This is a genomic window from Mesorhizobium sp. M0217, from assembly GCF_040321955.1.
Taxonomy (GTDB): domain Bacteria; phylum Pseudomonadota; class Alphaproteobacteria; order Rhizobiales; family Rhizobiaceae; genus Mesorhizobium.
In genome coordinates this window covers 1-88,584 of sequence record NZ_JAMYSN010000023.1, presented here as the reverse complement: position 1 = coordinate 88,584, position 88,584 = coordinate 1, and the positions used below count along the sequence as shown (strand labels likewise).

Genomic DNA, 88,584 nt, shown 5'->3' with positions numbered 1-88,584 from the left:
GGCCCAGCCGTCATCAACAAGCGATTCGTGTGTCATCGCAGTGTAGAATCACACCCGATTCCGCAGGGCAATACCTATCTTAGCGCCTATGCCCTCAAGGGGGGGAGATATGCAGCGTCGTCGCCATCATCACCACCGAAAGTTTCCCCTTGACCTCAACCTTGGTTGAGATCGCAAAACCCGTTCCTGAGCCACCGAACCCAAGTCGTCCAGGAACAGGACAGATTGAAATGGATCAACTCAATCAACAGTTTACCAGTGAAGCCGTGTTCAGGGTCGACAAATTCGTCGTTCCTGCCGAGGCCCGTGAAGAAATCCTTCGCAAGGTCAGGGCAACGCATGAACTGCTGCGCCTGCAGCAAGGCTTCGTCCAGGATTTCGTGCTCGAGCAATTTTCGGGTCCGGGTGAGTTCAACCTGGTCACCATTGTCGAATGGGAAAACCAGGCGGCCGTCGACAATGTCGTGCCGATCGTCAAGGCGGCCCACGAGCGGGCGGGCTTCAACCCGCAGGAGACCATTGCCCGGCTGGGTGTGAAGGCCGATATCGCCAACTATCAGCGTCTGCCTGAGATGTAGGAGGGCCAGCCCGTGCCAGGTGCTGGCGCCTCGACGCTCAGCACCTGGCCGGTGCGGGCATCGCTGATCATGTTCTCGAAACCACGCCATTCGGCGGCGACGATGAACAGTGTCGTGCTATCCGGCCCGCCCAGCATGCAGGCAAAGCAGCCGCGATCGGCATCGACTGTCTGCAACACCTCGCCACCTTCGCGCACCCGCACACAGCGTTTGTTGGGAACATCCGCATACCAGGCAGTTCCTTCGGCATCGAGGCAGACGCCGTCGGGAAAGCCATCGAGATCGGCCCAGACCCGGCGGTTGGAAAGCCCGCCATCCTCCGCGATATCGAAGGCGGTCAGCCGGTTGGCATGCGACTCCGCCACGATCAGTGTCCTGTTGTCCGGCGTCACCGCCATGCCGTTGGCGAAAGCGATGTTCTCGGCCACTTGTCGAACCGAGCCGTCCGGCGTGATCAGCACGATGGTGCCGGGCCCGAAATGCTCGCCCGGTGCAGGCGCCGACCCGCCGCCATTGACATAGATGTTGCCGCGCCCGTCGACGACGATCTCGTTCCACGGGCTGTTTGACAGCGACCGAAGATCGGCATGGGTGGCCAGCGTTCCATCCGCCTCCTGCCGCAGCAACAAGCCATCCCGACCCGAGACGATCAGCAATCGGCCATCCGGCAACCAGTCGATCGAATAGGGCAGGATGGCCGGCACGGTGAGCATCACCTGGTTCCCGCCGTCCTCATCCACCGCGACGATCTCTCCGGTTCCCCAGTTGCAGAGCCACAGGCGTCCGTCGTGCCAGCGGGGAGACTCTCCGAAAGCGAGGCCTTCTGTAATGACCTTGGCGTTCAGGGCGACTGATTTCGAGGATGGCATCTCTGACCCTGGTTTGTCGACTCGCCGCAATTCGGCATTGTCGCGAAGCGCTTTCCTGCCAAGGACGTATGAATCCGTGGCGCCCCGACACCGTCGACAATTTCGGCAAACCATCGTGCGGATGCCTCTGGATCAGAGTGCCTTTAATCCTTGAGGGCGGCTGATATTGTCGCGTCGGAAATAACCCGTTCGCGCAAGTTGCGACCAAGAGAGTATTTTCGATGTTCGGTTTCTTTTCCCGCAAATCCAAGAAAACGCCCGAGAAGTCGGCATCAGATTCTGGAAAGCAGTTGGAATTCGGCCTGCCGTTGCCAGTCGTCGTACTGCGTTCGAACGTCGAGGATCCTGATGAAGAGCCGTTTTTTCTCGTCTTCGCTGTCATGCAATTCGTCACAGCGATGGTTTCCAAAGGACTCTATCGTTATCCCGAAATCGACACCAAGGCGATGCAGGTCCTTCATGCCGACTCGTACTCTTCGGAGGTAAAGAACGGCGGCCATAGTCAATTCATCCACAATGCCGGGCAGGAAATCGGCGCCATGATTGCCAACGCACGAGCTGGACTCACTGCTTGTGGCGCAAAGGGCCAGCTTGCGACTTTGGAAAAGATGTCCAGCTGGATTGCAGACCATCCCAACGAAGCCGCCCAGCAGACGGGCTTCGAGGGCGGGCGGGATGATTTTCTCGATACACTTGATCATGCGTTCTACGTTGCGGATGAGGCTGCGCCCATGGAAAACCTTTTGGCGCGCTGGATCGCGTCATGGCCTGATCTGCAAGTTGTCGATAGTGACGATTACGACGACGTCATACACCGGCTGGTGATGGCCAATCCGAAGCGCGAAGGCAGGCTTCTTCATAAGTCCGTTGGCAACTTGGCAGGCCAGATGATCTTGAGCTGGCGCGATGTCGGGGCCGGCCTTGCCTGCGCCAAGATCGCGCCGCCCGAGATCAAAATCGCGTTCGGCATGGCAAGGATGCTGAACATAGAAGGAGAGAAACAGCTGGTTTTTCAACTTCAGACCAGCGCGAAGAAGACCCGACTATGCAGTGCGACGGAGACACACGTCACGGTCTACGAGTACATCGCTCCAGAAGAGTTGCTTGTCATACCGCCAGGCGAGAGCCCGCTAGCGGCTAACGCCCCGAAAGTTGGCGCCAAGCTTGGCATTGCTGAAGAGCCCGAGATCACAGCGGTCATTGAGCTGGCGGAACAATACCATGCTCCCGCCGCCGTCGACCTCCTGCTCCGCAAGGCAGGCTTCGACCCGACGGATGCCATCGTTTCTGCGAATTCGGTGGTGCAGAAGGAGGAAGGAGCAATCGTGAATTGGGTGGTGCTGGCATCAGGCCAAGTCTTCCTTTTCCAATCGTTGCGGAACGGCGGTGTGCTCTTGCGCGGCAAGGATGATGAAAGCCTCGCTGAGGCCGCTATGGCCGAGCTCAATGCCCACTTTGATCGCTCCGCTGCGGCGGGTTAGCGACAGCAAGCCTACTTTTTCTCCGTCAGGAAGAACGTGCCATCGGCATGGCCGTTGGCACCGCATGACAGGGGCTCCGATTTGCCATCCTTGCCGGCGCCGCTCTGCTCGACGACAAGCGCATCGCCGTCGCGTCGGAAGGTAAAGAAAAAACCGGTTGGGTTGTCGTTGTCGACGGCACGGTCGACCAGCCGCAGAGTGTTGCGCTCCTCGACCGTGCCGTCGATCTCGCATGACCCACTTCCCGAGACTGGATTGGAAACGACATCTTCCGAGATTTCGACCTTGCCTCCGCCAACAGCCTTGATGTCGACGCTGCCGCGCACGCTGCTCCATGTGCCGATCAAACCTGCATCGGGGGGCTTGCGTATGCCGGACAGGAAGGTTGCGCGGTCTCGCAGGAATTCGCCGAGATCGAAAGTCTGTTGGTTCTTGGGCGAACTTTCGTTGAAGCCGGCGATCTGGTCGCGATACGCGATGAAATCGCTTTGGTCGTCCCGCAGCGCCTTGCCGGCATGAGCATCGAGCCTCTTCAGCAGCGCGGTATAATTCTTCGCGACGTCGGCATCGGCTTGCGCCAGGACCGGATCGGCGCAAATGGCCTTTTCCGCCACGCTGGCGGCCTTGGCGCAGTCGAAGGATGGCTTGCCTTGCGCAACTGCGTGGTCGCTCGCTGCCACAAGTACGGTCAAAACGGCACCCACGGCTGACGATCGTATGGCAACAAGATACGTTTTGCCTGAATTTGGCGCCATGGCAGTCGGCCTTTTCGCCGCGCGTTCAGCCGGCGTTGACCCGAATTCTGGCGGCAAAGCAGCCGACAGGCAAGCACGTCACCGTTCCTGCCGGCTGCGGACGATGCGGCCTTGCCCAATGTTGCGTTGCGGCAGCGGAGCCTTTCCGGTATTGAGGCCGGACCTGAAACAGGGACCGCCCCCATCCCATGAGCCCCATCCGATGAGCCTTGTCGATTCGATCAAGAATGCCTTCGTTCCGATCCATCGCGAGGGCTATCCGTTCATTGCCGCCTTTGGTGCGGGCACGCTGTTCCTGGGCTATTTCTCCTCGGTGCTGTTCTGGATCGGCCTGATCCTGACCGCCTGGTGCGTCTATTTCTTCCGTGACCCCGAGCGTGTCACCCCGGTCGATGACAGGCTGGTGGTCAGTCCCGCCGACGGCGTCATCTCGGCGGTCGGCCCGGCCGTGCCGCCGCGCGAGCTTGGCCTCGGCAACACCGAGATGACCCGCATCTCGGTGTTCATGAACGTCTTTTCCTGCCATGTGAACCGCGCTCCGGTGCGCGGCCGCATCACCAAAATCGAGCACCGGCCGGGCAAATTCCTGAACGCCGAACTCGACAAGGCAAGCTCGGAGAACGAGCGCAACGGGCTGGTCATAGACAGTCCCAACGGCATCGTTGTCGCCGTGCAGATTGCCGGCCTGGTGGCGCGCCGCATCGTCTGCTGGGCCGAGACCGGCGGCTCCATTGCCGTCGGCGAACGCTTTGGCCTGATCCGCTTCGGCTCGCGCGTCGATGTCTTCCTACCGTCGACCGCGGTGCCGCGCGTCGCCGTCGGCCAGACGGCGGTCGGCGGCGAAACCGTGCTCGCCGAATTCGGCGGCGTCGCCGCAACCCCGCTCGTCAGGATTTCGTAAGCGGTGGGCGCGCCGTTCAAAAAGTTCGAGGCCCATGGCAGCGGCGGCCCGCGCATCCGCGAAATTCCGATGCGCATGGTGCTGCCTAATCTGGTCACCGTGCTTGCCATCTGCGCCGGCCTGTCCGGCATCCGCTTCGGCTTCGAGGGCCGTTTCGAGCCGGCCGTGGTGATGGTGCTGCTCGCCGCCTTCCTGGACGGCATAGACGGGCGCCTGGCGCGCATGTTGAAGGCGACATCCAAATTCGGCGCGCAGATGGATTCGCTGGCCGACATCGTCAATTTCGGCGTCGCGCCGGCACTGGTGCTCTACGCCTTCCTGCTCGACCGCGCCGGCTCCTTCGGCTGGATCGCAGCCCTTCTGTTCACCATCGCCTGTGGCCTGCGGCTGGCGCGCTTCAACGTGCTCGACGAAGACCATGACCGGCCGATCTGGCAGAGCGAATACTTCGTTGGCGTGCCGGCGCCGGCCGGCGCCGTGCTGGTTATGCTGCCGCTCTATCTGTCCTTCCTCCGGCTCGGTCTCGAGCCGGACCGCCTGACGGCATTCGTCGCCACCGGCTTCACTGTGCTGGTCGCTTTCCTGCTGGTCAGCCGGCTGCCGGTCTATTCCGGCAAAAGCCTGAAAGTGCCGGGCGACAAGGTGCTGCCGATCATCCTGGCGGTCGTTCTCTACGTCCTGCTGTTGATGACCTATCCCTGGTACACGCTGACCGCCTCTGTCGCAGGCTATCTCATCTTCCTGCCTTTCAGCGTGCGGGCGTATTCGAAGCGCGCCAAGCGCGAGGGCGAAAAAGTGCCGCCGTCGGATATTGGGTAGTTGTTATCTCCCCCCTTGAGGGGGAGATGTCGCCGAAGGCGACAGAGGGGTCGGTACGCCCCGGACGCGACCTCGTTTGAGCGAAGAGGACGTCGGCGCTTCACGCGAGGCGACCCCCTCTGGCCTGCCGGCCATCTCCCCCTCGAGGAGGGAGATACGCTAAGCCGCCAGGCCCAGCCCCAGCTTCTCGATCGCCAGGTTCCGCGTCGAGACATAATCCGTCTTGCCGGAACCCAGCACCGGGATCTCCTCGACCTTGACGATGTCGTTGGGCACCATCAGTTCGGCCGCACCTGCCTTCTTGCCGAAGGCGCGCAGTTCTTCCGGATCGGCGTCGTCGGCGGTGGTGACCAGCACGATGCGCTCGCCGCGCCTCTTGTCCGGCACCGCCACCGCGGCGTGGCGCTCTTCCGGCCACAGCGACTGCACCAGCATCTCGACGGCGCCCAACGACACCATCTCGCCAGCGATCTTGGCGAAGCGTTTTGCCCGGCCGCGAATGGTGATGAAGCCTTCGCGGTCTACCGAGACGATGTCGCCGGTGTCGTGCCAGCCGTCCAGCGGCTGCAATTCGCCGGGCCGGTCAGCGGTCATGTAGCCCATCATCAAATTCGGCCCGTCGAGCCACAGGCGGCCGGCACCCTCGATACCCTCGACCGGTTCGAGCTTCATGCGCATCGCCGGCAACAGCCGTCCGACCGTACCGTCGCGGCCATGGATGGCGGTGTTGACGGCAACGACTGGGGCGGCCTCGGTCAGCCCGAACCCCTCGATGATCGAGGCATCGAAGCGCTCGCGATAAACGCGCCGCGTCTCCGGCTTCACCGCTTCCGCGCCGGCGACGACGAAGCGCAGGCTGGAGAAATCGCCATCCTTCGCGGTGCGGGCATAGTTGGCAAGGAACGTGTCGGTGCCGAACATGATGGTCGGCTTCACCTTGCGAGCGATCTCCGGGATGATCTTGTAGTGCAGCGGTGACGGGTAGAGGAACAGTTTCACCCCGGTCACCAGCGGCAGGATGGTGCCGCCGGTCAGGCCGAAAGAGTGAAAAACCGGCAGCACGTTGAGCAGGATGTCGGACGGCGAAATGGTAATGCGCGCCTCGGCCTGCATGGCGTTGGCGTGGAGATTGCGGTGCGACAGCACCACGGCCTTGGGCGTGCCTTCCGAGCCTGAGGTGAACAGGATTGCGGCGGGCTTGGCCGCATCCTGCCGCTGCAGCGGGAACCGCCAGAGCACCGCTGCTGCGAGCCTTTCCAGTGTGGTGACGCTTGCGCGCACATCCTCCAGCCACAGCATCTTGGCGCCGCCGGCCTCGACCGCGGCGATGATGTCGGCAAGCGCCGCCTTCTCGACGAACGCGCGCGAGGAAACCACCGTTCGGATGACTGCCGTGCGCACCGCGGCGGTTACGCTGGCCGGCCCTGCCGTGTAGTTGATCATCGCCGCCACCCGGCCGGCCGAGAGCAGGCCGACGAAGGAGAGCACCACGCCATTGGCGTTGGGCAGCAAAACCCCGACCGCTTCGCCGGGCGCCGCCACCGCCTCGAAACGGCGGCCGAGCACGCGCGCGCCGATGAACATTTTTCGATAGCTGAGCGAGCCGCTGATCACATCCTCGATGATCGGATGCGAGGCGCCGGTGCGATCCGCGGCATCGCGCATGGCCAGGAACAGGCCGCGATCGAGGTTGCTGCCATAAAGCCGCGCCTCGGCGATGCGGTCGAACAACGCATTTGTGTTGGAAGCCTGGTCGGGGTTGCGCGCCACCAGTTCGGCAATCGTCATTGGTTCCAGCACGCTGATCGAGAGTTTTGGGAACCAGTGGCGCGGCGCCCGGTTCTTTGGCGTCAAGGAAACCGGCAGGTCGCGCGAGCCGGTGACGAAGATCGGCACGATGAGGGCGTCGGCCTGCATGGCGATTCGGGTGACGGCGCGGAACAGGCGAAACGTCTTCACATCGGGCTCGACGTCACCGGGCAGATAGACGGCAAGCCGGCCTTTACCCTTCAGCACCCTGACCAGCCGCCGGCTGACGAAGAGATGCTCGGCGTTGAAGGCGATGGTGCGGCCAAGCTCGCGCCAAGGCTCCATCCAGGGCGAGCGCGCCGAGGCCTCGTCGAGAATGTGCAGCGTGTCGTCGGGCAGCAGCGACAGCATCAGCGCCGGCTCGAAGCGTGACTGGTGCGAGACCACATAGATCACCGGCGTCGGCGCGTTGCGGGCAATGCGGATGCGCCGGTCATCGATCCGGTAGGCGAGCTTGAACGGCACATAGAGTAGCGCCTGGGTAAAGCGCAGGTCGAGACGAAACGTCTCGATCGCGCCAATCAGCAGCCAGGCCAGCACGAGGCCTGCAAGCAGCGCCAGTGTCAGGATCATGCCGCGTCTCTCCCAACGGTCCGGTATGCGGCTCTTCGTCCGCTTCGAGAGCAGAGGGTAGCGCAATGGGGGGCAAGGTCAATGTAGAGCCTCTTCCTTCTCCCCGTTCACGGGGAGAAGGTGCCCCGAAGGGCGGATGAGGGGCGGCGCTGCGCTTTCACGTTGGCTCAAGCCGCCTTGATCCGCCCGCTGATGAACCGGAACTCCTGGCTCTTGCCGCCATAACCGTAAGCAGCGGCCGGGACTTCATGCACGAAGGCATAGCTTTCCTCGTGCACACCACCCAGCAACTTACCAAAGGCCTCAAAGATCGCCTTCAGATAAGCCTCCAGTTCCAGCTTGGTGTTGGTGCCGTCGACCACCTTGATGTCGAGCCAGAAGGTGTTGGCGCCATGCTCCGCCAGCGATTTGCCGCCGGCGAACCAATGCTGCGGGTCGACATAGGTGACGGCGACGGCGGTAATCGTCGGGTCCTTGCGCAGATGGGTTGCCGTCAGCTCGGTGATTTCCTTGGCGATTGTGGCGGACAGCTTGGCGTCGGGCTTGCCGGTGACGCTGATGTTGATGATGGGCATTTTTCTCTCCTTCGTTTGAGCGGCGTCTGTTTGCCGTTGGAGAGACAATGCCATCATCTTTGAATCAAAAAAATCGAATTGTTTCGAACAAAAGGTTCTGTATTATCGAAGTATGCAAGCTCTCGATCCCGATCTGCTCAAAACCTTCCTTGCCTTTGTCGATGGCGGCTCGCTGGCTCAGGCTGCGTCTGCTGTCGGCCGCTCGCCCTCGGCGGTGACCGCGCAGATGCAGCGTCTGGAGGAGATCGTCGGCGAACCGCTGCTGGTGGCGCAGGGGCGCGGGCGCGGGCTGACGCCGGCCGGCGAGGATCTTGTCGGTCATGCCCGCCGCATTCTTGCCGTGCACAGCGAGGCCTGGCTGGCGCTCAAGGGCGCGCGTGCCGCTGGTCGCGTCGCCATCGGCACGACACAGGATTTCGCCGATAGCGGCCTGCCGGAGCTGCTGCGCGCCTTCGCGGCCAGCCATCCGCGCGTCAGGGTCGAACTCCGCGTTGGCCGTTCGGCCGAGCTTGGCGAGGCGCTGCAGGCCGGGCAGCTCGATCTGGCCGTTGTCATGCGCAAGACGCCGGCCAATGACGAAGTCGGGCTGTTCAGTGAGCCGATGCTGTGGCTGTGCTCGCAAAAAGGGCTTGCCGTGCGGGAAGAGGAATTGCCGCTGGCGCTGCTCGACCCCTATTGCGGCTTTCGCGAAGCAGCACTCGCGGCCCTCGATGCTGCCGGCCGCCGCTACCGCATTGCCGCCGGCAGCGCCAGCCTTGCCGGCTTGCGCACGGCGGTCAATGCCGGCATCGCGCTGACCTTGCGCACCGCCCGCTTTGCCCATTCAGGCATTGCCGAAGCACCGCGCGAATTCGCCCTGCCGCCGGTGCCGACAGCGCAATTCGCGATAAAACTCGGCCAGGGCGCCGAGCGGCCGGCGCGCGATCTTGCCATCCTGCTCAGCGACAACCTCGCCTTGCCCGGCTTTGCCGGCTGATGTCCAAAGAAAAAGCCGACCTTTACGGTCGGCTTTGAGGAGGACGGGTCGAGGGGTTTGGGGGGACTTGGGGGGTGACCCGTCGCACATAAAACTGCCTGATCCGCATGATGGTTCCATGACTTGGAAAATAATTATTGGGTTGCCGCACTTTTTCTCGCGGCCAGCCAGTCGCGCCCCGCATGGGCGAAAACCGCGCACAGTACTATGGCGCCGCCGATCAGGCTGGCGGCCGGCGCGATCTCGCCGAGGAACAGGAAGGCGAACAGGATCGCAAACGGCACTTCGGCGGCACCGAGAAGGCCGGACTCGGGCGCAGGGATCAGCCGCGAGCCTTCCGTCCACAGGATCGACGCCGCCGCGAACGATCCTCCGAAGGCGACGAGCAGCACGGCGTCGCGAGCAGAAATCGCCAGGGGGTCGGTGACGAACCAGCCGAGCACGAACAGCAGAAGCGCCGAGACTGCGCCCGCCCACACCACCGGCGTGTCGCGGAAGGCGCGCACCATGATCATGTAGAGCGCGCTGCCGGCGGTCATCAGCAGCGCGAGCCCATCGCCAAACAGATGACCGCTGCCGAAGCCGGAGCCGACCATCATCGCTACGCCGCACAGCGAAACGGCGGCGGCGGCAAGCGTCTGCGCCCGGAACGGCTCGCGCACCAGCACGAAGGCGAGCAGCGCGGTGATGAAGGGCGCGGTGGCGTAGATGACAGCGACATTGGCGACATAGGTGAATTTGAACGCCGAGATGAAGGCGATGCTGGCCGCGGCGCCCTCAAGGGCCAGCAGCCAGCCGCGCCAGCCAAGTCGCAAGCTTTCCCGCCCGCCGGAGCGGCGCCAGCGCCACAGCACATAGAAGGTGATCAGGATCGCGCCGACAAAGCCGCGCCAGCAAGTGATGGTCAGCGGGTCGGTGTGGATCGATTTGGTCAGCACGCCGGTGAGGGCGAAGAAAGCCGCCGAGGCCGCCACCAGCATGATGCCGAGCGTACGCTCGGCAGCGGTATCTGTGGTGCCTGGGCCGTCGAGCGCTTCCGTCATCTCAGCAGCCTATCCGTCTTCTCCTGCCACCATGCTGTCAGCACGGGGTACTCATAGCCGCTTGCGGAAATGCTCGTTGCCGATGATCAGCAGGCCGGCGCCGACGATCAACGCCGCCCCCAGAAACACCTCGCGACGCGGCACGTCGCCCCAGATCGCAAAGCCGAGCCCGAAGGCCCAGACCAATGAGGTGTATTCGAACGGCGCCACGATCGACACCGGCGCCCGCTTCATGCCTTCGAACAGCATAAATTGCGCCACGCCGCCGAGCGCGCCGACGCTGATCAAAAGCAGCAACTGGCGCCAGTCCGGCATCTGCCAGACCAACAGCGCCGGCACCGCGGAAAACACCAGGAAGTAGAAATTGTTGAGCACAAGCTGGATCAGCGTGCGCTCGGCCAGCGCCGTCTTGCGCAACAGCACCACGGCAATGCCCCACAGCACTGCCGCCGCCAGTACCAAGAGCATCGGCACGGACAAGCCGAGACGAGTGGGATCACAGGCGATGAAGACGCCGACGAAGCCGATGAACACCGCCAGCCAGCGCAACAGCGGCACCTTTTCGCCAAGCATCGCCACCGACAGCACGGTGACGATGATCGGGGCGGCGTAATAGATGGTGGTGAGTTCGGCCAGCTGCAGGGAGCGGGCCGCGTTGTAGTAGCAGAGCCAGGCGCCGAGCGTGAAGGCGCTGCGCACCAGCATCGGCCGCACGATGGGCGAGCGCATTGTGTCGGCAAAGATGGGCGGTCCGCCGATTGCAGCACAGCCGATAAGCACAGCGATCGAGCGGAAGAACATGATCTGCCAGACGCTGATGCCGACGACCAGAAGCTTGATCGCGGCGTCCTGCGTCGAAAACAGGAAATAGGCGCAGCCGGTGAACAGGATGCCGGCAAGCACCCTTTCGCGGGTTTCCAGAATGGCAATATCGGCCATGCGGCGTGTCCGGCGCTGTCAAGAGGACGAAGAAGAAGCCTGCCCCAATCAGGCTCCCATTGCAGGCTATACGGGCGAAAGCCTGCGGGGCGCTACGCCAGTGGCAAGCTTGCGTTGGCGCAGCCTGGCCGACAGCGTGGGCACGCCGTTCACTGTGTTGCCTGGTAGAGCTCCGAAGCGGCCTCCTTCAGGGCGCGCCGGCCGCCCGGCCTGAGATACATCATGTGGCCGCCCTCGATGACGTCGAGACGGATGGGTTTTGCCCCGCCGAGCGTCGGGATTTGGCTCACCAGATAGCGTGAGGCCAGATAGGGAGTGACCAGATCGGTGTCGCCGTTGACGATCACCACGCCGAGCCCCGGGTTGAGCGAGCGCGCCCGCTGCAGATCGTCCATCACCCCGGCATAGCCTTGCCGCGAGCCGCCATAGTCCCAGGCGTGGGTCACATCGCCATTGAGCAACCTGTAGCTGACATCGGTGCGAAAATTCAGCTCGTCGCGCGCATAACCGACAAAGGCCGAGGTCAGCGCCGGCACGCTGCGGTCGAGCACCGGATCTGGGCCGGCGCTGCGGGCGCTCTCCGGGGCGATGTCGCTGGTGGCGATGGTGCCGTCATACGGGCTGAGCACTTTTCCACTGGGGCGCTGGAATTCGCGCGCGAACAGGGCGGTCGGGATGCGGGCGAAATTGCGTTGCACGAGGTCGAGCGGCAGGCCGGTGATCTCGGCCACGCGCTGGCTGGCCAGCCGCCCACCCTGTTCCAGCCCGCCGGCCAGAGCGGTGAGGTAGTCACCCATAGCATAGTGTTCGACCTCGGCGAGCTTTTCGCGCAGCGCCTCGCCGCTGAGGCCTTCGCTGCGCAGGCGCACCGCCGCCAGCGAGGGCAGTTCCAGCGCCCAATGCAGTGGCTGGAATTCGTCGGGCAGCACCAGCGTGAACTCCAGTGCAGGCGAGATCAGCACGATGCCGTTGGGGCTCAGGCCGACATCTTCCTGCAGGGTCCTGGCGAGAAGTGCCGCGCGGAACCCGCCATAGCTTTCGCCGGCAAGGAAGAGCGGCGATCCGGTGCGGCCGTTCTGGGCGAGATAGAGCCGGATGAAAGCGCCGATCGAACTGGCGTCCTGGCTGACGCCCCAAAAATCTTTCGTGTCCTGGCCGGGGGCCTCGCGGCTGTAGCCGGTGCCGACCGGATCGACGAAGACGAGGTCGGTCATGTCGAGCCAGCTGTCGGGATTGTCGATCAGCTTTTGCGGCGGCGGCAGGAATTGGCCATCGGCGCCGGTCGCGACGACACGCGGGCCGAGTGCGCCGAGATGCAGATAGGCGGATGCCGCGCCCGGGCCGCCATTGAAGACGAAGGTGATGGGGCGAGCCTTCTCCGCGCCCGCCAGTGGCGGCAGCGTGTAGGCGACATAGAAGATTTCCGCGGTGACCTCGCCCTTGCCGGATAGCAGCGACAGCGTGCCGGCCTTTGCCTGATAGTCCAGCTTGCGCCCGGCAATGGTGATTGAATGGCTGGTCGTCTGCGGTGCCGGCAGCAGCGACAGCACGCCGCCTGCCGGTGCGGGGCGCTCGGGCGTTTCGGCGAGGACTGGCTGCGCGAAGGCTGCAAGCACCAACAGGGTAAGCGAGATCAGTTTCAGCTTGAACGGCATGATGTCTCCGCGGGAATGACTCTGCTTAGGTATGGCCGGGGCGGTCGAAGTCAAAGTAACTCTTCGTGAGGTAGCATTCCTTCAGCCCCCTCTGTCCTGCCGGACATCTCCCCCCACAGGGGTGGAGATTGGATGTCGCGACCGCCTTCGCTGATCGCCGGCGTAGAAAGCGCCATCGGCGAAGCTGCAGATCTCCCCCCTGTGGGGAGGTGGCCGGGCCAGAGGGGGGCGCTGTCTCGCCGGCATATCAGTGCTATCAAAGCGCGACGGACTCGAAAAGGAATGCAACCTGGACGCCACCGCACTCAAGGCCATGCAGGCACCGATCAAGGAGGCTTATCGCGACGATTCCTCGCGAGCGCTGATCACGCTTCGCGCCAAAGGCTCCATCGACGACCAGTCGATTGCCTGCAAGGTCGAGACGGGCAGGGCGCTGGCGGTCGCCGGCCTGCATCCGGCGACCGGCGGTTCCGGGCTCGAATTGTGTTCGGGCGATATGCTTTTGGAGGCGCTGGTGGCGTGCGCCGGCGTGACGCTGAAGGCAGTGGCGACGGCGCTGGAATTCAGGCTTGGCGCAGCCACCGTCGAGGCCGAAGGCGATCTCGACTTTCGCGGCACGCTGGGCGTGGCCAAGGACGCCCCCGTGGGCTTTCGCGCCATCCGGCTGAATTTCAACCTCGACACGGATGAGCCGCAGGCGCGCATCGATTCGCTCATCAAGCTGACCGAACGCTATTGCGTGGTCTTCCAGACCATCAACAGCAAGCCGGAGCTGACGGTGAGTGCGCGCGCCTGATCTCCCCCCTTGAGGGGGAGATGTCGCCGAAGGCGACAGAGGGGGTCGGGCCGACTGGACGCGACGCCCTTTGTGCGGAAGGAGGTTGGCACTCTACGCGAGGCGACCCCCTCTGGCCTGCCGGCCATCTCCCCCTCGAGGGGGGAGATTGCGCTACTGCGCAGCAGGCTCTTCCGCGTCGCCCTCATCGGTAAACGGCGAGGCGCTCGGCACGCAGTTGACCGCCCAGCCGGCCGGCGTCGGCTGCTTCTGATATTCGGTAATCGCGTTTGTGCACTGTTCGCGGGTGTCGAAGGTGCTGGGCAGCACCACCATGCCGCCTTGCGGGCCGGCGATCACCAGGTACCAGACCAATGCTACGCTGGGAGCAGCCATGGGAATTCCTCGCTTTGCTGAGTGTCGGAGTCGGGTCGACCCTAGCAACTCCCGGCTGATGGCGAAAGCAGGGCGAGGGGGGAGGGACCTGCCGGATCATCACAGACCCGTGAACGAACCGCTCCCAGACGTCTCTCAGTTCGTCGCAAAGCAGTAGAACAGGCCGTCGCCGCCGGTGCCTTTCAGCGCCTCCTGGCTGCAGCCGCCGCGCGAGGCATGCGAGGAGTTCCAGGATTTCGCCGCCGCCGACTCATCAAGGCCGGTGCGGTCGTGATGGCCCATCATCGCCGCGCCCTCCGCGCCGCTCAAGGTCCAGTCGCCGCAGGTCTGGTCGGCGAGCTTGGTGCCGTCAGGCTTCGAGCCGGTCAATATGTCGTGCCGGTTCGGCTTGTCGCCGCGGCCATTGACCACTTGGCCCTTCTCGGTCAGCGCCGTCTGCTTGTTGATGGCGTTGGCGTCGCTGTGCAGCGAGGCGACGTCATCGGCAATCTTCTCGCCCTTGGCGTTGACCCAGGGACCCTTGCCGATACGGTCGCGCGCATCGACATTGGCGCTCGAGAGATAGGCGTGCCATTCCTTGCCGGTAACCCCAGCCGCTTCCGCCAGCGAGGCGCAATGCGCGTCGGCACCCTTGAGACCGCCGAGATCGGCGCCTTTGCCGGAACCGACGCTGGTGACGAAGAAACTCATCTTTGCGTCTTGCGCCAGCGCCACGCCGGCTGTGGCGGCAATCGCGGCGGCGGCAACGAGAAGAAGTCTACGCATGTCGGTCCTCCTGTTTCGAATGTCCTACATTCGAAGAAACGTAACTGGAGGCCTGTTTAATCCCGCTACAACCCGGTTTATTCCGGCTGCCGGTAGGCGACGAAGCGGTTGTTCTTGACCTGGAAGATCAGCCCCGTCTCTTTCATCTCGGGGCTCGCCAGCGGCACGATGCGTTTTGCCACCTCTGACGGGTGCGGCAGCGTTTCCGGATCCTCGCCGGGCGCGGCCTGCGCACGCATGGCGGTGCGGGTGGCGCCGGGGTCGACCGCATTGATGCGGAGCGGCAGGCTCTGCGTCTCATGCGCCCAGGAACGCGTCATGGCTTCCACAGCCGCCTTCGACGCCGCATAGGGCGCCCAGAAGGCGCGCGCCGAATGCGCGGCCCCGGACGACATGAGAATGGCGCGGCCGGCGTCGGACAGCCTGAGCAGCGGGTCGACCGAGCGGATCAGCCGCCAGGTCGAGGTGACATTGATGGTCATAACCTTCTCGAAGGTTTTGGCCTCGACATGGCCGATCGGCGAGATGACGCCGAGCACACCGGCATTGGCCACCAGAATGTCGAGCTTGCCCCAGCGCTCGTGAATGGCGCCGCCCAGCCGGTCGATGCCGGCCATGTCTGAGAGGTCGAGAGGCACCAACGTCGCTTCGCCCTTGCCGGTTTTCGCGCGCTCGGCCTTGATCTGGTCGTCGAGTTCTTCCAGCCCGCCGACGGTCCGGGCTACCGCAATGACATGGGCGCCAGCGGCGGCAAGTTCCTTGGCGATGAAGTAGCCGATGCCGCGCGAGGCGCCGGTAACGACCGCGACGCGGCCGGAGAGGTCGAGGGTCATGCGAGCGCTTTCAAGGATAGCAGTTGGGCTTTACGCCCCGTTGTTCGCCAGCAGCGACAGCGTGCGCACATTGTCGTGACCTTCGAAGTCGAGCAGGCGGGTCGGGTACTGGCCGGTGAAACAGGCGTCGCAGAATTGCGGCTGCTCATTGTCGCGGCTGGCTTCGCCGACGGCGCGGTAGAGCCCGTCAATGGTGAGGAAGCCGAGCGAATCGACACGGATGAACTCGGCCATTTCCTCGATCGACATGCGCGATGCCAAAAGCTTCGACTTCTCCGGCGTGTCGACGCCGTAGAAGCACGACGCGCTGGTCGGCGGCGAGGCGATGCGCATATGCACTTCCTTGGCGCCGGCGTCGCGCACCATCTGCACGATTTTCTGGCTGGTGGTGCCGCGCACGATCGAATCGTCGACCAACACCACGCGCTTGCCCTCGATCATCCGGCGGTTGGCGTTGTGCTTGAGCTTGACGCCCATATGGCGGATCGAATCGCCGGGCTGGATGAAGGTTCGGCCGACATAGTGGTTGCGGATGATACCGAGTTCGAAGGGGATGCCTGCCGCCTGGGAGAAGCCGATTGCCGCCGGCGTGCCGGAATCCGGCACCGGCACGACGATATCGGCCTCGACCGGGCTTTCCTGCGCCAATTCGGCGCCGATACGCTTGCGCACTTCGTAGACATTGCGGCCTTCGACCGAGGAGTCCGGGCGGGCGAAATAGACATATTCGAAGATGCAGAAGCGGGTCTTCTGCGGCTCGAAGGGGAACAGGCTCTCGATGCCCTTCGAGGTCACCACGACCATTTCGCCGGGCTTCAGGTCGCGCACGAAGCGGGCGCCGATAATGTCGAGCGCGCAGGTTTCGGAGGCCAGGATCCAGGCGCCGTCCAGGTCGCCGAGCACCAGCGGGCGGATGCCGAGCGGATCGCGGCAGCCGATCATCTTCTTGGAGGTCATCGCGACCAGCGAGAAAGCGCCTTCGACCTGACGCACGGCGTCGATGAAGCGCGAATTCAAATCGCGTTCCTTACTGGTGGCAACGAGATGCAGCAGCGTCTCGGTGTCGGAGGTCGACGAGAAGATCGCGCCCTGCTTCTGCAGCGCGCGCTGCACGGTCATGGCGTTGGTGAGATTGCCGTTATGGGCGACGGCAAAGCCGCCATCGGCGAGTTCGGCGAAGAAGGGCTGGATGTTGCGCATGCCGGCGCCGCCGGTCGTGGCATAGCGCGTGTGGCCGATGGCACGGTTGCCTTGCAGGCTGTCGATGACGTGCTGCTTGGTGAAGGTGTCGCCGATCAGGCCGACATGGCGTTCGACATGGAACTGCGTGCCGTCATAGGAGACGATGCCGGCCGCTTCCTGGCCGCGATGCTGCAGCGCATGCAGGCCTAGCGTTACGATGGCCGCAGCGTCCTGCCGGCCGAAAATGCCGAACACCCCGCATTCGTCGTGGAAATGATCGTCTGCTTCGGCGGAAAGCACGTCGTCCGCGTCTGCCTTCGAAACTGCCATGGGGCTCAAGCTCCGCTAAAATGGCCATATAGTGCGATAGCGCCGCGAAAGCAACGTAGTCAGGCCGGAACTGCCGGGATGGCGCCTGTCCGGCACCATCCGTCCGTATCAGTTTGCCGGCGCGGCCGGAGCCGGAGCAGCGGGCGCGGGTGCGTTATCGGCCGGAGCGTCGGTCTCGTCGTCGGGCGCCGGCGTATCGTCACCGGTTGCCGGAGCATCCGCCGCCGGTGCATCGGCCGCCGGAGGCGTCTCGGCTGCCGGCTGATTCGGATTGAGCTTCTTCAGGATGGCGTTTTCCGGATCTTCGGGCAGCAGGCTTTCCAGCTTGGCGCCGATGGTCTCGAGCAGCGGCTTCGACTTGGCGTTGGCGATCCAGGCAGGGGCCTTGGCGCCGGCCAGCCAGTTGAAGAACAGTAGCGCCACGGCGACTACGAGGACGCCGCGCGCGGCGCCATAGAGGAAGCCCAGCGTACGGTCGAGCGCGCCGATCCTGGAATCGATGATCCAGTCGGCAAGCTTCATGGTGATGACGGAAACGACGATCAGCGCGATGAGGAAGACGATGCCGGCGGATGCCGCCATGGCGATCTTGTCGCTTTCGACATAGGGCTGAACGTAAGGCAGCACCGGCTTGTAGAAGAAGAATGCCGCCGCGGCGGCAGCCGCCCAGGACACGACGGACAGGATTTCGCGTGACAGGCCGCGAACCATGGCGAGCATCGCCGAGACCAGGGTGAAGCCGACGAGAATTCCGTCCAGCAGCGTAATCGGCATGTCTTTCGCCCCACTCAGATTGTCTTTTCACGGCTCGGGCGAGCCGCGTCAATCTTCCACGTCGACACGGCTGCGCCGTGAGCCGGCTATGCGTGCGACGAGATCGGCAAGTTCGGTCGGCTGGAAAGCGCCGGCCCCGATCCCCCCGACAACCTCCTCGCTGCCCAAGGGCAGAACCGCACTTCCAAAACCCAGCTTTTCGGCCTCTTTAAGGCGCTGCTGCGCATGCGCAACCGGCCTCACTGCGCCCGACAGGCTGATTTCGCCGAAATAGACGCAATCGGCGGGAAGGGCAAGACCGGTGAGCGACGAAACCAGTGCAGCGGCAACCGCCAGATCGGCCGCCGGCTCGGAAATCCGGTAGCCGCCGGCGACGTTGAGGTAGACATCGTGGGTGCCGAAGCGCACGCCGCAATGGGCTTCGAGTACGGCAAGGATCATCGACAGCCGTGCGCCGTCCCAGCCGACGACGGCACGGCGCGGCGTGCCCAATGTGGACGGCGCCACCAGCGCCTGGATCTCGACCAGCACCGGACGTGTGCCTTCCATGCCGGCAAATACCGCGGCACCCGGCGATTTTGCGTGGCGTTCGCCGAGGAACAGCTCCGACGGATTGGCGACCTCGCGCAAGCCCTTGTCCGACATCTCGAAGACGCCGATCTCGTCGGTCGGCCCAAAACGGTTCTTCACCGTGCGCAGGATGCGGTAGTGATGGCCGCCTTCGCCTTCGAAATAGAGAACGGCGTCGACCATGTGCTCGACGACGCGCGGACCGGCGATCTGGCCTTCCTTGGTGACATGGCCGACCAGCACGATGGCAGCACCGGTGGATTTGGCGTAGCGGATCATCGCTTGCGCGGAGGCGCGCACCTGGGTGACGGTGCCGGGCGCCGAGTCGGCCATGTCGGTCCACAGCGTCTGGATGGAATCGAGGATGACGAGGTCCGGCCTTCTGCCGTCGGCTATTGTTGCCAGGATATCCTCGACATTGGTCTCGGCGGCAAGTTCGACCGGCGTGTCGGCGACGCCAAGCCGCTGCGCCCGCAGCCGGATCTGTGCGACCGCCTCCTCGCCCGAGACATAGACGATGCGGTGGCCTTTTGACGCCAATGCTGCTGCGGCCTGGGTAAGCAGCGTCGACTTGCCGATGCCGGGATCGCCGCCGACCAGCAGCGCCGAGCCGCGCACGAAACCGCCGCCGGTGGCGCGGTCGAGTTCGCCAATGCCGGAGATGATCCGCGGCGCATCCTCGATGTCACCGGACAGGCTGGTCAGCACCACGGCGCGGCCCTTGCGCGCATTGCGCGTGTTGGCCGGTCCCGAGCCGATGCCGCCCGAGGTGCCTTCCTCGACCAGCGTGTTCCACTCGCCGCAAGCATCGCATTTACCGGCCCAGCGCTGATGCACCGAGCCGCAATTCTGGCAGATGAACTGGACGCGCGATTTAGCCATCAGGCGCGGCCTGCTTCGAGCGTTGCTAGAAAGGCTGGTGGGGCACCACCCCCCTCTGGCCTGCCGGCCATCTCCCCCTCAAGGGGGGAGATCAGCAGCTTTGGTCTCGGCGCCCACCGTGCCACGTTGATAATTGGCGAAAGCCGACATGACATCCAATCTCCCCCCTTGAGGGGGAGATGTCCGGCAGGACAGAGGGGGGTGCGAAGGAATGAGGCCTTTCTCAACAGACTACTCGAACCTCTCCGCAATATGATGCTCTTCGGCGAGGTCGGAAAACCGTGTGAACTCGCCCTGGAAGGCGAGGCTGACCGAACCTGTCGGGCCGTGGCGCTGCTTGGCGACGATGACTTCGGCCTTGCCGCGCATCTCGTTCATCTCGTGTTCCCACTTGATGTATTCGTCGGTGCCGGGCTTCGGTTCGCGGTTCTTCAGATAATATTCCTCGCGGTAGACGAACATCACCACGTCGGCGTCCTGCTCGATCGAGCCGGATTCGCGAAGATCGGACAGCTGAGGGCGTTTGTCTTCGCGGCTTTCGACCTGACGCGACAGCTGCGACAGCGCGATGATCGGAACGGAGAGTTCCTTGGCCAGCGCCTTGAGGCCGGTGGTGATCTCGGTGATTTCCTGCACCCGGTTCTGCGACGATTTCGCGCTCGACCCCTGCATCAGCTGGATATAGTCGATGACGATGAGGTCGAGGCCGCGCTGACGCTTCAGCCGCCGCGCCCGCGCCGACAGCTGCGCGATCGAGATACCGCCGGTCTGGTCGATGAACAGCGGGATCTTCTGCATGGTCTGCGAGCAGGCGACCAGCTTTTCGAAATCCATCTCTGAAATCTCGCCGCGGCGAATTTTTGACGACGAAATTTCCGTCTGTTCGGAAATGATGCGGGTGGCGAGCTGCTCGGACGACATTTCCAGTGAGAAGAAGCCGACGACGCCGCCATTGGCTGCCTTGAACGAGCCGTCGGCCTGTTGCGCCGGCTCATACATCTCGGCGATGTTGAAGGCGATGTTGGTGGCTAGCGATGTCTTGCCCATGCCCGGACGGCCGGCAATGATGATCAGATCCGACGCCTGCAGGCCACCCATGCGGCGGTCGAGATCGCGCATGCCGGTGGCGAGGCCCGACAAATGGCCGTCGCGCATATAGGCGGCGTTGGCCATGTCGACGGCGGTCTTGACGGCGTCGGTGAAGCTCTCGAAGCCGCCATCGTAACGGCCGGTTTCGGCCAGTTCGAACAGCCGCCGCTCGGCATCCTCGATCTGTTCGGACGGCGCCATGTCGACCGGCGCGTCATAGGCGATGTTGACCATGTCCTCGCCGACGGTGATCAGCGCCCGGCGCGTGGCCAGATCGTAGATGGCGCGGCCATAATCGGTGGCGTTGACGACGGTGACGGCTTCGACCGCCAGACGAACCACATATTGCGCCACCGTCATGTCGCCGACCTTCTCGTCGGCCGGCAGGAAGGTTTTCAGCGTGATCGGCGTCGCCACCTTGCCCATGCGGATGAGCTCGGCCGCGACCTCGAAGATTTTCCGGTGCAGCGGCTCGTAGAAATGGCCGGCCTTGAGGAAGTCGGAGACGCGGTAGAAGGCATCGTTGTTGACGAGGATGGCGCCGAGCAACGCCTGCTCGGCCTCGATGTTGTTCGGCGCTTCACGATAAAGCGGTTGCTGCTCCGCCACGCCGAATTTTCGCGCTGCCTCTGCCATGATGTCCCCGATTTTGATCCCGGCTTCTCGATATCAGAACGAGATAAATCGGTGCTGACCTTTCTGCATCACCGCACGACCAATCAACCTCGATGCCCCGTTGTTCACAGGGGCGGCAAACCGTCCACAGAAGAGTGTTTCCGCGCCCCGATTCCGGTTGACTCCGAAAGGCGCTGACTTCTATCCGAGTCGTTGGAACAGAGCAAGAACAATCTCGGTGATTACCCGCTTCTTCCGTCCAATGTATCGCCCCAGTCCAGCCGCCGCGCTGCCTTGAACAGCTCGCCCTCGCGCTTGGTGAAAAGTGTCTCGCCGGCGCCGCCATCCGGCTGGCACAGTTTGAGCAGCACCTTGCCGGAGCCCGATTTCGGCGGCGCAATCACGCGCGGCTGACGTACAGGCGCGGCTTGCCGCGACGCTGCGACGTAGATGAATTTCTCGTCCTCCCACGGCACGTCGGCGTCCTTGGCCAGGCGGTGCCGGCGCGAGCGGGCGACGCGGCGCGAAAAATGGCACCAGTCGGGCGGCTCAAGCGGGCAGGGCGCCTCATGCGGACAAGGCGCCAGCACGTGCGCCCCGGCCTCCAGCAATTGGCTGCGCACTGCCAGGATGCGCTGCCAGCCTGCCGGTGTGCCGGGCTCCACGATCAGCAGTGTGTCGCCGGTCAAATGCCAGAGCCGGACGACAAGCTTCGGCAGCGATGCCGGCGCGATCTCGTCCAGCACATAGGCGCAGGTGACCAGATCGGCAGGCTTGAGATCGGCGAGGTCGATGGTGACGTCGCCGGCGCGCCAGTCCATCCTGGTGGCGATGGTATCAAGGGCGAGCGACTGGCCAACCTTGCGCACCGCGGCGCTTGCTTCAACCAGAACCGCCTCTTCGAGGTCGGGCCACAGGTCTGTAGTGGCCCAAAGCACCGTGCCAGGACCGGCGCCGACATCGAGCAAGCTCGTTGGCTGGAAATCGGGCCGCGCATAGGCGAGTTCGTCGAGACCGGCCCGTACCGCCGCGTAGGTCGCCGGCAGCCGCGTCGCCAGATAGGCTTTTACCGCCATCTCTTCGGCCATGTGCAGGCGGCCGTCGCGCAATTCGGCGCGGTAGCGGTCAGACAGCGTCTTCGCCGCCTGGCGCAGCACCGCCAGCGGTATCGTTTCGAGCAGGCGCTCGACGCCTTGTCGCAGCGAGGCGGGGAGTTCCACGCTCAGGCTCCGCGTGGTGCGAGCACCGAGGCGCCGGCGAACTCGACAAGGGTGGTGGCCATGGTGGGCAGGCAGGTCATTAAAAAGGTCTCGCGAGAACGAGACCTTTTTCAGTGTCAGAGCCGTCAATGGCAAGCGGCAATCGCAATCGAGGCGTTATTCGCGATCCGCCACCTTGCGACGGCGCGCTGGCTTGGCCGCAACGGACCTGACAGCAACGGACCTGGCAGGCACAGACCTGGCGACAGCAGGCTCGGCGGCCGCCGCCTCCTGACGATGCCCCATTTCGCGCATTTCCAGCGCCTTTTCACATTTGGCCATGTAGTCGCGCGTCATCGGCAGCGTGTCGTTCTTCTTGGCGATCTGGATCTGGAAGATCACCAGATCCTGCCAGCGGAAGGCGGCTTCCGAAGCCGCCAGATAGAACTCCCACATCCTGCAGAAGCGCTCGTCATAGATGGCCTTGGCCTTGTCGCGGTTGGCGGCAAAGCGCTGGCCCCAATGCTTCAGCGTATCGGCATAGTGCAGCCGCAGAATCTCGATGTCGGTGACTACAAGGCCCGACTTCTCGATCGCCGGCATCACCTCCGACAGCGAAGGAATGTAGCCGCCCGGAAAAATGTACTTGCGGATGAAGGCGCTGGTCGCCCACGGCACGCCGGAGCGGCCGATCGTGTGCAAGAGCATGACGCCGTCGGGCTTCAACAACGTCGCCGACTTGTCGAAGAAAGTGCGGAAGTGGTTGACGCCGACATGCTCGAACATGCCGACCGAGACGATGCGGTCGAAGCGTTCATTGAGTTCGCGGTAGTCCTTGAGGTCGAAATGCACGCGGTCCTGCAAGCCTTGCGCATGCGCCCGGTCGGTGGCGACGCCGTGCTGCTCGGTCGACAGCGTCACGCCTTGCACGTCGACATCGAAAGCCTTGGCGAGATAGAGGCCGAGCCCACCCCAGCCGGAGCCGATATCGAGCACGGTCTGGCCGGCCTTCAGCCTGAGCTTGGCGGCGATATGGCGTTTCTTGGCCATCTGCGCCTCGTCGAGCGTCATGTCCGGCTGTTCGAAATAGGCGCAGGAATACTGCATGTCCTCGTCGAGGAAGAGCCGGTAGAGGTCACCCGACAAATCATAGTGGCGCTGCACGTTGCGGCGCGCCCGCGATGCGGTGTTGATCTGCTGCAGGCGGCGAAAGGCGTGGCGCAGACCCTCGATGGCCTTCGACCAGGTGGCGTCGATACCGCCGCTGCCCATGTTCTGGAAGGCGATGCGCATCATACCCAGTACGCCGCCCTCGATGATGTCGAGTTCGCCGTCCATATAGGCTTCCGGCACGGCCAGCATCGGATCGAAGGTAATGGCGCGCTCGGCATGCGCGGTCTTGATGTGCATATGCACCGGCTCGCCGCTGCCGTCGCCGAAAACCACTGTCGAGCCCTTCGGGCCGGTGACTTTCAGATTGCCCGTACGCACCAGGCGGTCGAGAACGCGTTTCAACAGAATATTCATCACCAAATGTCCCCTCACGGTCAGACTGGCGGACCAATTCTGCAACAATATATAGGGGTTCGAAAAGTTCCATTTGGCACAAAAATGCCCGGGCGAGAGGCCCGGGCATTGGTCCAGAAAGGCTGGATGACGAGAAAGTGATTGGAGCGCTGCTCCCCTTGCTTCCCGATCAGGCCCCGTGCGGGATCAGGCGTTGTCTTCTTCGCCGCCTTCGAACTCGGTGTTCGGGTCGAAGAAGTTCTCCGGCCGCGCATTGTCGTTGATGTCGTCGCCATAGATGGCTTCGGCGGTGGTCAGCGTCTCGCCCTTGGCCTGGCGCTCGGCTTCGTCGGCCGTGCGGGCGATGTTGAGGCTGATGGTGACCTCGACTTCCGGATGCAGCGCAATCGCCACATTGGTGACGCCGATGGTCTTGATCGGCTGGTTGAGCTGGATCTGGTTGCGGTTGACCGAGAACCCTTCGGCGGTCAGCAGGTCGGCGATGTCGCGGGTCGACACCGAACCGTAGAGCTGGCCTGTCTCGCCGGCCGAACGTACGGCGATGAAGCTCTTGCCGTCGAGCTTTTCGGCAACCTGGCTGGCTTCCGACTTGCGCTCGAGGTTGCGCGCTTCGAGCTGCGCGCGCTGTCCTTCGAACTTCTTCTTGTTGGCTTCGTTGGCGCGCAGCGCCTTGCCCTGCGGCAAGAGGAAGTTGCGGGCAAAGCCGTCCTTGACCTTGACGGTATCGCCCATCTGGCCGAGGCGGGAAACGCGTTCGAGAAGAATCACTTGCATGGTCTTGTTCCTTCGTCTGGGCACCGACCGCGGGATCGGCGCCGAATTGAATGGAACAGGTCAGGAAGCTCTGAGCGCCTTGGCGCCGGTGTCGCTGTCCTGCCTGTCGCGGCAGTTAGAGGCTTTTCACCTCAACTCGGGATTTCAATGCACGTCGCCAAGAGTGGGCCCGGTTTTGGGACAACGACATGCATCATCAAATTACCCCTGCGGCGCCCGTCGCCGTGGGAGAAGGAAGCAGGCGGCGAACCGCCTGCTTCGGAGATCTTAGCGAACCACGTAGGGCAGCAGGCCGAGGAAGCGGGCGCGCTTGATCGCCTTGGCGAGTTCGCGCTGCTTCTTCTGGCTGACGGCGGTGATGCGCGACGGCACGATCTTGCCGCGCTCGGAAATGTAGCGCTGCAGAAGACGCACGTCCTTGTAGTCGATCTTGGGCGCATTGGCGCCGGAGAACGGGCAGGTCTTGCGGCGGCGATGGAACGGGCGCCGGGTCGGGATCTGATTGATGTCGACCATTATTCTGCACCTCCTTCAACGCCTTCGCGCGGACGGCGCGGACCACGATCGCCACCGGCATCGCCAAATGAGCGCGGCGGACGATCGCCACGGTCGCCGCGATCACGGTCGCCGAACGAGCGCGGACCACGATCGCCACGGTCGCGGTCGCCGAAGCCGCCGCGTTCCGAGCGCTCTTCGCGCTTCTGCATCATGGCCGACGGGCCTTCCTCATGCGCCTCGACCTTGACGGTCAGGAAACGCAGCACGTCCTCGGACAGGCCCATCTGGCGCTCCATCTCGTTGAGCGCTGCCGGCGGGCAGTTGAGGTCCATAAGCGTGTAGTAAGCCTTCCGGTTCTTGTTGACCCGGTAGGTGAGGGACTTCAGTCCCCAGTTCTCGACCCGGCCGACGGACCCGCCATTTGCGGAGATGACGCCCTTGTACTGTTCGACAAGCGCATCGACCTGCTGCTGCGAGAGGTCCTGCCGGGCAAGGAACACATGTTCGTATAGAGCCATAGTGGTTCAGTGCCTTTCTTCGTTTCTCTCCCGGATCCTCGCGGCAAAAGCCTCTGCAACTTCTCTGACCCGCTGGTCCCGAGGGGGCGAGGAAGAAAGGAGCATTTCGAGACGGTCGAGAGCGGAGACACGGGAGGCGGAAGCGCTTCTGGCTTCACACGAAGGTTTTGGATAAAACCTCCGGCCCTCCGTTCAGCCCCCAGCAAGGACCGGCAGATTGCGGGCGTCTATATAGCAATTTGGCTGGAAGGCAAGGGTAACGCATGCTCCGGACAGCGTCCTGGCGTCGCAGGGTTGGAAAAGACCAGGCATCAACTCGTATGCGGGGTACGACCGTTGATCGTTTCGGGGAAGAAGTCCGGAGCCGCCTTACGCTTGCCGAACATCATATCGTATTGCAGCAGGCGGAAATCGTTGATCGCCGGATCGATGTCCTTCTGCCGCGCCCAGTCCGCCGTGGCCTCACCTGACGGTGTCAAAAGCAGATTGCGATCCACGACGCGATAGCGTTCGCGCAGCGTGCCTAAGAAGCCGGTATAGTAGGGGTGCGTGATCCCGGCCGTGGTAAGGATATGGTAGGGCAGGAAGGCCGGGCTCACCGCGCCCATATCCTGCGCCGGACCGGTGCGGTTAGACCAGATGACCAGCGGCGTCTGATGATGCTCCAGTGCCGCCTCCGGCGTCGGTTCCTTGCGCGGCGCGACATTGTCTTTCAGGTAACCGGTTTCGACATAGACGGGGCCGAGCGGCGGCAGATGGTCGCCGAAGAAGGCGATGACCGTCGGCCGCTCGCGCTTCTTCGCCCATTCGATCAATCGTTCGAGGCCACGGTCGGCATCGGCGGAGCCTTCGGCGTAGCTGAGCAGCGATTCCCGCGCCCATGTGCTGATCGGCGCCGCGACCTTGTGGGTCGGATTGTAATAGCGGTACGGCTCGTAGGGACCGTGGTTCTGCAGGCTGACGGCGAAGAAGAACACCGGCCGCTCGCTGGCGTCGGCCTCTGCGATGATCTCGTCGGTCATCGAGGCATCGGAAGCCAGCGGCCCGCGCTTTTCCAGTGGCGGCAGCGTCTCTTCCGAGCGGAAATCGTTGAAGCCGAAATCGGCATAGACGGCGCCCCTGTTCCAGAACCAGTTGGTGCCCGGATGGATGGCGCGCGCCCGGTATCCCTCGCTTTTCAGGAAGGTCGCCAGCGACGGCGTCGGCGTGCGCACATATTGCTGATAGGGGATCGAGCCCGCCGGCAGGAAGGCATTGGAAAAGCCGGTCAGCGCCTCGAATTCGATGTTGGCGGTCATGCCGCCGAATTCCGGCGAGAACATATAGCCGGAACGCAGCGCCCGCACATTGGGGATCGGGTCAGGCGTGATTGTGACGCCGGGCAGCTTGGTCGGATCCCAGAAAGATTCGCTCATCACCACGATGATGTCGGGTTTCTCATCCGGTACCGAGGCCGCCACATCAGGCCTGTCGATCGCGTCGATCGCCTTGTCGGAATAGCCCGCCGGGGCCGAGACATGCGCCATCGGCACGTTGAGCGCGAAGGCCAGCGCAAACCCGTTGGAGGCGTAGTTCTCCTTCTGGTCCCACATGATCGGGATGATCTGCAGCCGGTCGCGGGTCCACGAGAAGGTGGCGTAGTCCATGATCGAGACGAAGAAGGCGAGCAGCGGCACTGCCAGCGTCAGCCGCGCCAGCCGCCCTTTGCGGCTGAGGATCGGAACCTTGCGGCGCCACAACCGCCAGCCATAGATCAGCAGCGACAGGCCGGCGACGATGCCGACCGCCATGGCGAGCGCCGTCCAGGGCCGTTCGCGCACCAAGAGCGGCATCAGTGCCATGATCTGGCGCGAATAAAGAAAATCGGTTGGGTAGAGTGGATCGCCGAGATAATGCGACTTCTGATGCCCGACAAAGGCCAGCGCCAGCGTCAGCGGCGCCACGATCATCAGGCTCTGGTGACTGCGGCCAAGCACGGCGTCCAGTCCCATCAGCACCAATGCAAAGACAATGATGGTGGTCCAGCCCGGCTTGAATGGCTGCAGGAAGAAGTCGACCGTGCCGAAGAAGTCGCCCCGCACGATCCATTCGATGGCGAACACCAGGATGGCGGAGGCAAGCAGCGTGACCAGACCGTAGCGGATGACCGGCCATCTGCGCCCCGGCAGGTAGCCGGTGGACGGATCGTCTTCCAAGAACTGTGGCGCGGGTACGGCCGCGCCCTTCCTGATCCTAGCCACGTCTCTTCCCCCGGCCCAAGCAACGCGCATTTCCACTCGCGCCACCGTTCTGTCATAGAACTGTCATGCAAAAGCTAGCGCCTGTGGCGAAAATAAGAAGAGCCAGCAAACGATTCGTGAGCGGTTTTCATCAGGTGTGATCGGCAAAAAGCCTTTGGGAACAGGGACTCGAGGTCAGCTCCGGTTTAAGCGAGAGCGGAAATGCCGCCTCCGGGCTTGACTTGACGGTCCGCCTTGCGTCACAGGCAGGAAAAATCAGCCGCTGGAGAGCGCCCAAATGGCCGTCGCATTCACCTTTCCGGGACAGGGCAGCCAAGCTGTCGGCATGGGCAAGGACCTCGCCGACGCCTTCCCCGAGGCACGCAGGGTGTTCGAGGAAGTCGATGATGCGTTGGGCGAAAAGCTGTCGAAACTGATCTGGGAAGGCCCGGAAGAGGCGCTGACCCTGACTGCCCATGCCCAGCCGGCGCTGATGGCGGTCTCGCTGGCGGGAATCCGCTCGCTGGAAGCGCGCGGCTTTTCGCTGAAGGACAAGGTTGCCTACGTTGCCGGTCATTCGCTCGGCGAATATTCCGCCCTTGCCGCGGCCGGTTTCGTTTCGGTCGCCGATGCCGCCCGGCTGCTGCGCATCCGCGGCAACGCCATGCAGGCGGCGGTGCCGGCCGGCGAGGGCGCCATGGCGGCGATCATCGGACTGGAACAGCCCGACGTCGAAGCCGCTTGCACCGAGGCCGCAACGGGATCCGGCAAAGTCTGCCAGATCGCCAACGACAATGGCGGCGGCCAACTGGTGATCTCCGGCGCCAGGGCGGCGGTGGAACTCGCCGCGAAACTGTGCACCGAAAAGGGCGCCAAGCGGGCGCTGATGCTGCAGGTCTCCGCACCCTTCCATTCGGCGCTGATGGCGCCGGCGGCCGATGTCATGCGCGAGGCGCTGGCCGGCGTGACCAAGAATGCACCGGTCGTGCCCGTCGTCTCCAACGTCACTGTAGCCCCGACCAGCGACCCCGACGAGATCGCGCGCCGCCTGGTCGAGCAGATCACCGGCCGCGTGCGCTGGCGCGAAACGGTGGAGTGGTTCGGCGCCAATGGCGTCGCCACGCTGTTTGAGATCGGCGCCGGCAAGGTGCTTTCCGGCCTGGCGCGGCGGATCAACCGCGACATCGCCACATCGGCCGTCGGCACGCCGGCCGATGTCGAGGCGGCGCTGGCCGCGCTTGCATAATCCACTGGCGATTCAACCCCTCCCGTGGGAAGGGTGTTCTCTTAAGATCAGGAGACGAAAATGTTCGAACTGACCGGCCGCAAGGCGCTCGTCACCGGCGCATCGGGCGGCATTGGCGAGGCGATTGCCCGGGTGCTGCATGCGCAAGGCGCCATTGTCGGCCTGCACGGCACCCGCATCGAGAAACTGGAGACCCTGGCCGGCGAACTCGGCGACCGGGTAAAGCTGTTCCCGGCCAATCTAGCCGACCGTGACGAGGTCAAGGCGCTTGGCCAGAAGGCCGAAGCCGAACTCGAAGGCGTCGACATACTGGTCAACAATGCCGGCATCACCAAGGACGGCCTGTTCGTGCGCATGGCGGACGCGGATTGGGACAGCGTGCTGGAGGTGAACCTCACCGCCGTGTTCCGGCTCACCCGCGAGCTGACCCATCCGATGATGCGCCGCCGCCATGGCCGCATCATCAACATCACCTCGGTGGTCGGCGTCACCGGCAATCCTGGCCAGACCAATTATTGCGCCTCCAAGGCCGGCATGATCGGCTTTTCCAAGTCGCTGGCGCAGGAGATCGCCACCCGCAACATCACCGTCAACTGCGTCGCCCCGGGCTTTATCGAATCGGCCATGACCGACAAGCTCAACGACAAGCAGAAAGACGCGATAATGGCCGCGATCCCGACGCGCCGCATGGGCACGAGTGTTGAAGTGGCGTCGGCCGTCGCCTATCTCGCCTCCAACGAGGCAGCCTACGTCACCGGCCAGACCATCCACGTCAACGGCGGCATGGCCATGATCTGACGGGATATTGCCGGGTGATAAGAAGACATGGCCGGCTTGTGAAAAGAGACCATTTCGCCTTGGACCTCGGCCATTTTTCGTGTAATGCGGCCCGCAACCCGGCGGTTCGGGCAAAAACCGGTCCGGCATCGTTGCGTTTCCCGCAGGACCATCTTTCAGCTTGATTAGCGGCATTCTGCCCGCTAACGAAGACAGACAAACAAAAGACGAGGATGCCCCAAATGAGTGACACCGCAGAGCGCGTCAAGAAGATCGTCATCGAACATCTTGGCGTCGATGCCGACAAGGTGACGGAGCAGGCGAGCTTCATCGATGATCTGGGCGCGGACAGCCTCGACACGGTCGAACTCGTCATGGCGTTCGAAGAAGAGTTCGGCGTCGAGATTCCGGACGATGCGGCCGAGACCATCCTGACCGTCGGCGATGCCGTGAAGTACATCGACAAGGCTTCGGCCTGACACTATCCGCAGTCATCACCGGGGAGGACCTGCGATGAGGCGTGTCGTCGTCACGGGCCTTGGCCTGGTTTCGCCGTTCGGCATGGGCTTCGAGCACAGCTGGAAGGAACTTCTGACCGGCCGCAGCGCCGCCAAGCGCGTCACCGAGTTCGAAGTGGAAGATCTTGCCTGCAAGATCGCCCACGTCATTCCGCGCGGTGACGGCACCAACGGCACGCTCAATCCCGAAGCCGTGCTCGAGCCCAAGGAACTGCGCAAGATCGGCGACTTCATCCTTTACGGGATTGCGGCCGCCGACGAAGCGCTGAAGGATTCCGGCTGGGAGCCCAGCACCGAAGCCGAGCGCTGCGCCACCGGCGTCATGATCGGCTCCGGCATTGGCGGCCTCGAGGGCATCGCCGAGAACGCTATCATCCTGAAAGAGCGCGGACCGCGCCGTATCAGTCCATTCTTCATTCCCGGCAACATTATCAACCTGGTATCTGGCCAGGTATCGATCCGGCATGGGCTGAAAGGCCCCAACCACGCCGTCGTCACCGCCTGCTCGACCGGCGCGCACGCCATTGGCGATGCCGCCCGGCTGATCATCTTCGGCGATGCCGACGTGATGCTGGCCGGCGGCGCGGAATCGCCGGTGACCAGACTATCGCTTGCCGGCTTCGCTGCTTGCCGGGCACTGTCCACCGACCGCAACGACACGCCTGAGAAGGCCTCGCGTCCCTATGACCGCGACCGTGACGGCTTCGTCATGGGCGAGGGCGCCGGGGTCGTCGTGCTGGAAGAACTCGAACACGCCAAGGCGCGCGGCGCCAAGATCTATGCCGAGGTCACCGGCTACGGCCTGACCGGCGATGCCTATCACATCACTGCACCGGCCGAAGACGGCGACGGCGCCTTCCGCTGCATGACGGCGGCGCTGAACCGGGCCAGGCTGACGCCCGCCGACGTCGACTACATCAACGCGCACGGCACCTCGACCATGGCCGACACGATCGAACTCGGCGCCGTCGAGCGGCTGGTCGGCAACGCCGCCTCGAAAATCTCGATGTCATCGACCAAGTCGTCGATCGGCCATCTCCTGGGTGCCGCGGGCGCCGCCGAGGCGATCTTTTCGATCCTCGCTATCAGAGACAACATCGCGCCAGCCACCATCAATCTTGACAACCCGGAACGCGAAACCGCGATCGATCTTGTTCCGAACACGCCACGGCATCGCCAGGTCGACGTGGCGCTGTCCAACTCCTTCGGCTTCGGCGGCACCAACGCTTCGCTGGTATTCCAGCGTTATACAGGCTGATTGCGGTATCGACCGGCGCGCCAGCGGTCTGTCGTCAATTTTGCCATATTCAAGCCTACTCTGCCGCTGGGGATTCGTCGCATCGGCTTGAAACCGAAGGCGCTTTTTTTAAAAGCACGATGCGTAGGCTTGAAATGTTAGGGCACGCTGTGCGTCCAATCGGGCGCATGGTCGCTCTAAGAGATCAGATGGTAGGGCGCTAATGAACACCAATCCGGGCGGCAGCGGACAATTCGGACAAAACCAGCAGACCGGCCCGATCGTGCCGAAGACCGCGGCCGAAGCTTTGCGCCCGGAAGCCGGCACACCACCACCAAAGCGCTCGCGCGCCTCGCGCAGCCAAGTCGTCGTGTTCATGAACTTCGTCATCTCCGCGGTGATGTTGATGATCCTCGCCGCCGGCGTTTCGCTCTATTTCGGCAAGCAGGCATTCAACGAACCGGGCCCGTCGGTGGCCGGCGACACCTTCCTGGTCAAGCCGAGCACCGGCGTCCAGGATATTGCCGACCAGCTCGAACGGCGTGGGCTGATCAGCGATGCCCGCATCTTCCGCATCGCCGTGCGGGTCTATGGCAATGATTCAGCGCTGAAGGCAGGCGAATACGAGATAAAGCCGCGCGCCTCCATGCGCGACATCATGGAGCTTCTGAAGAGCGGCAAGTCGGTGATGTACTCGCTGACCATTCCCGAGGGCCTGACGGTCGAGCAGGCGCTGCAGCGCATCGCCGAGCAGGATGCGCTGACCGGCGACATGCCGGCCGCCAAGCCGGCTGAGGGCAGCCTCGCCACCGACACGCTGCGCTTTACCCGCGGCGCCACGCGCCAACAGATGGTCGACAAGCTGCTCGCCGACCAGAAGAAGCTGGTCGACGAGGTCTGGCAGCGGCGCGCGCCCGACCTGCCTCTGGCCAATGTCGACGACTTCGTCACCTTGGCCTCGATCGTCGAAAAGGAAACCGGCCGGGGCGACGAGCGCTCGCGCGTTGCCGCCGTCTTCCTCAACCGTCTGGCCAAGGGCATGCGGCTGCAATCCGATCCGACCATCATTTACGGCCTGTTCGGCGGCAAGGGCAAACCCGCCGACCGGCCGATTTATCAATCTGACATCCAGAAACAGACGCCTTACAACACCTATCTGATCAATGGCCTGCCGCCGACGCCGATCGCCAATCCCGGCCGCGCCGCGCTCGAAGCCGTCGCCAACCCGTCGAAGACCGATGATCTCTATTTCGTCGCCGACGGCACCGGCGGCCACGTCTTTGCCACCACGCTTGCCGAGCACAATGAGAACGTTGCCCGCTACCGGGCACTGCAGAAGAAGCAGGCTGAAGACGCCGCCAAGGGCGCCAAGACTCCCGGCCAGACCGATGCGCCGGCGGATGGCGACGACAACGGTGACGCAAGTGGCGATGCCGCCGGTGACAGCGGTGATGCCGGCGGCGATACGGGTGCCGCCCAGTAGCAGGTCGGCGCTTTCAGACGGATCGACCTTAAGCAACGCGGACAGAGGCGGACGCGCTGCTGCTTTGAACGAACAGCGCGGTTCGAAGCGTTTTCGGTCTTGCTCGGGTGCCTCTGCTTCTCGATTTCAGCCCTGCGAGATCGAAACGACAGCGGAAATCAACATCTTGCCGGTAGTGCGATTCTGACATTCGCGCCGCCCGTGATATCGAACGCATGCGCAATTTGTAGAATCGGACCATCAGGGAGACACGAGCCGCATCATGAATTTGCAGAGCATGACCGGATTTGCACGCACTGTTGCCGAACATGACGGCGCCTCGATCGCCTGGGAGGTCAAGTCGGTCAACGGCAAGAGCGTCGAGGTCAGGTTGCGGTTGCCGCAAGGTTTCGAGCGGCTCGAACCGACTGTGCGGCAGACGCTGCAGAAGCGCTTTTCGCGTGGCAATTTCCAAGCGACGCTGACCGTCGGCCGCGCCGCCGGCCAGCAGGCGCAGCCGGTGGTCAACGAAGCCTTCCTCAGGGATCTGGCGGGCTTGGCCAAGCGGCTGCAGGACCAGTTCGGTGTTGGTCCGGCAACTGCCGACGGTCTGCTTTCCCTGCGCGGCGTGCTCGATATCCCTGAAACCAGCGAAACCGAGGAGGTGCGGGCAGCACTCGACGCGTCAATCCTGTCCGCGCTGGAAAGGGCGCTTACAGGTCTCGAGCAGGCACGCCAGAACGAGGGCGAAGCGCTGCGTTCGCTGCTTTCCGGCCATATCGACGCCATTGAGGCGCTGACGCTTCAAGCCGAGGCCGACCCGTCGCGCGAACCGGCGGCGATCCGCGAGCGGATCGCCGAACAGGTGCGGCTGCTGATGGATGCGTCGGCCAATCTCGATGCCGGCCGGCTGCACATGGAAGCGGCGTTCCTGGCCACCAAGGCCGATATCCGTGAAGAGATCGATCGGCTGAAGACGCATGTGGCGTCGGGCAGAGCGCTGCTGGCAAATGGCGGCGCCATCGGCCGCAAGCTCGATTTTCTGGCGCAGGAATTCAACCGCGAATCGAATACGCTGTGTTCCAAGTCGAACGCCGCCACTGTCACCGCCATCGGGCTGGAACTGAAGGCGGTGGTCGACCAGTTTCGCGAACAGGTCCAGAATCTGGAGTAAACCCGAATGGGTGGCAAGGAGCCGATGGTTGCCAGGGATCTCGGATCCCGCATTCGCCGCCGCGGGCTGATGCTGGTCCTGTCGTCGCCGTCGGGCGCCGGCAAGTCGACGATCGCGCGCAACCTGCTGGAAAGCGACGGCAGCTTGGAATTATCGGTCTCGGTCACTACCAGGCCACGCCGCGGCTCGGAGATCGAGGGCGTCCACTATCACTTCCGCACCACGCGCGAGTTCGAGCGGCTGCGCGATTCCGACGCATTGCTCGAATGGGCCGAGGTGCACGGCAATTGCTACGCGACGCCGCGCGAGCCGGCCGAACTGGCGCTGGCGCAGGGCCGTGACATGCTCTTCGACATCGACTGGCAAGGCGCCCAGCAGCTCAAGGAGAAGATGCGCGCCGACATCGTCTCGATCTTCATCCTGCCGCCGTCGATGAAGGAATTGAAGTCGCGCCTCAAGCGCCGCGCCGAGGACCAGGAGCACGTGATCGAGACCAGGCTGAAGAACGCCCGCAACGAGATCGAGCACTGGAAGGAATATGACTTTGTCATCGTCAACGACGATCTCGACCGCGCCTTCGCCGAAGTGCGTGGCATCGTGACGGCGGAAAGGCTGCGGCGCGACCGCCGGCCCGGGCTGTTCGATTTCGTCTCGGGGTTGCTGGACGAGAAGACGGAATAGCTCGTCCACCGCTGGCAATCTAAATTAGCCGCATCAGCTGCCTGGCAGATCGTCCGGCCAACGCTGCGCTCCGTGAAGCACGCGCAGGATTCGAATCGTGCTGTTGGTCAGCTGATAGGCCGCGACATATGGCGTGCCGACGATGACGATCTCTCGTGTCCCTGCAAGCCTGCCGATCCGGCCGCTTTGGGGAAGGTCCGAAGACGGTTGATTGCGGCGACGATCCGCTCATCGGTGGCGATCGCGGCCGCAGGATTGTCGGCCTCGATATGCGCGAAGATGCCGTCGCGATCTGAAAGCGCGAATGGCGACCAGACGATCTTCAAGATTTAGGTTCACCCGAACGCCGCGCCGCGGCGCGTCTCTCGGCAAAATGCGCCTCGACTTGATCATCAGGAATGTCTTGTCGGGTGTCGTCGAGCGCTTCGCGAACCTTGGCGCGAAACCATAAATCATACGCCTCGTTGTTTGTGACGAGATCGATGGGCAGCGCACCCTCGTTGGCGGTTCGGGTGAGCAATATCCGCACCGCATCCGAGACCGTCAGCCCCATGCTTTCGAGCACCGCCGAAGCTCGATCCCGGATGTCGGCGTCGATACGCGTCTGGACCAGTGCATTTGCTGGCATGGCAATCTCCTTCGCCGTCAATGTAATGCGTTTGAATGACGATTGCTAGGCGGCGCTAGCGCCGCCGGTCAAACCGCGTTTGTCAGCCGCACGAATTCCTCGACGCTGAGCGTCTCCGCACGCCGGGTCGGATCGATGCCGGCGCGCGTCAGCAGTGCCTCGCCACCCAGGCTCTTCACGCTCTGCCGCAGCATTTTCCGGCGCTGGCCGAAAGCGGCTTCGGTGACGCGACCGAGTTTTTTCACGTCGGTTGACAAAGGGCTGGCGCGCGGCACCAGATGCACCACCGAGGACGTTACCTTGGGTGGCGGCGTGAACGCTTGCGGCGGCACGTCGAAGGCGATCCTCGCCTCGGTCCGCCAGCCCGCCAGCACGCCGAGCCGGCCATAAGCATCGCTGCCGGCACCGGCGACAATGCGCTCGGCCACCTCGCGCTGGAACATCAGCGTCATCGATTGATAGAAGGGTGGCCAGTCCGCCACGGTCAGCCAACGGATCAACAGCTCGGTGCCGATATTGTAGGGCAGGTTGGCGGCAATCCTCACCGGGCCGTCTTGTGACGCGGTCTTGGCAAGAGCGGCAAAATCCGTCTTCAGCGCATCGCCGCTGATCACCTCGAGCCGGCCCGGATAGTGGTTGGAGACCTCGGCCAAGGCCGCAAGGCAGCGTTCGTCGCGCTCGATGGCGACGACGCGGCGGGCACCGGCAGCGAGCAGCGCCCTGGTCAGCCCGCCGGGGCCGGGGCCGACCTCGATCACCGTGCTGTCGGTGAGGTCGCCGGCGACCCGCGCGATCTTGCCGGTCAAATTGAGGTCGAGCAGGAAATTCTGGCCAAGCGCCTTCTTTGCCTGCAGTCCATGGCGCTCGATCACCTCGCGCAGCGGCGGCAGCCCGTCAATGCTCATGAATTTGGCTCATGATTTTGGGCTCATGCAGCTGCGGGCTTTGCGCCGGTATCGGCCAGCCGGCGGGCCAGCTTCAGCGCCGCGATCAGGCTGTCGGGACGTGCGATGCCCTTGCCGGCGATGTCGAAGGCTGTGCCGTGATCGGGCGAGGTGCGGATGAACGGCAGGCCAAGCGTGACGTTGACGGCCTCGTCGAAGGCCAGCGCCTTGGCCGGGATCAACGCCTGGTCATGATACATGCAGACCGCCACGTCGTAGCCGGCGCGGGCGCGCGCATGAAACATCGTATCGGCCGGCAGCGGCCCGAAGGCATCGATGCCTTGCGCCCGCAACATGTCGACCGCAGGACGAATGATGCGCTCGTCCTCTGTCCCCATGGCGCCGCTTTCGCCGGCATGCGGATTGAGGCCGGCAAGCGCGAGCCTCGGCCTGGCGATGCCGAAACGGCGTGCAAGATCGCCGGCGGTGATGCGCGCGATGGCAACGATCAGCTCCGTCGTCAGCGTCTTCGGCACCTCGGCCAGCGCGATGTGGATGGTGACAGGAACGGTGCGCAATTCGGGGCCGGCGAGCAGCATCACCGGCGTCACCGTGCCGCCGGTGTGGAGCGAGGCCAGATGCGCCAGATATTCGGTGTGACCGGGAAAGCCGAAGCCGGCATCGTAAAGCGGCTTCTTGGCGATCGGACAGGTGACGACCGCGGCCGCGTGACCGGCAAGGCAGTCGGCGACGGCGCGATCGATGGCCTCGATGATGCCGGCGGCATTGGCCGGGTCGGGCCGGCCGGGATCATCGGTGAAGTGGGCCGCCAGCGGCACCACGGGCAAGGCGTGTTGAAAGACACCAGCCGCTTGGGCCGGCACCGTCTCGGCGATTGCCACCGCCGCGCCGAGCCGGCGCGCCCGCGCGGCAATCAGCGCCGGATCGGCGAGAAGATAGAAGGGCGCGGCACCGGAACCGCGGGCGCTCTGCCACGCGGCAATGGCGATTTCCGGACCGACGCCGGATGGATCGCCGACGCTCAGCGCCAGCGGAAGCTCGGTCTCACGCACGGCTGGGCCGGTTCAGCGCGTAACGATCTTGGCTTTCGCCTTCAGCTCTTCGACATATTTGGCCGAGAGCTCGTCGGCGTTCTTGTCGCCGCTGCCTTCGCTCTGGAACACCATCTGGGCCGCCTTGTCGTCGGAAACCTCGCGCGACGAGCAGATGCCGATGAATTCAATGCCGCGATCGGTCTCGCGCACGGCCGTGGCGCCGCCCAGCTTGGTGGCCTTGATCTGCTCGGCCCAGTCCGGCGGCAGTTGCGGCGCCAGCAATCGGGGGAGGTCGCGAACGGTGACGTCGATCAGGCCCTTGGCGAATTCACGCGTGGTGTTGCAGCCATTGAAGCGGGCGCGCATGGCTTCAGCCTCGCGCTTGCGTTTGGCGAGTGTGGCACTGCGCTCGGCCTTCGGCACCACGAAGATCACCTGCTGCAGCATGTACTCGGTGGCGCTTGGCTTGGCGCCGCCTTTTTCGAGCATGCGCTTGACCAGATCCTGTTCGCTCACCTCCCCGCCGCCGCCGCTGTAGCGTGCGCTCAGCGCCTGGTTCCACGCCATCTGGGAGCGGATGAATTCCTTGAAATGCTCCTTGGTCACGCCGGACTGCGCCATGACACCGTCGAGCTGCTTGAGCTGCATCTTGTTGCTCGAGGCAAAGCGCTGATAGGCAGCCTCTACCTGGGCGTCGGAGATGCGGATGCCGAGACGCCTGGCCTCCGCCATGCGCAGCGTCTGGTCGATCATTTCCTGACCCGCGTCACCCTTCTTGCGCTGCAGTTTCAGGAAGGCAGCCCGGTGCGCGATGTCGCCGGTGGTGATCGGCATGTTGTTGACGACATACTTGATTTCACTGGCGAAGGCCGGCGGTACCATCATGGTGACAGAGACCGAGGTCGCCGCCAACAGGAGCGCGAATCCTGCCGAAAACAGGTATTTCCTCATCGAAAGCATCCCAATTCTACCCGGTTTTTGGGCGATTCCAGCCCGATATTGGCGAAATCCGTGCCCGCTTTATGCGGCAAAACGATGTCGTCAGCCGGCTCTACTGGATGGAGTCGATCGAGCTTTGGGACGAGCCGAAATCGCCGAGCGTGCGGAACGACAGGTTGAAGCCGACATTCTGCGACACTTCCTTGGTGTTGATGTCGCGTGATTCCGAGTACGTCATCAGGTAGGTGAAGCAGGAATCATTGTAGGCAAAGCCGACGCCGTCCTTGACCAGCACGCTTTGTTGCAGGTCGTAGGTGCCGGTGCCGAAGACGCGCCAGTTTTCGGCCAGGTGTGTCGAGGCGCCGAGCGTGACTTCGTGGCGGTCGGTGGTGAAACCATAGAGCGGCTGCGCCTGGATGAAGGCGTATTTGGCGCTCAGCGAAACCGGCAGCCCGGAATAGGCGGCCTTCACCTCGGCACGGCGAACTTCGAAGGTCTGCTCGTCGAAGCGGCCGCTGAGCGAACCGGAGAAGCCGCTCGGGCTGCTGAAGCCGACAAGGCCGACATAGTCGGAGGTCGAAGTCTCCAAGCCGGAATCGGCGCCCGCATTGACCAGATCCGGTGAATCGAACGAGTTGCGCCCGCCCAACTGGTAGGATTGGCCGAAGATCGCGTTGGTGCCCCAGCCATTGTCGTAGGCGCCGGAATAGCGGAACCCGACATTGGCGCGGCTGCCGCCTTCGACGCGGTCGTAGCCGGAGAACTTGTCGCGCTCGAACAGCGTCGTGGCGTCGAAGACGAAGCTCTGTGCATCCTCGTTGGGAACGGCGAGCCCGCCGACATACTGCTCATTCGGGCGCATGAAGACCTGCGCCATCGGCTCGACGATATGGCTGGAGCCGGTCATCGAGAACAGCACCGGCCAGCGCATTTCAAGTCCGGCGGTCGCCATGTACCGGGCGAAGGAAGACCGCATGTCGTCGGCGGCACCGACATTCGTTGCCATCTGGTTTACCGCAGTCAGCGAAGCCGAAGAAGCGTTGAGATAGTCGACGTCGCCCTGCAGAGCCAGAAGGGGCGTCAACTGCAATCCGCCGTCCGTGGTGAAGGTACGCTTCCATTCGGCTTCGGCGGTGAGGCGACCGGATTCGCCCTCGATGCCGCGCACGCGCTGGACGCCTGAGCCCGGCACATAGGGGGTAAAATAGGCCTGATCGAGATCGTCGCGGCGAATGACTCGTGCATTGACGTTGAACGACAGCTGGCCGCCGGCCACCGACATGTCGGGGATGTAGGCATAGTCGAGCGACGGCAACACCCAGGGCTGCTTGTCGCTGCGCGATGCGACGTTGCCGTCCGGTGTGTTCTCCTGAACCTGGAAGCGCATGGCGCGCACATCGAAATAATTGCGGTCGTTTAGGCCGGTCAGGTAGACCGACGATTGATGCACGGCGTCGTTGTAGCCTTCGATCGTATAGGTACGCGAAAAATTCTTGTCGGTCTGAAGCAGGATATCCCAGCCGAAGTCCCAGCGCGGATTGATGGCGAACTGGCCCTTGGTGCCCATCATGCCGCGGAACTTGTTCGGATCGCCTGCTGGCCCCGAATTGACATTGTAGCCGCCGGGGAAAGCCGCGAAATCACGGAAAGCGCCAGGGTCCTGCTGGTTGATTCCGGCAAGCTTCAGCGTGTACTGGCCATTGTTGAAGCGCTGGCGCCACTCGGCCTCGCCGAGGAAACCCTGCTTGGTGTAGCCGCTGCCGGTAACGGTGAGGTCGTAGGTCGGCGACAGGGCAAAATAGTAGGGGACTTTGACGCCGACGCCGAGACGGTTGTTGTAGCCGATGCTGGGGATCAGGAAGCCGCTTTTGCGCTTGACCGTAGGGTCGGCGATCTCGAACGCCGGCAGGTAAGCCAGCGGGAAACCGAAGAATTCGAAATTCGCATTCTCGAAGCGAACCGTTTTCTTTTCGCCGTTCCAGATGATCTTCCTGGCTTTGATCCGCCAGGTCGGCGCCTTGTCCGGCTTGTCTTCGCAAGGCTCGCAGGCCGTATAGACGCCGTTGTGGAACGTTGTCAGCACGCCGCCCATGCGCTCGGCGCTTTCGGCGGCGAAATAGGCTTTTTCGGGCGTTTCGACGCGCAGCGCATTAACGAAACCGTCAGCGAAATCGTCGGTAATATCGATATGCTGCGAGTTGATCTTGGTGCCGTCGCTGTTGACGATCTCCACATTGCCGCTGGCAACCAGCCGCTTGGTGTTTCGATCATAGACGACGCGCTGGGCGACGAGCTTGTTGCCGCCATAGTCGATCTGGACGCCGCCGATGGCGGTGACCGTCTGGTTGTCATTGTTATAGACGAGCGTGTCGGCCGCCAGCAGCATCTGGGAGCCGGAGGGAACTTTCGTTGCCACGTCGGTAACGTCCTGCGCCAGCGCAGGGGCCGTCAGCACGCCGCAGGCGAGCAGGCATGCCAAGGCGCTCGCCGAATAGAGGCGCGCCAAACCGGCCTGCCTATGGCTGCGCAAAGCCGCCTCCCTCACTAGCCGTCTTCCTTGTATAGCAGGAATGTCACCCCAAAGAACATAGCCACGACAACCGGAACCCATGCAGCCACGGCTGTGGGCACGAATCCCGCCACGCCGAATGCCTTGACCAATACCGAAACGACATAAAGCAGAAAGCCGGCGAGGACGCCACCCAGAATCATCGTTGCCGACTGCCCCATCCTCGCAAATCGCATTGAAACTGTTGCCGCAATCAGCGTCATGGCCACAAGCAGGAACGGTAACGCCACCAGCGAATCGAACTGCATGGCGAAGGCATTTGCCTTGAGGCCGAAGGAGCGGGCAACCTCAATCTTACCGGGAAGGTCGTAAAACGGGATGGTTTCGGGGCGCGCCAGCCGTTCCTGCACGAATTCCGGCTTGAGGTTGGTCGGCAACTGGTCGGTCGTTTCGGAACGGATGTTGCCGTCCTTGAACACCTTGACGTCCTGCAATTCCCAGTAGCCGTCGCGCAGAAAGGCCCGCGCCGCGTCCTTGCGCTCGACGATATTGCCCTGCGGATCGAGGACGAAGAACACGGTGTCGGCCATTTCCAGGCCCTGGTTCAGGATGGCGCGGGCGCCGATGATGGTATCGCCGGAGTTGGTTTTCTGGCGGATCCACGGCGTGGCATCGGCCGCCACCGCGTTCGAATTGCCGGATCGCAGCTGGTTTTCCATCTGCTCCGACCATGAGAAGCCATGCGCGGCGATCGGATTGAGCACGCCGACCGACAATATGCCGAATAACAGCGCACCGATGCAGCAGGGCAACAGAAACTGCCAGGCCGACACTCCGGCCGAGCGCGCAATCACCAGCTCGTATTTTCGGTTGAGCGACACCAGCGTCGCCATCGCCGAGAACAGGCCGACGAACGGCACCGTCTGCAGCATGATCATCGGCATCCTCAGCGCCGAGATCGCGACCGCCGTGCCGTAGGTGAAGCCCGGCAGGCCGGTGATGCGGCCGGACAGCTCGGTGAAGTCGATCAGGAACACCAGCGCCAGAAGGCCGATGAAGAACCAGATCGTGATCGACACGTAGCGAAAGAAGAAGTAGCGGCCCAGGGTCCAGCCCATCGTCAGGCTCCCTGGCCGGATGTGTAGCGCCGATTGAGGCGCAGCTTGAGCGCCGTCCAGCCATCGCTGACGCGGCCGGCGAAATTCGTCATCCAGTCGGCCCAGCTGCCGGGCAGTTCCATGCTTCGCGAGGTGACGATGAACCAGATGGCGACCGCCGAGGCGATGACCGGCACGCCATAGACCATATAGGCGTATTGCGGGATCTTGTCGGCCTTGCCGGCGGCAAAGAAGCCCAGCCAGCGCACGAACAGCGCAATGGCGATGGCTGTGATCAGCGGGTGGATGCGCGCCTCGCGGTGTGAGCGCGCATCGCCTGCCACGGCCAGCGCGATCAGCGCGAACACCAGCGAATAGGACCATTCGGAAAAGCGCTGGTCGAGCTCGGCCTTGTAGGCGCCGGGCCTGCGCTGGAAGATCTTGTCGTTCGGATCCGGGTTGAGCAGGTATTGCGTCGTTCGGTCCTTGGGCAGGAGCATGATATCGTTCGCCGCCGACATGAAGGCGGAAAGGTCGAAGGCGTAGGACGTGAAGCGGATGACCGACAGGTCGCCGGTCAGCGTCTTGCGATGAATGACGCCGTCATTCATCATCAGCACCTTCTCGTCACCCTTTTCGACGACGCTGCCGCTCTTGGCATAATAGATCAGATTGGCGCCTTCCTCGCGCGAATCGGCCACGAAGATGCCGCCGAGCCGGTTGTCCGGCAGCCGCTCGCCGATCTGCAGGAACAGCCCGTCGTCGATCTTGCGGAACGTGCCTTCCTGGATGATCAGCGACAAGAGATCGGCGCGCGAGGATGCGATCAGCTGGCGGTTCTTCTGCCTGGCATAGGGTTCGACGCCATTGTCGACCGCGAAGGAAAAGACGCTGGCCGCCAGCGCGATCAGCAGGACCGGCCGCACAATCGTCCAGCGCGAGGCGCCGGCGGCGTTGATGACGGCCAATTCCGAATCGGAGTTCATGACGCTGAGCGTCTGGGCCACCGCCACCACCAGGGCGAATGGCACCACGATCGGGATGATGGTGGGGATGATGAGGCCCGCGACCTCGAAAAAAGTCAGCGCCGATTGGCCACTATCGGTGACCAGGTCGATGCGGGCAAGCACCTGCGTCGTCCAGACAATGGCCAGCGTCCAGATCAGCGCAGCGAGAAACACCGCCAACGCGCGACGCATGATGTAGCGTTCAACGACCTTCATGTAAGGCTTTTCTCGATTTGCCGAACGGCATCATGCCCGCCGACAAGGTAGTCGTCCGGCTGCGGCTGTACAACTGGGTGCGTTTGGCCATTTCTTTCAGGCGGTTCGATCCGATTCTCCGTCCCACATCGCCCGTCCCGCAGGCCGGAGTGTCGGCGGCAATGGATAAGAAAGGGAGAACATCGATGGTTAACAACAGTTTGCGGCAGGAAAGCGGGGCCATGCCGCGACGAATCGTTATCGATTCCGCTGCGCATATGAGCCCTGATTCCGGCAAAGTCTTGCCAAATCAAGGAAAACGACCAAATGTCGCGCATCTTCCCTGAGAATGCATTTTTCCTGAAAATCTGAGCCGTTTCCCGAAAGCAGGACCTGATGACTTTGAGACCATTGATCGCCTTCGCCAAATTTGCCGCACCCAAAAAGGGCAGCATCTTCGTGCTGGCGGCCGACGATGGTGGCCTTGGCGAACCGGCAAAGGCCTGCGACCCCTCAGGAACGCTGGCGCGGGCGTTTCCGGTGGCGGAGTTTTCCGGAAAATTCGCCGGTGTCGTCGAAGTGCTGGCGCCGCAGGGAACATCGCTCGACCGACTGGTGGCGGTCGGCGCCGGCAAGGTCGCCGGCCTCGATGACTTTGCCTGGCTGAAGCTTGGCGGCACCATCGCCGCGTCCCTGCGCAAGGCAGCGGAGGTGGCCGTCATCCTCGATGTGCCGGGCGCAAAGATTGGCGGCAGGCAAGCGGCGAACCTTGCCGCCGGCATCATTCTGCGCAGCTACTCCTTCGACAAATACAAGACCAGGAAAGACAAGGACGATGCCGAGCCGAAGAAACCGGTCAAGGTGACCATCCACACCGCCGATCCTGCCGCGGCGAAAAAGGCCTTCGCCGACGAGGTTGCGGTCATCGACGGCGTGCTTCTGGCGCGCGACCTTGTCAACGAACCGGCCAATACGCTCGGCCCGATCGAATTCGCCGCCCGCGCCAAGGAACTGGAAGCGCTCGGCGTCGAGGTCGAAATCCTCACCGAGAAGGAAATGAAGAAGCTCGGCATGGGCTCGCTCCTCGGTGTCGCGCAAGGCTCGCCACGCGGCGCCCGGATGGCTGTCATGCAATGGAAGGGCGGCAAGGCCAAGGACGCACCGGTCGCCTTCGTCGGCAAGGGCGTCACCTTCGACACCGGCGGCAATTCGATGAAACCGGCTTCCGGCATGGAGGACATGAAGGGCGACATGGGCGGCGCCGCGGCCGTCATCGGGCTCATTCAGGCGCTAGCCGCGCGCAAGGCCAAGGCCAATGTCGTCGGCATCGTCGGGCTGGTGGAAAATGCCGTCGACGGCCATGCCCAGCGCCCCGGCGACATCGTCACCTCGATGTCGGGTCAGACCATCGAGGTGCTCAACACCGATGCCGAAGGACGCCTCGTTCTGGCCGACGCGCTGTGGTATTGCAACGACCGCTTCCAGCCGAAATTCATGGTCAATCTGGCGACGCTGACCGGCGCCATCATGGTCGCGCTCGGCCAGCATTATGCCGGCCTGTTCTCCAACAATGACGAACTTTCGGACAGGTTGACGGCGGCCGGCCAGGCGAGTCAGGAGCGGCTGTGGCGCATGCCGCTTGGGCCCGAATACGACAAGCTGATCGATTCCAAGAACGCCGACATGAAGAACATCGGCGGCCGCTATGGCGGCGCCATCATCGCCGCGCAGTTCCTGCAGCGCTTCGTCAAGGAAACGCCGTGGGCGCATCTCGACATCGCCGGCACCGCGATGGGCTCTCCGCCGAGCGAGATCAACCAGTCCTGGGGCTCGGGTTTCGGCGTCAGGCTGCTCGACCGGCTGGTGCGCGACAATTACGAGGGATAAGGCAGGGAATGGCCGATGTCCTGTTCTACCACCTGACCGAATCGACGCTGGAGGATGCGCTTCCCGGCCTGCTCGAGCGCAGCGTCGATCGCGGCTGGCGCGCCGTGGTGCAGACCGGGACCGAGGAGCGGCGCGATGCGCTCGACCTGCATCTGTGGACATTCAGGGACGATTCGTTCCTCGCGCACGCGACCGACCGTGAAGCCCATCCGGCCGAACAGCCAATCCTGCTCACCACGAGCGACGCCAACCCCAACCAGGCGCAGATACGCTTCCTCGTCGATGGCGCCGCACCCGCCGATCTCGCCGGCTACGAACGCGCCGTGTTCCTGTTCGACGGCCATGAAGCGGCCCAGGTCGAAAGCGCGCGGACGCATTGGAAGGTGTTGAAAGAAGCGGGCCACGCGGTCACCTACTGGCAGCAGACGCCCGACCGCCGCTGGGAGCGCAAGGCGTAAGCGCTTTTGCCGGCGCGTCTTGAAAACGACGCTGTTGTCGCCGAACGATCCGACTTAGGAATTGCGAAAAGCGCAACTCAAGCGGCGGGCTGAGAATGCGGATCAGGATCATCGGAACCGGGCGGGCCGTGCCGGCTCGATGCGTGACCTCGCGCGCCCTCGACGCGCGGCTGGGGTTTGGCGACGGACATTTCGAGGCCGCGACCGGCGTCATCGAACGCTATGTCTGCGACGCCGAATCGCAGGTCGACCTTGCTTGTGCCGCAGCCCGTCTGGCGCTTGCCGATGCCGAACTTGAGGCAGGCAGTGTCGATCTGGTCATCGGCGGTTGCGGCGTGCCTTACCAGCCGTTGCCGTCGACGGCTCCGCTGGTCATGCAGCGCCTCGGCCTTGCCGATGGGTCGGCGGCCGCCTTCGACGTCAACAGCACCTGCCTCGGCTTCCTCACAGCCTTCGAGACCGCGTCGCGCCTGATCGAGGCCGGGCAATGCCGGACGGCGCTGGTGTTCTCGTCTGAAATCGCCTCGCGCGCCCTGCCGTGGCAGGACCAGCCGGAAATTGCGGCCCTCTTCGGCGATGGCGCGGCGGCCGCCGTGCTGCAACAGGCCCCAAGCGAGGGTCGGGTCGCGGCCAACCTGATGCGCACCTACCCTTCCGCCTATGCGGCCTGCAGCATCGGCTCCGGCGGCACCCGGTTCGACTTTCATCGTGAGCCCGAGGAATTCGCCCGCCACAGCCTGTTCCACATGGAGGGTAAGGAACTGTTTCGCGTTACGTCACGCCATTTCAACGGCTTTGTAGCGGAGTTGCTCGATCGCGCCGGCTGGCGGCACGACGATGTCGACCTCGTCGTGCCGCATCAGGCAAGCCCTTTCGCGCTCGCCCACATGGCGCGCCAGACGGGCTTCGCCAGGGAAAAGCTCGTCGACATCGCGGCGCGCTACGGCAATCAGATCGCCGCTTCCATCCCCTTTGCGCTCGACGTCGCGCGCCGCGAACAACGCATTGTGCCCGGCGCCAAAGTGCTGTTCCTCGGCACCTCGGCCGGCGTGTCGTTCGGCGGCATGGCGCTGGAAGCATGACCGTGGGACGCGTCCTCGTCACCGGCGCTAGCGGCTTCCTCGGCGCGCATGTCATGGCGCGGCTGGCTGCACTGGGCACACCGGCGCTGGGTCTTGGCAGGGACGCCAAACGCTGCGCGGCGCTCGAAGCCGCTGGTCATCGGGTCGTTCGGCTCGATTTGTCTCAACCATTCGATGCAGCTGCCGCGCGCGCTCTCGACGGCGTCGATGCGATCATCCACTGCGCGGCACTTTCCGCGCCCTTCGGCAGGTTGGCGGATTTCCAGACGGCAAATGTCACAGCTACCCGCAACCTCAGCGATTTCGCGCGCGGGCAAGGCGTGCGCCGCTTCGTCCATATCTCCAGCCCGACGGTCTGTTTCGCCTATCGCGACCAGCTCGGAGTTTCCGAGAATGCGGCCTTGCCCCCTCCGGTCAACCACTATGCCCGCACCAAGCGGCAGGCCGAGGAGATCGTGCTGGCGGCGCCTGAGATCAGCCCGGTGGTGCTGCGGCCGCGCGGCCTCTACGGTCCCGGCGACCGCACGCTGCTGCCGCGTCTGCTGCAGGTGGCACGGCAGCGCCCGCTGCCGCTGTTTCGCGACGGCAAGGCGCGCATCGATCTCACTTATATAGAGGATGTCGTCGATGCGGTGCTTGCCGCGCTGTCCGCCGGCAGCGCTGCCGAGGGACAGATATTCAACATCTCCGGCGGCGAAGTGGTGCCGGTCCGCCGCATTGCCGAGGCGGCCTGCGCCCGCGCCGGCGTGCAGCCGCGCTGGCGCAGAATGCCGCTCTGGCCCGCCATGCTGGCGGCCGGGATAGCGGAGACGGTAGCGAATATATTGCCCGGCCGCCCGGAACCGCCGGTGACGCGCTACGGTCTTGGCCTGTTCGCCTATGCGCAGAGCCTCGATCTTTCCAAGGCAGGCCGCATCCTCGGCTGGGCGCCGAAAGTGTCGTTCGAGGAAGGGCTCGATCGCACATTCGGCAAGGCGATGGAAAGCAGGGGGGCAGCGTGAAGATCGTCTTCGCCAACAGCGCCTCTGTCGGCGCAGCCGAGCGCCTGATCCTGCGCGGCGGCAGCTGGGCGAAGGTCAGGCTACGTGTCCGCTACGGCCTGATCATGCATCCGCGGGCCGGCCCCGTCCTGATCGACACCGGCTACACGCCGCATGTGACACAAGGCAGTGGGCGCAGCACGGCGCTGCGTCTTTACAGTGCGATCCTCCGGCCCCAGCTCAACGAAGCCGAGCAGCCGCTCGCGGTACTGGCGCGCTTCGGCCTGTCTTTGCAGGATGTGCGCACCGTCATCGTCACGCATTTCCATGCCGACCACATGTCGGGCCTGTCGCTGTTTCCCAACGCTCGGCTTATCGCCAATGACACCGCCTGGGCGCGGGCGAAGGCCAAGACTTCCCTGCAGAATCTGCGCCATGGCGTCTTCAAGGAACTGTTCCCGTCTGACTTCGAGGCCCGACTCGACGGGCTGTCGTCGAAGCGGCAGGTCGAGCCGCGTGGCGGCGTACCGGGCGGCGCCGATCTGTTCGGCGACGGCAGCGTCATCGCAGTCGGTCTGCCCGGCCATGCCGATGGCCAGTTCGGCCTTTCGTTCCCAAATCTGGAGCGGCCGCTGCTCTACGCCGTCGACGCGCAATGGTTGTTCGCGGCCCTTGTCGAAAACCGAACTCCCGGTCTGCCGGCAACCCTGCTGGCCGAGGATGCCGCCGCGATCGAGCCGACCAGCGTAATGTTGCGCCGGTTTCTGGCGACCGGCGGCGAGGTTGTTCTTTGTCATGATCCGGCGGTGACGGCCTACGATCTGGCCGGAGAGAGCGCATGAACGGGCCGACGGAAGCGGCCCGTTCGTTTGTGTTGACGCAATGGCTCTCGCGCAAGAGCCGTGAGAATTTCGAACGCTGGCAAGGTCATGCCTTGCGCCGCTTTCTCGACCGCGACCTGCCGCGCGCGCCGTTCTACGGCAAGACGCCGCGTCATCTCGGCGATCTGCCGGTGACCGACAAGGCGACGCTGATGGGCAATTTCGAGCGCTTCAACATTCATGGCGTCTCGGCCGCCGAGGCCTGGAAGGCGCAGGCCGGCGATAGCCGCATTGGCGAGCTGACTGTCGGCTCCAGCACCGGCACGTCGGGCAATCGTGGCCTGTTCGTCATTTCCGAGGCGGAAAAATACCGCTGGCTGGGCACCATCCTGGCCAAAGCCGTGCCCGATCTGCTCTGGCGCCGGCAGCGCGTTGCGGTGATCCTGCCGCAAAACACCGGGCTCTACGACAGCGCGCGCAAATCGCGGCGTATCGACCTGCGCTTCTTCGATCTGACGCGCGGTCCGGAGAGCTGGCGCGGCGCTCTCGAAGATTTCGCGCCGACGGTGATCATCGCGCCACCGAAGATACTGCGGCACTTCGCGGCCGAGGGCTTTCGGCTCAAGCCGCAGCGTGTCTTCAGCGCCGCCGAAACGCTCGACCCGGTTGACCGGCCGGTCATCGAGGCATTCTTTGGTGGTCAGGTCGACCAGATCTACATGGCGACCGAAGGGCTGTTCGCCGTCACCTGCCGCCAGGGCGGGCTGCATCTGGCCGAGGATTCGGTGTTCTTCGAGTTCGAACCGGCCGGCGACGGCCTGGTCATGCCGCTGATTACCGCCTTTCGCCGCCGGACCCAGATCATGGCGCGCTACCGGATGAACGACTTGCTGCGGCTGTCCGAAAAGCCATGCCGCTGCGGCTCGCCGCTGCGCACGCTGGACGAGATCGTCGGCCGCATGGACGACGCTTTCCGGCTCGCCTCGCCGCACGGGCAGCTCCTCGTCACGCCCGACATACTACGCAATGCGGTGCTCAAGGCCGACCGGCGCATCGACGATTTCCGCCTGGTCCAGACCGCTGAAGATGCAATCGAACTCAGCCTGGCCCCCGGGCTTGCCGACGAAGCCGCCACCGCCGCCCATCAGTCCGTGCGCAATTTGCTGGCGGCGCGCCAGGCGACAGCTTCGGTCAGCCTTGTTCGCAGGGACCTGCCGTTGGAGACCGGCCGCAAACTGCGTCGGGTCGAATGCCACCTGGGAGCGGCATCATGAACCGGCTCGCTATGTTGCCACTCGATCAGACGAACCGGGTAGAAAACAACCCGCGTGAGGTCGAAGCCTTCGTTCAGCTTTTCAACGAGGTGCCGGTGCGCGACCTCGTGCGCAATCTGACAGTGGCTGTCGAAACCTTCGAGATCGCCGGCCGCTCCTTTCCGCTGACGCTGAACGACAGAAGCGAAGCGCCGAACTGCTATATCTGCTGCCCGTCCAGCGCCTATATCGACTATGCCATCGACGAGACCCGCAATTTCGTCTCCTCGCCCTTGCTGCAAAAAACGATGCGGATGCTGATCGGCCTGTGCGCGCCGCTGGTCAGGATGAGCGGCCTTGACCATCAGGTTCAGGTCAACAACTGGCTCTATTCGACCAATCCGGTGCCGCTGCTCGATCGCAACGCGGTCGCGGCGATGCGCGACGATCTCACCGCGCGTTTTCCAGATCGCGCTGTTTTCATCCGCTCCCTGAACGAGATCGCCGATCCCTCGACAATCGCAGCGCTGAAGGCGGAGGGTTTTCGAATGCTGGCGGCGCGGCAGATCTACATCTTCGCAGGCGACGGTTCGGCCATGACCAACGACATGAAGCGCGACCGCAAGCGGCTGCCCACGACGCCTTTCGAGCAGGTCGGCAATGGCGACTTCACCGAGGCCGACTATGCGCGCGCCGAAGCGCTCTACCGGATGCTCTATCTCGACAAATACACGCCGCTCAACCCGCACTACACGGCCCGCTATATCGGCGAGACGCACCGTCGCGGCATCCTGCAACTGGCAGGTCTGCGTCGTCCCGGCGGTGAACTGGTCGCCGTCGCCGCTTTGTCTCAGAACGGCAGGACACTGACGCAGCCCATCGTCGGCTACGACACCGGCCTCCCGGTGAGCGAAGGCCTTTACCGCATGATGATGGCGCTGGCGCAGGATCATGCGATGGCGCACAGCCTGTTCTTCAACATGAGCGCCGGTGCCGCCGCCTTCAAACGCTTGCGCGGCGCCGTGGCGACGGTGGAATACAACGCCGTCTATGCTGCCCATCTGCCGCGCCGCCAACGCATGGCGGTGCGGATCATGGAATTTGTGCTCGCGAAGATCGGCATTCCCCTGCTCAGGAGATTTGAACTTTGAGCGACACCCGACAGCAGAAAGACAAAGACTATTGGCAGGCGGTGATGCGGTCTGCCGACATCAAAGCCAAGCCGAAGCGCATCCTGTTCGACGGCGCGCCACTGGTGCTGTTCCGCTCGGCGAAAGGCATTGCCGCCCTCTTCGACCGCTGCGCTCACCGCCTGGTCGAACTCTCGACCGGCAAAGTCGTCGGTGGCGAGATCGAATGTCCCTATCATGGCTGGCGCTACAATGGGGAAGGGCGCTGCACCGCCATTCCCGGCCATGTCGGCGACGTCCCGCATTACCGTATCCGCCGCTACAGCGCGATCGAGCGCGACGGCGTCGTCTTCGTCTCGGCAGGCACGCCTGAGGGCGAGCCCTATCTCCATTGCATGCAAGGCAAGGATGTCGTCGTGAAGCGGGTGCGAAGCTCGGCGCGATCGACGGTGCTCGACGCCGCCGAGAACATTCTCGACGCCACTCACACCCACTTCACCCACAAGGGTGTGCTGCGCGGCCTGACCGCAAAGCGCCATCTCGTGCGCGTCGAGGTGACCGGCGGCAAGGGCTGGGTCGAAAGCTGCTACACCGGCGAGGACCGCCAACAGGGGCTGGTCAGCCGGCTGCTGGAAGGCAAGCGCGCCAAGACCATCGGCCGCTACCGCCATCCCGGCATCGTCGAACTCGAATATTGGGGCAAGGGCGGCTTGGCGCTGGCGACCACTTTCCATTTGCGTCAGGCGGACGAACGGACCGTCGAAGGCGTCGGCTGGCTGATCGGCCCGCGACAGGGCCTGTTCGGCGAACTCAAGGCGCTTGCTTTCCGGCCGCTCTTTGCCTTTGCCCTGCAGCAGGATCGCCGTGTGCTGAAATCGGCCAGCGACAACGCCCGTATATCGCCGCAGGTTCAGCCGGCGATCGGCCCGCTGGATTTCCTGCGCCGCGACATAGCGGCGATCATCGACGGCAAGATGCCACCGGCGGCGGCAGAGCCGCGGGTGCACCAAATCGAGTTGTAATCTAAAGTTCACGGCACTTGATTCCAGTTCTGCTGTAAATTATAGTTCACGGATGATCGAAGTTCGATCCACTGACGAATTCCGAAAATGGCTCAGAGGGCTCACGGACATTCGCGCCGTAAAGAAGATCACCCAACGGATTGTCCGCGTTCAGGCTGGGCTGTTGGGAGACGCCAAGTTCTTCGATGGCATAGGAGAATTGCGCGTAGATTACGGTCCGGGATACCGCGTGTACTTCGTCCGGCGCGGCAACACGGTCATTATCCTGCTCTGCGGCGGTGACAAAGGCTCGCAGGACAGGGACATCGGAAAAGCCAGGAAAATGGCAAAGGAAGTTTGATATGACCCTCAGAACCACACCATTCGACGCCGCCGAATATCTTGATGATGCTGAGTCTCAAGCCGAACTGCTCGCTGATGCGTTCGAGACCGGGGACGCGACTTATATTGCGCACGCCCTCGGCATTGTCGCGCGCGCCCGCGGCATGACAAGCATAGCGAAGGACGCCGGCGTGACCCGAGAGGCACTCTACAAGGCGCTGAGCGAAAAGGGCGATCCGCGCCTCAGTACATTGCTGGGCGTAACCAAGGCGCTTGGCCTGCAATTGTCCGCAAAGCCAGTTAATCCCGTTTAGGCAACCTTAGCAGGACTTACGCACTCAGCTGAAAACGGGAAGTTCCGCTTCAACTCGACTAGTCCTGCTCCGGCCCATTCCACTCGATATCGCGCGTCGACGCAGCCTGAAGGCTGATGCGCTGGCGCAGTGCTGTGCCGGCGATCTCGGCCAGCGTGCGCCACTGCGCCCGCTTCGGCGCGGGGTCGCCCGGCCAGTCGAGCAGCTCATCGGCATCGTGCATCGCCTGGCGAAAGCTGCCGAGACCACCTGAGCGCAGTGCCGCCGGCATCCCGTAGATCCACATCGCAAGCCTCACCGTCTGCGGCGCCGTCACGTCGGGCTTCACCTCGGCGCCATCCTCCAGGACCGCGTCGGCGAAGCGCCGCGGATCGCGAAAGAAGTGCAGGCCGCTCACGGCGCGCGGATTGCACTCCAGTGGCAGCACCCTGCCGTTGTTCTCGCGCATCAGGTCGAAGGAGATCTGGCCGGTCCAGCCGGCGCCGGCGACGAAGGTTTCGACGAAGCGCCGGGCAGCCGCATCCCCGACTGGCTCGAAACAGATGCCGGCGCCCATGCCGGCGCGATAGAGCGAACTGTAGAGCGCCAGCGCTTTGAGTTCACCCTCGACCGCCACCGCATAGGCGCTGATCTCTTCACCGGCGATGTAGCGCTGCGCCACCCAAGGAGCGGCGGGCGAGGGGCGGACGGCGTCGAGTTCGTCCGGCGATGGCCGCAGCAGTACGTCACGGGCAAAACGCGACCACACCGGTTTGAACACCAATTCGCGCGATTGGCCACGAACGCCGTCGAGATCGGCCTCGCTTTGCAGCAGTATCGTTTCCGGCACGTCGAGCCCAAGGCTCTGCGCCAGCCGGATGAAGGCATGCTTGTCGTGAACGCGGGCGAGCATCGCCATCTCGGGTGCGAAGAGGCGGGCCGGCATGGCGCGGTGCTGCCAGAGACGACCGAGATAAAAGACTTCCTCGCAGGTCGGGATAACGAGTTCGATGCCTTCCGCGCGGACAAGCGCTTCCACCGCCTTGGCATAGGCGTCGGCGGCAAAGCGCGGCGGCGGCAGGCGATGGTAGGCGGCGCAGGCCGTGCTCGCTGCGGCGATCGGCCGGGCCGGGCTGTCGGCCAGGATCACCCGGCGACCGGCGCCATGCAGCAGCCGCGCCAGGTGCAGCGCCACCGGCGCGCGGGCACCGGTGATCAGCACGGTGCTATTGGGCATGAGCCACCGGCATCGGTTGGAAAAGACGAGTCGATGCTTCTGCGGAAGGCTTCATTCGCCATAAGTGCCACATGGCTTGCGTGCCGCCAACGGACTCCACAAAGGTGGCTCCGCTGCGTCAGCCATCGCTTTTTGGCCTTCAGGGCGTTATTGGCAATCTGTCGAACACCCGGATCTCCTCAATGCGCTTTCTGTTTGTCCTGATACTGCTTGCCGGCACCGCCATTGGCTTCGTCTATCCCTGGGCCATGAGCAATTTCTCCGGCCACGAGATCGGCGCCTGGCGCGTCTACGACCAGGGACGGTTTAGGCCTGTGACGGTGACGCTGAAAGCTGGCGACGCGCCGGTCAGAGTGCTGGTCGACCTGACGGCAAAGGCCGAGCGCATTGTCTCGCAGCAGCGCACCGTGCTGACGCTGACTGCCGCCACAGCCGGGCGCACGGTGCTTGCCTCGACGCTGCAATTCAACCACGCCGACAATCCGCGCCAGGTCAGCCCGCAACTGCCCGACAAGATCTTTCGCGACGAGGCCGGCGTGATCGAAACCGTCAGTCCCGGCACCTATCTCTTCACCGCCGGCCCGGGCGACGCCGACGATATCCCGATACGCGCAGTGGATCTGATACTGCGCTCCGGCGCCGGTGAGATCGATCAACGCGCACGGCCGGTTGGCTATGGGCTGATGGCCGTCGGCCTGATCGGCTTCCTGCTTACTCTGGCTTTCGGCGGTCGCCGGCCGGAGAACCCGAACTCGAAGCCGCCACCGCCGCGTTGGGGCAGAGGCTCCTCGACATGAGCGCGGCATGAACTACCGTCACGCCTATCACGCCGGCAATTTCGCCGACGTCGTCAAGCATGTCGTGCTCAGCCTTCTGCTCGACTATCTGAAGCAGAAGGACAAGGCGTTCCGTGTCGTCGACACTCATGCCGGCATTGGCCGCTACGATCTTTCGTCGGCGGAAGCGCAAAAGACCGGCGAATGGCAAGGCGGCATCGGCCGCCTCATCCACGCCCCGATCGAAAAATCGGCGGCTGCGCTGCTTGCCCCCTATCTTGAAGCGGTGCGTTCGCTCAATCCCGATGGCGGGGTGAAGAAATATCCGGGCTCGCCATTGATCGCCAGGCACCTCATGCGAAAGCAGGACCGGTTGTCGGCGATCGAACTGCACGGCGCAGATGCCGCCAGGCTGAAGACGCTGTTTGCCGGCGATTTCCAGACAAGGGTGATCGAACTCGACGGCTGGCTGGCGCTTGGCGCGCATCTGCCGCCGAAGGAAAAGCGCGGCCTGGTTTTGATCGATCCGCCGTTCGAGGAAGTCGGCGAATTCGACCGCCTGGTCGATGGCATGCAGAAAGCGCACAGGCGCTGGCCGGGTGGCATCTACGCGCTGTGGTATCCAATCAAGGACCGCAAAGCGATCATCGCCTTCCGCAAGGCGCTCAAGCAATCCGGCGTTCCAAAACTGCTCGACATCGAGTTCGAGATCCGGCCGGCATCGCGTGAACCAAGCCTCGACGGCAGCGGCATGGTGGTGGTCAACCCGCCCTTCACGCTGGAGCGCGAACTGCGCATCGTGCTGCCGGTCCTGCACAGATTGCTGGCGGTCGAAAAGCCGGCGCACTGGTCGCTGGAATGGCTGGCCGGGGAGTAGCGACGCTTCGCAGCGGGCGACGCCCGCGGCAAAGACACAAAGTCGCTAGAAGTTTTGACGGTGGCGCCATCCGCGAATGCTCAGTTGTGTTGAACGAACCGAAACCATGGAGATGCACATCTAATCGGCTTGGCGTTGACGCTAATCCCAGAATCAGATAGATAGATATCTAATTATTAGATTTCGAATCGAAGCCAAGATCGACAAAAAAGGAACTGGTCAACGCGATAGGCTTCGCGATGTCGCGCTGGCAGGATGCCGTTGAAACGTTCGATGGGACCGTTGCCGAAATCTATGTGCTGAGCGCTGCCGAGCGCCGCTGGCGCGATCAGTCACGGCCCGCGGCCGGCAAACGTCGTAGCGAGGGAGACAAATCTCACGCCGGCGGCGGCTACGACGTTGATTGACCGGCTGGAAAAGCGCGGCTTCGTCAGCCGCCAGCCGGATCCCGGTGACAGGCGCAAGGTTATGGCAGCGGCGGGCAAGAAGACCGAGGAACTCGTCCGGCGCTGCTACCATCCGATCTTCGAGGCAGGTGCCGCATTGCTGGAGAAATACACGGTGGCCGAGATGCAGTTTTGCTCGGCTTCATCGAAGAGGTCGAAGCGATGCAGAAGGTGTAGACCGAGAGGCTGCGCGGCAAAGCAAAACCGGTGCCTTGAGAGAAGGCATCGAAGGATGGTCCGGCGCAACGCCGGTCCGGTTTCAACTGTGTACTGTCAAGGAGACCCTATGCCCCGTATGATCTTCGTCAACCTGCCCGTCGCCGACCTCGCTGCGTCGATGGCCTTCTACAAAGCTCTCGGTTTCGACAACAACCCGCACTTCACCGACGACACCGCAGCCTGCATGGTGCTGAGCGAAACCATCAACGTCATGCTGCTCACCCACGCCAAATGGCGTCAATTCACCAACCGCCCCATCCCACCCGCCAGCTCGAGCGAGGTCATGCTTGCCGTGTCCTGCGACAGCCGCGCGGCGGTCGATGCGATGAACGAGGCGGCGGCGAAAAATGGCGGCGCCGCCGACATCAACGCCCAGCAGGATTATGGCTTCATGTACAATCGCAGCCTGGCCGACCCTGACGGCCACGTCTGGGAAGCGATGTGGATGGACCCGGCCGCCATACCGAAGGGCGACGCCAAGCAAGGCTGAACCGGGTTTCAGCACCCCGCCGGCCATGGCAGGCCGCTTTTCCTAAATGGGCAAGGCGAGCTTTTTCAAAGGTCAGGACGATGGTTTCGCAGCTTCGCACCGGCAAAACCGGTTGCGGAGCGGGAAACCATCGTCAGTGCGACCGCTTGACCGCGCGCCGCCGAATCCGCAAAGTGGGCGCAGTCGACCTTTGAGAGGCTGCCATGACTCGCTTTGCCAAATCCGCTTTTGCTGCCCTGATTTCGCTTTGCACGCCGCTGGCCGCACCCTTTGGCCAGCCAGCGCAGGCCGCCGATCTTTCCGTCTATTCCGACGAGGACAGCGGCGTTTGCGGCGAGGCCTGGGTGCTAAGCAAAATCTCCAGCCGCTTCTCCTACCAGGTGCATCACGTGCCGCATCTGCCGGATGTTTCGATCACCGATTTCCAACGCATCCACCAGCATCGCTATCTCCCGGCCAGCGAAGAATGGCCGATCGGCCGCCGCTATTGCGGCGCCACCGTCAGCCTTTCCGACGGCCGCGCCCGCACCATCTGGTACTTGATCGAGGAAGGCCAGGGTTTTGCCTCGATCGGCGACAATGTCGAATTCTGCGTCTCGGGCTTCGACCGCTGGATGGTCTACAACGGCCGCTGCCGCGTCCTGCGCTAAGGTCGGATAAGAACCGCCGTTGCACCTGCCATCTCCTGCAAGGGGGAGATCTGATGTCGCTCCGGTTTCGCCAATCTCCGAACTGCTGCCGCTGCCTCACATCGCCTTCCCACCAGATACGTAAGCGCAGATCAGCTCGACCAACTGCTTCTGCAGTTCCGGCGCGTCGAGCATGTCTCGCCGCGCGGCATTGTGGATGACGCCCTCGACCGCTGAGGACAGCACCCGGGCCACGGTCTCATTGTCCTTTCTGCGCCTGCGATATTGCGCCACCGCCGCCGTGTAGTGATCGAGATAGCGCGATTGGAACGAGGCATGGGCGGCGCGTGAGCCGCGATCGCCCGGCGCCTCGTCGAGCAGCACCTGATGCAGCGTCGGATGGATGCTGTGCGCATCGATCATGCCGCGCACCAACTCCTGCGCGAATCGCTTGAGCGGCTTGTCGCCTTCTGCTGATTCGGCGATCACCGACAGCACCTGATCGAAATGTCGCCGGCGAATTGCTTCGACCAGCGACAGCTTGTCGGGAAAATATTGATAGAGCGAGCCGATGCTGACGCCGGCCGCATCGGCCACCTTGTTGGTGGTGAAGCCGGCCCAGCCGAGCGCGCTCAGAACATGAGCACCGGCTTCGATGAGCGCCTCGACCGTCGCTCTCGAACGCGCCTGGCGCGGCTGCTTGCGCATGCGTGAGCGCGGCTTTGCAATGCGAGTAGACATGTCTGCTCCAGCAGCCAAGAATATAGATAACATACTCACATTTTTTGCAAAGGATATAGACCATGGACGCGCTGGATTTGCTCCGCAGCCTCTTCGTTTATCAAGCCTGGGCGAACGGTGAATTGCTGGAGAAGCTTGCGGGCCTCGACCAGCAGGAGCATATCGATCAGCGCCACACGGCGAACCGTCTCATCAACCACAACCTTGTCGTATCGAAGATATTCGCCGCGCATCTTTCCGGCACGCGTCATGGCTATGCGTCCGACAACACCGACGACACACCGGCACTCGATGAATTGAGCGCTGATGTCGCTGCGATGGATCGTTGGTATCTCGACTATATCGAAGCCGTCTCGCCAAAGCTCATGTCAGAGCCTGTGCCTTTCACCTTCACCGACGGCGACAGGGCGATGATGTCACGCAAGGAAATGCTGACCCATGTCGTCACGCATGGCGGCTATCACCGCGGCGAGATCGGGCGGATCCTGATGCAGATCGGCATTGCGCCGCCGTGGGATGCGTTTGCCGTCCACCTCCACCACGCCGAGCCTTGCGCTGGCTGCAGGTGCGCGAGCGGGTTGGCGCTTAGGGGCCTGCACCCCTTGGCTTCCAAGGGATCGCGGCTTCCCGGGAGGAGGATTCCCCGATCTTTCGTTTCCCATTTCCGTTTGGCATCTCTTGCGCCGAAGCTGGCGATCTCCCTTCTCGTCGGGGAGACGTTCGACACAACAGGCTGTCCCTTCAAGTGCTGTCTTTCCTGGCTTCCGTCCACCCACTCGCAATATACGAGTAAAAAGCTCGCGTGTAATTTAGTGCTGTTCCCGCGACCACTGGGATGAAGCAAGATCAGCCTCTGCGGTGCGATGATGGTTGCCATCCGATAGGTCGCCGATGACCGCGTGAGATCGACGGCGTTGCAAGAGAATGTGAGCTTGACGAGAAGAACGTGTGAGTCGCGATATCAGAGATTTCTCTCGCAACAGTTCGCTGCGAAGCGGGAAGATTTCTTGCCGATTTCTGTGCCGATCATTCCGATAATGCTCTCAGCGTAACCGAAACTTAATCTGCGAAATTCTATGTAATGCTTCGCTGGCTAGATACGCACGAGTCAGATATGCATTAGCTCGCCGGGTCACTCACGGCCATCGGCACAAACGCAAGGGGCATCGCATGGCAAAGACCACGACGAAGGCGCCGGCGGCGAAAGCGCCGGCAAAGAAAGCGGCACCGAAAGCTGCCGCGAAACCTGCAGCAGTAAAGAAGGCAGCACCGAAGGCAGCGGCAAAGCCGGCCGCCAAGGCAGCGGCAAAGCCGGCAGCTAAGGCAGTAGCAAAACCCGCCGCCAAGGCAGCAGCGAAACCCGCCGCCAAGAAGCCGGCCGCCAAGGCTGTGGCGAAGCCTGCTGCGAAGGCAGCAGCCAAGCCCGCCGCCAAGAAGCCGGCAGCCAAGGCAGCGGCAAAACCCGCCGCCAAGGCTCCGATGAAGGCCGCCGCCGCCAAGTCGACGGCAGCTGTGAAGAAGGCTGCACCGGCCAAAAAGCCAGCCGCCAAGAAGAAGTAACAGCGGACCATCTCAAAGCTCCCGGGAACTTTGCCGACTGGCAGATTCCCGGGAGCTTTTTTGTTGTGATTTAGGTCTTGTTTTGATGCATGTCGTTCTCTCGAAATTGACGCCACTTCTGTGAGACATGCATTGGCGATTTCATTGTCGGCGGATTGGCCGCCTGGTTTTGCCCTTCTGGCAGTTGCTCCCTCAGGGAAGATCGGCCAACACTAAGGCGGTCGCATCCGATGGGGTTCAGGCGACGCGCTCTAGACCTTTGTTTTACGCGCGTCGTTCTCAAGACCGGAGCCGCATTGTTGAGCGACATGCACTGGCCGTCCGAAAACAGGGAACCGATCATGCCGAAGCTGCTCTACGCGTCCTCATCCCCCTACAGTTCCAAGGTGCGCATGGCAGCACTCCATGCCGGCATTGCCGTCGAGCTGGTGCCGGTCAAGACCGAGGACAAGCCTGCTGAACTGATGTCAGCCAATCCCCTCGGCAAGATTCCGGTGCTGGTGCTCGACGACGGCCGCTCGATCCACGACAGCCGCGCGATCACTCAGCATCTAAACCGCGCTTCGAAGAGCCTGTTGTTGCCGCGCAATGCCGACAAGCGCCTCGAGGCCGAAGTGCTGGAGGCGCTGGCCGACGGCATATGCGACTGCGCGCTGTCGATGGTCTATGAGCGGCGCACGCGTCCGGAGGAGATGGTCTATCAACCCTGGCTCGATCGCCAGTGGACCAAGATCACCGCCGCACTCGATTTCCTCAACGCCAATCCGCCGAAGCTGCCGAAGAAGATCACGCTTGGCCAGCTGGCGTGGCGTGCCTGCCTCGGCTACCTCTCTCTGCGCTTCGCCGGCAAATGGGAAAAGGGCCGCGGCCGCCTGACCCGCTGGGCAGCGCGTTTCGATGAGAAGTTTCCGGGGCTGAAGGTGGCTGTGCCGGCCTGACGGGCGAAACAAAAAAAGCCGGGCGCGAGGCCCGGCTTTCTTGTGTCGTGGCTTGAACGACAGTTAGAACTTCATACCGACGCCGAAGGTGACGCGGTTGTCGCTCTCTTTGACCTTGGTGCCGACACTGTCGAAGCTCTTGGAACCGAAGTCGGTGTAGCGGTACTCGACACGGCCGAACACATTGTCGGTGATCTTGATGTCGGTGCCGACGCCGGCCGTCCAGCCGAGCATGGTGTTGCTGTCGCTGTCGCCGGGGACCGAGACCTTCTGGTTCTTCAGGGCGCCGCCGCCGGTGCCGTAGAGCAGGATTTCAGGGGTCACGGCGTAACCCAGACGGGCGCGCAGCGAGCCTTCGAAGCCGCCCTTGGAATTGACGCCGCCGCTGTCACCCTTGACGCCATTGTAGCCGAGATCGGCTTCAGCACCGTACACGAAGTTTTCCTGCTGCCACTGGTAGCCGCCGAAAACGCCGCCGACAAAGCCCTTGGTCTTGATGTCGGGGCCGCCGTCCTGGACTTTGGCATGACCGCTGAAGCCGTAGCCGGCGCTGAGACCGGCATACGGGCCGGCCCAAGAAGCGACGGGGAGCTCGGCGATCGGGGCCGGCGCCGGGGGCTCTTCCGAGACGACATCGGCAGCAAAAGCGGTACCGCTGAGGGCGAAGAGCCCGAGCGCAACCGCGAGCGGCGCGAATTTGAGATTGGTTTGCATTGTTGTTTACTCCTTAAGCCACAAGACACGTAGGCTTGTTTGTCCTGAGCGCCATCAACCCGTCCGGGGGGTGAAACGGATCTGGCACTCAACGGTTCCGAATGTCGTGTCAAAATGCGGCGGCAGCGAACCTGAAAATGGGTCATTCCCCGGCACGAATGAGGCCGAAGCTTGACGTTGCATCTTCGCAACAGCGAAATGTCAGTACGCAGGCGATGCTGCACTGCACTCGGCTTGGTGCAACGGGTTCAGCGTCCTATATTGCGGTCCTGCCGACCCGAATCCGGGGCGGTGCCGGCGGCGAAAAAGCCGTTTCGCCACATTCCTGCCCCAGGTGGAAACGGCATTTAACCCCTGGACGCGTCACAATGTGCCGCTAGCCGAATTGAGGCGCAGATTGAGGATTGACAGATGATCGAAGCCGCCGGAACGGCGCTGGTGACGGGCGGGGCGAAGCGGATCGGCAAGGCGATCGTCGAGGATCTGGCCGCGCACGGTTTTGCCGTCGCCATCCACGCCAACCGCTCGACCGCCGAGGCCGACGCGCTGGCTGCGAGCATCAGGGACGGAGGCGGCCGCGCCGGCGTGGTAGCCGCCGATCTGATTGACATGGATGCGGTTGGCGATCTCGTCGGCCGCGCCGCGGCAGCGCTCGGCCCGGTCACGCTTCTGGTCAACAATGCGTCGCTGTTCGTCGACGATAGCGTCGAGGACTTCGACTGGGCGGCATGGGACCTTCACTTCGCCATCCATGTGAAGACGCCGGCGCTGTTGGCGCAAAACTTCGCTCGCGCCTTGCCGCCAGGGCAGGAGGGGCTGATCGTCAACATCATCGACCAGCGCGTCTGGCGGCCGACGCCGCGCTATTTCTCCTATGCGCTGTCGAAGTCGGCCTTGTGGACGCAGACCGAAATGCTGGCACAGGCGCTCGGTCCGCGCATCCGCGTCAACGCCATCGGTCCCGGTCCGGCGCTGAAGAATGCCCGCCAGGACGATGATGATTTCCAAAAGCAGGTCGATGGCCTGATTCTGAAGCGCGGCCCGCAATTGGCCGAATTCGGCGCCACCATCCGCTATCTCTGGGAGGCGCGCTCGGTGACCGGCCAGATGATCGCGCTTGACGGCGGCCAGCATCTTGCATGGCAGACGCCGGATGTGACAGGCATGGTGGAATGAGTCCCGCAGACCAGAAACACAAGACGCGCGCCGGCGCCGCCGACGATATGCCGCCCGACATCGAGCTTGAGGATGAAGCGGTCGAGGAGATCGTCGAGCCCGAGGCCACCGGGCCCGATGTCGCCTTCACAGCGATAGACTGGCAGCCGCATGCCGGCGACGCCGACGGCATGGTCGGCGCGGAGGTCATCCAGACACTGGTCAAGCGGCTGCCCAATGCGCCCGGCGTCTACCGCATGATGAACGCTGCCGGCGACGTGCTTTATGTCGGCAAGGCGCGCAGCCTGAAGAAGCGGGTGACCAACTACGCGCAAGGCCGGTTCCACACCGCCCGCATCGGCCGCATGGTGCGCGAGACATCGACGATGGAGTTCGTCGTCACCCGCACCGAAATCGAAGCGCTGCTGCTCGAGGCCAATCTCATCAAGCGCTTGCGGCCGCGTTTCAATGTGCTGATGCGGGACGACAAGTCGTTCCCTTACATCCTGTTGACTGGCGATCACGTCTCGCCCGGCATCTACAAGCATCGCGGTGCGCGCTCGCGCAAGGGGGACTATTTCGGACCTTTTGCGTCGGCCGGCGCGGTCGGGCGCACCATCAATTCGCTGCAGCGCGCCTTCCTGCTCAGGAGCTGCACCAACTCCTTCTACGAAAACCGCACCCGGCCGTGCCTGCTCTACCAGATCAAGCGCTGTGCCGGTCCCTGCACCGGCGAAATCTCGCATGGCGACTATGCCGAGCTGGTCAGCGAGGCGAAGGATTTTCTGTCGGGCCGCAGCCAGAAGGTGAAGACCGAAATCTCTGCCGCCATGCAGCAGGCCTCGCAGGAGCTCGATTTCGAGCGCGCCGCCATTTATCGTGATCGGCTGGCAGCGCTGTCGCATGTGCAGAGCCATCAGGGCATCAACCCGGCCACCGTCGACGAGGCCGATGTCTTTGCCATCCATCAGGAGGGCGGCCAGGTCTGTATCCAGGTGTTTTTCTTCCGCACCGGCCAGAACTGGGGCAACCGCGCCTATTTCCCCAAGGCCGATCCGGCACTGGAGGGGGCGGAAGTGCTGGGCTCGTTCCTGGCGCAGTTCTATGACGACAAGCCGACGCCACGGAACATCCTTCTGTCGCGAGGCGTCCAGGATCAGGAACTGTTGGCCGAAGCGCTGTCCACCCGCGCCGGCCGTAAAGTGTCGATCTCGGTGCCGCAGCGCGGCGAGAAGAAGGATTTGACCGACAACGCGCTGCAGAATGCCCGCGAGGCGCTCGGCCGCCGCCTGGCCGAAACCTCCACGCAAGGCCGGCTGCTCGCCGGCTTTGCCGAGACCTTCGGCCTGCCGAAGCCGCCGGTGCGCATCGAGGTCTATGACAATTCGCATATTATGGGCACCAACGCCGTTGGGGCCATGGTCGTCGCGGGGCCGGAAGGGTTTGTGAAGAACCAGTACCGCAAATTCAACATCCGCTCGACCGAGATCACGCCCGGTGACGATTTCGGCATGATGCGCGAGGTGATGGAACGGCGCTTTTCGCGGCTGCTGAAGGAACATGGCGATGTCGTTCCCGACGACGCGGCAGCCGGTGGAGCAGGCGACGATATCGAAGAAGACATCTCCGGCAGCTTCCCGGCCTGGCCCGACGTCATCCTGATCGATGGCGGCCAGGGCCAGATGAGCGCGGTGCGCAAGATCCTCGCCGACCTCGGCATCGAGGATCGCGTGGCGGCCATCGGCATCGCCAAGGGCCAGGACCGCGATGCCGGCCGCGAGCGTTTCTTCGTCAGAGGCAGGGACTCGTTTTCGCTGCCCGTCCGCGATCCCGTGCTCTATTTCGTCCAGCGGCTGCGCGACGAGGTGCATCGCTTCGCCATCGGTTCGCACCGCGCGCGGCGCAAGAAGGAATTGGTCAAGAGCCCGCTCGACGAGATCGCCGGCATCGGTCCCGGCCGCAAGCGCGCGCTGCTGCTGGCCTTCGGCACTGCGAAGGCGGTCAGCCGCGCGGCAGTCGAGGATCTGGTCAAGGTCGACGGTATTTCAGAGCAGGTCGCCAAGCTCGTCTACAATCATTTCCATGAGAGCTGAGCGCCGGTGACGCCGCTGTCCCGATCAAATGGCAGCAGCCGTTCTTTTCTCGCAGGCCACTCGAATCCCGGCAATCGCGCGCTATTTTCGTCTGGCCAATCGAATCTCGCCTGTTGACCCCCTACATCCGGTTCTGATTTGAGTACGCAGGCAGAAAGAGTCCCTGAGATATGGCCAAGCGCGCGTTCAACCTGCCTAACATGCTTACCTATGCCCGCATCGTCGCGGTGCCGCTGGTGGTGCTGTGTTTTTTTCTCGAGGGGCATCTGAAATCGAGCGACTTCGCCCGCTGGTCGGCGTTGATCATCTTCCTGCTGGCTTCGATCACCGACTATCTCGACGGCTATCTGGCGCGCGCCTGGCAGCAGACGTCCAACATCGGCAAGATGCTGGATCCGATCGCCGATAAACTGCTGGTCGCCACCTGCCTGCTGCTGCTCGCCGCCGACACCGACCGCCATGCCGGCATCGCAGGCTGGTCGTTGTGGGCGGCAATCATCATCCTGTGCCGCGAAATCCTGGTTTCGGGGCTGCGCGAATATTTGGCGGCATTGAAAGTCTCGGTGCCGGTGACGCAGCTCGCCAAATGGAAGACCGCCATCCAGATGGTCGCCATCGCCTTCCTGCTGGCTGGGCCTGCCGGCGACAAGATCTTCCCGCTGACCACGCAGACCGGACTGGTGCTGCTGTGGATCGCAGCCCTCGTCACGCTCTACACCGGCTACGACTATTTCCGCGCCGGCCTCAAGCACATCATGGACGAGTGAGATGATCACCCGGCTCATTTATTTCGCCTGGGTGCGCGAACGGATCGGCAAGCCGGAAGAGGATGTCGAACTGCCCGCCGGTATCGAGACGGTGGCCGACCTCCTGCGCTGGCTGAAATCGCGTGGCGAGGAATATGAGCACGCGCTGCAATATCCTGATGTGATCCGCGTCGCCATCAACCAGGAACATGTCGAGCATCGCGAGAAGATAGCCGGCGCGCGCGAGATCGCGCTGTTTCCGCCGATGACCGGGGGCTGACACCATGTCCGGCGCGCCGACGGTGCGCATCCAGCGCGACGATTTCGACGTTGCCGCCGAGATCGCGAAACTGACCGAGGGTCGCGCCGACATCGGCGCCGTGGTGTCCTTCTCAGGACTTTGCCGCGACGAGCAGGGCCAGCTGTCGGCCCTGGAACTCGAGCACTATCCCGGCATGGCCGAGGCCGAAATCACCCGCATCGCCCGCGAGGCACTTCAGCGCTGGCCGCTGCAAGGGCTGACCGTCATCCATCGCCACGGCAAGATCGCACCGGGCGAAAACATCGTGCTGGTGGTGGCGGCGTCCTCGCACCGGCAGGCGGCGTTCGAAGCGGCCAATTTCCTGATGGATTTCCTGAAATCGCGTGCACCCTTCTGGAAGAAGGAGCACCGCGTGGACGGCACCGATGGCGGCTGGGTCGAGGCCAAGGACGCCGACGACCAGGCTGCGGCGCGCTGGAAGGCGCGGCCCGAATAAATCTCGGCAGCCATGTATTGACCGCATTCCCTTGGCCAAATCGCATCGGCAAAAAGGGAGCAAGGGCATGCTGGACAGGATCGCCGAATTCTTCGTCTTCGGTTTTGTGCCGCTGGTTATCGGCGTTCTGGCCGTTCCCGAGCCTTCCGTCGCCGCCGAGAAAACCCTGAAGGGCGAGGTGATGTATCGCGAGCGCATCGCGCTGCCGCCCAACGCCGTGCTGTCGGTTCAACTTGCCGATGTATCGCTGGCCGATGCGCCGGCCGCCATTGTCGGCGAGCGCAAGGTAGCGCCGGCCGGCCAGGTGCCGATCAAGTTCGAGATCAGCTTCGATCCAACGGTGATCCGGCCCAACATGACCTATGCGCTGCAGGCGCGCATCACCGCCGACGACAAGCTGCTGTTCGTCACGGACTCGCGCTATCAGGTCGATCCGCTCAGCGAGGCGCCGCAGGCCATTGTGCTGAAAATGGTGGCGCCGAGCGACAAGCCGACCTCGGCCTCGCTATTCGGCCAGAGCTGGCTAGTCGAATATATCGACGGTATCGGCGTGATTTCGGAGCCGCAGGCGACGTTCCGGGTCAGCGAAGCCGGCAAGGCCGGCGGCAGCGGCCCGTGCAACGCCTATTTCGCCACCGCCAAGGTCGATGGCGAGACCATCGTCATCAGCGACATCGGCTCGACCTACAAAGCCTGCGCGCCGGAGGTGATGGCCGAGGAAAAGGCGCTGTTCGAGGCGCTCGCCAAGGCGGCGTCATACCGTGTCGATGGCGGCAAGCTGATCATCGCCGACAAGGACGGCCGTGACATTTTGCGATTTAACGCAGCGAGTTAAGATCAAGACTGCGGCGGCGGCGGGGGCGCCGGCGTCAGGCCGAACCGGCGCATCAGGTCCATCAGCCTGGTGCGGTCTGGCGGGCCGCCAGTGCTGAAGATGGCGAAGGCCTCGCGAAAATATTCCGGGCCGATCGCCGCCGGTGTCACCACGCACAGCACCTTGGCTGTCGCGGCGATGTCGTTGTCGAAGCGATGGACCGCGCCGCGCGGAATGCACAGCGCCTGGCCCGGCCCGATATCGTGCCGGTGTCCGTCGACGGTCAGCATCAGCACGCCTTCGATCCCGTACATCGTCTCTTCATAGTGATCGTGGCTGTGCGCCGGGGCGGGCAGGCGCTGCGAGCCGGCGACCGTCAGTTCGAAGGCGGCGATGCTGCCGTTCGACTGGTCGCCGGTAAGCAGGAAGCGCACGGCAAGGCCGCCATGGCTGATTGTCTCGTCGGCCGGATTGACGCTGATCTGGCTAGCTCTGTCTAGCATTTCATCCTCCCACGTGGTAAATTGAATTTACCGAAATGAGTAAACTCAATTTACCAGAGTGTCAATGCCATTATCCGCGGAAGCACCGCCAAAGAAGCCACCGCTGATCGGTGCGCTGCTGCGCGTTCCGGCCATGGCCATTCACCGCAAGCTGATCAGGGATCTCAGGGCGTCGGGTTTCGAGGACCTCAGCCCGCCGCATATGGCGGTGATCCAATATCCCGGCCCGGATGGCCTTCGGCCGAGCGCGCTCGCCGAGCGCGCCGCGATGAGCAAGCAGGCCATGAATCAACTGCTGAAGACGCTGGAAGCGATGGGTTATATCACTCGCTCGGCGGCACCCGATGAGAGCGGCGGGACCGTCGTCCACTTCACCGACCGCGGGCGCGCCGCATACCAGAAGATGGCCGACATCCTGCTCGACGTCGAACGGGAATGGGCCGAGGAACTGGGCGAGAAGCGTTTCACGGAGCTGAAAACGCTGCTCGGCGACCTCTGGGACACGCCGCTCATCCGTTGAAAGCGGCATGAAGCCGAAGCCGGGACCTGACCAAAGAAAAAGGCCGGCGAAGTGCCGGCCTCTTGCATACATTGGTTCGCGTCGGCTCAGCCGACGATCTCGGTGTCGGAGAACCAGTACTTGATCTCCTGCGCGGCGGTTTCCGGCGCGTCGGAGCCGTGCACGGAATTCTCGCCGATCGACAGCGCGTGGACCTTGCGGATGGTGCCTTCGGCGGCGTTGGCGGGGTTGGTCGCGCCCATAACTTCGCGGTTCCTGGCAATGGCGTTTTCGCCTTCCAGAACTTGCACGATGGTCGGCGCCGACGACATGAATTCCACCAGTTCGCCGAAGAACGGACGATCCTTGTGGACGGCGTAAAAGCCTTCGGCCTCGCGGCGGCTCATCCACACGCGACGTGAGGCGACGACGCGCAGGCCGGCCTCTTCCAGCATCTTGGTGATGGCGCCGGTAAGATTGCGCCGGGTCGCGTCCGGCTTGATCATGGAAAAGGTGCGTTCGAGCGCCATGGGGTCGTCCTTGTCTTGAGATGGAAAGTCTTGAGATCGGAATGTGGAGTGGCGGGCTCTATACAAGCCGCCCGGCCCATTGCCAAGGGGAGGCGCCCCGGCAGCGTTATTCGACCGCGACCGCCCGCATGGCCGTTCGCAACGCTGTGGTCAAAGGCAAGGCTTTGCGGGAAAATGGCGATTGCGCAGGCACGCACGGTTTCGAAGGGAAACCAGCGGAATGGAAAGACATCGGACCATGTTTGACGGGACGCGCTGGCCCTACCACCACCTCAGGCCGGGCGACATAAAAGGGAGCCTATTGATTATCGGCATTTTTGCTGCCGTGGGCCTTGTTATGCTGCTCTTTCCGGGACTCCGCACAGATACGAACTTCGGCTTCGGCCCCGAATGGCAATGCACGCTGATGCCGAAGGGCGACCCGATCTGCGTCAAGCTGGTCGGCAAAGAGGGCGCGAAGTGACTGTCAGTATCACTACCGCCTGATAACAACGGGCGGCCGCCGGCGCTCCCAGCCCTCGCGCTCCAGCGTCGGCATCTCATGCTCCTCGCTGGGATAGCCGAGGCAGAAATAGCCGATCAGCGTCCACTCAGGCGGGGTGTCCAGGATTGCGGCCATCTCGGCGGCGTCGAGGATCGACACCCAGCCCATGCCGATGCCTTCCGCCCGCGCCGCCAGCCACAGTGTGTGCACCGCCATGACGGCCGAATAGTCGATGGTCGCCGGCATGGTCATGCGGCCGAGCCCGTGGCCCTGTTGCGTCGTGCGGTCGGCGAAAACCGCGAACTGGCAGGGCGCTTCATTGAGACCGGCGAGCTTCAGCCGGGCATAGAGAGCGGCGCGCTCGCCCGAAAAGCATGCCAGCGCCTCGGCATTGCAGCGCTCGAAACAGTCTCTCACCGCGCCCCGCCGCTCGGCGCTCTCGACCACCACGAAGCGCCACGGCTGGCTGAGACCGACGGACGGCGCGACGCTGGCAAGCTCCAGCAGCCGCTCCAGCGTATCCTCGGGCAAAGCCGTCCGCTCGAAGCGCCGCACATCCCGGCGCCAGCGCAGCAGCGTGACCAGCCCGGCGCGAAAATCATCGGTGAAATCGGGGGGTGGTGGCATGGCGATCAGGAGACTTGTGTGGGGAATAGGCAGTAGGCAGTAGGCAGCAGGCAGTAGGCAGTAGGCAGTAGGCAGTACAGCGCTCAGACCCTATTGCCTACTGCCTATTCCCTAAGCTGCTGCCGCCGCCTCCTTCCAGCAATGCCGGTTGAGCGGACGGGTCGCGTCGTGTCCGACGAGTTCATAGAACAGAATGGTCATTGGCGGCTGCGTCCTCGCGGTCTAATTAGGCGCCTGCGGCTGAAGCGGAACTCGTCGGCGGGAAAAAGATGAAACAGCATTTCATGATGTTCGCGGCCTACAATCAATGGGCCAATGGCCGCATCTACGATGCCGTCGCCGCACTTGACGAAGAAGAGTTCAACCGCGATGTCGGCGCATTTTTCGGCTCGATGATGGGCACGCTCAACCATCTGCTGGCCACCGACCGCATCTGGATGAAACGCTTCACCGGCGAGGGCGACGCGCCGGCAAAGCTCGACGCCATCCTGCACCGCGCATTGCCTGGTCTAAAGCTGGCGCGTGAGGCCGAGGACAGGCGGATCGTCGACTGGGTCGGCGGTTTGACCGAAAAGGCTTTGTCCGGCCGCTTCTCCTACATGACCGTTTCCGACATGCGCACCGTCTCGCAGCGGCTGGCGCCGGCGCTGGGACACGTCTTCAACCACCAGACCCATCACCGCGGCCAGGCGCATACCATCCTGACCATTCTCGGCCGGCCTTCGGTGCAGCTCGACCTGGCGTTTTTCCAACGCACCGACGAAGGCCGCGCCTACGCCTGATCTCCTGACCGCGCTTCCCGTTTAAACGCACGGGAGCGTTAACCGGTGCATTTGCGCGGCCGTCGATGCCCGGCACCAGCTCTGGATCCAAGCCGGGTTTGAGGAGCCTGTCGGCACAACGCTGCCCGGTGACTGGGCCAGATGGCTGGGCTGTCAGTGGCCCGCCTTTTGTGGGCCTTCGGCTCCAGGCCGCCGCAGCCACAACCCGCTCCAACTCCGGTGGAATTTCTGTCGAGAGAATTAAACAAAGTTTAAATATTGAAGCAAAAACATATTTTTTTTTAGCAGACCAGTGCACGCCTTGAGAACTACAATCCTTATTCTTGGAAAAAATAAAGAAACTATAAGGAAGACTCGTGCGTAGCTGTGAGTGCATAAGCATATGTCTGCTTTGGTTTGCTGGCATGTTGCAATGCACAAAGCAGAACGGCAACAAGGAGAGTGTCATGGTTAATATCACTCAAAAAATCGCTAGAACACTGGCGGCGGGTGCAATTATCGTCATTTTTGCCGCTCCCGCGAATGCAGGCGGCGGAATTGGCGTCGGTGTCGGCGCATCTATCGGCGGTGCTGGCGGCATCAATGCCGGTGTTGGCGCTTCGATCGGCGGCAGCGGCGGGGTCAAGGCCGGTGCCGGCGCCTCGGTTGGCGGCAGCGGCGGTATCAAGGCGGGTGCTGGCGCAACGGTCGGCGGCAATAGCGGCGTTACAGCAGGCCTCGGCGCCTCAGTCGGCGGTAGCAGCGGCATTAAGGCTGGCGCTGGCGCGACGGTCGGCGGAGCCGGTGGCATCAATGCCGGTGTTGGGGCCACGGTCGGCGGCAGCGGAGGTATCAATGCCGGTGTCGGCGTCAACGTCGGCAGCGGCATCAACGTCGGTGTCGGCGTCGGCATTGGCGGAACGCCGGGCACGCCCGGTACCCCCGGCACTCCAGGAACTCCTGGAACACCAGGCACCCCTGGGACACCCGGTATCGTCGCTAGCATGTCGAACAGCCAGCTGACACGTATGAAGAAGCGCTGCGTCGATGTGCTCGCCAGCGAGGGCACCTACGACAGCGATCTGCGGCAGCTATGCCTTATGATCTCGCGTCGCTGAGACAGGTTTCGCCGGGAGTGTCGAGCCAGCCGTGAGGCTTTACGGCACTCTCCTACCGCATGGCCCAGACTTCCCGAGGGACATGCGCTGACGAGAAGCCTCCGGCCAGTCGGAAAGCCCGCCGCGCAAGTGGCGGGCTTTTTGTCGCCACTCACAAGGCAACCGATCGCGCCTTTCGATTGCCGGAGTTTTTTATCGTTTAACGGAAACGGTGAAACGCGCTATCCCTTTGTCTTGGTAATTCTCAGGGAAAGCGCCCACGCGCTTCTCCCGGGAAAGCTGCTCACACTTTCCTGGAATTGTTCTGGTTAACCACATTCGAATTGCAGGTAAGATTTTAGGGTTTCATTTGTGTTCCCGCTGCAAAATGGCGAACACAGTGGGAGAAATGGCATGCGGGTCGATCTTTCGCCCACGAGCTTGGGCAGGGTCATAGCAGTCACGGTTGTCGGCACGGCGATCTGTATCGCGGCGGCCTTCCTTGTCGATTCCTACAATTTTCCGTCGCTGTCGCCCGAAGCGTTGCGCTGGGCGCAGCTCACCGACCTGTTGCTGCCGCTCGTGCTGGGTGGATCGTTCTTCTCTTTCCTGATGTACAAGATGCGCCAGCTGGCGATCGCCCAGAAGAATCTGAGCATCGTCGCGGCGACCGACAGCCTGACCGCGGTGTTCAACCGCGGCGCGTTTTCGATGCTGGTCGAGGCCTATCTCGAACAGGCGCGCAGCCAGGCCGTCGTCGATGCCGGCGCCCTGCTGATCGTCGACGCCGATCATTTCAAGACCATCAACGATCGATTGGGCCACGATTGCGGCGATCAGGCGCTCAAGCTGATTGCGCAGACGATCAAGGCCCAGCTGCGCGGCGCCGACATCGTCGGGCGCATCGGCGGCGAGGAGTTCGCCATCTTCCTGCCTGGCGCCGACCCGTCGCAGTCCTGGCTGGTTGCCGAGGGGATCCGGCGGCGCATCCGCGAGGTCGAGTTTGCCCCGGATGGACGGCCCTGTCCGCTCTCGGTGAGCATCGGTGGCGTCGCCTTCAGCGGACCCACCACCTATGCCGACATGTTCCTGACGGCCGACCGGCACCTCTACAAGGCCAAGTCCAACGGCCGCGACCAGGTCAGTTTCGAAACGACCGGGCCGCGCGCCCTGCTCGCCGGCGACCCGACGTTGCATTGAGGGCTGGGACCGGTGCGCCGACAGCTCGGCGTAGCGCCTTAGAGCAATTCCAAGAAAAGTGTGTGTTCCCAGGAAAGCGCTTAGCGCTTTCCTTCGGAATTGCGTCAGAACAAGAGATAGAGTGTCTCGCCGTTTCCCTAAACGATGAAACGCTCTAGCGGCTTGGGCGCGTTATCAACAACCTGTGCATAGAGATAAGCATTTACAGATCAGGCGAGGCGTCTACTATCTGAGCAGGGACGATTCAGAGAGAATTGCCGAATGCTCATACATTTTGTCGATATTTTCGCCGTTGGGACATGTTTTTGTATTTTGGCCGATCCTTGCGCGCTATATTCGATATAGATGGTGAGGTCTTGGGTGGCAAACTTGGCTCTTAGAGCTGAGGTGGTCACCGAGCGTGGGCGTGGTTGGAGGCAGGATGGTATTTTCGGCAAGTAATTTTCTTTTCTTCTTCCTGCCTATCGCACTTGCCATAGCTCTTTTTGCCAAGCCCTCTGCCTTTCGGCCAAGCCTGCTCGTTCTGAGCTTGGCATTCTACTATTGGTCGTCAGGGTCGTATGTAATCATACTCATCGCGGATGTAGTCATCGCCTATTTCGGCGCGCTCGCTATCGACCTTTGCAAAAGCGCGCGATTGAGAAATGTAGTTGTCGGGGCGGCAATCGTCCTGCTGGTCGGCATTCTCGTGTTCTTCAAATATCTCGATTTCATAGCGGTGAACGTTGACCTCGCCTCCGGCAGCAATCTGTCGGCGACATTCGCCGGCATAGTCCTCCCCATCGGCATATCCTTCTTTACCTTTCAGGCATTGTCTTACCTGATCGACGTCTACCGCCGCGACATTCCGGCAGAGCGCAGTGTCGTGCTCTTCAGTACGTACTTCACATTTTTTCCGCACCTGATTGCCGGCCCGATCGTGCGGTTCCGCGACGTCGTGGATGATTTTCGAGCGCCGAGAATATCTCTCGAGAACTTCTCCACTGGGGCCACCCGCTTCGCTCACGGCCTCATGAAAAAGGTGATCATAGCCGATGGTATTGCGCCGATCCCCGATGCCATTTTCGCCGCACCCCACGACACCATAGGTTTTGCCACGGCATGGCTGGCGGCCGCGACCTACGGCATCCAGTTGTATTTCGACTTCTCCGGCTATTCCGACATGGCCATCGGGCTTGCCCGCATGTTCGGCATCCGCTTTGCGGAAAATTTTGAGAGACCCTACGCCAGCCGTTCGATCACCGAATTCTGGCGACGCTGGCACATCTCGCTTTCAAGCTGGTTTCGCGACTATCTCTACATCCCGCTGGGGGGAAGCCGGCATGGCAGGATCGCGACCTATCGAAACCTGTTGATCGTCTTCGCGGTAACCGGCCTCTGGCATGGCGCCTCCTGGACGTTTTTCTGCTGGGGTATGTTCCACGGGCTTTTCATCCTGGTCGAGCGCGTGGCCACCGGCACCTGGCCGAAAGTGCTGGAGAAGGGGTGGCTGCGATATGCCTATTTCCTGCCGGTCGTGACGCTGAGCTGGCCGCTGTTCCGCTCGACGTCGCTTGAACAGGCAATGTCTTTGTGGAAGGCGATGGCTTCGCCCGGCGCCGCTGGTGCATTCAGCCTCGATGCGGCTGCGCCAATAGCCACGACCAGCTTGATCGCCCTTGTGGTAGGTGCAGCAATTTACGTTTTGCCCGGCCGGCTTTCGTTCGGCCAGTTGCTGACAAGCGAGACCAGAGGCGATAGGCTGTATGTCACTGGCGCCTGCTACACGGTTGTTGCCCTGATGGTATGTCAGGTGTTGGCGCTGAGCGGTGGCTACACTCCGTTCCTGTATTTCCAATTCTGATGAAAACAGCCAGAAAAATATGCAGCGCAATAGTCACCGCGGCCTTCGTGGTCATCATCGCGTCGCCGCTGTTGGTGCTGGCTGTTCGCGGCGCCGTTGAACCTTATGGTCAGAAGGACTTTACCGCTTTTCCTGCGCCGGAATCTCTGCGGGCAAGTTCAAGCGGCGCTTTCGATCAGCTGGCTTCCGCCCTTCTGGAGCGTTCCTGGTTAAAGCGGTCCGCCATTTCCATTCGAAATGCCGTATTACTCAAAGTCGTTCGCCAATACGACCACAACAACATCGCTACTGGAAGAGACGGCTGGATATACTGGAAAGGCGACTGGTTCGAGGGGAAATGTCAGGAACGGTATAACGTGGAATTGGCTGTCTCACGTATGGATGCCATGATTGACGTCGCCGGTGCTTCCGGCATTGAGATGTATTTTACGATAGCGCCTGATAAGTCGACAGTATATCCAGAATTTCTCGACCCCCACTTTGAAAAATACTGGGCCTGCAAACAGCAGAGTGCCGACCTTCTGCGATCGACGATCAGAGCCAAAGCACCTCGGATTGTTGATCACTTAAGCGCACTGCAGGAGGCAAAAGGACGTTCAAACGGCACCGATCTGTATCGCAAGACAGACACCCACTGGAGCTACTTTGGTGCGGCCATCGCCTTTCGCCAATTGCTCGTAGCGATCTTCCCCGATGGCAACGGGGTGCGGCCGCCAGTACTAGCCGGGAAAATGGCTCAGAATCCGACAGATCTCGAGACGCGTATGCTGCTGGTAGGTAACGGCGAACCCGAAAGTGAGATAGACACCCCGGCGGAAATAGAGGCGCTTTCTTCGTTCAAGCAGGTCGACCAAGCGGTCTCCACCGTAATCTTGCATGATTCGTTCTACAATAAAGTCATAGGCTTGACGCAGCCATTCCGACACGCCGTCGAATACTTTATGGACCTTTCCGATCCACAGGGGATCACGAACGCGGTGCTCGCCAGCCAGCGGCTGATCGTCAGCCGCGTCGAGCGAGCGGTCGTCGATTCGGTGTTGATCGGCCCTCTTTCGTGGTCCAGCACGCTGGGTCAGGCTCTGGTCGCGCGCGACGAGTTGGCTGCTAGGGAATGCAGAGATTTTGCCCCTGCCACCGGTGAGCCGAAGCTTCAAGCTATGGTTGTTGGCGCGAGTGGTTTTCTTGCGACCGCCCCTGATCCACAAATGATAGCCACCGTGCCCGTCTCGGATAGCAGCCGCACAACCCCCTGTGTTCGCCTGCAGCTTACGCTGAACAGCCCAGATGTGTTCGAGATCTTTTTTTCACCACACGGAGGCGAGGATGGAGCTTTTGTGGCCGGCCGGTCGATTCAACTACCCCTCGGTGCTGGCGACCACGCGATTGCGCTGGTTCTGCCCAACTATCTTGCCGGACGCTCCATTCGTATCGACCCAGGAGATTCAGGGCAGCAAACGATCATGAGGGATGTACAGTTTGGTTGGCATTCGAGCGAAGCGACTCCATGATCCTGTTCCTGGGCAGGTCATTTTCGCGACAATGCCGGAACCCTTGACGGTGAAGTGATGGCTACGACGCAGAAAGAGAGAAACGTCAATGTTGAAAGCCAGGGGGATAACGGGAAGAAGGACCGCGGGCATTCAGATCAGCAGTATGCTGGGGAGCGAGCCTAATATATTCTGTGAGGCCCGGTGGAGATATCAGGATCAGTAATTGTCCAAGAACTGCTTGAGGCCTCCGCCGCACTCGGTGAATTAAAGGCAAAAGGAAGGAGTCAACGATGTTGCCAATGAAGGAACCGAGTCACAACAGCCCGCCGGTCCGGTCGTCAAAGGCGTTTGAAGCCAACGATTTTCTGCGCTCCCTCGCCAAAGTATGGGCGGACAGATACTCGGTCACTCCGGAACTTCATGAATATGATCACATTTTCGGCCATCTGGTCGCTCGATTGTCGACAGGCGAGGAAATAAAGTTATTCGAAGCACTGAAGCACTACTTTGAGAATGGCGCCGCCAATGCGCAACAGGTGCGAGAGCTTATGACATCATTGGGCTTGCCCAGGGATGCCAGGGCGCTGGAATTTGCAAGCGGCTATGGTCGCGTGACGCGACATTTGAAGGACCTGAATTTAGTTGCCTGCGACATTCATCCCGAAGCGGTGTCCTTTTGCACTGAGGTGCTGAGTGTTGCGGCTATTCCTTCGGCCAGCATTCCCGAACACTGGAAACCTGGCGAAAAGTTCGATTTCATCTTCGCCATTTCGCTATGGTCGCATCTTCCGGACGGCTTGTTTCAGCGCTGGCTGTCTGCGGTGTGCGCCGCTCTCAAACCGGGCGGGTACCTGATGTTCTCCACGCACGGCGCGCATGCTGCAAGCGTTGTTCCACAACTTGCCGAAGTCATCAGCAATGGCCAACAATATGGCTATCTTGACGGGTCTGATCAGAAGGATCTAGATCCGTCTATCTATGGCTCCACCGTCGTGTTGCCACCATATGTCATCAAGGCGATCTACGATGCCACGAATGCACGCATCGTATCGTTCAAGCCAGCCGAATGGTGGGGCTTGCAGGATGAGTGGGTCGTTAGGGTTCCCTGACCGGCTTCCTCCGGTGATATAAGGCAGCGGGACGGTGATGACCGGCCGCCGCAGCGCGAACTGAGTCCAGTCCATTCGGAGGCGAGCGGATCGGAACGGACAGGGTCGGCCGATCAGACAGGAAGTCGACGATCTTCTTCATCGCTGCTGGCGAGAACGCGTCGTCCCAGTCTGTCGGCCAATTGAAGCGCGAGCCCTGCAGCCGCTTGTCGTATTGATCGACGCGCGAGATGGCGTCCTTGAGCCCGGCGACCACGCCCTCCAGTGTCGGTTCCACCGGGATCAGATTGGTCGAGATATCCCGCAGGCTCTCCGCCGTCTTGTTTTCGAACGTGTTGGTCACGGTCCACATACCGGCCGAGGCCATCTCGAGCGGCACCAGGCTGGGATGCGGCGTCAGCATCAACGAGAGGCCGACATCGTGGTGCGGCAGACGTTGAGTATACGTCTGCAGGTCGGTCTTGGGCATCATCTCCAGAACCACGTCGCGCGTCAGCCTGATCTTGCTGGCGCCGCCGATCGAGCCCATGCCGTAGAATTTCCACTTGTCGGCGTCAAAATCAGGAGAACGAGCTAGCTCTGCAAGCGCCATCATTCCGAGCTCAAACATATTGCGCGCGGCGTGGGCCTCCGGGCGGGCGTAGAAAAGAATGCGCCGCTCGCGATCACGCATGTCGTTTATCGATGGTTTGAATTTCTGAATGGCATTGCGGAATACGGCGTGGTTCTTGTCCGCGCCGGGCTTCGAGAAGACGCCGATCCTGTTCAGCTTGAAAAAATCGCGCAGCAAGGGCGTCGAAAAAAGCTGGAATTGCGGAAAGCGGTAAGACTGCTGGAAAAGCGCGGCGATTGTGTTCATAGGCAGGAAATAGGGTTCATATTCCTGGACCATGAACATGAAACGGTCCTGTCCCAATTCTCGGCTGGCGCGGTGCGCGACATGAGCCCCCCAGCCATTGGTCGCGATGAAGCGATCGTCGGGGCTGACGAACAATTCCTCTTTGCGGTCATGCCGATGCTCGATTTCGATGTCGTCGAACAATCGCTCGATGCCTGGATAGCCCTTGATGCGCTCGCGGGCGAGCGTCATGTCCAACTCCGTACGTTCCATAGTCACGATCCGGACGAGAAAACCTTCCCGGCGCAAGCGAAGCGCCAGGCTGAACATGCCGATATAGCCGCCGAAAATGTATTTGAAGTCGATCGTGGCCAGAAGGATGTTGACGCGCTTTGGCTCGCGGCGCGATACGTGCAACGTCAACGGCTGGATATTGCGAAAAATCCAGTTGTTCTCCATATCTTCGATGCTCAGTATCCCGCCGGCGGCGACGGCCATCGGTAGAGCTTCGGACCCTGTCTTGATCTTGCGGACATATCGCAAGTATTTGGTTTTCCTTAATCGATAGGCGAGATTTCTTGCTCTGGCCCCCAAGGCGGCGTTCATCAGCAGGCCCTCGACGTTCAATGTCGAATGACGCCGCAATATTCTTGAAATTTTCAGACGTATCGGTTCGAAGATACCGGTCGTCAAACGCGGGATTCGGTTGGCCGTCTTCTTGAGGGTGCTCGACATTCCAGGGTTTCGCAGCCGAAGTGTTTCGGCGAATACTGCCTTTTCCAGCGCCCCCGAAAAATCCGCGCGTGCTTGCTGCAGCAAGGTCCTGCCTGCGTCGAGCAGGGCGCGCTTGTTTTTTGCGCCTTTCAGGATGGCTCCTATTGAATAGGAGATCCCGCGGTAGCGCTTGATAACCTGCCCGATAACGTTAGCACCGTGCTGATGGTAATCGTACAGAGGCTCCTCGATATAGGAAATCCCGCCGGCAACCTCGGCGGCAAGCGCGATCCATTGGTCGTGGTAGGCGTCCATCAGCCGCTGCGGAAACGGCAGGATACGGTCTAGGATGTCGCTGCGAAAAAGGCTCGCGGCGCCGGTCACGCTATTGGCAAGGAACAGCGAAAGAAAATCCGTATATTCGTTTTTGCGGTCGGTCCAATATGTGTCGGAGATAACCTCGCGGCCGGTCACGATGCGACAATCGCTGAATGCAAGTTTCTTGCTTTCCGGCAAAGCATGGATGAGCTTCGTCAGTTTGTCGGCATGCCAATAGTCGTCCTGATCCGCCAGTGCGACGAACTCGGCGTTGACGGGCACCAGCGAAAGGCATTCCTCGAAATTGTTGTAGAAGCCTTTGCGTTCCTTGTTTTTGACATAGACGAACCGGCTGTCGTTTTCGATCAGGTCCAGAATGTCGTTGCGGGAGGCTGCGCTGGAACTGTCGTCGGTGATGATGCAGATCCAGTTCCTATGGTTTTGCTCCCGAATCGATCCGATTTGCCGTTTCAGAAGCTCAAGCGGCGGATTGTAAGCCGCCATGCAGATGGCAACCTTGGCCCCTTTGGCAGGCCACTTCACCTTCACCGGACGACGGTTGGCCCCAGGCTGGAACTCGAAGACAGCAAGCGACTGCTCGATCATCTCTCCCGATTTAAGCTCCGCGAGCAGTCGCAGTTCGCGGCTCTCCGGCTCGGCAATCTCCTCGATCGGCAATATCGTGATGAATTCGGAAAACAGGCTGCCGCCGGTCGGATCCTGTGCGGGATGGAAGTAGTGCACGACATCGGGCCGAGCCCAGGAATGGTTCTTGATTTCGTGCTGCCTGGTTCCGTCCAGGACATAGAGCCGCCTGATCGGATTGCCGGGACAGAAAGCCCAACCCTGCAGATACAAAGCAAGCCCCTTGCCGACGTGAAACGAGCGGCTCGACGGAACGTCGAGTCCGCACATAAGCTTGGGATGCCGAGGCGTATTTTCTCTTAAATCTGGCTGCCCGGTTATAGGGATTCCGGCGACCGGAATTTTGGCAGGTAGTGAGTTGTCTTTGTCGGCGACAGGTTCTTTGCGGAAGTCAAAAAACTGCTGGATGCCGAGTTGCCTTACCGCAGCGAACAGGGCGCCGATATTGGCGCTATTCCACCGGTTACTTGTCGTGCGCGATAATACATCTCGTGTATTCGCCAAGTGTCCACCCATCTGCGCGCCGATATTGTTTTTATACCGGTCTATGACATGAGGATCTAGAAAAAATATCGTGCCGCTCCTCGTGCTGTGACGGCAGGGTAGCCATGAGAGCTCAATTTCACAACATGAATTCGAAGCTTGTCTTCATGTTTTATCTTATACTTTTAACAGAATACCGATCTCAGCTTTCAAATCACAGAAATTTGCACATAAATTGGCTTCCACTGTGAAAAGTTATATTTTGTCGTTAATGTCTTGCAATGTAGATCCTCGGCGAATGAACACGAACAACCGCGAAATTCAATTTGTTTGGCGGAAAATATCGTTTTTCCTAGAGGTAGGAATGCGGAGTGGGGGACGAGGCGCCACGCGTCCTTCTCGAAACCTGTTCAAAAGGCCGGCGCGATCCGGGCCGATGGCGGCAAACTCTCCAGTCGCCGCAGTGCCGCTGCCTGCGTCTGCGCTGTCGGATGGACTGGTTCGCCAAACCTGGGACCTGATTTGGCCAGACATGCAGCCCGTGCCGGCAAATGGAAGCAATCCGTGGCCAGCCGCCGTCAGCAATTGGCGCTAATCTCCGGCGAGCCGATCTTCGGCCGAGGGCAGGGTGTCCAATCTCATAAACCTCAAGGCGGTGCTGGTCATCGCGCTCATCTTCATTCCGCTGGAGCGGCTGTTGCCGCTGCATGCGGAGCACTCGTCGGCGCGCGGGCATTGGCCGAACGACGTCGTCTACCTCTTGTTCAACGGCATCATCATCAAGATTGCCCTGATCATCGTCATCGGCACAGCCATGCTGCTGCTGCACCAGCTTGTTCCGGCCGGACTTACGCAGGCGGTGCGGTTGCAACCGGTCTGGCTGCAGGCGATGGAGGTTCTGGTGCTGGCCGATACCGGCTTCTACCTGTCGCATCGCGCCTTTCACGCCGTCCCGTTCCTGTGGCGCTTCCATTCAATCCACCACAGCATCGAGGAGATGGATGGATTGGCTGGCAGCGCACCGCGTCCATCCTGTCGACCAGATCCTGACCAAATCGGCGTCGTTCCTGCCGGTCTTCGCGCTCGATTTTCGACCCCCGCCATACTGATCTTCACATTGGTCTATCAGTGGCAGTCGCTGTTCATCCATTCGACACGCGTATCAGGGTCGGACCGTTGAAATGGCTGCTGGCGTCGCCGCAATTTCATCACTGGCATCATGCCAATGAGCGCGAAGCCTGGGACAAGAATTTCGCCGGGCAGCTGCCCTTTGCTCGACATGCTGGGAGGCACATTGTTCATGCCCGACAGGATGCCGCAGAAATACGGCGCCGATGACCCGGTTCCCTCGCTCTATCATCGGCAGCTTGCCTATCCCTTTGTCGGCGATCAACTCTTTGTCGGCAACACCGAACAGACCGCCCCGTCGGCAAGGCTGGCACAGGCCTCGCCGACGTCTGCCGGCAAGTCCGAGTATCTTTTTGCTGGGCAGGCCCGGTCCCGGCCGTCTCAGACGGCGTAGCCGCCATAACCGTGTGCGACCGGCTTGACCGAGACGGCCGGCTGGACCGCGGGCCAGAGGATGCCTGCCGTGACTGCAAAGGTGATCAGGGCATCGCGTGCGGCCTCGGTCGAGATTTCGCCGGCGCGCGCTGCCTCGCACGCCCGCACGGCCGCGCCATAGCTCAGGCGCCGGCGTGACGGCGGAAATTCGGTCAGGAAATCATGCATCTCGAACAGCGAGGCGAGCATGCGTTTGTGGCCGGCGCCAACGCTAACGGCAACCGGGGTGAAGAACATCGCGTCGTGCATTCTGGCCTCTCTGGATGGGCGGAAGGGCGGCGGCCGCCGCCCTCCGATCGCGGGTTGGACGCCAGAAAACGCGGCTGGCGGCCCGAGGTTCCCTGAGAGATGCCATGACAGGACGATTTGCTCTTGAGGTCGCTCCCTGCCGGCATTCGCGGTTGCGGCTATTTCCACATGCCGCGCATGCGGGCGCCGAGGTCGACGCGGACTTCAGGTCTGTGGCGCGGATCGTCCTTGGCGTGGACGCTTGCCCACGACGTCTGCTCGAAGGCGCCGAGGATCGAGGCCGGGATGAAACGGGTTCGCGAGGCATAGACGTGGCGGTCGCCGCGCGCTGCCTGGCCGTGAGTGAAGAAGCGCTGCGGCGTCACCAGATGCAGGCCGTCCTTGGCCCGCGTCATCGCGACGTAAAGCAGCCGGCGCTCCTCCTCGATGTCTTCCTTGGTGCCGACGCCGAGATCGGCCGGGATGCAGCCATCGACGGTGTTGAGCACGAAGACGTTCTTCCATTCCTGGCCCTTGGCCGAATGAATGGTCGACAGGATCAGATAGTCCTCGTCGCGGTGCGGTGGCCCGGCCTGGTCGCTGGTCGCATCCGGTGGATCCAGCGTCAGCTCGGTCAGGAAGCGCTCGCGCGAAGCATAGCCTGAACCGATCTGCTCGAGCTGCATGAGGTCGGCTCGCCGCGTCGTCGCATCCTCGTGGATGCGCTCAAGATGCGGCTCGTACCACAGCCTGACCTGTTCGAGATCGGCCGGCCATTTCCCCGACCGGGCGCGCAGGCCGGAATAAAGCGCAACGAAGGCTGGCCAGTCCTCAGCCGCGCGTTGCGGCGGCCGGTAGCGGGCCAGTCCCATTTCCTCGTCGAGCGATGTCGCCATGGTCTCGACGATGGTGCTCGCCGCCGAAGGGCCGATGCCGGGCAGCAGCTGCAGCACGCGGAAGCCGGCGACGCGGTCGCGCGGGTTCTCGGCAAAACGCAGCACCGAAAGCACATCCTTTACATGGGCGGCGTCGAGGAATTTCAGCCCGCCGAACTTGACGAAGGGGATGTTGCGGCGCGTCAATTCGATCTCCAGCGGGCCGCTGTGGTGCGAGGCGCGAAACAACACCGCCTGCGATTTCAGCACCGTGCCGGCCTCGCGCTCGGCCAGGATGGCCTGGCAGACATAGTTCGCCTGCTCCGCCTCGTCGCGCACGCTGACCAGTTTCGGCCTTTGGGAGGATTTGCGCTGCGACCAGAGGTTCTTGGTGAAGCGCTCCGATGCCTCCGAGATGACCGCATTGGCTGCCGCCAAAATGGTCTCGGTCGAGCGGTAGTTGCGCTCCAGCATGATGACATCGGCGGCTCGCGCGAATTGTTGCGGGAAATCGAGGATGTTGCGCACTTCGGCGGCGCGAAACGAATAGATCGACTGCGCGTCGTCGCCCACCACCGTCAGTCCGGCGCCGTCCGGCTTCAGCGCCGAAAGGATCGAGGCCTGCAGCCGGTTGGTGTCCTGGTATTCGTCGACCAGCACATAGTCGAAACGCGAGCCGAGATGCGCCGCGATCTCCGGCTCGGCGGCCATCTGCGCCCAGTAGAGCAGGAGGTCGTCGTAATCGAGCACGTTCTGCGCCTGCTTGGCTTCGACATATCGGGCGAACAGCGCCTTCAGTTGTTCGGTCCAGCCGGCACACCAGGGAAAGGCCGAACCCAGCACCTCGCCGAGCGGCGCTTGCGCGTTTACTGCGCGCGAATAAATCGCCAGGCAGGTGCCCTTGGTCGGAAACCGGCTTTCGGTCTTCGAGAATCCAAGCTCATGCCGGGCAAGATTCATCAGGTCGGCGGAATCCTCGCGGTCATGGATGGTAAAGGCGGGGTCGAGGCCGATCGTCAGCGCATAGTCACGCAGCAGCCTGGCGCCGATGCCGTGAAACGTGCCGGCCCAGGCCAGCGCATCGGCGATGACGGACGCGTCTCGGCCCAGCACCTCGCCGGCGATGCGTTCGACCCGCCTAGCCATTTCGGTGGCGGCGCGGCGCGAGAATGTCATAAGCAGAATGCGTCTGGGATCAGCCCCCTTGACGATCAGATGCGCAACCCTGTGGGCGAGCGTGTTGGTCTTGCCGGAGCCGGCGCCGGCGATCACCAGCAGCGGCCCGGCGATCTGGCCGTCGCCATGTTCGACGGCGAGCCGCTGCTCGGCGTTGAGCTTCGCCAGATAGGCGGGCTGCAAGGACGAATCATTGATGGCGATGGTCATCGCCTATCAAGCATCGTTTCCGCTTTGTTCGCAACGGGCGGAAGTCGCCCTTACCGCCGTGGCGCGACACCCGTTGCCGCCGACTGGCGCCGCAAGGCGGCGCGTTCGTCGCCAGGCACCGGCAACGGATCGAAATTGTCGGGCACGTCCTTGATGATCTCCTTGGCGATGCGATAGGTCGCGTAAGCGAAAAGGCCGGTAATGAGCAGACGGATCATGGCGCGATCTCCTTTGGGCAACCAACCTCAGAGCCGCCGTTTGGTTCCAGCCGACGCGGCGTCGTTTGCGAGCGTGCAACCAAAGCCGAACCACCTCGTTGCCTTACGAAGGAGAGGGCAGACCTAGGAGGTCGCCATGAAGAGGCTTCTGATTCTGCTAGCCGCCAGCTTGGCGCTCGCCGCCTGCGACGGCGACATCCAGCCAACCAAAGCCCCGGTGCTCGATCAAACTCCGCAGACGGATTCGGCGCCAAAGCCGGCGGCCAGCGGCGATCAGCCGGCGCAATGATCGTTTTCCGGCGGGAGACGAGAAATGGCTTTCAGGAGAAGAAGGCCGGCGCCGCTTGGGAGGTGAGCTGATAGCGCCGGCCAGGCGGATATCAGGTCCGCCGCAACAACCGAAGATAGCTGAGTCTCTCGCCTGCGTCATGAGGTGGCAGTTTTCGTGCCGGTTCTGCTCGTGCCGTCTGCGCAAAACCAGCTGAAACGGCCGCAAATCCCGCAAGGCCGCGGAAAGAATCCGACCTCAGGCCATCGCCTGCCGCAGCACCGGGCCGCCGGCAATCCCGGCGTCCAACTGGCACTGCGTCAGCGCCGCCTCGGCCATTATCCACTGCTTGAACAGTTCCACCTTGCGCGTGTAGGGCGCGGTGACCGGGCAGACGAAATACCAGCCGGCGGTGTTGGGGTGATGCACGGCAAACGGCGCCACCAGCCTATCTGCGCGGATCTCGCTCGCCATATAGGCGCGGTTGGCGACTGCAAAGCCCATGCCGGCATTGGCCGCCTCATAGGACATCATGCAGGAATCGAAATAGATGCTCTTGGTCTCGCCGAGCACGGAACTCGCGCCGGCAAAACCCAGCCACGACTGCCAGTTCTGCGTGCAGGTGTCGGAATGCAGCAGCGTGAAATGCCTGAGGTCGTCGGGCGTCACCTTTGACGGCGGCCTGTCGCCGAGAACCTCGTGGAACAGCTTCCTGCTGCACACCGGCGTCAAATCCTCCTTGAACAGCAGGTCTGCCTTGAGGTCGGGAAAGCTGCCGTCGCCATAGCGGATCTCGAGGTCGAACTCGGAGGTGGCGAACTCATTGGTGGCGTAGGAGGTCGAGACCCGCATTTCGATTTCGGGATATTGCCGCTGGAACAGCGGCAGGCGGGCAAACAGCCAGCGCGCCGCGAACGTCGGCAGCACCGAAATCTTCAGCACATGTGCCTGCGACTGTCCGGTCGCCTCCATGCTGGCCGCCACGATGCGCTCCAGCGCCTCGCGAACGCGCGACACATAGGTCTCGCCCTCGGGCGTCAGCGACACCGCATTGCCGCCGCGCTGGAAGATCTTGAAGCGCAGCTGTTCCTCGAGGCTTTTGACGCGCTGGCTGACGGCGGAAGCAGTAATAAACTGCTCTTCGCCGGCGCGCGTGAAGTTACGGTGCCGGGCGGCACTTTCGACAATCTTCAGCGAATTGAGGTTGACCTGACTGAGCAGACGCACGCGTTTCGACCTTAAGCTGGGCTTACACTAGCACCAGCATTCCTAATTTTACAGGGGTGGGGAAATTAATTGACAGTTTACCAAGTGATGCCCCCATCCTGGAGAAGTAGAATGAACGCCCATACCATACCTGAACTGCGCTACGCGATGAGCCGAGAAGCCATTATCGGTCATGAGACGGCCTGGAAAGTGTCGGGTTTCGGCGTTGCGCAGTATCTGCATGGCTACGACCCGGCGCTGCTGGCGGCGATCGAAGAGGCGGCGTTGAAGCTCAAGGCCAGCCACGCCGTGCACAAGCACCTCGATCTGACCTTCATCACCGGCGCCGACCGTTTCATCCCGGAGATCAAGGAACTGCTGCATGACAAGCTGCGCCTGGAACGTCTGTCCGACATGATGGGCACCAAGCTCGAGCCCTATCCGCTGTCGATCGTCGGCTCGACCGTCACTTTCATGAATCCCAAGGACGGCGCCGTCGATTGGCATTGCGACGGTGTCCCGGTCACCGAACTCATTCCGCTGTCGATCAGCAATCCGCTGGTCGGCGGCCATCTCGAAATCTACTGCGACGATTCCGAGACCGGCCGCGCCATCCTTGAATCCGGCCGCGAGATTCCGCGCAACCAGGTCATGCGCATCGACCACAAGATGAACTACGCCACACTCGGTCAGTTTCTCGGTGTGCTGCACCGCACCGCGCCGATCCAGCTCGGCTCACGCGTCACGCTGGTCCTCAACCAGCGCTCTGTGGCCAAGCCCTACGTCGACGACAATCGCATGTTCTATCTCGCAGCCGACAATGATCACGATCGCGAATGGGTCAACGAACTGGCCGAAGACGTCTGGACGAACCAGCTGCCGGCCTATCGCCGCTTCGAGGAAGAGCGTCCGGTTGCGGCGGCGACCGATGCGCCGGTCCCGGGCGGATCAAGGGAATCATGGTAGCCAGAGCATAGAAGTGGACGCCTGTTTGGCCGTCGGTAACATCATGGTCGGCGATAAGGACAAGGCACCGTCTCGGCGATTCCGGGGTGGATCGGGCTCGCCGTCGGCCCTGGTCTTCGCCGCCGGCGCGGTCGCCCTGTGGTCGACCAACGCGCTGGTCGGCAAATCCCTGCTGGCCAGCCATCCGGTGTCGCTCGTGCAGTTGCTGCAGTTTTGTGGAGCGGCTCTGGTGTTCGCCGTCATCCATCTGGCGAGCCGGAAGGGGGACACGCAAGACGCAGCCTTTGCCAAGGGTGCTGACGGCACCCTGGCGCCGGTCGCGGTCGGCTTTATTGGCCTGGTCGGCACCATGGTGCTGCAATACATCGCCTTTGCCTCCATGCCGGTGATCGAGGCCAATCTCGTCGCCTACACCTGGCCGCTGATGGTCGCGGCGGCGGTCATCGTGCTGGGCAAGCGGCAACGCCCCGTGCTGCTGGGATTGACTGCCGTGTTCGGCTTTGTCGGCGTGGCGCTGGTGATCTCGGGTGGTCGCGGCCAGCCTTTTCTCCAGGGCAGCATCGTCGGCTATCTCGCTGCCTTCGGCTCGGCGCTGTGCATGGCCTTCTATTCGATTGCGGTCGCCCGCCTGGCCACACCGTCGGAGCGTTTGCTTTTGCCTTCGGCATTGGTCGGCGTCGGCCTGACCTTGCTATGGTGTATTCACGACGGCGCAGCCTGGCCATCCAGCGAGCACCTCCTGCTTGGCCTCTATCTCGGCGCCGGCCCGATGGGGCTGGGATATTATTTCTGGTCGCGCGCCTTGAAGCTTGAAGGCGGCGGCAAGGTTGCGGTCATCGCCTATCTGACGCCGATCGCATCGACGCTGCTGCTGACGCTGTCGGGCGAAAGGCTGACGCTGACCGCGATAGCCGGTGCGGTCCTCGTCATCGGCAGCTGTATTGCGGTGGGCATAGAACGCTCGGAGGCTGAACATGCTTGACGACGATGAACGCCTCGCCAGACAGGAAGCATTCTGGCTGCTCAAGGAGTTCGGCGCCGAGGCGCCGCTCTACGCCGCCATGAAGGCCGAAAAGGCGATAGAGCAAAAAGATTTCGGCCGGTGCGCCCGCTGGAAGCGCATTCTGGAGATACTGGCCGACTCCAAACCTGCCGGGTCCGTGCAGTTGAAATCTGCTGGCGCGAAGTCGGCCGTTTCCAAGTATTAGATTTTCTAATTTGCAACGTTGCAACCTGTTGTGGAAACATCCTCCTGTTCCGATTCTTGATCGTTTATTGAGACTTAGCGACCCGTTGGGGGGTGCAGCTAGGTCGATACATCAAGAGAAGTCTTAAAAAAAGCCGGCAACTTCATGACCGGCGGGAGAAACAGAATTGCACACCATCGACAGCAAGACCGCTATTGAACTGACTGCTGACATCGTCTCGGCCTATGTCGGCAACAATCCTCTCCCTGCGTCCGGCCTGCCGGATCTGATCGCCAGCGTCAGCGCATCGGTGCGCAAGCTGGGCAGCATTGCCGCCGTGGAAAGCCCCGCGCTGAACCCCGCTGTCAATCCGAAGCGGTCGGTGTTTCCCGACCACATCGTCTGTCTGGAAGATGGCAAGAAATTCAAGTCGCTGAAACGCCACCTGATGACCGACCATGGTCTCAGCCCGGAGGAATATCGTGGCAAATGGGGCTTGCCGTCGGACTATCCGATGGTGGCGCCGAACTACTCCGCGACCCGTTCGGCACTGGCCAAGTCCTCGGGCCTCGGCCGCAAGCCGGCCGTTCCGGCCGCCGCGGCCAAGGTGACGAAGCGCAAACCCAAAGCCTGAACCAGGCAGCCTCTGAAAAGTCAGTCTGCTGTTTGCAATGGACGGCGCGCGTAAAGCGCGCCCGCTTAATGCCGTATTGCCCCCCCCCCGCCGGGGTGTTTTAAACAAATACGAGCCCCCCAGACGGGCGGCGATAGGGGTTTG

The 88,584-nt window shown here is 62.6% G+C and carries 90 protein-coding genes and 2 pseudogenes; 53 read left to right on the top strand and 39 right to left on the bottom strand.

What is annotated here, in order from left to right; translation table 11 throughout:
* Positions 1-230 precede the first annotated feature (230 nt).
* Complete coding sequence (locus NKJ18_RS26585) at positions 231-578, top strand: antibiotic biosynthesis monooxygenase (RefSeq protein ID WP_352443824.1); 348 nt, start codon at positions 231-233, stop codon at positions 576-578.
* Here NKJ18_RS26585 and NKJ18_RS26580 read toward each other — a convergent pair.
* Entirely contained in the window at positions 557-1,447 is an 891-nt protein-coding gene (locus NKJ18_RS26580; RefSeq protein ID WP_352760463.1) for an SMP-30/gluconolactonase/LRE family protein, read from the bottom strand. The two genes, NKJ18_RS26585 and NKJ18_RS26580, sit on opposite strands and share 22 nt — an antisense overlap.
* 221 nt (positions 1,448-1,668) lie before the next feature.
* On the opposite strand from NKJ18_RS26580, the gene NKJ18_RS26575 reads away from it, so the two are divergent.
* Positions 1,669-2,928, top strand: coding sequence for a DMP19 family protein (locus NKJ18_RS26575; protein WP_023731446.1), 1,260 nt, complete (start codon positions 1,669-1,671; stop codon positions 2,926-2,928).
* An 11-nt stretch (positions 2,929-2,939) separates the two neighbouring features.
* Here the strand turns inward: NKJ18_RS26575 and NKJ18_RS26570 are convergent, their stop codons facing one another.
* Positions 2,940-3,620, bottom strand: coding sequence for a lysozyme inhibitor LprI family protein (locus tag NKJ18_RS26570; protein WP_352760460.1), 681 nt, complete (start codon positions 3,618-3,620; stop codon positions 2,940-2,942).
* On the opposite strand from NKJ18_RS26570, the gene NKJ18_RS26565 reads away from it, so the two are divergent.
* Both NKJ18_RS26565 and pssA read left to right on the top strand, forming a co-directional pair.
* Positions 3,526-4,584 carry a phosphatidylserine decarboxylase gene (locus NKJ18_RS26565; RefSeq protein ID WP_352760458.1) on the top strand — a complete coding sequence of 353 codons (1,059 nt, stop codon included), beginning with the start codon at positions 3,526-3,528 and terminating at the stop codon, positions 4,582-4,584. The two genes, NKJ18_RS26570 and NKJ18_RS26565, sit on opposite strands and share 95 nt — an antisense overlap.
* Positions 4,585-4,587: 3 nt before the next feature.
* Entirely contained in the window at positions 4,588-5,403 is an 816-nt protein-coding gene (pssA, locus tag NKJ18_RS26560; RefSeq protein WP_023672701.1) for a CDP-diacylglycerol--serine O-phosphatidyltransferase, read from the top strand.
* A 159-nt stretch (positions 5,404-5,562) separates the two neighbouring features.
* Here the strand turns inward: pssA and NKJ18_RS26555 are convergent, their stop codons facing one another.
* Both NKJ18_RS26555 and NKJ18_RS26550 read right to left on the bottom strand, forming a co-directional pair.
* Positions 5,563-7,785 carry an AMP-binding protein gene (locus NKJ18_RS26555; protein WP_352760455.1) on the bottom strand — a complete coding sequence of 741 codons (2,223 nt, stop codon included), beginning with the start codon at positions 7,783-7,785 and terminating at the stop codon, positions 5,563-5,565.
* A 167-nt stretch (positions 7,786-7,952) separates the two neighbouring features.
* Positions 7,953-8,360: a tautomerase family protein gene (locus NKJ18_RS26550; protein ID WP_352760453.1), complete on the bottom strand. Its 408-nt coding sequence runs from the start codon at positions 8,358-8,360 to the stop codon at positions 7,953-7,955.
* A 112-nt stretch (positions 8,361-8,472) separates the two neighbouring features.
* Here NKJ18_RS26550 and NKJ18_RS26545 point away from each other — a divergent pair, with 112 nt between their 5' ends.
* Positions 8,473-9,336 carry a LysR substrate-binding domain-containing protein gene (locus tag NKJ18_RS26545; RefSeq protein ID WP_023672706.1) on the top strand — a complete coding sequence of 288 codons (864 nt, stop codon included), beginning with the start codon at positions 8,473-8,475 and terminating at the stop codon, positions 9,334-9,336.
* Between the two features lie 134 nt (positions 9,337-9,470).
* Here NKJ18_RS26545 and NKJ18_RS26540 read toward each other — a convergent pair whose 3' ends face one another.
* The 3 genes from NKJ18_RS26540 to NKJ18_RS26530 form a co-directional block, all read right to left on the bottom strand.
* Positions 9,471-10,379 (bottom strand): DMT family transporter, encoded by a 909-nt coding sequence (locus NKJ18_RS26540; protein ID WP_352760451.1) that lies wholly within the window; start codon positions 10,377-10,379, stop codon positions 9,471-9,473.
* Between the two features lie 51 nt (positions 10,380-10,430).
* The gene (locus NKJ18_RS26535; protein ID WP_352652650.1) at positions 10,431-11,318 is read right to left on the bottom strand and encodes a DMT family transporter; all 888 of its coding nucleotides are present in this window, start codon (positions 11,316-11,318) and stop codon (positions 10,431-10,433) included.
* A gap of 149 nt (positions 11,319-11,467) precedes the next feature.
* Positions 11,468-12,973, bottom strand: coding sequence for a S10 family peptidase (locus NKJ18_RS26530; protein WP_023826919.1), 1,506 nt, complete (start codon positions 12,971-12,973; stop codon positions 11,468-11,470).
* A gap of 289 nt (positions 12,974-13,262) precedes the next feature.
* Here NKJ18_RS26530 and NKJ18_RS26525 point away from each other — a divergent pair, with 289 nt between their 5' ends.
* Positions 13,263-13,769, top strand: a complete 507-nt coding sequence (locus NKJ18_RS26525; protein ID WP_023672710.1) for an OsmC family protein — start codon at positions 13,263-13,265, stop codon at positions 13,767-13,769.
* A 153-nt stretch (positions 13,770-13,922) separates the two neighbouring features.
* Here the strand turns inward: NKJ18_RS26525 and NKJ18_RS26520 are convergent, their stop codons facing one another.
* The 13 genes from NKJ18_RS26520 to NKJ18_RS26460 all read right to left on the bottom strand — a co-directional run bounded on the left by NKJ18_RS26520 (position 13,923) and on the right by NKJ18_RS26460 (position 27,970).
* Positions 13,923-14,144 (bottom strand): hypothetical protein, encoded by a 222-nt coding sequence (locus NKJ18_RS26520; protein ID WP_023689120.1) that lies wholly within the window; start codon positions 14,142-14,144, stop codon positions 13,923-13,925.
* Between the two features lie 135 nt (positions 14,145-14,279).
* Positions 14,280-14,909 carry a hypothetical protein gene (locus NKJ18_RS26515; RefSeq protein WP_023672712.1) on the bottom strand — a complete coding sequence of 210 codons (630 nt, stop codon included), beginning with the start codon at positions 14,907-14,909 and terminating at the stop codon, positions 14,280-14,282.
* Positions 14,910-14,986: 77 nt separating this feature from the next.
* Positions 14,987-15,742 (bottom strand): SDR family NAD(P)-dependent oxidoreductase, encoded by a 756-nt coding sequence (locus NKJ18_RS26510; RefSeq protein ID WP_023672713.1) that lies wholly within the window; start codon positions 15,740-15,742, stop codon positions 14,987-14,989.
* A gap of 30 nt (positions 15,743-15,772) precedes the next feature.
* Positions 15,773-17,254 (bottom strand): amidophosphoribosyltransferase, encoded by a 1,482-nt coding sequence (gene purF / locus NKJ18_RS26505; protein ID WP_023672714.1) that lies wholly within the window; start codon positions 17,252-17,254, stop codon positions 15,773-15,775.
* Between the two features lie 108 nt (positions 17,255-17,362).
* On the bottom strand, positions 17,363-18,028 hold the full coding sequence (locus tag NKJ18_RS26500; protein ID WP_023672715.1) for a CvpA family protein: 666 nt from the start codon (positions 18,026-18,028) through the stop codon (positions 17,363-17,365).
* Positions 18,029-18,076: 48 nt separating this feature from the next.
* The gene (radA, locus tag NKJ18_RS26495) at positions 18,077-19,480 is read right to left on the bottom strand and encodes a DNA repair protein RadA (RefSeq protein WP_023672716.1); all 1,404 of its coding nucleotides are present in this window, start codon (positions 19,478-19,480) and stop codon (positions 18,077-18,079) included.
* Positions 19,481-19,711: 231 nt separating this feature from the next.
* Positions 19,712-21,205: a replicative DNA helicase gene (locus tag NKJ18_RS26490; protein WP_023731144.1), complete on the bottom strand. Its 1,494-nt coding sequence runs from the start codon at positions 21,203-21,205 to the stop codon at positions 19,712-19,714.
* 221 nt (positions 21,206-21,426) lie between these two features.
* Positions 21,427-22,404 (bottom strand): small ribosomal subunit Rsm22 family protein, encoded by a 978-nt coding sequence (locus tag NKJ18_RS26485; RefSeq protein ID WP_352760449.1) that lies wholly within the window; start codon positions 22,402-22,404, stop codon positions 21,427-21,429.
* 156 nt (positions 22,405-22,560) lie between these two features.
* Entirely contained in the window at positions 22,561-23,910 is a 1,350-nt protein-coding gene (locus tag NKJ18_RS26480) for a cyclopropane fatty acid synthase (protein ID WP_352543812.1), read from the bottom strand.
* 186 nt (positions 23,911-24,096) lie between these two features.
* Positions 24,097-24,684, bottom strand: coding sequence for a 50S ribosomal protein L9 (gene rplI, locus NKJ18_RS26475; protein WP_023672721.1), 588 nt, complete (start codon positions 24,682-24,684; stop codon positions 24,097-24,099).
* 267 nt (positions 24,685-24,951) lie between these two features.
* Complete coding sequence (gene rpsR / locus NKJ18_RS26470) at positions 24,952-25,200, bottom strand: 30S ribosomal protein S18 (RefSeq protein ID WP_006203718.1); 249 nt, start codon at positions 25,198-25,200, stop codon at positions 24,952-24,954.
* Positions 25,200-25,700: a 30S ribosomal protein S6 gene (rpsF, locus tag NKJ18_RS26465; protein ID WP_023672722.1), complete on the bottom strand. Its 501-nt coding sequence runs from the start codon at positions 25,698-25,700 to the stop codon at positions 25,200-25,202. Before rpsF ends, rpsR begins: the two co-directional genes overlap by 1 nt.
* Positions 25,701-26,011: 311 nt before the next feature.
* The gene (locus NKJ18_RS26460) at positions 26,012-27,970 is read right to left on the bottom strand and encodes an LTA synthase family protein (RefSeq protein ID WP_502906179.1); all 1,959 of its coding nucleotides are present in this window, start codon (positions 27,968-27,970) and stop codon (positions 26,012-26,014) included.
* A 247-nt stretch (positions 27,971-28,217) separates the two neighbouring features.
* Here NKJ18_RS26460 and fabD point away from each other — a divergent pair, with 247 nt between their 5' ends.
* The 7 genes from fabD to gmk all read left to right on the top strand — a co-directional run bounded on the left by fabD (position 28,218) and on the right by gmk (position 35,014).
* Positions 28,218-29,165 (top strand): ACP S-malonyltransferase, encoded by a 948-nt coding sequence (gene fabD, locus NKJ18_RS26455; RefSeq protein ID WP_023831140.1) that lies wholly within the window; start codon positions 28,218-28,220, stop codon positions 29,163-29,165.
* A 60-nt stretch (positions 29,166-29,225) separates the two neighbouring features.
* Positions 29,226-29,963, top strand: a complete 738-nt coding sequence (gene fabG / locus NKJ18_RS26450) for a 3-oxoacyl-[acyl-carrier-protein] reductase (RefSeq protein WP_023685686.1) — start codon at positions 29,226-29,228, stop codon at positions 29,961-29,963.
* Between the two features lie 221 nt (positions 29,964-30,184).
* Positions 30,185-30,421, top strand: a complete 237-nt coding sequence (locus NKJ18_RS26445; protein ID WP_006203723.1) for an acyl carrier protein — start codon at positions 30,185-30,187, stop codon at positions 30,419-30,421.
* 34 nt (positions 30,422-30,455) lie between these two features.
* Positions 30,456-31,718, top strand: coding sequence for a beta-ketoacyl-ACP synthase II (fabF, locus tag NKJ18_RS26440; RefSeq protein ID WP_023731139.1), 1,263 nt, complete (start codon positions 30,456-30,458; stop codon positions 31,716-31,718).
* Between the two features lie 202 nt (positions 31,719-31,920).
* The gene (gene mltG, locus NKJ18_RS26435) at positions 31,921-33,180 is read left to right on the top strand and encodes an endolytic transglycosylase MltG (protein WP_023672727.1); all 1,260 of its coding nucleotides are present in this window, start codon (positions 31,921-31,923) and stop codon (positions 33,178-33,180) included.
* 262 nt (positions 33,181-33,442) lie between these two features.
* Entirely contained in the window at positions 33,443-34,333 is an 891-nt protein-coding gene (locus tag NKJ18_RS26430) for a YicC/YloC family endoribonuclease (protein ID WP_023831139.1), read from the top strand.
* A 6-nt stretch (positions 34,334-34,339) separates the two neighbouring features.
* Positions 34,340-35,014: a guanylate kinase gene (gene gmk / locus NKJ18_RS26425; protein ID WP_023672729.1), complete on the top strand. Its 675-nt coding sequence runs from the start codon at positions 34,340-34,342 to the stop codon at positions 35,012-35,014.
* A gap of 33 nt (positions 35,015-35,047) precedes the next feature.
* Here gmk and NKJ18_RS26420 read toward each other — a convergent pair.
* From NKJ18_RS26420 to lptF, 8 genes and pseudogenes are all read right to left on the bottom strand, one after another.
* Positions 35,048-35,340, bottom strand: a pseudogene (locus NKJ18_RS26420) (type II toxin-antitoxin system RelE/ParE family toxin).
* Positions 35,337-35,642, bottom strand: a complete 306-nt coding sequence (locus NKJ18_RS26415; protein WP_023672731.1) for a type II toxin-antitoxin system RelB/DinJ family antitoxin — start codon at positions 35,640-35,642, stop codon at positions 35,337-35,339. The pseudogene NKJ18_RS26420 and the gene NKJ18_RS26415 overlap by 4 nt, the downstream one beginning before the upstream one ends.
* Positions 35,643-35,710: 68 nt before the next feature.
* The gene (gene rsmA, locus NKJ18_RS26410) at positions 35,711-36,547 is read right to left on the bottom strand and encodes a 16S rRNA (adenine(1518)-N(6)/adenine(1519)-N(6))-dimethyltransferase RsmA (protein WP_352626448.1); all 837 of its coding nucleotides are present in this window, start codon (positions 36,545-36,547) and stop codon (positions 35,711-35,713) included.
* 23 nt (positions 36,548-36,570) lie between these two features.
* Entirely contained in the window at positions 36,571-37,599 is a 1,029-nt protein-coding gene (pdxA, locus tag NKJ18_RS26405; RefSeq protein WP_031195193.1) for a 4-hydroxythreonine-4-phosphate dehydrogenase PdxA, read from the bottom strand.
* Between the two features lie 12 nt (positions 37,600-37,611).
* Entirely contained in the window at positions 37,612-38,541 is a 930-nt protein-coding gene (locus tag NKJ18_RS26400) for a peptidylprolyl isomerase (protein ID WP_023695593.1), read from the bottom strand.
* Between the two features lie 91 nt (positions 38,542-38,632).
* Complete coding sequence (locus NKJ18_RS26395; protein WP_023727348.1) at positions 38,633-41,065, bottom strand: LPS-assembly protein LptD; 2,433 nt, start codon at positions 41,063-41,065, stop codon at positions 38,633-38,635.
* The gene (lptG, locus tag NKJ18_RS26390) at positions 41,065-42,147 is read right to left on the bottom strand and encodes an LPS export ABC transporter permease LptG (RefSeq protein ID WP_023695591.1); all 1,083 of its coding nucleotides are present in this window, start codon (positions 42,145-42,147) and stop codon (positions 41,065-41,067) included. The genes NKJ18_RS26395 and lptG overlap by 1 nt, the downstream gene beginning before the upstream one ends.
* Before the next feature lie 2 nt (positions 42,148-42,149).
* The gene (lptF, locus tag NKJ18_RS26385; RefSeq protein WP_023672737.1) at positions 42,150-43,349 is read right to left on the bottom strand and encodes an LPS export ABC transporter permease LptF; all 1,200 of its coding nucleotides are present in this window, start codon (positions 43,347-43,349) and stop codon (positions 42,150-42,152) included.
* 32 nt (positions 43,350-43,381) lie between these two features.
* Here lptF and NKJ18_RS26380 point away from each other — a divergent pair, with 32 nt between their 5' ends.
* From NKJ18_RS26380 to NKJ18_RS26330, 11 genes are all read left to right on the top strand, one after another.
* Positions 43,382-43,675: a hypothetical protein gene (locus NKJ18_RS26380; RefSeq protein ID WP_352760442.1), complete on the top strand. Its 294-nt coding sequence runs from the start codon at positions 43,382-43,384 to the stop codon at positions 43,673-43,675.
* 49 nt (positions 43,676-43,724) lie between these two features.
* Positions 43,725-45,215 carry a leucyl aminopeptidase gene (locus NKJ18_RS26375; RefSeq protein WP_023715072.1) on the top strand — a complete coding sequence of 497 codons (1,491 nt, stop codon included), beginning with the start codon at positions 43,725-43,727 and terminating at the stop codon, positions 45,213-45,215.
* An 8-nt stretch (positions 45,216-45,223) separates the two neighbouring features.
* Complete coding sequence (locus NKJ18_RS26370) at positions 45,224-45,673, top strand: DNA polymerase III subunit chi (protein WP_352760439.1); 450 nt, start codon at positions 45,224-45,226, stop codon at positions 45,671-45,673.
* A 143-nt stretch (positions 45,674-45,816) separates the two neighbouring features.
* A complete protein-coding gene (locus NKJ18_RS26365) occupies positions 45,817-46,755 on the top strand; it encodes a 3-oxoacyl-[acyl-carrier-protein] synthase III C-terminal domain-containing protein (RefSeq protein WP_245262699.1) in 939 nt (312 codons plus the stop codon).
* Complete coding sequence (locus NKJ18_RS26360; protein WP_031195192.1) at positions 46,752-47,756, top strand: NAD-dependent epimerase/dehydratase family protein; 1,005 nt, start codon at positions 46,752-46,754, stop codon at positions 47,754-47,756. Before NKJ18_RS26365 ends, NKJ18_RS26360 begins: the two co-directional genes overlap by 4 nt.
* On the top strand, positions 47,753-48,577 hold the full coding sequence (locus tag NKJ18_RS26355) for an MBL fold metallo-hydrolase (protein WP_023715074.1): 825 nt from the start codon (positions 47,753-47,755) through the stop codon (positions 48,575-48,577). The genes NKJ18_RS26360 and NKJ18_RS26355 overlap by 4 nt, the downstream gene beginning before the upstream one ends.
* Positions 48,574-49,830, top strand: coding sequence for a F390 synthetase-related protein (locus NKJ18_RS26350; protein ID WP_023715075.1), 1,257 nt, complete (start codon positions 48,574-48,576; stop codon positions 49,828-49,830). The genes NKJ18_RS26355 and NKJ18_RS26350 overlap by 4 nt, the downstream gene beginning before the upstream one ends.
* Positions 49,827-50,960, top strand: a complete 1,134-nt coding sequence (locus tag NKJ18_RS26345; RefSeq protein WP_023831135.1) for a GNAT family N-acetyltransferase — start codon at positions 49,827-49,829, stop codon at positions 50,958-50,960. The genes NKJ18_RS26350 and NKJ18_RS26345 overlap by 4 nt, the downstream gene beginning before the upstream one ends.
* Positions 50,957-51,961: a Rieske 2Fe-2S domain-containing protein gene (locus NKJ18_RS26340; RefSeq protein ID WP_023715077.1), complete on the top strand. Its 1,005-nt coding sequence runs from the start codon at positions 50,957-50,959 to the stop codon at positions 51,959-51,961. Before NKJ18_RS26345 ends, NKJ18_RS26340 begins: the two co-directional genes overlap by 4 nt.
* Before the next feature lie 52 nt (positions 51,962-52,013).
* Positions 52,014-52,301: a type II toxin-antitoxin system RelE/ParE family toxin gene (locus NKJ18_RS26335; protein ID WP_023672746.1), complete on the top strand. Its 288-nt coding sequence runs from the start codon at positions 52,014-52,016 to the stop codon at positions 52,299-52,301.
* Between the two features lies 1 nt (position 52,302).
* Positions 52,303-52,596: an addiction module antidote protein gene (locus NKJ18_RS26330; protein WP_023672747.1), complete on the top strand. Its 294-nt coding sequence runs from the start codon at positions 52,303-52,305 to the stop codon at positions 52,594-52,596.
* A 58-nt stretch (positions 52,597-52,654) separates the two neighbouring features.
* Here NKJ18_RS26330 and NKJ18_RS26325 read toward each other — a convergent pair whose 3' ends face one another.
* On the bottom strand, positions 52,655-53,812 hold the full coding sequence (locus NKJ18_RS26325; RefSeq protein WP_031195188.1) for an ATP-grasp domain-containing protein: 1,158 nt from the start codon (positions 53,810-53,812) through the stop codon (positions 52,655-52,657).
* A gap of 182 nt (positions 53,813-53,994) precedes the next feature.
* On the opposite strand from NKJ18_RS26325, the gene NKJ18_RS26320 reads away from it, so the two are divergent.
* The 5 genes and pseudogenes from NKJ18_RS26320 (at position 53,995) to NKJ18_RS26300 (ending at position 57,270) form a co-directional block, all read left to right on the top strand.
* Positions 53,995-54,609: a hypothetical protein gene (locus NKJ18_RS26320; protein WP_023831133.1), complete on the top strand. Its 615-nt coding sequence runs from the start codon at positions 53,995-53,997 to the stop codon at positions 54,607-54,609.
* Between the two features lie 7 nt (positions 54,610-54,616).
* The gene (locus tag NKJ18_RS26315) at positions 54,617-55,465 is read left to right on the top strand and encodes a 23S rRNA (adenine(2030)-N(6))-methyltransferase RlmJ (protein ID WP_023831132.1); all 849 of its coding nucleotides are present in this window, start codon (positions 54,617-54,619) and stop codon (positions 55,463-55,465) included.
* A gap of 306 nt (positions 55,466-55,771) precedes the next feature.
* Positions 55,772-55,882 (top strand): annotated as a pseudogene (locus tag NKJ18_RS26310) (MarR family transcriptional regulator); the annotation flags it as partial.
* A gap of 315 nt (positions 55,883-56,197) precedes the next feature.
* A complete protein-coding gene (locus tag NKJ18_RS26305; RefSeq protein ID WP_352760433.1) occupies positions 56,198-56,620 on the top strand; it encodes a VOC family protein in 423 nt (140 codons plus the stop codon).
* A 203-nt stretch (positions 56,621-56,823) separates the two neighbouring features.
* Positions 56,824-57,270, top strand: a complete 447-nt coding sequence (locus tag NKJ18_RS26300) for a hypothetical protein (RefSeq protein ID WP_352760430.1) — start codon at positions 56,824-56,826, stop codon at positions 57,268-57,270.
* Positions 57,271-57,366: 96 nt separating this feature from the next.
* Here NKJ18_RS26300 and NKJ18_RS26295 read toward each other — a convergent pair whose 3' ends face one another.
* A complete protein-coding gene (locus tag NKJ18_RS26295; RefSeq protein ID WP_031193538.1) occupies positions 57,367-57,990 on the bottom strand; it encodes a TetR family transcriptional regulator in 624 nt (207 codons plus the stop codon).
* Positions 57,991-58,052: 62 nt separating this feature from the next.
* Between NKJ18_RS26295 and NKJ18_RS26290 the strand changes: the two genes are divergently transcribed.
* The 3 genes from NKJ18_RS26290 to NKJ18_RS26280 all read left to right on the top strand — a co-directional run bounded on the left by NKJ18_RS26290 (position 58,053) and on the right by NKJ18_RS26280 (position 60,488).
* Positions 58,053-58,829: a DinB family protein gene (locus tag NKJ18_RS26290; protein WP_352760427.1), complete on the top strand. Its 777-nt coding sequence runs from the start codon at positions 58,053-58,055 to the stop codon at positions 58,827-58,829.
* Between the two features lie 331 nt (positions 58,830-59,160).
* Positions 59,161-59,550 (top strand): hypothetical protein, encoded by a 390-nt coding sequence (locus tag NKJ18_RS26285; RefSeq protein ID WP_023673454.1) that lies wholly within the window; start codon positions 59,161-59,163, stop codon positions 59,548-59,550.
* A 341-nt stretch (positions 59,551-59,891) separates the two neighbouring features.
* Positions 59,892-60,488, top strand: a complete 597-nt coding sequence (locus tag NKJ18_RS26280; RefSeq protein ID WP_352760465.1) for a glutathione S-transferase — start codon at positions 59,892-59,894, stop codon at positions 60,486-60,488.
* A 63-nt stretch (positions 60,489-60,551) separates the two neighbouring features.
* Here NKJ18_RS26280 and NKJ18_RS26275 read toward each other — a convergent pair whose 3' ends face one another.
* On the bottom strand, positions 60,552-61,202 hold the full coding sequence (locus NKJ18_RS26275; protein ID WP_023673452.1) for an outer membrane protein: 651 nt from the start codon (positions 61,200-61,202) through the stop codon (positions 60,552-60,554).
* 411 nt (positions 61,203-61,613) lie between these two features.
* On the opposite strand from NKJ18_RS26275, the gene NKJ18_RS26270 reads away from it, so the two are divergent.
* The 6 genes from NKJ18_RS26270 to NKJ18_RS26245 all read left to right on the top strand — a co-directional run bounded on the left by NKJ18_RS26270 (position 61,614) and on the right by NKJ18_RS26245 (position 66,789).
* On the top strand, positions 61,614-62,378 hold the full coding sequence (locus tag NKJ18_RS26270; protein ID WP_352760425.1) for an SDR family oxidoreductase: 765 nt from the start codon (positions 61,614-61,616) through the stop codon (positions 62,376-62,378).
* Positions 62,375-64,450 carry an excinuclease ABC subunit UvrC gene (gene uvrC / locus NKJ18_RS26265; protein ID WP_023711918.1) on the top strand — a complete coding sequence of 692 codons (2,076 nt, stop codon included), beginning with the start codon at positions 62,375-62,377 and terminating at the stop codon, positions 64,448-64,450. Before NKJ18_RS26270 ends, uvrC begins: the two co-directional genes overlap by 4 nt.
* 170 nt (positions 64,451-64,620) lie before the next feature.
* Entirely contained in the window at positions 64,621-65,217 is a 597-nt protein-coding gene (pgsA, locus tag NKJ18_RS26260) for a CDP-diacylglycerol--glycerol-3-phosphate 3-phosphatidyltransferase (protein WP_023673449.1), read from the top strand.
* A 1-nt stretch (position 65,218) separates the two neighbouring features.
* Entirely contained in the window at positions 65,219-65,476 is a 258-nt protein-coding gene (gene moaD, locus NKJ18_RS26255) for a molybdopterin converting factor subunit 1 (protein ID WP_023673448.1), read from the top strand.
* A 4-nt stretch (positions 65,477-65,480) separates the two neighbouring features.
* Positions 65,481-65,954: a molybdenum cofactor biosynthesis protein MoaE gene (locus NKJ18_RS26250; RefSeq protein ID WP_023733882.1), complete on the top strand. Its 474-nt coding sequence runs from the start codon at positions 65,481-65,483 to the stop codon at positions 65,952-65,954.
* A 67-nt stretch (positions 65,955-66,021) separates the two neighbouring features.
* A complete protein-coding gene (locus NKJ18_RS26245; protein ID WP_352760420.1) occupies positions 66,022-66,789 on the top strand; it encodes a YbaY family lipoprotein in 768 nt (255 codons plus the stop codon).
* Between the two features lie 2 nt (positions 66,790-66,791).
* On the opposite strand, the gene NKJ18_RS26240 is transcribed toward NKJ18_RS26245, so the two are convergent.
* A complete protein-coding gene (locus tag NKJ18_RS26240) occupies positions 66,792-67,271 on the bottom strand; it encodes a cupin domain-containing protein (RefSeq protein WP_023733884.1) in 480 nt (159 codons plus the stop codon).
* 64 nt (positions 67,272-67,335) lie between these two features.
* Here NKJ18_RS26240 and NKJ18_RS26235 point away from each other — a divergent pair, with 64 nt between their 5' ends.
* Complete coding sequence (locus tag NKJ18_RS26235; RefSeq protein WP_023673444.1) at positions 67,336-67,791, top strand: MarR family winged helix-turn-helix transcriptional regulator; 456 nt, start codon at positions 67,336-67,338, stop codon at positions 67,789-67,791.
* Positions 67,792-67,877: 86 nt separating this feature from the next.
* Here NKJ18_RS26235 and ndk read toward each other — a convergent pair whose 3' ends face one another.
* Positions 67,878-68,300, bottom strand: coding sequence for a nucleoside-diphosphate kinase (gene ndk / locus NKJ18_RS26230; protein ID WP_023705335.1), 423 nt, complete (start codon positions 68,298-68,300; stop codon positions 67,878-67,880).
* 238 nt (positions 68,301-68,538) lie between these two features.
* Between ndk and NKJ18_RS26225 the strand changes: the two genes are divergently transcribed.
* Positions 68,539-68,763, top strand: coding sequence for a hypothetical protein (locus tag NKJ18_RS26225; protein WP_023754715.1), 225 nt, complete (start codon positions 68,539-68,541; stop codon positions 68,761-68,763).
* 12 nt (positions 68,764-68,775) lie between these two features.
* Here the strand turns inward: NKJ18_RS26225 and bluB are convergent, their stop codons facing one another.
* Positions 68,776-69,411: a 5,6-dimethylbenzimidazole synthase gene (bluB, locus tag NKJ18_RS26220; protein ID WP_023705333.1), complete on the bottom strand. Its 636-nt coding sequence runs from the start codon at positions 69,409-69,411 to the stop codon at positions 68,776-68,778.
* Between the two features lie 269 nt (positions 69,412-69,680).
* Between bluB and NKJ18_RS26215 the strand changes: the two genes are divergently transcribed.
* From NKJ18_RS26215 to NKJ18_RS26190, 6 genes are all read left to right on the top strand, one after another.
* The gene (locus tag NKJ18_RS26215) at positions 69,681-70,193 is read left to right on the top strand and encodes a DinB family protein (RefSeq protein WP_023673440.1); all 513 of its coding nucleotides are present in this window, start codon (positions 69,681-69,683) and stop codon (positions 70,191-70,193) included.
* A gap of 446 nt (positions 70,194-70,639) precedes the next feature.
* Complete coding sequence (locus NKJ18_RS26210) at positions 70,640-71,290, top strand: hypothetical protein (RefSeq protein ID WP_023689083.1); 651 nt, start codon at positions 70,640-70,642, stop codon at positions 71,288-71,290.
* A 393-nt stretch (positions 71,291-71,683) separates the two neighbouring features.
* Positions 71,684-72,469, top strand: coding sequence for a GGDEF domain-containing protein (locus NKJ18_RS26205; RefSeq protein ID WP_023705331.1), 786 nt, complete (start codon positions 71,684-71,686; stop codon positions 72,467-72,469).
* A gap of 421 nt (positions 72,470-72,890) precedes the next feature.
* On the top strand, positions 72,891-74,312 hold the full coding sequence (locus NKJ18_RS26200; RefSeq protein WP_023733885.1) for an MBOAT family O-acyltransferase: 1,422 nt from the start codon (positions 72,891-72,893) through the stop codon (positions 74,310-74,312).
* A complete protein-coding gene (locus NKJ18_RS26195) occupies positions 74,312-75,820 on the top strand; it encodes an alginate O-acetyltransferase AlgX-related protein (protein WP_023733886.1) in 1,509 nt (502 codons plus the stop codon). The genes NKJ18_RS26200 and NKJ18_RS26195 overlap by 1 nt, the downstream gene beginning before the upstream one ends.
* 272 nt (positions 75,821-76,092) lie before the next feature.
* Positions 76,093-76,911: a class I SAM-dependent methyltransferase gene (locus NKJ18_RS26190; RefSeq protein WP_084013013.1), complete on the top strand. Its 819-nt coding sequence runs from the start codon at positions 76,093-76,095 to the stop codon at positions 76,909-76,911.
* On the opposite strand, the gene NKJ18_RS26185 is transcribed toward NKJ18_RS26190, so the two are convergent.
* Positions 76,898-79,930, bottom strand: a complete 3,033-nt coding sequence (locus NKJ18_RS26185) for a rhamnosyltransferase WsaF family glycosyltransferase (protein WP_198020832.1) — start codon at positions 79,928-79,930, stop codon at positions 76,898-76,900. The genes NKJ18_RS26190 and NKJ18_RS26185 overlap by 14 nt on opposite strands.
* A 607-nt stretch (positions 79,931-80,537) precedes the next feature.
* Between NKJ18_RS26185 and NKJ18_RS26180 the strand changes: the two genes are divergently transcribed.
* Positions 80,538-81,089: a sterol desaturase family protein gene (locus NKJ18_RS26180; protein ID WP_352760417.1), complete on the top strand. Its 552-nt coding sequence runs from the start codon at positions 80,538-80,540 to the stop codon at positions 81,087-81,089.
* 120 nt (positions 81,090-81,209) lie between these two features.
* Positions 81,210-81,431 carry a hypothetical protein gene (locus NKJ18_RS26175; protein WP_352760414.1) on the top strand — a complete coding sequence of 74 codons (222 nt, stop codon included), beginning with the start codon at positions 81,210-81,212 and terminating at the stop codon, positions 81,429-81,431.
* Here NKJ18_RS26175 and NKJ18_RS26170 read toward each other — a convergent pair.
* From NKJ18_RS26170 to NKJ18_RS26160, 3 genes are all read right to left on the bottom strand, one after another.
* Positions 81,419-81,721, bottom strand: a complete 303-nt coding sequence (locus tag NKJ18_RS26170) for a DUF982 domain-containing protein (RefSeq protein ID WP_023670262.1) — start codon at positions 81,719-81,721, stop codon at positions 81,419-81,421. The genes NKJ18_RS26175 and NKJ18_RS26170 overlap by 13 nt on opposite strands.
* Before the next feature lie 158 nt (positions 81,722-81,879).
* Positions 81,880-83,961 carry an ATP-dependent helicase gene (locus tag NKJ18_RS26165; RefSeq protein ID WP_352760412.1) on the bottom strand — a complete coding sequence of 694 codons (2,082 nt, stop codon included), beginning with the start codon at positions 83,959-83,961 and terminating at the stop codon, positions 81,880-81,882.
* 50 nt (positions 83,962-84,011) lie between these two features.
* Entirely contained in the window at positions 84,012-84,179 is a 168-nt protein-coding gene (locus NKJ18_RS26160) for a hypothetical protein (RefSeq protein WP_023684745.1), read from the bottom strand.
* A gap of 136 nt (positions 84,180-84,315) precedes the next feature.
* On the opposite strand from NKJ18_RS26160, the gene NKJ18_RS26155 reads away from it, so the two are divergent.
* Positions 84,316-84,468 (top strand): hypothetical protein, encoded by a 153-nt coding sequence (locus NKJ18_RS26155; RefSeq protein WP_023693936.1) that lies wholly within the window; start codon positions 84,316-84,318, stop codon positions 84,466-84,468.
* Positions 84,469-84,705: 237 nt separating this feature from the next.
* Here NKJ18_RS26155 and NKJ18_RS26150 read toward each other — a convergent pair whose 3' ends face one another.
* Positions 84,706-85,674 (bottom strand): LysR substrate-binding domain-containing protein, encoded by a 969-nt coding sequence (locus NKJ18_RS26150; protein WP_023733891.1) that lies wholly within the window; start codon positions 85,672-85,674, stop codon positions 84,706-84,708.
* Between the two features lie 111 nt (positions 85,675-85,785).
* Between NKJ18_RS26150 and NKJ18_RS26145 the strand changes: the two genes are divergently transcribed.
* From NKJ18_RS26145 to NKJ18_RS26130, 4 genes are all read left to right on the top strand, one after another.
* The gene (locus NKJ18_RS26145) at positions 85,786-86,619 is read left to right on the top strand and encodes a hypothetical protein (RefSeq protein WP_023684748.1); all 834 of its coding nucleotides are present in this window, start codon (positions 85,786-85,788) and stop codon (positions 86,617-86,619) included.
* A 25-nt stretch (positions 86,620-86,644) separates the two neighbouring features.
* Positions 86,645-87,601, top strand: coding sequence for a DMT family transporter (locus NKJ18_RS26140; protein WP_245259943.1), 957 nt, complete (start codon positions 86,645-86,647; stop codon positions 87,599-87,601).
* Positions 87,594-87,827 carry a hypothetical protein gene (locus tag NKJ18_RS26135; RefSeq protein ID WP_023733893.1) on the top strand — a complete coding sequence of 78 codons (234 nt, stop codon included), beginning with the start codon at positions 87,594-87,596 and terminating at the stop codon, positions 87,825-87,827. The genes NKJ18_RS26140 and NKJ18_RS26135 overlap by 8 nt, the downstream gene beginning before the upstream one ends.
* Before the next feature lie 166 nt (positions 87,828-87,993).
* Entirely contained in the window at positions 87,994-88,440 is a 447-nt protein-coding gene (locus NKJ18_RS26130; protein WP_023670270.1) for a Ros/MucR family transcriptional regulator, read from the top strand.
* Positions 88,441-88,584 lie beyond the last annotated feature (144 nt).

Coding starts and splice junctions, on each gene's coding strand:
- gmk (WP_023672729.1), top strand. CDS start 34,340: ATGGGTGGCAAGGAGCCGATGGTTGCCAGGGATCTCGGATCCCGCATT.
- lptG (WP_023695591.1), bottom strand. CDS start 42,147: ATGGGCTGGACCCTGGGCCGCTACTTCTTCTTTCGCTACGTGTCGATC.
- NKJ18_RS26510 (WP_023672713.1), bottom strand. CDS start 15,742: ATGACCCTCGACCTCTCCGGCCGCGTCGCGGTCGTTACCGGCGCCTCG.
- NKJ18_RS26175 (WP_352760414.1), top strand. CDS start 81,210: ATGCCCGACAGGATGCCGCAGAAATACGGCGCCGATGACCCGGTTCCC.
- NKJ18_RS26550 (WP_352760453.1), bottom strand. CDS start 8,360: ATGCCCATCATCAACATCAGCGTCACCGGCAAGCCCGACGCCAAGCTG.
- fabF (WP_023731139.1), top strand. CDS start 30,456: ATGAGGCGTGTCGTCGTCACGGGCCTTGGCCTGGTTTCGCCGTTCGGC.
- NKJ18_RS26215 (WP_023673440.1), top strand. CDS start 69,681: ATGAAACAGCATTTCATGATGTTCGCGGCCTACAATCAATGGGCCAAT.
- NKJ18_RS26540 (WP_352760451.1), bottom strand. CDS start 10,379: ATGACGGAAGCGCTCGACGGCCCAGGCACCACAGATACCGCTGCCGAG.
- NKJ18_RS26195 (WP_023733886.1), top strand. CDS start 74,312: ATGAAAACAGCCAGAAAAATATGCAGCGCAATAGTCACCGCGGCCTTC.
- NKJ18_RS26490 (WP_023731144.1), bottom strand. CDS start 21,205: ATGGCAGAGGCAGCGCGAAAATTCGGCGTGGCGGAGCAGCAACCGCTT.
- NKJ18_RS26190 (WP_084013013.1), top strand. CDS start 76,093: ATGTTGCCAATGAAGGAACCGAGTCACAACAGCCCGCCGGTCCGGTCG.
- mltG (WP_023672727.1), top strand. CDS start 31,921: ATGAACACCAATCCGGGCGGCAGCGGACAATTCGGACAAAACCAGCAG.
- rsmA (WP_352626448.1), bottom strand. CDS start 36,547: ATGAGCATTGACGGGCTGCCGCCGCTGCGCGAGGTGATCGAGCGCCAT.
- NKJ18_RS26350 (WP_023715075.1), top strand. CDS start 48,574: ATGAACGGGCCGACGGAAGCGGCCCGTTCGTTTGTGTTGACGCAATGG.
- NKJ18_RS26240 (WP_023733884.1), bottom strand. CDS start 67,271: ATGCTAGACAGAGCTAGCCAGATCAGCGTCAATCCGGCCGACGAGACA.
- NKJ18_RS26200 (WP_023733885.1), top strand. CDS start 72,891: ATGGTATTTTCGGCAAGTAATTTTCTTTTCTTCTTCCTGCCTATCGCA.
- NKJ18_RS26270 (WP_352760425.1), top strand. CDS start 61,614: ATGATCGAAGCCGCCGGAACGGCGCTGGTGACGGGCGGGGCGAAGCGG.
- rplI (WP_023672721.1), bottom strand. CDS start 24,684: ATGCAAGTGATTCTTCTCGAACGCGTTTCCCGCCTCGGCCAGATGGGC.
- NKJ18_RS26375 (WP_023715072.1), top strand. CDS start 43,725: ATGACTTTGAGACCATTGATCGCCTTCGCCAAATTTGCCGCACCCAAA.
- lptF (WP_023672737.1), bottom strand. CDS start 43,349: ATGAAGGTCGTTGAACGCTACATCATGCGTCGCGCGTTGGCGGTGTTT.
- NKJ18_RS26580 (WP_352760463.1), bottom strand. CDS start 1,447: ATGCCATCCTCGAAATCAGTCGCCCTGAACGCCAAGGTCATTACAGAA.
- fabD (WP_023831140.1), top strand. CDS start 28,218: ATGGCCGTCGCATTCACCTTTCCGGGACAGGGCAGCCAAGCTGTCGGC.
- NKJ18_RS26360 (WP_031195192.1), top strand. CDS start 46,752: ATGACCGTGGGACGCGTCCTCGTCACCGGCGCTAGCGGCTTCCTCGGC.
- NKJ18_RS26400 (WP_023695593.1), bottom strand. CDS start 38,541: ATGCTTTCGATGAGGAAATACCTGTTTTCGGCAGGATTCGCGCTCCTG.
- NKJ18_RS26145 (WP_023684748.1), top strand. CDS start 85,786: ATGAACGCCCATACCATACCTGAACTGCGCTACGCGATGAGCCGAGAA.
- NKJ18_RS26165 (WP_352760412.1), bottom strand. CDS start 83,961: ATGACCATCGCCATCAATGATTCGTCCTTGCAGCCCGCCTATCTGGCG.
- NKJ18_RS26300 (WP_352760430.1), top strand. CDS start 56,824: ATGACTCGCTTTGCCAAATCCGCTTTTGCTGCCCTGATTTCGCTTTGC.
- NKJ18_RS26275 (WP_023673452.1), bottom strand. CDS start 61,202: ATGCAAACCAATCTCAAATTCGCGCCGCTCGCGGTTGCGCTCGGGCTC.
- purF (WP_023672714.1), bottom strand. CDS start 17,254: ATGGCAGTTTCGAAGGCAGACGCGGACGACGTGCTTTCCGCCGAAGCA.
- NKJ18_RS26250 (WP_023733882.1), top strand. CDS start 65,481: ATGTCCGGCGCGCCGACGGTGCGCATCCAGCGCGACGATTTCGACGTT.
- NKJ18_RS26205 (WP_023705331.1), top strand. CDS start 71,684: ATGCGGGTCGATCTTTCGCCCACGAGCTTGGGCAGGGTCATAGCAGTC.
- NKJ18_RS26155 (WP_023693936.1), top strand. CDS start 84,316: ATGAAGAGGCTTCTGATTCTGCTAGCCGCCAGCTTGGCGCTCGCCGCC.
- NKJ18_RS26325 (WP_031195188.1), bottom strand. CDS start 53,812: ATGCCCAATAGCACCGTGCTGATCACCGGTGCCCGCGCGCCGGTGGCG.
- NKJ18_RS26480 (WP_352543812.1), bottom strand. CDS start 23,910: ATGAATATTCTGTTGAAACGCGTTCTCGACCGCCTGGTGCGTACGGGC.
- NKJ18_RS26170 (WP_023670262.1), bottom strand. CDS start 81,721: ATGCACGACGCGATGTTCTTCACCCCGGTTGCCGTTAGCGTTGGCGCC.
- NKJ18_RS26515 (WP_023672712.1), bottom strand. CDS start 14,909: ATGCGTAGACTTCTTCTCGTTGCCGCCGCCGCGATTGCCGCCACAGCC.
- NKJ18_RS26210 (WP_023689083.1), top strand. CDS start 70,640: ATGGTTAATATCACTCAAAAAATCGCTAGAACACTGGCGGCGGGTGCA.
- pgsA (WP_023673449.1), top strand. CDS start 64,621: ATGGCCAAGCGCGCGTTCAACCTGCCTAACATGCTTACCTATGCCCGC.
- NKJ18_RS26295 (WP_031193538.1), bottom strand. CDS start 57,990: ATGTCTACTCGCATTGCAAAGCCGCGCTCACGCATGCGCAAGCAGCCG.
- NKJ18_RS26245 (WP_352760420.1), top strand. CDS start 66,022: ATGCTGGACAGGATCGCCGAATTCTTCGTCTTCGGTTTTGTGCCGCTG.
- NKJ18_RS26315 (WP_023831132.1), top strand. CDS start 54,617: ATGAACTACCGTCACGCCTATCACGCCGGCAATTTCGCCGACGTCGTC.
- NKJ18_RS26500 (WP_023672715.1), bottom strand. CDS start 18,028: ATGCCGATTACGCTGCTGGACGGAATTCTCGTCGGCTTCACCCTGGTC.
- NKJ18_RS26370 (WP_352760439.1), top strand. CDS start 45,224: ATGGCCGATGTCCTGTTCTACCACCTGACCGAATCGACGCTGGAGGAT.
- ndk (WP_023705335.1), bottom strand. CDS start 68,300: ATGGCGCTCGAACGCACCTTTTCCATGATCAAGCCGGACGCGACCCGG.
- rpsF (WP_023672722.1), bottom strand. CDS start 25,700: ATGGCTCTATACGAACATGTGTTCCTTGCCCGGCAGGACCTCTCGCAG.
- NKJ18_RS26565 (WP_352760458.1), top strand. CDS start 3,526: ATGGCCTTTTCCGCCACGCTGGCGGCCTTGGCGCAGTCGAAGGATGGC.
- radA (WP_023672716.1), bottom strand. CDS start 19,480: ATGGCTAAATCGCGCGTCCAGTTCATCTGCCAGAATTGCGGCTCGGTG.
- NKJ18_RS26585 (WP_352443824.1), top strand. CDS start 231: ATGGATCAACTCAATCAACAGTTTACCAGTGAAGCCGTGTTCAGGGTC.
- NKJ18_RS26545 (WP_023672706.1), top strand. CDS start 8,473: ATGCAAGCTCTCGATCCCGATCTGCTCAAAACCTTCCTTGCCTTTGTC.
- NKJ18_RS26235 (WP_023673444.1), top strand. CDS start 67,336: ATGCCATTATCCGCGGAAGCACCGCCAAAGAAGCCACCGCTGATCGGT.
- NKJ18_RS26160 (WP_023684745.1), bottom strand. CDS start 84,179: ATGATCCGTCTGCTCATTACCGGCCTTTTCGCTTACGCGACCTATCGC.
- NKJ18_RS26345 (WP_023831135.1), top strand. CDS start 49,827: ATGAACCGGCTCGCTATGTTGCCACTCGATCAGACGAACCGGGTAGAA.
- NKJ18_RS26135 (WP_023733893.1), top strand. CDS start 87,594: ATGCTTGACGACGATGAACGCCTCGCCAGACAGGAAGCATTCTGGCTG.
- NKJ18_RS26330 (WP_023672747.1), top strand. CDS start 52,303: ATGACCCTCAGAACCACACCATTCGACGCCGCCGAATATCTTGATGAT.
- NKJ18_RS26290 (WP_352760427.1), top strand. CDS start 58,053: ATGGACGCGCTGGATTTGCTCCGCAGCCTCTTCGTTTATCAAGCCTGG.
- fabG (WP_023685686.1), top strand. CDS start 29,226: ATGTTCGAACTGACCGGCCGCAAGGCGCTCGTCACCGGCGCATCGGGC.
- NKJ18_RS26555 (WP_352760455.1), bottom strand. CDS start 7,785: ATGATCCTGACACTGGCGCTGCTTGCAGGCCTCGTGCTGGCCTGGCTG.
- NKJ18_RS26520 (WP_023689120.1), bottom strand. CDS start 14,144: ATGGCTGCTCCCAGCGTAGCATTGGTCTGGTACCTGGTGATCGCCGGC.
- NKJ18_RS26285 (WP_023673454.1), top strand. CDS start 59,161: ATGGCAAAGACCACGACGAAGGCGCCGGCGGCGAAAGCGCCGGCAAAG.
- NKJ18_RS26445 (WP_006203723.1), top strand. CDS start 30,185: ATGAGTGACACCGCAGAGCGCGTCAAGAAGATCGTCATCGAACATCTT.
- NKJ18_RS26575 (WP_023731446.1), top strand. CDS start 1,669: ATGTTCGGTTTCTTTTCCCGCAAATCCAAGAAAACGCCCGAGAAGTCG.
- NKJ18_RS26530 (WP_023826919.1), bottom strand. CDS start 12,973: ATGCCGTTCAAGCTGAAACTGATCTCGCTTACCCTGTTGGTGCTTGCA.
- NKJ18_RS26320 (WP_023831133.1), top strand. CDS start 53,995: ATGCGCTTTCTGTTTGTCCTGATACTGCTTGCCGGCACCGCCATTGGC.
- NKJ18_RS26280 (WP_352760465.1), top strand. CDS start 59,892: ATGCCGAAGCTGCTCTACGCGTCCTCATCCCCCTACAGTTCCAAGGTG.
- NKJ18_RS26225 (WP_023754715.1), top strand. CDS start 68,539: ATGTTTGACGGGACGCGCTGGCCCTACCACCACCTCAGGCCGGGCGAC.
- NKJ18_RS26305 (WP_352760433.1), top strand. CDS start 56,198: ATGCCCCGTATGATCTTCGTCAACCTGCCCGTCGCCGACCTCGCTGCG.
- NKJ18_RS26380 (WP_352760442.1), top strand. CDS start 43,382: ATGCCCGCCGACAAGGTAGTCGTCCGGCTGCGGCTGTACAACTGGGTG.
- NKJ18_RS26535 (WP_352652650.1), bottom strand. CDS start 11,318: ATGGCCGATATTGCCATTCTGGAAACCCGCGAAAGGGTGCTTGCCGGC.
- moaD (WP_023673448.1), top strand. CDS start 65,219: ATGATCACCCGGCTCATTTATTTCGCCTGGGTGCGCGAACGGATCGGC.
- rpsR (WP_006203718.1), bottom strand. CDS start 25,200: ATGGTCGACATCAATCAGATCCCGACCCGGCGCCCGTTCCATCGCCGC.
- NKJ18_RS26415 (WP_023672731.1), bottom strand. CDS start 35,642: ATGCCAGCAAATGCACTGGTCCAGACGCGTATCGACGCCGACATCCGG.
- NKJ18_RS26430 (WP_023831139.1), top strand. CDS start 33,443: ATGAATTTGCAGAGCATGACCGGATTTGCACGCACTGTTGCCGAACAT.
- bluB (WP_023705333.1), bottom strand. CDS start 69,411: ATGCCACCACCCCCCGATTTCACCGATGATTTTCGCGCCGGGCTGGTC.
- uvrC (WP_023711918.1), top strand. CDS start 62,375: ATGAGTCCCGCAGACCAGAAACACAAGACGCGCGCCGGCGCCGCCGAC.
- NKJ18_RS26335 (WP_023672746.1), top strand. CDS start 52,014: ATGATCGAAGTTCGATCCACTGACGAATTCCGAAAATGGCTCAGAGGG.
- NKJ18_RS26460 (WP_502906179.1), bottom strand. CDS start 27,970: ATGCGCGTTGCTTGGGCCGGGGGAAGAGACGTGGCTAGGATCAGGAAG.